Below are 114,174 nucleotides of genomic sequence, written 5' to 3'. Positions count from 1 at the left end.
TTCGGCGCGCTGCTGACGCCGCAGGGCAAGATCATCGTGGATTTCCTGATCACGGAAGTCCCCGCGGGTCACGGCGGCGGGTTCCTGATCGACTGCCCCAAAGCGCTGGCCGAGAGCTTCGCCACCAAGCTGAAATTCTACAAGCTGCGCGCCAAGGTCACGGTGGAAAACCTTGATCTCGGCGTGCTCGCCGCATGGGACGGCCAGCCTGCGGCGCAGCCGGACCTCGCCTTCGCTGATCCTCGCAACGAAGCGCTCGGCACCCGCATCCTGATCCCTGAGGATCTCAAACAGAAACTCTCCGACCTCATCGGGGCCGAGCTGGTCGACGCCGCCGAATACGAGGCGCACCGCATCGCGCTCGGCGTGCCGCGCGGCGGGCTTGATTTCATGTACAGCGATGCGTTTCCGCACGAGACCAACATGGACCGTCTTGCCGGCGTCGACTTCGACAAGGGCTGCTATGTCGGCCAGGAGGTCGTCTCGCGCATGCAGCATCGCGGCACCGCGCGTACCCGCACCGTGAAGGTGCTGCTCGATGGTCCCTCGCCCGAGGCCGGCGCGACCATTCTTGCCGGCGACAAGCCGGTCGGCACCATCGGCTCGACATCCGGCGGCAAGGGCATTGCGCTGGTGCGCATCGACCGTGTCGCAGACGCGCTCGATGCCGGCCAGCCCCTCACCGCAGGCGGCCTCGTCTTGAAGCTTGCGGAACCGGACGTCGTTCGCATTCCAGCCAAGCAACCCATCGCATGAGCCGCGCTCCCCGCCTGCACCCCGACGGAAAGACCCGCTGCCCCTGGCCGGGCGATGACCCGTTCTATGTTGCCTATCACGACACCGAATGGGGCGTGCCGGAATATGACGACCGCGCGCTGTACGAAAAGCTGATCCTCGACGGCTTCCAGGCCGGCCTGTCCTGGATCACGATCCTGCGCAAGCGCGACAATTTCCGCAAAGCCTTCGACGATTTCCAGCCGGAGAAGATCGCGCGCTACAATGCCAAGAAGGTGCACGCGCTGATGAACGATGCCGGCATCGTGCGCAACCGCGCCAAGATCGACGGCACGATCGCGAGCGCGAGATCGTATCTCGACATCATGGAGAAGGGTCCCGGCTTCTCGAAACTGCTGTGGGACTTCATGGACGGAAGGCCCAAGGTCAATCATTTCAAGACCACCGCGAGCGTGCCGGCCTCGACGCCGCTGTCGGTGCAAATCTCGAAGGATCTATCCTCGCGCGGCTTCAAATTCGTCGGCCCGACCATCGTCTATGCCTTCATGCAGGCGACCGGCATGGTCAACGACCACCTCGTCGACTGCCACTGTCACGCCAGCTGCAGCAAGACGCAGCGCAAGCCGCGCCTCAAGGTCAAATGACGGCGAAGAAGACTGCACGCGACGTGGCGTCCCGCGCCTGGCAGCGCATGCTGTCGGGACGGCGGCTCGATCTGCTCGATCCCTCCCCGCTCGATGTCGAGATCGCCGACATCGCCCATGGGCTGGCGCGCGTCGCGCGCTGGAACGGGCAGACCGTTGGCACGCACATCTTTTCGGTCGCGCAGCACACGCTGCTGGTGGAGACCGTGATGCGGCACGAGATGCCGCGGGTCGACCAGCGCATGCGGCTCGCAGCGCTGCTGCATGATGCGCCCGAATATGTCATCGGCGACATGATCTCTCCGTTCAAGGCGGTGCTCGACGGCCATTACAAGGCGGTGGAGAAACGCCTGCTCGGCGCCATCCATGTCCGCTTCGGACTGCCACCGGTGCTGCCCGAGGAGGTCACGCTGGCGATCAAGGCCGCCGATCGCGGGGCGGCCTATCTGGAAGCGACCGAGCTTGCCGGCTTCAGCGAAAGCGAGGCGCGGCGCCTGTTCGGCAAGGATCCCGGCCTCTCCGACAGCGTCCGGCGCGACTATCTGACGCCGTGGACTGCGGCCCGGGCCGAGAAGCAGTTTCTGGAGCGGTTTGGCGCGGTGTTCGCGTAGGTGCCGTAGGGTGGGCAAAGGTGCACTTGCGCCGTGCCCACGTCCTTTCGCGTTTGCGACAAAGGTGGTGGGCACGCTCCGCTTTGCCCACCCTACGGCACCGGCTATACTCGGCGGCAAAAAGGTCCCCCATGATCCACGTCTGTTCCCTCGCCGCGCTTCCCGAAACCGTCCGCCTTACCAGGGCCAGCCACGTGCTGACCGTGATGGCCAATGTCGAGCAGGTGGCACGGCCGGTGTCCGTGCTGCCCGCCAACCATCTCAAGGTCTCGATGGATGACATCACCGAGGAGATGGACGGTTTCGTGGCACCGTCCGAGACCCATATCGATCAGGTGCTGAACTTCGTCCGCGGCTGGGACCGCAGTGCGCCGCTGGTGGTGCATTGCTATGCCGGCATCAGCCGCTCCACCGCGAGCGCGTTTGCGGCGGTGTGCGCGCTCAATCCGAACCGCGACGAGCTCGAGATCGCCAGGAAGATCCGCTCGGCCTCGCCGATCGCCTCGCCGAACCGGCGCATCGTCGGCCTTGCCGATCGTGCGCTGGGACGCGACGGTCGCATGCTGCGCGCGCTCGACGAGATCGGCCCCGGCGCGATGATGGTCGAGGGCCGCCCCTTCGTGATCGAGCTCGAATGACAGCTGCGCGCGACACCGCAGGTGCGCTCCCTCTCCCGCTTGCGGGGGAGGGTTGGGGTGGGGGTATCTCCGCATTGGGACACCCCCCTAGAGGAGAAAGCCCTCACCCGGCGCTACGCGCCGACCTCTCCCGCAAGCGGGAGAGGTTACAGCGAGTCCGCGGCGAGATCTGCTCAACCAACGAAGACATTCTTTCCGCAACCCCCGCGATATCAGCCGCATGAGCGAGACGCTGCTGACGCCGATCGAGATCGGCCTGACCGCGGCGATCGTCGCGATCGAGGGGCATGAGCCGCTGATCCTCACCGCGCGCGGCAATGACGGGCTTGCCGGCCTGCCGTTCGGCCCGTTCGACGCGCTCGCGCATCGCACCTTCGACATCGGCCTGCGCGCCTGGGTCGAGGAACAGGCGGGCTTGCGGCTCGGCTATGTCGAGCAGCTCTACACCTTCGGCGATCGCGGCCGCCATGCCGAGGCTGGCGACACCGGCGCGCATATGGTGTCGATCGGTTATCTCGCATTGACGCGCGCGGTGGATGGCGAGCTTGCAGCCAATGCGGCGAGCTTCGCGCCATGGTATCGCTTCTTCCCCTGGGAAGACCGGCGCGAGGAGCCGCCGGCGATCATCGCCCGCGACATCATTCCCGCGCTGACCGAATGGGCCGCGGAGGAGACGCCGGAGACGACGCGCGCGCTGCCGCGCAGGGATCGCGTGCGGTTCTATTTCGGCCTCGACGGGGCGGCCTGGGACGAGGAGCGGGTGCTCGACCGCTACGAGCTCCTGTACGAGGCCGGGCTGGTCGAGGAGGCGCGGCGCGACGGCCGCCCTGCGGCATTAGCGCGCAAGACGCTTCCCCCGCTCGGGACCTCGATGCAGTTCGATCACCGCCGGATTCTCGCCACGGCGATCGCGCGGCTGCGTGCAAAACTGAAGTATCGTCCTGTCGTCTTTGAACTTTTGCCGCCCGAATTCACACTTACCGAACTGCAGCATACGGTCGAGGCAATCTCCGGCCGGCACCTGCACAAGCAGAATTTCCGCCGCCTGGTCGAAATGGAAGCCTTGGTCGAACCGACCGGGGTGATGTCGACACAGACGGGCGGACGGCCGGCGGCGCTCTATCGCTTCCGGCGCGACGTGCTCCAGGAGCGGCCCGCGCCGGGCTTGCGCGTGCGCTCCCGGCGTTGACCCGACATACTATGTGACCGGCCCCTGCCCGCCGGTCGCCTGGAGGCTTTATGTTCGACGGCCCGTTTGACGTCTTTGCGTGGATCATTGCGATCGCCGCCTTCCTGATCGCGATCAAGGCTTCCAGCCAGGCGGCCGAGCTGCGCCGGCGACTGAATTCGCTCGAAGAGATGTTCTACGCGCAACGGCAGGTGCAGCCGCCGCCGCTCATGCCCGCGCAGGAGCAGGCCCCCGCGCCCGCGACGACGGCCGCCGAGCCGCCGCCGCTTGCGCCCGAAGCCGAACCGGCGCCGCCGCCACTCGTCACCGAAGAGCTTTCACCGCCGCCGCTCGAAGCGAGCCCCGCGGCTGCCGCACTACCTCCAGTGCCGACTGCTGCGCCCGGCTTCGAGGAGCAGCTCGGCACCCGCTGGGTAGTGTGGATCGGCGGCCTGGCACTGGCGCTGGGCGGCTTCTTCATGGTGCGCTATTCGATCGAGGCCGGCCTGCTCGGCCCCGGCGTGCGCGTGTTCCTGGGCGGCCTGTTCGCAGCTGCGCTGCTCGGGGCCGGCGAGTGGTCGCGGCGCAAGGAAAGCATTTCCAACATCCAGGCGCTGCCGATCGCCAACATCCCGGCGATCCTCACCGCCGCAGGTACCGCGGTGGCGTTTGCGACCATCTATGCCGCCTATGCGCTCTACGGCTTCCTCGTGCCCGCCACTGCCTTCGTGTTGCTCGGCATCGTGGCCATGTGCACGCTTGCCGCGGCGCTGCTGCACGGGCCGGCGCTGGCCGGCCTCGGCGTGGTCGGCGCCTTCGTGACGCCGCTGCTCGTCTCCAGCGGCAAGCCGGATTATTGGGCCCTCTACATCTATCTCGCCATCGTCACCGCCGCGAGCTTCGGCCTCGCGCGCATCCGGCTGTGGCGCTGGCTGGCGGTCACGACGATCGCCTTTGCCGTGCTCTGGATATTCCCGGGCCTGGATAGCGAAGAGTTGCAGGTCGCGCCGCACGCCTTCCATGTCATCGCAGGCTTCGTGCTCGCCGTGCTGCTCGTCGTCTGCGGCTTCATGTTCGGCCCCAGCATCGAGGACGGCGAGATCGAGCCGGTCTCATCGAGCTCGCTCGGCGCCTACCTGTTCGGCGCCATGCTGATCGTGCTGTCGAGCGCACATGCGGATCTGGCGCTGATCGCGTTCACGCTTCTCGTCGGCGCGACGCTTCTCGTCGCCTGGCGTGCGCCGGCGGCCACCGGCGCGCTCGGTGCGGCGGCAGCGACCGTCTTCATCGTGTTCGCCGAATGGGCGGTGCGCGCCAATCCCGACATGCTGGTGCTGCCGGGCGGCCCCATCGCAGGTGTTGGACCGGCCGCGATCGACAGCTCGGTGACGCTGCATCTGGTGATGGCCGCGATCTTCGCCGTCGGCTTTGGCGTTGCGGGCTTCCTCGCGCAGGGTCGCTCCAACTCTGCAATCATTCCCGTGGTGTGGTCGGCCGCAGCCGTCGCCACGCCGATCGCGATCCTCATCGCGCTCTACGCCCGCATCGCCCATCTCGACCGCTCGATCCCGTTCGCGATCCTCGCGGTGCTGCTTGCCGCCGCCTTCGGTGCTGCGACCGAAGCGCTTACACGGCGCGAAACCCGGCCGGGCGTCGCCGTCTCCACCGCCCTGTTCGCGACCGGCACGCTCGGCGCGCTGGCGCTGGCGCTGACCTTCGCGCTGGAGAAGGGCTGGCTCACCATCGCGCTGGCGCTGATGTCGCTCGGCACCGCCTGGATCTTGATGCAGCGGCCAATCCCGTTCCTGCGCTGGCTCGCTGCCATCTTCGCCGGCATCGTCACCGCGCGCATCGGCTACGATCCGCGCATCGTCGGCGATGCCGTCGGCACCACGCCGATCTTCAACTGGCTGCTCTGGGGCTATGGCCTGCCGGCGGCCTCGTTCTGGGCCGCGAGCATCTTCCTGCGCCGCCGCGCCGACGATGCGCCGCTGCGCATGGTCGAGACCGCGGCGATCCTGTTCACCGCGCTGCTCGCCTTCATGGAGATCCGGCACTTTGCCACCAACGGCCGGATGACCTCGCCGCCGTCGCTGCTCGAATTCGCCCTGCAGGTCTGCGTCATGCTCGCGATGGCGATCGGGCTGGAGCGCTTGCGGCTGCGCAGCCGCAGCATCGTGCACAATGTCGGCGCGGTCGTGCTGACGGCGATCGGCGGTCTCATCAGCGTGTTCGGCCTGCTGATCCTGGAGAACCCGCTGATCTGGCGCATCGACGTCGGCGGCGCCGTGTTCAACCTGCTGCTGCTCGGCTATGCGCTGCCGGCCGTGCTGATGCTGCTGCTGTCCTACGCAGTGGTCGGGATGCGCGGCAAGGTCTACGCCAACACGATTGCGGGCGGCGCGCTGGTGTTCGCGCTCGCCTATGTCACGCTGGAGATCCGCCGCTTCTATCACGGCCCGATCCTCTCCACCGGCGCGACGACGGGCGCCGAGCAATACACCTACTCGATCGGCTGGCTCGCCTTCGGCGTGGCGTTGCTGGGGGTCGGCATTCTCGTCAACTCGGAGCGCGCACGGCTGGCCTCGGCTGCCGTCATCGCGCTGACGATCCTGAAGGCCTTCGTCATCGACATGTCGACGCTGACGGGCGTCTACCGCGCGTTGTCGTTCATGTGCCTCGGCGTCGTGCTGGTCGCGATCGGCTGGCTGTACCAGCGCATTCTGTTCCGGCGGCAGGTCGCACCGCCGCCGGCTCCGCAGGCGAGCGCGTAAAGATCAGGCCGCGCGGACCGATTCCAGGAACTGCGCGACCTCGACCTTCAGGCGGGTGCTGTCGGTCGCCAGCGACTTCGCCGCCGAGAGCACTTCGCCCGAGGCCGAGCCGGTGTCGATCGCGCCGCGCTGCACGTCGGTGATGTTGGACGAGACTTCCTGCGTGCCGAGCGAGGCCTGCTGGACGTTGCGGGAAATCTCCTGCGTTGCGGCGCCCTGCTCCTCGACGGCGGCGGCGATGGCCGAGGACACTTCGGACAATCGCTCGATGGTGCCGCCGATCTCCTGGATGGCGCTGACGGATTCCTGCGTTGCAGACTGAATGCCTGCAACCTGCGCCCCGATCTCGCCGGTCGCTTTCGCGGTCTGCTCGGCCAATGCCTTGACCTCGGAGGCGACGACGGCAAAGCCGCGACCGGCTTCGCCGGCGCGCGCCGCTTCGATGGTCGCATTCAGCGCCAGGAGGTTGGTCTGGCCGGCGATGGTGTTGATGAGCTCGACGACGTCGCCGATGCGGGAGGCCGCCTGCGACAGCGCGTTGACGCGATCGTTGGTCCGCGCCGCCTGCTCGACGGCTTCCGCGGCCATCCGCGCCGAATCCTGCACGCGGCGGCTGATCTCGGTGATCGAGGACGACAGCTCCTCCGAGGCGGACGCCACCGCCTGGACGTTGGTGGAAGCCTCCTCGGACGCTGCCGCAACGACGGTTGCGAGTTGCTGGCCGCGCTGCGCCGTGCCGCTCAGCGTGGCCGCGGAGGCCTCGAGCTCGGTCGAGGCCGAAGACACGGTCTCGACGACCTCGCCGATCATGGCCTCGAAATTGCGCGTGATGGCATCGACGCGGCGACCACGTTCGATCTTGGCTTCGGCGTCGCGTGCGGCCGCCTCATCGGCGGCTTTCTTGGCAACCAGTGCTTCCTTGAAGATCTGGAGCGCATCCGCCATCGAGCCGATCTCGGTCTTCTCGCCGCGATGTGGCACTTCGGCCGAGAGGTCTCCTTCGCCGAGCGACTGCATCGGACGAATGATCGAGGCGATGCCGCGAGAGACGTCGCGCACGAGATAATAGGCGGCGCCGATCGCGATCACGACTGACAGCACGATGATGCCGACCAGGACGCGGAAGATCGTGGCGTAGCTGTCGGCCGCCTGCTTGGTCTCCAGCTCGGCGCCCTGGTTATTGAGCTCGATGCCCTTCTGAAGCAGGGGATCGGCGGCCTGGGCCATCTTGGCGACCTTGGTCTGCAACATCTCGTTGGCGTCGGTCGGGAAGCGGCCGACGCTCTTGCGCGACAGCGCCATCGTCTCCTGCACGCCGTTCAGATATTCGCCCCACGCCTTGCTCCATTGCTCATAGAGCGCGCGCTCTTCGGCGACCGTGATCAGCGGCTCGTAGACCTTGCGCGTCTTCTCGATGCGCTCACGCAAGCCGGCCAGCCGCTTCTCGGCGGCTTCCTTGCCTTCGGCGGTGTCCTGCATCAGGTGCAAACGGAGCGCGACGCGCAGCTCGTTGATGTCTGCGCGCATGGACCCGAGCGCTCGCACGCTCGGCAGCCAGCTCTGTGCAATCTCGACCGTGTGAGCGTTGATATTCTGCATGGTGCCGATCGCCGTCACGCCGACACCGGCGAGCGACAGAACGAGGACCGACAGCACGGTCAGAAGCTTGAAAACGATCGACAACTTCGACATCACACAAATCCCGATGATACCCTGGCAGCGCGCACGTCACCCGCGCCACAGGCGTCACGACGGACGGCCGGGCGAAGGTCAGTTCAACAATGCTGGCTGGTTCTTATCCCGTAAGATTGCGCCCCATAATTGCAAGCAGGCGTTAACAGGAGCCTACGTAAAACTACGGGTCGGTCTCGTCGGGCGTTATTTTCTCCGCAACCGTCTCGTGCTGCTGCACGGACACCTCGTGCTGCGACGCGAAACACGACGCACCACCACATGCACCGGACGACCGCCTCAGGCCGCCCGTACCGAGTCCAGAAAGCGCGCGACCTCGCTCTTGAGCCGGTTGCTCTCCTGCGACAGCGACTGCGCGGCCGAATGCACCTGCGCCGAGGCAGCCCCGGTCTCGCCGGAGCCGCGCTGGACGTCGGCGATGTTCGACGACACTGAGGAAGTGCCTTGCGCGGCGTGCTGGATGTTGCGGGAGATCTCCTGCGTGGCGGCGCCCTGTTCCTCCACTGCAGCGGCAATGGTCGACGAGATCTCCGACATCTTCGCGATGGTGTCACCGATCTCCTTGATCGCGCCGACGGATTCGTCTGTCGCAGTCTGGATCGCACCGATGTGCTGACCGATCTCGCCGGTGGCTTTCGCGGTCTGCTCGGCAAGCGCCTTCACTTCGGTCGCGACCACCGCAAAACCCTTGCCGGCTTCGCCCGCCCGCGCCGCTTCGATCGTCGCGTTGAGTGCCAGGAGGTTGGTCTGCGCGGCGATGGTGTTGATCAGCTCGACCACGTCGCCGATGCGGGAAGCCGCCTTGGTCAGCTCGGCGACGCGCGCATTGGTGCGCTGGGCCTGCCCGACGGCGACGTCGGCGACACGCGCCGATTCCTGCACCTGGCGGCTGATCTCGGAGACCGAGGAGGTCAATTCCTCGCTCGCGGACGACACCGACCGCACGTTGGCGGACGCCTCCTCCGAGGCCGCCGCTACGGCGGTGGCAAGCCCGTTGCCGCGCTCGGCGGCGTGGGTCAGCGTGTTCGACGACGCTTCGAGCTCGGTTGCCGCCGACGACACCGTCTCGATGATCTCTCCGACGGCGCCTTCGAACGTATCGGCGAGCCGTTGCATGTCGAGCTTGCGCTGCTCTCGCCCACGCGCGTCCGCTTCGGCCTGCTCGGCGCGCAGTCGCTCGGCTTCCGCCATGTTGGTCTTGAAGACCGCGACCGCGCCGGCCATCTCGCCGATCTCGTCGTTGCGGCCGACGCCGGGGATCACGACGGAGGTGTCACCGTTTGCCAGACCGGTCATCGACCGCACCATGGCGATCAGCGCGGTCGAGATCGAGCGGCCAGTGAAGAAGGACACGCTTCCCACCAGCAGGATGGAGCATCCGAGTGCGACCCACATCCACAGCTTGATCGAGGCCCGCATCGACTCTTCGGCGGCCTTCGCCGCGTCATATCGCTGACTGACGGTCTTTTCGATCTCGTCGAGCACGGGCTCGATGGTGCGGAATTCCTTGGACATCGCCGAGCCGTGCGCGGCCAGATCCTGCGCGCCGGCTACCCACGCCACGAAGTCGTCCTGGTATTTGGAGAGCTTCTTGCCGATATCGGCCTTGACGGCCGGCGGGATCGCCGAAGCCTCGATTTGCCCGGAGAATTCCGTAGCCGTCTTCTTCAGGGCGTCGAGGTATTTCGGGTCGCGGCGCAACATGAAATCTTTCTCGTGACGACGCATCGTCAGCATGCCGCTGGTGAGCCTCGGATCGTCGACGTCCTTGAGCTTGGTCTCGATGTCGTGGACCGCCGTGCGCAACGAGCCTGACAACCCCAGGGTCTCGTTCAATCCAAGCTTGACCTCGGCCCGTTCGACGGCCGCGAATTCGCTCACATATCTCTCGAACCCGGTGCGGACCAGTGACGCCTTTTCCCCGACTGCCGCGTACCCTGCCGCACGCGTCGCGCTGCCGAGACGATCAAGATTGTGGGTAATGTCGGAAGCAAGTTCGGCGTGACGCTTCGCATAGGACTGATCGCGGCGAAGCTGGAAATCCTTCTCGGCCCGGCGCGCTTCGAGCAATTGATGGGTGATCCGCTGGTTCAGATCGGACAGCCTGCGCGCCTCTTCGGCGGCGTTGCGAGACGTGTCCTGGGAGAGGCTGCCAATCTGGTAGATCGTGCCGAAGGCGACGAGCCCGATGAGGCCGAACAGTCCGATCGCCATGACCTTGTGAGTGAGGCGAATGGAAATGCCACTCATGAATGTGCTCCAACGATTGAGACGCAATACGCGAAGGACGACTCAGCATCCGGGAAATTGCGGCAATCATGACTGCGTCGCTTTTCCGGAAAGTTAACCCCGCGCGCCGAGGGTCGCGGCGTCGAATTACGAACGCGCGCAACCGCCGCGCAGTCACGCGGTGGTTGCAAGCAGATCTGCCGAGGAATGTCGCGGTTCAGGCGGCGCGCACGGTGCCGAGAAACTTGCCGACCTCGAGCTTGAGGCGGTTGCTGTCGCCGGACAGCGATTGCGCCGCCGCCAGCACCTGCGAGGATGCCGAGCCGGTTTCGCTCGCGCCATGCTGCACGTCGGTGATGTTGGAGGACACCTGATGGGTGCCTTCTGCCGCTTGCTGCACGTTGCGGGAGATCTCCTGCGTCGCCGCGCCCTGCTCTTCGACGGCAGCCGCGATGGTCGAGGAAATCTCCGACAGCTTCTCAATGGTGTCGCTGATGTCCCTGATGGCGCCGACTGAATGCTCGGTCGCGGTCTGGATGCTGGCGATCTGCTGGCCGATCTCGCCGGTCGCCTTCGCAGTCTGCTCGGCGAGCGCCTTGACCTCGGAGGCGACGACGGCAAAGCCGCGGCCCGCCTCGCCGGCGCGCGCAGCCTCGATGGTCGCATTGAGCGCCAGGAGATTGGTCTGGCCGGCGATGGTGTTGATCAGCTCGACCACGTCGCCGATCCGCGCCGCCGCCTTCGACAATTCGCCGACGCGGTCGGTCGTGGTGCGGGCCTGGCTGACCGCTTCGCTGGCGACGCGCGCGGATTCCTGCACCTGGCGGCTGATCTCCGTGATCGACGACGACAGCTCTTCGGTCGCCGACGCCACCGACTGCACGTTGGTGGACGCCTCTTCGGAGGCGGCAGCAACCATGGTGGTGAGCTCCTGTCCGCGCGCCGCAGTCGACGTGAGCGTCGACGCAGACGCTTCCAGTTCAGTCGCGGCCGATGACACGGTATCGACGATCTCGCCGATCGCCGCCTCGAAGCCATCGGCCAGCTTGGACATCTCGGCCTTGCGTTGCGCGGCTGCAGCCTGATCCTGCCTGATCTTGGCCTCGGCCTCCTCGCGCGCCTTCTGTTCGGACACGATCTTGAACTTCTCGACAGCCGCCGCGACACCACCGACCTCGTCCTTGCGGCCGAGACCGGGCAGCACCACGGAAAAGTCGCCGCCGGCGAGCTTGTCCATGGCCACCGTGAGCGCGCGGATCGGCCGTGCGATGGTAAGGAACGACGTGAGCCAGGAGCCGAGGAGGACGAGCGCCGTGAAAGCGCCGACGACCATTGCGATATGCTCGCTGGACGCCATCTCCCGCGCGGAGGCCGCAATCTCCTCTTCGCTTCTGTGCCTGGCGACGTCGGCAATCTGATTGGCAGCCTGGTCTATTTCGCCTGCGATCGGCAACGTGACCTCGCGGGCGAGACGCGTCCCCTCATCGACGAGCTTGGCGAGGCGAGTAGCGGCATCCTCGCCCGTGAGAGCCACGGCGGCACCGCGCACGGATGCGAGCTGCTGAGCTCCCTTGAGGTAGTTCGCCGTGAGGACCTTGAGCTTCTCTATCCTCGCGCGGTTTTCCGGCACGTGCGAGAGCGTGAGCATTGCGTCGGCAAGCTTCACCAAATGACCGGCGCGTTCGACCAGCGCGTCGCGCGCCTTCTGCAGTTCATCTGAATTATTGGCGAGGCGGATGTCGCGTGCGGCGAGCTGCATGGCGCGCGCCGCGAGCTTGGATTCGACTGCCTCGCGTGCGAGCTCCTGCTGCTCGGACGCCGTCTGGCTGGACCGGCGCACGTTGCCGTTTCCGATCACCTGACCTGCTATCATCGCGAGGACCAGGAGGATGCCGACCGCCGATGAGATCGCCAGCTTGGTCCCAATCCGCAAATTCTGAACGAGGCTCAACATGGGCATGCTCCCCCTAGGGAATGCGCGGCCGAGTCATTGCCAGCCGCCCTCGGCGTTGATCGCCCTTGTCCAAAAAGTATGCGTTCACCATTCCAATTTGGTTAACGCGGCCTCCCGGCAAATACGGGATCGGTAGGAAAACCCCTTGAATTTCAGCACGGTATGCGCGCTTAACAGGTTAATCACACGCAGTGATAGGACCCGTTACGCTCTCACCGACGAGACTGATGCGGAAGACCGGCTTCTTGTCCTCGTCGAGCAGCTCCATGCACCATTCGGCGTTCGGCTTCAGGCTGCGCGCGATGCCGCCGAGCAGATTGGCGCAGACCTCGGTCATCTCGGTCCAGGCGGCTGTGCGATCGTCGAACTCGTACGGCTGGTCGGCGGCGCCGGAATAGCGACCGGTGCTGATGCGGAAAAAGTACAGCGACATCGTTGAACCCTTTTATCGGGCCGCGCCCCCCCGGCCGTCCGCAAACTGGCGCGCGAACAGCTACCAACGCATGAAAGCCGCCGTCCGTATGACTACGGCGCGGCGGCTTGGCGTTCGATGAACGTCTTCAACGACAAAGTGCGCGGGCTATCCCGTGCAGCCGACTCACTGGGTGGAACGGCGCAGCTCCAGCGGGCCCTCGTTCCTGGCGGGCTCCGACTTCACCGGCTCGAGCCGGCTGCTCTCGACACGCGGCGTCTCGACGCGCGCGGCAACTTCGGTGTTGGACGCGCCGACGGAACCGGTGTGCTCTGTCCTGTGCAGCGAGCGCGGGCGCGCCGCAGCGCGCGCCATCAGCATCTGGTTGCCGCCCTGGTGATGGAAGTCGCAATAGGCGAAGCCCATCCCCGACACCGAGCCGCGGAAGCTGCGATCGTCGGTCTTTTCCAGGTTGAAACAAGGCTCGAATGGAATGCCCTTGATCGAGGCGCAGACATTCTGGCCACGGATCTGGAGCGTATTGCCGGGCAGGCGGAGATGCTTGACCGGGCCCGCGCCGGAGAACTGCACCGCACCGGCGGCGCCGAGATCGTCCAGGATGCGGCCCGCGCCGCGGGTGCCGTCGAAACAGGTGAAGGCAAACACTTTGCCTGCCACGAAGCGACGCGCCTCGTCGGCGTTCATGCTTCCGGCAAGGGCCGGCGCAAACGTTGCTGCCGCCGTGACAGCCCCCAACACAATACGCGCAAGCATGCTCAACTCCGAACTAACCCCCGCGGCGGGCGATGCCTTATCTCTTTACCCGCTGCTTACCATACTAACCATGGCGACATTGAAGCAGCTTGGTTGGTAAAGTCTGAACGCCATTAGACAATTTTTACCACGATGCGGCCGCGGACTTGGCCGGCCAGGATTTTTGCGCCCCACTCCGAAACCTGATCAAGAGGAATTTCGTGAGTGATTTCAGACAGTTTCGTTCGATCCAGATCTGACGCCAGGCGCTGCCAGGCGGCTTTCCGCGGCTCGATCGGGCACATCACGGAATCGATGCCGAGAAGGCACACCCCGCGCAAAATGAAAGGCGCGACGGATGACGGCAGGTCCATGCCGGCGGCCAGGCCGCAGGCCGCGATGGCCCCGCCGTATTTCGTCATCGAGAGCAGATTCGCCAGCGTGGTCGAGCCGACGCTGTCGACGCCACCCGCCCAGCGCTCCTTTGCGATCGGCTTAGCCGGCGCCGACAATTCGTTGCGGTCGATGATTTCGGCTGCTCCCAAGTGCTTCAGATAGTCGGCCTCCGAGGCGCGGCCGGTCGAGGCGATGACGTGGTAGCCGAGCTTCGAGAGCACGGCGGTGGCGACCGAGCCGACGCCACCGGCAGCACCCGTCACCACCACAGGGCCGCTCTTCGGCGAGAGACCGTGCTTCTCCAGTGCCAGCACCGAGAGCATCGCAGTGAAGCCGGCGGTGCCGATTGCCATGGCATCGCGTGCCGACAGGCCTTGCGGCAAGGCGACCAGCCAGTCGCCCTTCACCCGTGCCATCTCGGCATAGGCGCCGAGATGGGTCTCGCCCATGCCCCAGCCGGTGCAGACGACCTTGTCGCCCGCTTTCCATTGCGGATGCGAGGATTGCTCGACCGTGCCGGCGAAGTCGATGCCGGCGATCATCGGGAAGCGGCGCACCACCGGCGCCTTGCCGGTGAGCGCGAGGCCGTCCTTGTAGTTCAGCGTCGACCATTCCACGCGGACGGTGACGTCGCCGTCCATCAGCTCGGCTTCATCGAACTGCGTCAGCGCGGCAGTGGTGCCCTTGTCCGCCTTGTCGATCCGGATCGCCTTGAATGTGGCCACAGCTGAACTCCCTGACTGGTTTGACCGGGATGTTTAGCCGATCAGGCAGGCTGCGCAACCGCCCGAACGACAGGTTTCTCCACGATCGGAAGATTGATCAGCGCGGAAAGCACGCCGAACAGGATCGAGAGCCACCAGATCGGCGTATAGGAACCGAAGCGTTCGAAGACGATGCCCCCTAACCAGACGCCGAGGAAGCCGCCGACCTGATGGCTGACGAAGGCAAAGCCGTACAGCGTCGCAAGCCAGCGCGTGCCGAACATCAGCGCCACCAGCGCCGAGGTCGGGGGCACCGTGGACAGCCAGGTCAGGCCGGAGACCGCACCGAACGCGATCGCCGAGAACGGCGTGATCGGGAACGAAATGAAGGCGAGGGTTGCGAGCGCACGCGTGAAGTAGATGGCCGAGAGGATGTAGCGCTTGGGTAGCGAGTTCTGGAGATAGCCGACGCTGAGCGAGCCGATGATGTTGAACAGGCCGATCGCCGCGATCACCCAGCCTCCGGTTTGCGTCGAGATGCCGCGATCGACCAGGAAGGCCGGCAGATGCACGGTGATGAAGGCGAGCTGGAATCCGCAGGTGAAGAAGCCGAGCACCAGCAGCACATAGGAGCGGTGACCGAAGGCTTCGGCGAGCGCCCTGGTGATGGTCTGCTCATCCGCCGGCGTCGCACTGGCCGTAGTTGCAGCCGGCGGCGTCGAGAGCGCCAGTGACAGCGGGATGATCAGCAGCATCAGGAAGCCGAACACGGAGAGGGCCTGCTGCCAGCCGAAATTGTCGATCAACGCGACGCCGATCGGTGCGAACAGGAACTGCCCGAATGATCCCGCGGCCGTGCCGGCACCGAGCGCGAGGCCGCGCTTTTCGGCCGGCAGCAGCTTGGTGAATGCCGACAGCACCAGATTGAACGAGCAGCCGGCGAGTCCGAAGCCGACCATGACGCCGGCACCGATGTTGAGCGACAGCGGCGTCGAGGAATAGCGCATCAGCAGGAGGCCGCCGGCATAGAGCAGCGCCCCGACGCACATCACCCGGAACAGGCCGAAGCGATCGGCGACCGCGCCGGCGATGGGCTGACCCAGTCCCCAAAGCAAATTCTGAAAGGCGATGGCGAGGCCAAACACGTCGCGGCCCCAGGAGAATTCATGGCTCATCGGCTGCACGAAGAAACCGAGCGCCGAGCGCGGGCCAAAGCCGAGCATGCCGATCGCGCAGCCGCACAAAATGATGACGGCGGGGGTACGCCAGCTGGAGGAACGTGAGGCCGGAGCGAGTTCGCCCACTGATGTCGACATGGTATTTCCCGTCTGTCATTGGCGGATTCGCAAAGAGGCGGCCGCGAATGCATCATTTAATGCATTTGCATGAAAATCCCAAATCAAAAACGGTTGCATTCCACGAGGGGCTGCCGCGGGAGCATTGCGTTTCAATCTGGCCTCGCCAGACGCGTCGGACGACGACCTGACGAGATTGTGTGCGGCAGGACCTAGCCGTCCTCGGCAGAGCGTGCTATTTCTGATTTACTCATATTGAGCATATATGAGGATCGATGAAACCCCCTCCGGCCCCTCGGCCGGATTACTCAGGCCCTACATATACTCATATTGAGTATAAATGACATGCGAGGGACGCTTTAATGCCGATCACTGAAATCTACGGTCCAGACGATTTTGCCAACCGGCCGCAGGGCCATCTCGCCTCCTCTCCCCGCCCCGCACCGGCTCCCACAGCGCGCGCGCTGCCGACGCCTTCGCTGGGATGGACGGCGGAGGTCGAACGCGCCACCGCCCCGCTCTATGAGCGCGTGAAGCACGTCATCCCCCCGATCGAGTGGCCGCTGATGGCGCCGACGATCAAGGCGATCAACGACCTGAAGAAAGCGCGGGGCGCGGTGATCCTCGCCCACAACTACCAGGCGCCGGAGATCTTCCACTGCGTCGCCGACATCGGCGGCGACTCGCTGCAGCTCGCGGTCGAGGCCACCAAGGTGGAGGCCGACATCATCGTGCAGTGCGGCGTGCACTTCATGGCGGAGACCTCAAAACTGCTCAACCCGGACAAGACGGTGCTGATCCCGGATTCGCGCGCCGGCTGCTCGCTGGCCGCCAGCATCACCGGTGCCGACGTGCGCCTGCTCCGCGAAAAGTTTCCGGGCGTGCCCGTCGTCGCCTATGTCAACACCTCCGCAGAAGTGAAGGCCGAGGTCGACATCTGCTGCACCTCCTCGAACGCGGTGCAGGTGGTCGAGAGCCTGAACGCGCCAAGCGTGATCTTCCTGCCCGATCGCTATCTCGCCACTTACGTGGCCTCGAAGACCGACGTGAAGATCATCGCCTGGAAGGGCGCCTGCGAGGTGCACGAGCGCTTCAAGGGCGAAGAGCTGCGCGCCTTTCGCGAGGCCGATCCGTCCGTGCAGATCATCGCACATCCCGAATGTCCGCCGGACGTGCTGGCAGAGGCCGACTTCACCGGCTCGACCGCGCACATGATCAACTGGGTGCGCGAAAAGCGGCCACGGCGGCTGGTGATGATCACGGAATGCTCGATGGCCGACAATGTGCGCGCCGAGCTGCCTGACGTCGAGATGCTGCGCCCCTGCAATCTCTGCCCGCACATGAAGCGCATCACGCTCGCCAACATTTTGGACAGCCTGCTGACGCTCCGCGAAGAGGTGACGATCGATCCCGCGCTAGCGGATCGCGCAAGGCGCTCGGTCGAGCGGATGATCAATCTGAAGAATTAACAACACATGCAGCGTCACACACAGCTGTCCTCCCGGACAAGCGTAGCGCAGATCCGGGATCCCCGCGCGAGCGCTCGCGCTCGTCGCGCTGACCACAGGAAGATGTTTGGCGAAGAAAGGCAACGCGCAGCTTCGCACAACAACTTCCGCCGCGGCGTATGGGTCCCTGCGTTCGCAGGGACGACGGCAGAGTGAATGGAGAGAACAATGACCAACAACATCCACAACCTCACCCGCACCGACGATATCGTCATCGTCGGCGGCGGCCTTGCCGGACTGTTCTGCGCGCTGAAGCTCGCGCCGCGGCCGGTGACGTTGATCTCGGCCGCGCCGCTCGGACGAGGCGCATCATCCGCATGGGCGCAAGGCGGCATCGCCGCGGCGGTGGCCGAGGGTGACACGCCCGAAGCCCACGCCACCGACACCATCGCGGTCGGCGGCGGCCTCGTCGACGAGGCGGTCGCACTTGGGATCGCGCGCGAGGCCGCGCCGCGCATCCACGATCTCCTGACCTATGGCGTCCCCTTCGATCGCGATCTCGAAGGCAGGCTCGCCGTGGGACGCGAAGCGGCACATTCGGCCCGGCGCATCGTGCATGTGCGAGGCGACGGTGCCGGTGCCGCGATCATCGCGGCCTTGAGCGACGCGGTGCGCCGCACGCCGTCGATCCGTGTCATCGAAGGGCTCGTCGCCGAAGCCCTCTTGGCCGAGAACGGTGCCGTCGCCGGCCTTCAACTGCGCGAAGCCGGCAATCCCACGGCTCGACCGTTCCTGCTCGCTGCGCGCGCGGTAGTGCTTGCCACAGGCGGCATCGGACATCTCTACGCCGTCACGACCAATCCAATGGAAGCCCGCGGCTCCGGCCTCGCCATCGCCGCGCGTGCCGGTGCCGTGATCGCCGATCCGGAATTCGTGCAGTTCCACCCGACCGCCATCATGGTCGGCCGCGATCCCGCACCACTCGCGACTGAAGCACTGCGTGGTGAAGGGGCAACGCTGATCAATGGCAATGGCGAGCGCTTCATGCCGGCGCGTCACCCGCTCGCGGAGCTTGCGCCGCGCGACATCGTGGCCCGCGGCGTATTCGCCGAGATCGCGGCCGGTCGCGGCGCCTTCCTCGATGCGCGGCAGGCGCTGGGCGCGCGCTTCGCTGACAAATTTCCAACCGTGCATGCGAGCTGCATTGCCGCCGGCATCGATCCGGCCACGCAAGCCATCCCGATTGCGCCCGCCGCGCACTACCACATGGGCGGCATCGCCGTGGATGCGCGCGGCCGCAGCTCGATCGACGGACTCTGGGCCGGCGGCGAGGTGTCGTCGACCGGCGCGCACGGCGCCAACCGGCTCGCCTCGAACTCGCTGCTGGAGGCGGTGGTCTACGCCGCGCGCATCGCCGACGACATCGCCGGCCGCTCGATCCCCGCGCCCGCCCGCCTCCCCGACGCATTGGTGACACCGCGCGGCGGCACGCCGGATGCTCTGGCCGGGAAGCGGCTGCGCGCGATGATGAGCGCCCATGTCGGCGTGATCCGCAAGGGCGACGGCCTCACCGAGGCCGTGCACCACTTCGCCGCGCTCGAACGCGAGGCAACCAGCCTCGCGCTGCGCAATATGGCGACGTCCGCCCTGCTCGCGGCCGCCTCGGCGTGGAGCCGGCGCGAGAGTCGCGGCGCGCATTTCCGCTCCGACCATCCCGCTGACGTCCCTGCGCAGGCGCGGCGAACGATGACGACCCTCGCCGCGGTGCGCGAGATCGCGGAGAGCCTGAGTTCCCTGCCGCGCGTTGCGCAACCCATGATCGCCTGACGGAGTTTGCCATGATTACCCCCACCTCCCTGCTCTATGCCGACGCCTTCCTCTCACCGCTTGCGATCGGCGAAGCCGTGCTGCGCGCGCTCGACGAGGACCTCGGCCGCGCCGGCGACATCACCTCGCTGACGACGATCCCGGAAGCGACCAGGGCGCAAGCCATTCTGGTCGCGCGCCAGTCGGGCGTGATCGCAGGCCTGCCGCTGGCGCTGGCGACGTTGCAGAAGCTCTCGCCCGACATCGACGTGCGCGCGCACGTCCGTGACGCCGCACGCGTTGTCCGCGGACAGCAGGTGCTGACGATCTCGGGGCCGGCGCGTGCCATTCTTACGGCGGAGCGGACCGCGCTGAATTTCGTCGGCCGCCTGTCGGGCGTCGCGACGCTCACGGCCGACTATGTCGCCCGCACCGAAGGCACGAAAATGCGCATCTGCTGCACGCGCAAGACCACGCCGGGGCTGCGCGCGCTGGAGAAGTACGCGGTGCGCTGCGGCGGCGGCTTCAACCACCGCTTCGGCCTCGACGATGCGATCCTGATCAAGGACAACCACATCGCGGTCGCCGGCGGCATCGGTGCGGTGCTGGAGCGCGCCCGCGCCCACGCCGGCCATCTCGTCAAGATCGAGATCGAGGTCGAAACGCTGGCGCAATTGCGCGAGGTGCTCGATACCGGGATGGCCGACGCCGTGCTGCTCGACAACATGGACCTCGCGACGCTGCGCGAGGCGGTGCGGATCAACGAGGGTCGTCTCGAGCTGGAGGCGTCCGGCGGCGTGACCCTGGACTCGATCGCGGCCATCGCGGCGACCGGCGTCGACTACGCTTCGGCGGGCGCGCTGACGCATTCGGCGCCGAACTTCGATTGCGCGCTCGATATCGAGGCGTGAGATCACCGCTCTGAGCCCAGGGCTGGCTGCACCTCTCCCGCTTGCGGGGGAGGTCGGCGCGAAGCGCCGGGTGGGGGCTCTCTCCACACTGGGGTTCTCGCCTGTGGAAACACCCCCTCCCCGACCCTCCCCCGCGAGCGGCCCGCGAGCGGGAGAGGGAGCGCACCTTCACTGCCGCGACGATTGATTGCCTCAGCGCCGCTCGCTCGCACCCATTTCCGCAGAACTCTTCGCTTCCTGCGCGAGCTCGGCCGACAGCGCGGCGGTCTGGGCTGGCGTGCCCCAACTCGGTTCCTCGCTGCCGTCACCCCAGGCGCGCGGCCGATAGAAGGTGTGGACGCCGGTCTTGTACATCTTCTTCATCTCGGCGACCCAGGACGGGCGCACCCAGTAGGCATGATAGTGCGTGGACTTGCCCACCTCGGGCAGCCAGATCTGGCCGTCGAGCATCGCCTTGGCGATCTTCTTGGCGCGCTCCCACATCTCGGGCTCGCGGATCACGTCGGCATTGTTGTCGCAGGCGAAGGTGAACTGGCAGGCGAGATGGCGGTGCTTGTTCTGATAGACCGCTCCGCACACGGTGTCGGGATATTTGCCGGAGAAGACGCGGTTCATCACCACCTGCGCCACCGCCATCTGACCGCGAACGGCCTCGCCGCGCGACTCGAAATAGACCGCTTCCGCAAGGCACTTCTCGGATTTTGCCCGCGACTTGTCGTCGAGCGCGAGACGCTCCGCCGGCGATCTGGCGCGCTGGTTGTCGGCGTTGACCTCGCCCTTCGGCGCGACGCTCTCGCCGCTCTCGATATCCTTGGCGATGTCCATCGTCGGCGGCGATAGCGAGGCCGTCACCTTCATGTCGGGATCGGGCATCACGATCAGCGGCTCGGCGCCGGGTTGCCAGCTCTCGATGCTTTCGAGATTGCCGCCGAGCGAGGAACTGCCAAAGAAGAGATTGGAGGTCTTGACGCTGAAGGGATCCCGCACCGGCGTCGTCGGCGCAGTGGTCCGCTTCAGCGCCTCGAGCGGCTGCACCGCGAAAGCGCGCGCGGCGTCGCTGGCCCGCGGGGCATTAGTATATTGCGGCAGCGGTGGCGCGCGGAGCGCCTCCTGCAGCTCGGGATCGAGCGCGGCCGCGGATTCCGGCGACATCGCCTGCGGCAGCGCGGCAGTCTTGGCGCCGAACACCGAGCTGTTGGACGTCGCGGGATCTTGCTGCGCCGGCGCCGCAGCGGGCGCTTCGGGGGTCTCGGTCGGGGTCACGGTTGCGAGGCGATCACCCTTCATGGAGCGATCGACCTTGGGAAAGTCGGAAGCCTGGTAGCGCGGCGCAGCCTGCAGCGCCGGATTGCGGCTGATCGCGCCGGTGACGTCGCGGCCATCGAGGCTCGCCAGGCGAACCATCGCGCTCTGCGGAACCGAGGTGCCGATGGGGCGGGAAAAGCTGTAGGTGGCGAGCTGGATCGAGGACGCCGCGGAGAACACCTGCTTCTGCCAACGCTCGGCGACGCCGGGTTGGCGCGCCAGCAGAGAGGCAATATCCTGATAGCCGGTCTCTCTCGGCATCAATGCGAAGATGCAGAGACCGATGCCGAAGGACGCGAACCGCGCGCCCTTCGGATGGTTACGCAACACAGACATCGATACGCTCACGCTACGCTTACGCCAGAAAAATCGAAACGCAGTACATCCGTGCAATTCGATCTTTATCGTAAGTATCCAATTTAGGTTGCCGGGGCGTTAATCGGCGTTGCGCGTGCAGCACACTCAAGCGATTGCAGGTGTTTTCACGGGGTGATCGCGCACGGTGGTAAATGCGTCGTCACGCGAAGCGGTAAACAAGAGGTCAATGCGAATGGTGAAGGAACTCTTGCTGGCGCGTATCATACGGGACGCGCGCGTGGTTCCTAGTTGTCCGAGCTTCCACCTCGTCATTGCGAGAAGCTCTTGCGACGAAGCAATCCAGGCTGCCGCCGTGGAGAGATTCTGGATTGTTCGCTGCGCTCGCAATGACGGGTTGGCGAGAGCATCGCGAAAACGAAAAAGAGGCGGGGTTTTGGCCCCGCCCCTTTCATCCCAGCATTCTAGTTCTGCTTACGCCTGGCTGGCGATCGCCTTGCCGAGCGCGGCTTGCGCCGCTGCGAGACGGGCGATCGGCACGCGGTAGGGCGAGCAGGAGACGTAGTCGAGACCGATGTTGTGGCAGAAGGCGACGGAGGCGGGATCGCCGCCGTGCTCGCCGCAGATGCCGACCTTGAGCTTCGCCCGCGTCTTGCGGCCGCGCGCGACGCCGATCTTGACGAGCTCGCCGACGCCTTCCTGGTCCAGCGCGACGAAGGGATCGACTGACAGGATGCCCTTTGCGACATAGGGACCGAGGAAGCTCGCCGCGTCGTCGCGGCTGATGCCGTAGGTGGTCTGCGTGAGGTCGTTGGTGCCGAACGAGAAGAACTCGGCCGACTCTGCGATCTCGGCCGCGAGCAGACAGGCGCGCGGCAGCTCGATCATGGTGCCGACCTGATAGGTCAGCTTGGTGTTGGTGTCGCGCATCACCGCCTGCGCGGTCGCATCGATCCGCGCCTTGACGAGGTCGAGCTCCATCTTGGTCGCGATCAGCGGCACCATCACCTCGAGGCCGACGGCCTTGCCGGTGCGCTTCTCGGCTTCGACCGCCGCCTCGAAGATCGCACGCGCCTGCATCTCGGCGATCTCCGGATAGGCGATCGCGATGCGGCAGCCGCGGAAGCCGAGCATCGGATTGAACTCCGAGAGCTCGCGCGCGCGGTCAGCCAGGCGCCGCGGGTCGGTATTCATGGCGCGTGCCACTTCCTCGACCTCGGCGTGGGTGTGCGGCAGGAACTCGTGCAGCGGCGGATCGAGCAGACGGATCGTGACGGGCAGGCCCTTCATGATCTCGAACAGCTCGACGAAGTCGGCGCGCTGCATCGGCAGCAATTTTGCCAGCGCCGCGCGGCGGGACTGCTCGTCCTCGGAGAGGATCATCTCGCGCACCGTGCGGATGCGGGTCTCCTCGAAGAACATGTGCTCGGTGCGGCACAGGCCGATGCCTTCGGCGCCGAACTTGATCGCGGTGCGCGCGTCATCGGGGGTGTCGCCGTTGACGCGGACGCCGATCTTGCGGACCTGGTCGGCCCAGGCCATCAGCGTGCCGAACTCGCCAGACAGCTCCGGCTCGATCATCGGCATGCGGCCGGCCAGCACCTGGCCGAGCGAACCATCGATGGTGATGACGTCCCCGGTCTTGAAGGTGCGCGAGCCGATGCTCATGGTGCCGCGGCCGTAATCGACGCGGATGGTGCCGCAGCCGGAGACGCAGGGCTTGCCCATGCCGCGCGCGACCACCGCCGCGTGCGAGGTCATGCCGCCGCGCGTGGTCAAAATGCCTTCGGCGGCGTGCATGCCGTGGATGTCTTCCGGGCTGGTCTCGATGCGGACCAGAATGACCTTGCGCCCGTCGCCCTGAAGCTTGGCCGCTTCGTCCGAGGAGAACACGATCTCGCCGGAGGCCGCACCCGGGGATGCCGGCAGGCCGGTCGCGATCACGTCGCGCTTGGCGTTGGGATCGATGGTCGGATGCAGCAGCTGATCGAGCGAAGCCGGATCGATGCGGGTCACCGCTTCCTTCTTCGAGATCAGGCCTTCATTGGCGAGCTCGACCGCGATGCGCAGCGCTGCCTTGGCGGTGCGCTTGCCGCCGCGGGTCTGCAGCATCCAGAGCTTGCCGCGCTCGACGGTGAACTCCATGTCCTGCATGTCGCGGTAGTGCTTCTCGAGCTGCGTGTAGATCCGCGTCAGCTCCTTGAAGGCCTCCGGCATCGCCGCTTCCATCGACGCCTTGTCGGAGCCCGATTCCTGGCGCGCCTCCTCGGTGATGTCCTGCGGCGTGCGGATGCCCGCCACCACGTCCTCACCTTGCGCGTTGATCAGGAACTCGCCGTAGAGCTTGCTCTCGCCGGTCGAGGGGTTGCGGGTGAACGCAACGCCGGTCGCCGAGGTCTCGCCCATGTTGCCGAACACCATGGCCTGCACGTTGACCGCGGTGCCCCAGGATTCCGGAATGTCGTGCAGCTTGCGGTAGGTCACCGCGCGCGCGTTCATCCAGGATGAGAACACGGCGCCGATCGCGCCCCAGAGCTGATCGTGCGGGTCTTGCGGGAAGTCCTTGCCGGTCTCGCGTGCGACGGCGTCCTTGTACTTGCCGACCAGCTCGACCCAATCCTCGGCGGCGAGGTCGGTATCGAGGGTGTAGCCCTGGCCGTCCTTGAAGGTGTCGAGGATTTCCTCGAAGTGATGGTGCTCGAAGCCGAGCACCACGTCCGAATACATGGTGATGAAACGGCGATAGCTGTCATAGGCGAAGCGGCGGTCGCCCGACAATTCCGACAGCGCTTCCACGGTCTGGTCGTTGAGGCCGAGATTGAGCACGGTATCCATCATGCCCGGCATCGAGGCGCGCGCGCCGGAGCGCACGGAGACGAGCAGCGGGTTCTTGGCATCGCCGAAGATCTTGCCGGTCAACTTGCCGACATAGTCGAGCGCCTTCTCAACCTGCGACTGCAACTCCTTCGGATAGGATTTGTCGTGCGCGTAGAAGTAGGTGCAGACCGAGGTCGGGATGGTGAAGCCCGGAGGCACCGGCAGGCCGAGATTGGCCATCTCGGCGAGGTTCGCACCTTTGCCGCCGAGCAGGTCGCGCATCTCCGTGCGGCCTTCGGCCTTGCCGTCACCGAACGTGTACACCCATTTGCCGGCCTTGCCCGCGGCTGGCGCGGCCTTGGCCGGTACAGTCTTCTTTGCAGGCTTCGCGGCGACCTTCGGCAGAGCCGCCTTGGTCACAGCCTTCGCCGCCGGCTTGACAGCAGCCTTTGCGGCCGTTTTGGCGACCGGCTTTGCGGCAGCTTTGGCGACCGGCTTGGGCGCGCTCTTGGCAAGCGTCTTGCGGGCTGCCGGCGCGGCTTTCGCCTTGGCGGAAGACTTTGATTTCGCTGGAGTTTTATTGGGCTTCGAGGCGGCTTTGGCCATAGCTTGCACACAACCTGCGAGAGGAATGGGAATTCGCGGGCCTTACACCATTTTGGGCGGGCCCGCGCAAGTCGGACAGTTCCGGAAAATGAACGCCTAGAAGCGGAGCCATTTCAGGAGCCCGAGCCCGATCGCACCGTTCACAATGAGGAAGATCGCGACGATCAGGTTGAGGAGTCGCGGCATGATCAGGATGAGCACGCCCGCAATCAACGACAGGATCGGCGAAATGTGGGCGACGGTGATGTGCATGAATTATCTTTCTGTGGAGGTGGGGCGAATCGCGGGCGGATCATAGCCCTCCCGGTTCCGCGAGTAGAGACGCGCGAGGCGCGATGCGAGTTCCGGCACCCACGAAAACTGCCTGAAATTGCCGCGAATGCGGCAGGCCTTTTCCCGGAACATTGCGAAGGGTGCATGCATTGGCCAACCGGTCGCGCCAATGACGCGTCCGAAAATAAAATCACGTCGAAGGAGTTGTCCATGCGGAACAGGATTCTCGCTCTTGCAGCGCTCGCGACCGCGATCGGCTCGCCCGTTGCGGCGCAGGCGCAAAGCGGTGTCACCGTCGGACGCGCGCCCGCCGTGGTCGACAGCGCTCCGACCATTGCGGCCGACCAGCGGCCCGCCTTCCGCGACTATGTCGTCGAGCAACGTGTGCCAGCCTTCCGCATTCCGGATCGCATCGTGGTCGGCGCCACCCTACCCGAAAGCGGCGTCACTTATTATGACGTGCCGCAACGCTTCGGTGCCACCACCTATCGCTACACCGTCGTGAACGGCGAAACCGTGCTGGTCGAGCCGCGCTCGCGCCGCATCGTCGAGGTGCTGGACTGACATCGACTGGCTGACATCGACTAGATGTCCGGCGCGTCACATCAGGCTGGCGCGAGCAGTGTTAAATCGGACATCAGGCCCCGCCCGGTCTTCCCCCCGCCGGGCGGGGCTTTTTCTTCTCTGTCGTTCTGGGGCGGTCCGGAGGACCGAACCCGGAACCTCGAGATTCTCAGGTGCGCAATTGCGCACCATAGCTCGTTCTACGCGCGCCCCGGAATGACAGCGGTGTTTGCCGCGCGACCGCGGCCTCAATCCTGGATCTTCGAGAAATCCGCCACCGCACGCGTGGCGCTGCGGATCTCGTTCAGCAGCTTGAGGCGGTTCTCGCGCACCTTCGCATCGTCGTCGTTGACGCGAACCTTGTCGAAGAACGCATCGACCGGCGGACGCAGCTTTGCCATCGCGCTCATCGCGGCGGCAAAATCCTCCTTGGCAACGGCGGCGCTGGCCTCCGCCTGCACTTCGCCGATCGCCTTTGCCAGCGCCTTCTCCTCGGCCAGACCATAAAGCGCAGCATCGGGCGCACCGTCGAAGCTGCGCTTGTCCTTCTTCTCCTCGATCGAGAGGATGTTGCTGGCGCGCTTGGTGCCGGCGAGCAGGTTCTTGCCGTCGTCGCTCTCCAGGAATTTTCCCAGCGCCTCGACCCGGCGGACGATCATCAGGAGATCGTCCTGACCGCCGAGCGCGAACACGGCGTCGACAAGATCATGCCGCGCGCCCTGCTCGCGGAGCTGGACCTTGAGGCGGTCGGCGAAGAAGGCGAGCAGATCGCTCGGAAGCCTCGTGGCATCGGCAGGCTTCACCAACAAGCCAGCAAGTGCGGAAGCCGCAACCTTCGTGAGCGAGAGCCGCAGGCCGTTTTCGGCGATCAGCCTGATCACGCCCAGCGCTGCACGACGCAGCGCATACGGGTCCTTGCTCCCCGTCGGCTTTTCGTCGATCGCCCAGAAGCCAACGAGCGTATCGATCTTGTCCGCCAAAGCCACCGCAACGCTCACCGGATCGGTCGGCACGCGATCTGCAGGCCCTTGCGGCTTGTAGTGCTCCTCGCACGCCGCGGCGACGGAGCCATCCTCGCCCTGCGCCAGCGCGTAGTACTTGCCCATCAGGCCCTGCACTTCAGGGAATTCGCCGACGACTTCGGTCAGCAGATCCGCCTTGGCCAGATGCGCGGCGCGCGTCGCCTTGGCCCCGTCGGCACCGACCAGCGGCGCGATCTCGGCGGCGAGCCTCTCGATGCGACCGATGCGCGCGGCCTGGGTGCCGAGCTTCTCATGGAACACGATCTGCTCGAACTTCGGCAGCCGATCCTCGAGCTTCGTCTTCAGGTCGGTCTCGTAGAAAAACTTCGCATCCGACAGACGCGGACGGATCACGCGCTCGTTGCCTGATACGATGACCTTGCCGCCATCGGTCGCCTCGATATTGGCGGTGAGGACGAACTTGTTGGTCAGCTTCCCGGTCTTGGGATCCTTGACCACAAAGCACTTCTGGTTGTTGCGGATGGTGGCGCGGATCACCTCGTCCGGGATGGCGAGATATTCCGCTTCGAACGAGCCCATCATGACAACGGGCCATTCGACGAGGCCCGAGACCTCGTCGAGCAGCACCTGATCCTCAACCAGCTCGAAGCCTTGTGCGAAGGTCAGCTCCTTGGCGTCGGCGAAGATGATGTCCTTGCGCGCCTGCGGATCGAGGATGACCTTGGCGGCTTTCAACTTCGCTTCGTAGTCTTCAAAACGGCGCACGGAAATCGCGTCCGGTGCCATGAAGCGATGGCCGTAGGTGGTCTGGCCGGTCTCGATGCCGTCGACCTCGAACTTCACGACATCAGGCTCTTCGGTCTCGAGCCCGAACGTCGCGGTGATCGCGTGCAGCGGGCGCACCCAGCTCAGCGATCCCGGCCTGCCCGATCGCGCGCCCCAGCGCATCGATTTCGGCCAGGGGAAGGTGCGGATGATGACGGGCAGGATTTCCGCGAGCACGTCGATCGCGTCGCGGCCGGGCTTCTCGATCAATCCGATGTAGAAATCACCCTTGGGGTCGCGCTGGATTTTTGCTTCATCCAGCGACTTCAATCCCGTCGCCTTCAGAAAACCCTGCACAGCCGCGTCGGGCGCGCCGACTTTGGGCCCGCGGCGTTCGGTCTTGAGATCAGGCTGGCGCGCGGGGATTCCGTGCACGGTGAGCGCAAGGCGGCGCGGCGTCGCGAACGCTTTCGCGCCCTCATAAACCAGGCCTTCGGCAACGAGCTTGTCGGTGACGAGACGGCGCAGATCGTCGGCCGCCTTAGCCTGCATGCGCGCGGGAATCTCTTCCGAGAACAGTTCAAGCAAAAGTTCGGGCATCAGGCCGCTCCGCCCGCTTCAGTATGGATCCAGGCCTCGCCGCAGGCCTTGGCCAGCTCACGCACGCGAAGAATGTAGCTCTGCCGCTCCGTCACCGAAATCACGCCGCGCGCGTCCAGGAGGTTGAAGACGTGGCTCGCCTTGATGCACTGGTCATAGGCTGGCAGCGCCATCAGATGCGCCTCGCGCTTGTCGTCCTTCCAGCCGGCGTCGAGATATTTCCGGCAGGCTGTCTCCGCCATCTTGAACTGCTCGAACAGCATCGCGGTGTCGGCGACTTCGAAATTGTGCTTCGAATATTCGCGCTCGGCCTGCAGGAAGACGTCGCCATAGGTGACCTTGGCATCGCCCTCGCGGCCGTTGAAGTTGAGGTCGTAGACGCGGTCGACGCCCTGCACATACATCGCGAGACGCTCGAGCCCGTAGGTGAGCTCGCCCGCGACCGGGGCGCATTCGAAGCCCGCGACCTGCTGGAAGTAAGTGAACTGGCTGACTTCCATGCCGTCGCACCAGCACTCCCAGCCAAGGCCCCAGGCGCCCAGCGTCGGGCTCTCCCAATCGTCCTCGACGAAGCGGATGTCGTGCACGGCGGAATCGATGCCGATTGCGGCGAGCGACTTCAGGTACAGCTCCTGAAGGTTCGGCGGCGACGGCTTCATGATCACCTGGAACTGGTAATAGTGCTGCATCCGGTTCGGGTTCTCGCCGTAGCGGCCGTCCTTGGGACGGCGCGAGGGCTGCACATAGGCCGCGTTCCAGGGCTTTGGCCCGAGCGCGCGCAGCGTGGTCGCCGGATGGAAGGTACCCGCGCCCATCTCCATGTCGTAGGGCTGCAGGATCACGCAGCCCTGCTCGGCCCAGAACCGCTGGAGCGCGAGGATGAAGCCCTGGAACGAGCGTTCCGGGCGCATATGGGCGGGCAATGAGGCGTCCATCGTCAGATCAGGCTCTCGCGGGGGGTTTTGAATCGCGCGGGACCGTATCGACGGCGGGGGTGGGAATCAAGGCAAACGGGGCGGATTCGGGCCAATCAGGCCTCATCCCGGGAGGTGCCGTAGGGTGGGCAAAGGCGCGCTTGCGCCGTGCCCACCATCTTTCCAGGATTGAGGTGCTGTCGTGGGCACACTTCGCTTTGCCCACCCTACGGCACCTTACGTGTTGAGAGCGCTACCCCGGCCGGTAAGCTCCAGTCACGGGATCACGTTTCAGCGTCTGGATGTTCCCCATATGGGCGGCCTCGGCGACACGCGACAGGCGCATCTCCTCCAGCTCCTGATTGATCCGGACAGCGGTCTTGTAGGCCCAGCGGACCACGGCAAGCCCACCCAGGACGCCCGCGAAAGCGACGAACGGCGTCATCTGTCGATCCTCGTCTAGTGCTCAGCCCCCACGCACATTGTTGCGCAGACAGGGCTGCGCCGCAATCGGCACGCCAAGAGGCCAAATGGCGCGGGAGGGCTGCGCCTAGAACCCGAATTTCGCCCAGATCGCTCGCGTCTCAAGCGCCGAGATCAGATCGTCCGGCAGGCCGGCCATTGATTCCATGGCCGAAAGCTGCCCCGCGCCGGGCGATTTCCGGCCCAGAAGACCGGAGAGCAGTCCGGTCGGCTGCGCGATCACAGGGGTGAGAACCTTCTCGCCGTAGCGGGCACGAAGAGTTGAGCGGAGATCGCCGATGCTGTCGGCGAGCCCCAGAGCGATCGAACTCTCGCCGGCCCAGTATTCGCCCGTGAACAGGGCGTCGTCCGCGCCCTTGAGGCGCGCGCCGCGGCTCTCTTTCACCAGGGAAATGAAGATCTGATGGATTTCGCGCTGGAGCGCCTTCAGCTTGGCAACATCGTCGGGGTTCTCTGGGAGGAAAGGATCGAGCATCGCCTTGTGCGCGCCGGCCGTATAGAGGCGCCGCTCGATGCCGAGCCGCTTGATCGCCTCCTGGAAACCGAAGCTGCCGCCGACCACGCCGATCGAGCCGAGGATCGACGAGGGATCGCAGATGATCTCGTCGCCGGCGCAGGCGATCATGTAGCCGCCGGAGGCCGCAACGTCCTCGACGAACACCAGCACCGGCAGCTTCTTCTCCGCCGCGAGCTGCTTGATGCGCAGATAGATCTGGCGCGACTGCACCGGTGAGCCGCCGGGCGAGTTGATCACCAGCGCCACCGCCTTGGCGTGCCGATATGAGAACGCACGCTCCAGCACCCGCGCGACGCCCGCCAGCGTCATGCCCGGGCGCAGCGGCGTCACCGCGCCGATCACGCCGGACAGCCGCACCACCGGCACGACAGCCGTGCCCGGGCGGAAGCGCGCCGGCAGATATTGCATGAGCTTGTCGGCCAGGCCGGAACTCTCACGATCTTTCAATTGTTCGGCCATGCCGTTACCTCTGATTAACCATTTCTTATCACGCGACTGTCATTGGAAGTGCCTGGAACGTGTTTTGCAGATTTCCCGTCGGGAGGCTGCAATGGGGCAGCGGAGAACACCATGAAAATCTATCTGCTGATGCTGCTGGTCGGTGCGCTGTTCATGGCGATCCGCTTGACGTCCCCGCAAGAGCAGCAGCCGGAATCGCTTCCGCAGTAAGCCGTCACGGTTCCACCAGCGGCAAGGCCGCTCTCCCCTCCAGAATCTCCGTCACCTTTTTTTTGGACGCGCCCGACTCGTCGTTGAGCATGAGGCCCGGCAGCAATCGCGTCGGAGCCCGGCCGCCTTTGACCGCACGCACCAGCACGCGGATCGCAGGCCGCCCCGCCTCCCCGTGAACCGGCAGGATCGAAAGGCTGCCGAAGCCGCGTGACAGCGCCGCCAGGACATCGGCGATGCCATCTGCGCGCCAGATCAATGTCAGCACACCATTCGATCGGAGGATGCGCCGCGCTGCATGCACCCAGGCATGCAGGGTCTCCTCGGTCGCCACATGCGCGGTGTGACGCGCCTGGTCCGGCGAGCCACGATGCCGGGCCGGATGGTTGAAGGGCGGATTCATCAGCACCACGTCGACGCTGTCGGGCGACAGCCCGTTTGCCGCAAAGGCGGTGGCGTCGGCGGTGACATCGAGCACGATGGTCTCGGCGGCAAGCGCATTCGCGGCTGCATTGGCGCGCGCGAGCTCGGCCAGCTCCGGATCGATTTCGACCAGGCTCAGCCCGATACCAGCGACGCGCCGGGCCAGCGCCAGCCCGGCCGCGCCGATGCCGGCGCCGAAATCGACCACGCGGTCCCCGGGACGGGCCTCCGTCGCCGCCGCAAGCAGAATGGCGTCGTGCCCGGCTCTGTGGCCACTCCGCTTCTGCCTCAGGCGCAACTGCCCGCCGAGAAAAGCATCCTCGGTAATATCTGCGGCCTCACTCATCGCCGCGCAGTTCGTGGCTGAGGCCGGCCTCGGTGAGGAGCTCCCTCGCCTCCTGGGCGTCGTCCTCATGAACCAGGATCCGCCGCGGCAAAATGCCGAGCGAGCCCTCGATGATGCTCATGTTCTGGTCCAGCACCAGATGATGGATGTTGGCGCCGTCGAGCAGCGCGCCGATCGCCGACACCAGCACCATATCGTTGGTCCGAACCAGTTCGCGCAAAACGCAGGTTTCCTTGCCTGAAAGGGGGCTAATGCGGCAAATGTCAATGGTTCCGCGGGCCTTGCCGCATCCGCCGCCAGTTTCTATTGTCTTTCCGTCAGAATAGCCCCTCCGGGGCAAATATTGGAGACCGGCGTGGCCGTCATCGTACCTTTCGAAACTCCCGGCGCGTCGATCGAAGAGCTGGTTGCCCTTGTCGCCCCTGATATGGAGCGCGTCAACGCCACGATCCTGTCGCGGACCGGTTCGGACGTGACCATGATCCCGGAGGTCGCCAACCATCTGATCTCCTCCGGCGGCAAGCGGCTGCGGCCGATGCTGACGCTCGCCATGGCCAACCTCGCCGGCTACACCGGCGACGGCCATATCAAGCTGGCCGCCTCCGTCGAGTTCATGCATACCGCCACGCTGCTGCACGACGACGTCGTCGACGAGAGCGAGATGCGCCGCGGCAAGCTGTCGGCCCGCATGCTCTGGGGCAACGAGGCGAGCGTGCTGGTCGGCGACTTCCTGCTCGGCCAGGCCTTCCGCATGATGGTCGAGGTCGGCTCGCTCCGCGCGCTCGACATCCTCTCTGCGGCCGCCGCCACCATCGCCGAGGGCGAGGTGATGCAGCTGGCCGCCGCCAAGAACACAGCGACCACCGAGGACGAATATCTCGCCGTGATCCGCGGCAAGACCGCCGAGCTGTTCGCCGCCGCCTGCGAGGTCGGCCCCGTCATCGCCAACCGTCCCAAGGCCGAGCAGACCGCCTGCCGCTCGGTCGGCATGAATCTCGGCATCGCCTTCCAACTCGTCGACGACGTGCTCGACTATGGCGGCAAGAGCGCAAAGCTCGGCAAGAACACCGGCGATGATTTCCGCGAGGGCAAGATCACCCTGCCCGTCGTGCTCGCCTTCCGCCGCGGCAACGACACCGAGCGCGCCTTCTGGATCCGCGCGCTGGAGCGCGGCGAGATCGGCGACAGCGATCTCGATCACGCCATCGGGCTGATGAACAAGCACCGCGCGCTGGAAGATACGCTCAGCCGCGCCCAGCACTACGGCGCCATGGCCGTGGACGCGCTGGCGCTGTTCCCGTCCTCCCCGATGAAGAGCGCGCTGGAGCAGGTGGTGGCGTTCTGTCTGGCGCGGTCGCATTAGGCTTTTTGAGTTTCGGCGCACCGCTAGCGAAACACTCGGTGTCGTCCCGGCGAACGCCGGGACCCATACCGCGTGATCTATCGACACAGTGTCGGTGCGAGTACCCATAATAACCAATCTTCGCCAAACCACCCCCTGTGGTTATGGGTCCCGGCGTTCGCCGGGACGACACCGGTGAGATAGGTCCCAGCTGCATCAACACCTTCATTGCGATCGCAGCGAAACAATCCAGATCCCTCCGCGGAGAGAGCCTGGATTGCTTCGCTGCGCTCGCAATGACGGAGCATGGCGCGAAGCCGGCATTCGCCAATTCGCATTTCAAATTACAGTGACAGATTTGGACTGCACCCCTGAAGTGAGACACGATAATTACAGTGACAGGCATTTCGAGGATGACCTGTGGCAGGACGAGGAAAGAAGCGTCAGTTTCCGACGGCTTACAAATTGAAGGCGATCAAGCGGGTTGAGCGGGGCGAAGGCGTCCTCCCTGTGGCCCGCGAGCTTGGAATCTCCCGCAAGATTCTCCATGACTGGATCAAAGCCTGGAACGCCGACGGGCCAGACGGTTTGAACCGGAAGCCCGGACCCAAACCTGGCCCCCGCAAGCTCAAGCCGCTAGCGACGTACGACGACAAGCGCTCCGCCCTCACGCTCGCCAAAGCCCGCATCGCCGAACTCGAACGGCTGGTGGGCCGCCAGCAGATGGACCTCGATTTTTTTCGGCAAGCCTTGCGCGCATTGAAGCGGCCGGCAGCGCAAGGCAAACCCGCACCCGCATCATCGAAGTCATCCAAGCCATGATGTCGCAGGCGACCGATCCTCATGCCGATGTGCAACGCCTGTGTCGTCTCGCGGGCCTGCCGCGCGCGACGTACTATCGCCACCAAGCCAAACGCAGCCGCGAGACGGCCGAGTGCGAGCTGCTCGACGTGATCCAGCGCATTTGCCTCAAGCATGTCTTCTACGGCTATCGGCGGGTGACAGCCACCCTCAGGCGCCAAGGCATGATCGTAAACGCCAAGAAGGTTCAGCGGCTTATGCGCGAAGATAACCTGCTGGCGCAGCGCAAGACGCCGTTCCTGAAGCCGCCTGCGGAGCGGCCATCGGGCTTTCTCGTCGTCCCCAATCTGGTCCGTGGCCTGGTGCCGTCCGCACCCGACCAGATCTGGGTCGCGGACATCACCTATGTCCATCTCGCCAAGACCTTCGCCTATCTCGCCGTCATTCTCGACGCGTTCTCGCGCAAGGCTGTCGGCTGGGCTTTTGAGCAGACGCTCGATGCCTCGCTTGCCATCGCTGCGCTGGAGAAAGCCATCGCCGCTCGGGACCGGCCCCCGGCAGCCTGATCCATCACTCCGATCGTGGCGTGCAATACGCTTCCATCGCCTATCGCCAGCGGCTTGCCGATCGCGACATCACCATCAGCATGAGCAGGCCTGGCAATCCCTTCGACAACGCCAAGGCTGAAAGCTTCATGAAAACGCTCAAGGCTGAACAGGTCAACGGCAAAGCCTTTGCCGACCTGGGGGCGACGCCCGCCGCCACATCAACACCTTCATAGCGGAGGTCTACAACAAAGAGCGCCTGCACTCGGCGCTCGGATACCAGTCGCCTCTTGAGTTCGAAACCGCGTTCGCGCAAAACAACGCACGCTAACGCATCGTGACAACCCCACTGTCACTGTAATTATCGTGTCTCACTTCAGGGGTGCAGTCCAGATTTTTGCGGATGTGCGGCCCGCCTCCGCCAGCGCTCGTGCGGCCCACCCTAGTCACTTGCTTTTTGCAAGTGACTCTCCTACTTTCCCGCCATGCAGCCCAAATCCCCCTCGATCCTGGAATGCCCGGTCGGCCGTGCCGTGGAGACGGTCGGTGAATGGTGGAGCATCCTGATCCTGCGAGATGCGTTTCAGGGTGCGACGAAATTCGACGAGTTCTCGCAAAGCCTCGGCATTGCGCCGAACATCCTGTCGCGGCGGCTTGCCCATCTCACCGCATCAGGCATGTTCGTGCGCCGCCGTTATCAGGAGCGGCCGCCGCGTTACGAATACGTTCTGACTGACAAGGCGCGGGATTTCTTCCCGGTGATCGCTACGCTGCTCGCCTTCGGCAACAAGCATCTCGCGCCCAAAGGCGAATCCATCGTGCTGGCGAACCGAAGCGACGCTCGCCCGTTCAATCCGGTCGTGGTCGACGCTGCCGACATGCAGCCGATCACGCTCGCCAATACGATCGTCGTCGCCGGTCCCCGCGCCAGCCGCGGCATCCGCAAGCGGATCGCTTCACTCAAGGCCATGAACCCGGCCGTCGCGCCGGCTGGAGAGTAATATGCGTCGGATCGTCGTGACGGGAATGGGCGCTGTATCGCCGCTCGGCTGCGGTGTCGAAACCTCATGGCGCCGGCTGCTCGCCGGCCACAGCGGACTGCGCCCTCTGCCCGAATGGGCGCAGGCGCTGCCGGCGCGCATTGCCGGACTCGTGCCCGACAAGGCCGACGATGCCGAGGGCGGCTTCGATCCCGCGCAGGCCGCCGCGCCAAAAGACCAGCGCAAGATGGACCGGTTCATCCTGTTCGCGCTGCTCGCGGCCGCCGAGGCGATCGCGCAGGCGAAATGGACGCCGCAGGACGCTGCCGCGCTGGAGCGCACCGCGACGATCATCGCCTCCGGCGTCGGCGGTTTCCCTGCGATGGCGGAGGCGGTGCGCATCACCGAGCAACGCGGCGTGCGCCGGCTGTCGCCGTTCACGATCCCCTCCTTCCTGGCCAATCTCGCCGCCGGCCACGTCTCGATCAAATACGGCTACAAGGGCGCGCTGGGCACACCGGTCACCGCGTGCGCCGCCGGCGTGCAGGCGATCGGCGATGCCGCGCGCATGATCCGATCAGGCGAAGTCGACATCGCGATCTGCGGCGGCGCGGAGGCCTGCATCGACATCGTCAGCCTCGGCGGCTTTGCGGCGGCACGCGCGTTGTCGAGCGGGTTCAACGAGGAGCCGGCGCGGGCCTCGCGCCCGTTCGATCGCGACCGCGACGGCTTTGTCATGGGCGAAGGCGCCGGCATTCTTGTGATCGAGGAACTGGAACATGCGCTCGCGCGCGGCGCCACGCCGATCGCAGAAGTGATCGGATACGGCACGACGGCGGACGCCTACCACATGACATCAGGTCCGCCCGACGGCGACGGCGCCCGCCGCGCCATGGAGATTGCGCTCCGGCAGGCGAGCCTTGCGCCGGCGGATCTGCAGCACCTCAACGCCCACGCGACATCGACGCCCGCCGGCGATGAGAGCGAGCTTGGCGCGATCGCGGCGCTGTTCGGCCGCAACCGCGGCATCGCCGTCAGCGCGACCAAATCGGCCACCGGCCATCTGCTCGGTGCCGCCGGCGGCCTCGAGGCGATCTTCACCGTGCTCGCTTTGCGCGACCAGATCGCGCCGCCGACGCTCAATCTCGAAAACCCCGATGCGAGCGCTGATGGCATCGACATCGTCGCCGGCGCCGCGCGGCCGATGCCGATGCAACACGCGATCTCCAATGGCTTCGGCTTCGGCGGGGTCAATGCCAGCGTGATCTTCCGCCGCACGGGCTAAACGAGAGCCCCCCGCGCCAGAAGACTTGCAATCGCAGCCCGCTCCGTTACCAAAACAGGATGATCGAAACGAATTTCTGGCTGTTCCTGGCCGCAGCCTGTCTCATTGCCGCCGTTCCCGGCCCCGGCATCTTCTACGTCGCGGCACGGACCTTGTCGGAGGGACGCGCCAGCGGCTTCGCATCGACCGCAGGCACGGCGCTGGGCGGGCTGGTGCATGTGGTGGCGGGCAGCCTCGGCATCTCCGCAATCATTCTCGCCAGCGCCGAATTGTTCGCCGCCGTCAAATTCGTCGGCGCGCTCTACCTGGTCTGGCTCGGCATCAAGACTTTCCGCAGCGCCGGCCGCACACTGTCGCTCGAGGGAGAAGCCTTCGGCGACAAGCGCGCGTTCCGCGACGGCGTGCTGGTCGAGGCGCTGAACCCGAAGACCGCCGCGTTTTTCCTCGCCTTCATTCCGCAATTCCTCGATCCCGCGGGATCGAGCCCCACGCTGCAATTCATCCTGCTCGGCGCGATCTCGGTGGCGTTGAACACCCTCGCCGACGTCGTCGTGGTGCTGATGGCCTCCGCGACACGCAACCAGCTGATTGGACGGCCGCATCTGATGCGGCGTCTCACGCAGGGCTCCGGCGTCTTCATTGCAGGCCTCGGCCTGTCGCTGGCCCTGGTGCGGCGGCCGGCGAATGGATAGGGCTCCGATGCTCACCCCGCAAAGCCGCTTCTACGAGTCCCATGGCCTGCGGCTGCATTACGCCGATTGGGGCAATGAGGGCGCGCCGCCTCTGATCCTGGTCCATGGCGGCCGCGATCACTGCCGGAGTTGGGACGTCATCGCCCGATCGCTGCAGCCGCATTTTCACGTGGTGGCGCCCGACCTGCGCGGCCATGGCGATTCCGACTGGACCCGCGGCGGCAGCTACGCGCTAACCGAATATGTCTACGATCTCACCCAGCTCATCCGCACCATCGCAGCGCCGGAGGTCACTCTCATCGGCCATTCGATGGGCGGCATGGTGAGCCTGATCTTTACAGGGTCGTTTCCCGAGCAGGTCTCGAAGCTGGTCGTGCTCGACGGCGTGACCATGCTGCCGGACTCGCCGAAGCCGCCGGCACATGAGCGCATCGGCAAATGGGTGACCCAGCTCGACAGGCTGCATGACCGCACGCCGCGCCGCTATGCGACCCTCGAAGACGCGGCCGCACAGATGGTGCTTCACAACAAGCGCCTGTCCCGTGACCTCGCGCTGCATCTCGCCACCCACGGCGCACGGCAGAACGAGGACGGCACCTATAGCTGGAAGTTCGATCCCTATCAGCGCGCTAGCGCGCCGCACCGGCTCTGGCCGGACGATCACGTCGCGCTGTGGTCGCGCATCGCCTGCCCGACGCTGCTGCTCAATGCCGGCGAAAGTTTTCTTGCCGGTGCCAGGGCCGCAGGCCTGGAGCGGTATTTCCAGAACGCGCGCATCGAGACCATCGCCGGGGCGGGACACTGGCTGCAGCATGACAAGCCGGAAGAGGTGCTGAGCGAGATCCGGCGGTTTCTTGGGCTCGGCGAGAGCAGCGGCTAGCTCGAGTGCCGTAGGGTGGGCAAAGCGAAGCGTGCCCACGCATCTGTCTCCGTATCGGAAAGATGGTGGGCACGGCGCAAAAGCGCCTTTGCCCACCCTACGGCACCGTCCCCGGAGAGAGACTCAGCTCAATGTCCCCGCATGCACCCACCAGCCGGGATGATCGCGCCGGATCTTTTCGGCCGCGGCATGGGTGTCGGCGGGCGAGCCGTAGATCGCAAAGCATGTCGCGCCCGAGCCGGACATGCGGGCGAGCTTGACGCCGGCGGAGCCACGCAAGGCCTCCAGCACGTTACCGATGACAGGCTCGATACGCAGCGCAGGCGCTTCGAGATCGTTGGCGACGGTTTCGAGAACGTCGACCCAATCGGCGATCGACCCGCCCTCCTCCGGCCACGCCGGAGCTCCCAGAACCGAGGTGGCGCCGACCAGGAGCTCGCCGTTGCGCAGGCCCAGCTGCTGGAAAACATCCTTGGTGGCCACAGGCACGCGCGGATTGACCATCACGCAGGGCATGCTCGGCAGTGCGAGCGGCAGCAGCTGCTCGCCGACGCCGGTCATGTCGCAGGCGCGCGAGAGCAAGCACACCGGCACGTCCGCGCCGGTCGCGAGCGCGACCTTCTGCAGGCGCGGATCGTCGAGCGACAGATTGTTGAGGCGCGCCAGGAGCCGCAGCGCCGCTGCCGCATCCGCCGATCCGCCACCGATGCCGGCGGCAACCGGCAGCACCTTGTCGAGCGCGAAGGCGCCGAGCTTCAGGTTCGGCACCGCGTCGGCCAGAAGCTTGGCCGCCTTGAAGACGAGATTGTCCGCGGTATCGCCGCAGGCTGCGGCAAGCGGTCCGGTGGTGGCGAGCTTCAGCTCGCCGCCCGGCTCCAACGTCAGCCGATCGGCGCAGTCGGCAAACGCGACCACACTTTCGAGATCATGATAGCCGTCGGCACGACGGCCCACGACACGAAGGCTGAGATTGACCTTCGCCCGTCCTTCTTCAATCAACGCCGGCATCGGCGACACGCCCCCAACTTCAGTTCCTTGTCGCGCATGATCTTGTCGGAAAACCGCTACACGCTTTGCGCTAGCGCGGCCCTTCGGGTCCGGATCATGCGCAAGCCTAGCCGCCCTTGCCGTCGTCCTTCTTCTTTTCCGCCTGCGCGGCCGAAGAATTCGAATTGTCGTCGGCGAGGCCATTGGCGATCTTGGCCTCGATCTTCGGCAGCTCTTCCGGCTCGGGCTTGAGATCGCGCGCGTGCGACCACTGGAATTTGGCTTCCAGCGTGCGGCCGACCCGCCAATAGGCATCGCCGAGATGGTCGTTGATGGTGGGATCCTCGGGCTTGAGGTCGATCGCGCGCTCGAGGTTCTTCACCGCTTCCTCATAATTGCCGATGCGGTAATAGGCCCAGCCAAGGGAGTCGACGATGTAGCCGTCGTCGGGACGCTGCTCGACGGCGCGCTTGATCATCTTCATGCCTTCGTCGAGGTTCACGCCCTGGTCGATCCAGGAATAGCCGAGATAGTTGAGAACATGCGGCTGGTCGGGCTGGAGCTCGAGCGCCTTCTTCATGTCGGCCTCGGCCTTGGCCCACTGCTTGGAGCGCTCCTCGCAGATACCACGATAATAGTACCAGACACTGTTGGCCTTGTCGTTGCCGGGCGGCAGCACGTCGACGCCTAGCGAATAGGTCGCGCCGCAGTCGCCGAACCTCTTGCGGCCGCGCTCGATGTTGCCGAGCGCCATGATCGCTTCGAGGTCCTTGGCATCCTCCGATGTAACGCCCTTGAGGATCTTGATCGCCTCGTCGGTGCGGTCGGCGGAATCCAGATCGATGGCAAGCTGGATCTGCGCGTTGCGCTTGAGCGGCGAGGTCGACGGCACGCGCTCATAGACCTTGATCGCCATCTGCGGCCGCTTCACGGACTCGTAGAGATCGGCCAGCGAGAGCAGCGCCAGCGGATGGGTCGGCTGGAGGTAGAGCGAGAGCTGGAGATAGACCAGCGCCAGATCCTCGCCGCCGCGGCGGGTCAGCGTGGCGCCGATGCCGTAGAGCGCTTCGGCGGCGCCGGCCTGGGCGGAATCGACCAGCGGCGGCATTTTCTTGCCGGCCTTGGTCTCGCGCAGGCCTTCCTGGATCAGCGGATGGCGCGCGAGCTTCTTGTCGAAGGCCTGGTAAACGGTGGTCGCGGCGGCGGAATCCTTGTTGCGCGACAGCCAGCGCGCATAGGCCTCGGTCACGCGCAGCATGGAATCGTCGAGCTTGTAGGCGCGCTCGAAGCGGGTGCCGGCGTCTTTCTCCTTGCCGGAGAGCTCGAGGATCATGCCGGCGTGAAGGTCCTTGAACAGCGGGTACCATTCGGGACCTGCCAGCTTGTCGATGGTGGCGACACCGCCCTTGGTATCACCCGCACCATAGGCGGCCCACCCCGACAGCAGCGTGGCGACGAGATCGGTGATCGGACCGCGGATCGACTGGTTGATGTTGGTCTGCGCGGCCGCGTACTTCTTCACCTTGAGATCATGCACGCCGACGACGAGACGCGCGACGCGGTTGGTCTTGTCGATGGTGAGGATGCGCTCGGCGAGCTTGACGGCTTCGTCGATGTCGCCGTCGGCGACCGACGAGATGAAGGCGCGGTCGAGCAGCTCGTTGTTCTTGGGATCGGTGCGCAGCGCCGAGCGGTAGAAGGCGGCGGCGGAGGCGGCGTCGCGCTCGACGCTGGCGTGGCGGGCAGCGAGATAGCTGCCGGCGGTGGTGAGCGACTTCAGATCGTTTCGGGTCGGAAACTGTGCCGCCGTGTCGGACGGATGATCCGGCGTCTGCGCCAGGACCCTGCCGGGGACGGTCGCAATCGCTGTGCCGATGAGGGCGATGGCGGCAACAGTCCAGCGGTTGAAACGATTTGAGAACATCAGGGCTCGCCTTGAGTTGGTAGTGCCTGGGTTTGCAGCAGAGGGCCGTATCGCATGCGAACGCGGCCGGTGGCATCGGGACCCGGAACCGTCCGGCGGACAATGCCGCTTTTGGCGCTTCGCCGCAAGGATTCGGGCCGGGCGATCCCCTCCGCACGCCTTAAATCGGCCAAGAGCGGTCCCAAGACGCTGCCAGTATGGCCTTATCGTGGCCGCGACCGGTGGCCGCAGCGGTGTCCTCACGCGAACGTGCGCCGGATCACCCTCGTGATCAGGTCCTTGTGCTCGGCCGGCTCTTACATCGCCTCATAGTTCGGACCGCCGCCGCCCTCGGGGGGAACCCAGGTGATGTTACCGTTGGGATCCTTCACGTCGCAGGTTTTGCAGTGAACGCAGTTCTGGGCGTTGATCTGGAAGCGCGGGCTCGTGCCTTCCTCGACCCATTCATAGACGCCGGCCGGGCAATAACGATTCGAGGGACCGGCGAACACGTCGTGCTCGGAGGTCTTCTGCAGGTTCATGTCGGTGACCTTGAGATGGACCGGCTGGTCCTCCTCATGGTTGGTGTTGGACAGGAACACCGAGGACAGCTTGTCGAAGGAGATCTTGCCGTCCGGCTTCGGGTAGTTCTTGGGCGCGTGGCTCTTGGCCGGATCGAGCGTGGCGCGATCGGGCTTGGCGTGCGCCTGGGTGCCGAACAGCGAAGCGCCGAACAGCGTGTTGCACCACATGTCGAAGCCGCCCAGCGCGACGCCCAGCACGGTGCCGAACTTCGACCACAGCGGCTTGACGTTGCGGACCAGGAACAGATCCTTGCCGACCGACGACGAGCGCCATGCATTCTCGTATTCGACGAGCTCGTCATTGGCGCGATCGGCGGCCAGCGCCGCCGCGACATGTTCAGCCGCGAGCATGCCGGTGCCCATCGCATTGTGCACGCCCTTGATGCGCGGCACGTTGACGAAGCCGGCCGCGCAGCCGATCAGCGCGCCGCCGGGGAAGCTGAGTTTCGGCACCGACTGGTAACCGCCCTCGGTAATGGCGCGCGCGCCATAGGCGAGACGCTTGCCGCCTTCAAAGGTGCCGCGGATCGAAGGATGGGTCTTGAAGCGCTGGAATTCGTCGAACGGCGACAGGTACGGATCGTCGTAGTTGAGATGCACGACGAAGCCGACGGCGACGAGGTTGTCGTCGTAATGATAGAGGAACGAGCCGCCGCCGGTCTTCAGATCGAGCGGCCAGCCGAAGGAATGCTGGATCATGCCCTTCTGGTGCTTGGCGGGATCGATCTGCCAGACTTCCTTGAGGCCGATGCCGAACTTCGCCGGCTCGCTCTTGGCATCCAGCGCGAACTTGGCGATGAGCTGCTTGGTCAGGCTGCCGCGGGCGCCTTCGGCGAACAGCGTGTACTTGCCGAGCAACTCCATGCCACGGGTGAAGGAGTCCTTCGGCTTGCCGTCCCGGCCGATGCCCATGTCGCCAGTGGCAATGCCCTTGACGTTGCCGGCGTCGTCGTAGAGCACCTCGGCCGCAGCAAAGCCCGGATAGATCTCGACGCCAAGCGCTTCAGCCTTGCGCGCCAGCCAGCGGCAGACATTGCCGAGCGAGCCGATGTAGCAGTGATGATTGTCCATCAGCGGCGGCATCATGAAGTTTGGCAGCTTGATCGCGCCGCCGCCCGTCATCCAGTAGAAGCGGTCGTCCTTCACCTGGGTCTTCAGCGGGCAGTCGGAATCCTCGCGCCAGTCCGGGATCAGCTTGTCGAGCCCTGCGGGGTCGATCACGGCGCCGGAGAGAATGTGCGCGCCGACCTCGGAGCCCTTCTCCACCACGACGACGTTGAGATCGGCATTGAGCTGCTTCAGCCGGATCGCGGCCGACAGGCCCGAGGGGCCGGCGCCGACGATGACGACGTCGAATTCCATGGATTCACGCGGGGGAAGTTCTTCGGTGCTCATCTGATCTCAGCCCTTGAGACGGTCCTTGGTCATTTGCGCCCTCTTGTTTCCGATTTTTCCGGGTAGGACAACCTCGGAAATGCGTTTCGCCGGGGTGCAAGGGGGGTGCAAGGCGCCCTAAACTGAACTAATAGTCAGACTTTCCCATGATACCCGAACCCGCACCCACCGTCCGCGAGCTTCTCGCCTTCTATCTGGAGGCCGGTGTCGATTGCGCGCTCGCGGAGGAACCGATCGACCGCCTGGCGGAATTGGATGCGCCGCCGCCGGCCCCGCGCGTGGCGCCTCCGGTCGAGGCACCTCGTCCTGTCGCCGCCCCCGCGGCCATGCGCGGCGAAGCCGCACCGGCACCGGACATCGCAATTGCCTCCGCACGCGAGGCCGCGCGCACTGCGCCGACGCTGGAAGCGCTGCGCGAGCTGATGCAGAGCTTCGAGGGCTGCGCGCTGAAACACACTGCGACGCGGCTGGTATTTGCCGACGGCAATCCGCAGGCGCGTATCATGTTCGTCGGCGAGGCGCCGGGCCGCGACGAGGACATCGAGGGGCTACCCTTCGTCGGGCGCAGCGGCAAGCTGCTCGATCTCATGATCGGCGCGATCGGGCTCAACCGCAGCACGGCCTACATCGCCAACGTGATTCCGTGGCGGCCGCCCGGCAACCGCACGCCGACGCCGCAGGAGACGCAGATCTGCCTACCCTTCATCCAGCGCCAGATTGAGCTGGTGAATCCCGACGTGCTGGTAACGCTCGGCAATCCCTCGACGCAGACGCTGCTTGGAACGCGCGAAGGCATCATGCGCACCCGCGGGCGCTGGTTCGACTACGACGCCGGCGGGCGCACCATCCGCGCGCTGCCGACGTTCCATCCGGCCTATCTGCTCCGCTCGCCGTCCTACAAGCGCCTAGCCTGGCAGGATCTGCGCGCGATCGCCAAGGTGCTGGCGGGCTAGCGAGCTCGCGTGTCCCGGACGCGGTGCGGCACGCAGCTCTCGTAGGGTGGGCAAAGCGAAGCGTGCCCACCACCTATCGTGGGCACGGCGCGTTGCGCCTTTGACCACCCAACGATTTCAGCGTCCGTAACAACGCGTGCGGCTCACGTCCCCTTCGGCCGCACGATGGCCCAGCCGACGCGCAGGAGCTGCTGACGACCGGTCACCAGCCATTCGAAGGCGCGCGGCACCTCCGGGACGATGCCGGGAAAGCGCTTGAGGATGTCCGGCGGCGGCGTGCCGGCGGTATCCGAGGCGCGCCAGACCACGACGCCGCCGGTCTCGCTGAACTTGGCCTGGTTGATCCACGGTGTGCGCGCAGGGTCGGCATCGATGAAGAGATGCGGCCGGCCGGAATGCAGCGTGATCAGGCTCGCAAGCTGCGTCTCGCCGGCCACCGCACGCAGGCGATGGTTGGTGCGGCGGGCAAAGCTCTCGTCGAAGAAGTCCGAGATCGCGCGCGCCGGCATCGAGGTCGCGATCTCGTTCGTGCCGGTCCAGGGCAGCAGCAGGACGGCGAGCACGACGCCGACGGCCGGCGCCACGACGGCGGCGGCCCAGACCGTCCGCAGCATCCGCGCACGGCGCATCGCGATGAGATCGCCGGCTGCGACCACCACGGCAAGCCCGGACACAACCAGCACGACACCGGCGCCGCCGACGACGGACTCGAGTCCGAGCAGGCCGGAGATCAGCACCGCGCCCAGCGCCGGCGCCAGCGCGAAGAAATAGACGAAGTTGCGCCCCAACGGCTCGACCGGCGGCCTAAAGATGATCGGCGGCTCCTCGCCCTTGCCGGCGAACAGGCCGGCGTTGAGGAAGGTCAGCGCCGGGATCGCAGCGGCCCCGAGCACAAGGCCGCCGAACAGCCAGGCCGCATGCAGGGCGCGGGCATTCAGCTCCGCAACTTGCGGCAAGGCCGGCATCACCAGCGTCTCGGCACGCATCAGCCAGACCGCATAGGGCAGCGCCAGCACCGCGACGACAACAAGCGCGAACAGCGGATCGAGCGCGCGCAGCGTCCGGCGGCCGCCGGTGGTCGAGACCGCGAAGACCACGAGCAGCAGCAGCAGGAAGATCGCCGCGGGCGTCGTCAGCAGCAGGAGACCGGCCTCGATCGACCAGGCGAACCAGGCATTGCCGCGGCGCTGGCCGATGATCTGCCAGGAGTGCAGCAGCAGCAGCGCCCACAGCGGCCGGGCCAGGACTAGCGGGCCGAAGTCGAGCGCCGACGAGGAGAAGGCGAGCACCGTCATGGTCAAGAGCACCGCGAGCACCGCCTGCTGCGAGCCGACCACGGCGCGGGACAGATGATAGAGCGCGATGAAGGTCGCGATCTCGCAGAGCTCGGCCAGCACATAGACGCCGAACATGTGGCCGCCGGCGGCACGATAGGCGATGTCGGCGAGCCAGACCGGCAAGGGCGGACCGAGATCGGTGCCGACCTGGTATTCGCGTCCGAAAGCCAGGAGCGTCGCCAGGGTGCCGGGCGGGCTGCGGTAGAACACCAGCGCCACGAACAGCCACATCGCGGCCTGCAGCAGCACGGCGATCCAGACGATCAGCCGCGGCCGGGCGCGAATGAGCTCGATGACCAGGGAGGTAAACCGCATGCAACGTCCGAAAGATGCAGCCAACCCGTCCAGCCGGCCCTATTCGCTCACAAATACTTTGATAAGGGGCGTCACGCGTCGTGGCAACGACGGTGTGCTCCCTCTCCCCGTTCTTACGGGGCGCGACAAGCTTCGCTCGCGCTGGGAGGGTCGGGGCGAGGGGCTGCGTCGGCAATCACGGTGACAGATGGACTCGCGGAGGCTCCCCCTCACCCGCATCCCATCTCGGATGGGATGCGGCCTTTCCCCGCACGCGGGAGAAGCGAAGAGGGCAGCGGAGAGAGCCGTTAGAGACCCGCCGACGCGTCGATCTCGACGCTGGCCTCCACCGGCACCTCGACCTCGGTCACCGTAAACAGATCCTGCACCGGCTCGACGGTCCACGGCATGTGCTTGGCACGCGCCGCCGCAACCGGGGCGAAGAAGCGGCGGTGATGGACCGAGGGGCCGAGACGGTCGAGCGCGTCGAGGTGCTCGGGGACGGCGTAGCCCTTGTGCTGCTCGAAGCCGTAGCCTGGGCAGTCCTGCGCCAGCGCGCACATCAGGCGGTCGCGCGTCACCTTGGCGATGATGGAGGCCGCCGCGATCGACAGCACGATGCCATCGCCGCCGATCACGGCTTCGCAATCGCAAGGAGTGTCGAGCCGGTCGCGGCCGTCGACGAAGACGTGCCTCGGCGCCTCCGGCAGTGCCACCACGGCGCGCTTCAGCGCCCACAATGAGGCGCGCAATATGTTGTCGCGGTCGATTCGCGAGGGCGAGGCGACGGCGACCGAGACCTGGGCGGTGGCGCAGATCTTGTCGAACAGTTTTTCGCGTTCCTCGGCGGTCAGGCGCTTGGAATCGTCAATGCCCCGCGGAATCCGGTCGGGGTCGAGAATCACGGCCGCGGCTACCACGGGGCCGGCGAGCGGCCCGCGGCCGGCTTCGTCGCAGCCGGCGACCGGCCAGACGCCGCGCTTGATCAGCGCGCGCTCGCGCCGGAAGCTCGGCGGTGCGACCGCGATGATGCCTTTCTTGCCTGCGGGAACGGTCGTTGTTTTGGTCGCAGGCGCTCTGCCGGCCTTGGCGGGCGCTGTCTTCTTCGCAGCGTCCTTCCTTGGCGCGTCTTTGGCCGGTGTCTTGGCGGACTTGTCCCGAATCATGGCGGGGATCGTGCGCAAGCGGCCCGGCCGGCGCAACCGGGAACCCCGCGCAATTCCCGTTATTCAGGCCGCCCTATTCCGCCAGATGCACCCGCCGGTCCTCGCCGACCTCGATGCCGGGTGCGACCACGACCTCCCAGGGATGGCCGTCGGGATCGGCAAAATAACCGGAATAGCCGCCATAATCGGTCTCGTGCGCGGCCTTCACCAGCTTTGCCCCCTTGCCGAGGGCAAAGGCCAGCACCGCATCGACCTCCTCTCGGGTCCGACAGTTCCAGGCGATGGTGATGCCGCGGAAGGTCGATGGCCTCGGCCGGTCCGGCAACGTCGCGTCGGCCGAGAGCTGATCCCAGGGATAAAGTGCGAGCACCGGGCCACCGGTATCGTAGAAAGCGACGGCCTCGCCGGTCGCCCTTAGCCGGCGCGCAAAACCGAGCGCGTCGTAAAAAGCGATGCTGGCACGGATATCGCTGACGCCAAGCGTGATGACAGTGAGCCGCGGCACCGGCGGGTGAAGTTCCTTGACCATGCGACGCCTCTTCCACTTCCCCGATCAGAACAGGCTGAGCTGATCGCCGTTCCGCTTCGGCCGCGCAAAGTGATCGGTCGTCAGCTTGGAGCGCCGTTTGTTGAGGCCGAGCCTGTCGCAGGCGATCTCGAAGCGGCGGCCGATGGTCCAGGCCATTGGTCCGGTGCCCTTCATCCGTTCGCCCCATTTCGCATCGTAGTCGCGGCCGCCGCGCATGTCGCGGATCAGCGTGAAGACGTGGCGATAGCGGTCGGGATAGTTCGCCATTAGCCATTCGCGGAAGAGATCGCGCACCTCCAGCGGCAGCCGCAGCAGCACATAGGAGGCTTCCTTGACGCCGACATGGGCGGCAGCATCGAGGATGCGCTCGATCTCGGAATCGTTCAGCGCGGGGATCACGGGCGCAACCATCACCGTGGTGGGAATGCCGGCGTCCGAGAGCTGCTTCAGCGCCTCCAGCCGCTTCGGCGGCGTCGAGGCGCGCGGCTCCATGGTGCGCGCGAGCTTCGGATCGAGCGAGGTGACGGAGATCGCGACCTTGGCGAGGTTGCGCTTGGCCATCCGCGCGAGAATATCGATGTCGCGCACCACCAGCGCCGACTTGGTGACGATGCCGACGGGATGGCCGGCACCCTCGAGAACCTCGAGGATGCCGCGCATGATTTTGCGCTCGCGCTCGATCGGCTGATAGGGATCGGTGTTGGTGCCGATCGCGATCATCCGGGGCTCATAGCCAGTCGCGGCGAGCTCTTTCTCCAGCAGCGCCGGCGCCTCGGGCTTGACGAACAGCTTTGACTCGAAGTCGAGCCCGGGCGACAGGCCGAGATAGGCATGGGTCGGCCGCGCGAAGCAGTAGACGCAGCCATGCTCGCAGCCGCGATAGGGATTGATCGAGCGGTCGAAGCCGATATCGGGGGAATCGTTGCGGGTGATCACCTTGCGCGAGGTGTCGACCCCGACAATGGTCTTGAACGGCGGCAGCTCTTCCAGGCTCTGCCAGCCGTCGTCGAAGGCGACGCGCGCCTCGGCCTCATAGCGGCCGCTGGCATTCGACTGTGCCCCCCGCCCTCGCCTGCGTGCGCGGTCGATGGCGACGCCAAGCTCTGGAAAGTCAGAGTCCACACCCGCCGGCTCGGAGGGCGCCTTGACCGGCGGGTGTTTGAGAGCATGAGAGGATGCTGCTGGACTCATGAAGCCAAGATAGCACGCAAAAGGAACAAATCAAGAACACAAACAAAAAATGGGAAAACAACCCCATGCACAGTAGCCGCCCAAATTTCGGGCGCGGTCCTTTGACCTCACGCAACACACCCGTCGCAACGATTTCGTTTGATGCCGGCCAGGGATCAATCGTCGCGGAACAATGTTGGTGACGATCGCCGGGTGAAGGTCAGCAGGAACATGACAAATCAACAACAATCGGCCGCGGCAAGCAGCAACCTCGACCTCCTCGATCGCTACTGGCGCGCCGCGAACTACCTCTCCGTCGGGCAAATCTACCTGCTCGACAATCCGCTGCTGCGCGAGGCCTTGCAGGCCGAGCACATCAAGCCGCGTCTGCTCGGCCATTGGGGCACGACGCCCGGCCTGAACTTCATCTACGCCCATCTCAACCGCGTCATCCGCGCGCTGGATGTCAGCGTGCTCTATGTCTGCGGTCCCGGCCATGGCGGGCCGGGCATGGTCGCCAACACCTATCTGGAAGGCAGCTATAGCGAGATCTATCCCGACATCGCGCGCGACACGGACGGATTGCGCAAGCTGTTCAGGCAGTTCTCCTTTCCCGGCGGCATTCCGAGCCACGCGGCGCCGGAAACGCCGGGCTCGATCCACGAAGGCGGCGAGCTCGGCTACGCGCTGGTGCATGCCTATGGTGCGGCGCTGGACAATCCCGACTTGATCGTGGCTTGCGTGGTCGGTGACGGCGAAGCGGAAACCGGCCCGCTCGCGGCCTCCTGGCACTCCAACAAGTTCCTGAACCCCGCGCATGACGGCGCGGTGCTGCCGATCCTGCATCTGAACGGCTACAAGATCGCCAACCCGACCGTGCTCGGGCGGATGCGGGACAGCGAGATCCGCGACCTGTTCCGCGGGTTCGGCCACGAGCCGCTGTTCGTCGCGGGCGACGATCCCAAATTGATGCATCAGGCCATGGCGGATGCGCTCGACGTTGCGCTCGCCAGCATCCGCTCGATCCAGCAGCACGCCCGCGACGGCCGCAAGGCAGTCGAGCGGCCGCGCTGGCCGATGATCGTGCTGCGCAGCCCGAAAGGCTGGACCGGCCCGAAAGAGGTCGACGGCAAGAAGGTCGAGGGTTTTTGGCGCGCGCATCAGGTGCCGGTGGCGGGCTGTCGCGAGAACCCGGCGCACCTCAAAGTGCTCGAAAACTGGATGCGCAGCTACGAGCCCGAAAAGCTGTTCGACCAGAGCGGGGCGCTCATTCCAGAACTTCAGGCGCTCGCGCCCGAAGGCATTCGCCGCATGGGCGCCAATCCGCATGCCAATGGCGGCCTGCTCAAGAAGGAGCTGAAGCTGCCAGACTTCCGCAGCTTCGCCATCGAGGTGCCGCAGCCCGGCGGCGTCGCAGCCGAAGCGACGCGCGAGCTCGGCAAATTCCTGCGCGACGTCATCCGCCTCAACGCGAAGGAGCGCAATTTCCGCATCATGGGCCCGGACGAGACCGCGTCAAACCGTCTGGACGCCGTGTTCGAGGAGACCGAGCGGGTCTGGATGGAGCCGATCGAGCCTTACGACGTGCATCTGGCGCAGGACGGCCGCGTCATGGAAGTCTTGAGCGAGCATCTCTGCCAGGGCTGGCTCGAGGGCTATCTGCTCACTGGACGCCACGGTTTCTTCTCCTGCTATGAGGCCTTCATCCACATCGTGGATTCCATGTTCAACCAGCACGCCAAATGGCTGAAGGTCACGCGCGATCTGCCATGGCGGCGCCCGATCGCCTCGCTCAATTATCTCCTGACCTCGCATGTCTGGCGGCAGGACCATAACGGCTTCAGCCATCAGGATCCCGGCTTCGTCGATCTCGTCGCCAACAAGAAGGCCGATATCGTTCGCATCTACTTCCCGCCGGATGCCAACACGCTGCTGTGGATCGCCGACCATTGCCTGCGGACCTATAACCGCATCAACGTGATCGTTGCCGGCAAGCAGCCGGCGCCGCAATGGCTGTCGATGCAGGAAGCAGCCACGCATTGCGATGCCGGCATCGGAATCTGGACCTGGGCGGGGACGGAAGATGCAACGGGCGAGCCCGACGTGGTGATGGCCTGCGCCGGCGATGTGCCGACGCTGGAGACGCTCGCCGCCGTCGACCTGTTGCGCAAGGCGCTGCCGGACCTGAAGATCCGCGTCGTCAACGTCGTCGACCTCATGACGCTGCAACCGAGGGATCAGCATCCTCATGGGCTTTCGGACCGCGACTTCGACAGCCTGTTCACGCGCGACAAGCCTGTCATCTTCGCCTATCACGGCTACCCCTATCTGATCCACCGCCTTACCTATAACCGCACCAACCATGCCGGCCTGCATGTGCGCGGCTTTGCCGAGGAAGGCACCACGACGACGCCGTTCGACATGGTCGTGCTCAACGAGCTCGACCGCTACCACCTCGCGATCGAGGCGATCGAACGCGTGCCCGGGCTGGCGGCTAGGGCCGCGCGGGCCAAGCAGCAATTCCGCGACAAGCTGATCGAGCATTCGCGGTATGTGCGCGAGCACGGCGAGGACATGCCTGATGTCCAGGGATGGGTCTGGCCCAACAGCTCCGGCGGCAACACCCCGACTGAGGCCGGCGATTAGCCATGCCGGACACGGTCCTCGTCCTCAACTCGGGATCGTCGAGCATCAAGTTCGGCCTGTTCGAGATCTCGGCTGTTGAACCCAACCTGCTCTGCAAGGGGCTGCTCGACGAGCACGAGGCAAAGCCCCGGCTGGTGGTGAAGAGCCCCGCCGGCGAAGACCTGTTCGAGACGCGGACAGAGGCGCCGGACGCCGATGGCGGCCATCTATTCGCCGATGTGCTCGCCTTCATCGAGGACCGGTTCGGCGAACATCATCTGCGCGCCGCCGGCCATCGCATCGTTCATGGCGGGCCGGACTATTCAGGCCCGGTCGCGCTGACCGACGACGTCGTCGCGAAGCTGGAGGCATTGACGCCGCTTGCGCCGCTGCACCAGCCGCGGTGCCTCGCGCCAATTCGCGCGCTCGCGGCGATCCGGCCAGCGCTGATGCAGATCGCGTGCTTCGACACGGCGTTCCATCACGGCCTGGCGCCGCCGGCGAGCCGCTTCGCCATTCCGAGGCGCTATGAGGAACGTGGCGTCCGACGCTACGGATTTCACGGCCTCTCCTTCGAATATGTCGCGCGCCGCCTCGCCGAGATTGCGCCGGAGCTCGTCGCCAAGCGCAGCGTCATCGCGCATCTCGGCAACGGCGCCAGCCTGTGCGCGTTACACCACGGACGCAGCGTCGACACCACCATGGGACTGACGCCGCTCGACGGCCTGGTGATGGGCACACGCTGCGGCACGATCGATCCCGGCGTGCTGCTCTATCTGCAACAGCACGAAAAGATGTCGATCGAGGATGTCCAGCACCTGCTCTATCACCAGTCGGGCCTGGTAGGCGTCTCGGGCATCTCCGCGGACATGCGCACGCTGCTGGCGAGCGGCGAGATTGCCGCACGGGAGGCGGTCGATCTCTTCACCTTCCGCGCGGCGCAGCAGGTCGCGATGATGGCGACCACGCTTGGCGGCCTCGATTGCCTGGTCTTCACCGGCGGCATCGGCGAGCACGCCAAGGAGATCCGCAGCGCGATCGGCGAGCGGCTCGGCTGGCTCGGCGTGCGGATCGATGCGACGGCGAATGACGACGCGCGCGAGCGGATCAGCGGGGGCGGAAACGCCGTCGACGTGTTCGTCATCCCGACGGATGAGGAGATGACGATCGCACGCCACTGTGCAGCGGTGCTGCAACCTAAAGGGACAATATCGTAGGGTGGGCAAAGGCGCAAAAGCGCCGTGCCCACGATCTTTCTCCCGCAGCGACAGGTGGTGGGCACGGCGCAAGAGCGCCTTTGCCCACCCTACGACACCGGACTCGTGGAGATGTGAGGCACAACAGCGCGCGGAAAAAAAGCACTCAATGCGTCCCCGACCAGATCTGAAAACATCCGATCGCGACCTCGATCACGATCAGCACCACGACCGCGATCTCCAGGCGGAGCGAGCGCTGGGTGTCGATGATGTCGGTCAGCGCATTGGCGGTCTCCGACACCGCGGTGAGCTTGCGCTCGAGCGTGTCGAGGCGTTCTTTCAGCTCGTACTCGTCCTCGAGGCGGGAATAGAGCCGGTCGAGCTCGGGCTTCTCCCAGAGCACGTCGGGCTTCTCGGCGATCGCGACGCGCCCGGCGACGCGCTGCTGCACCAGCAGTGCATTGCCGATCAGTTGCAGGATGCCCTTGCGACGGCGCGGCGTGCGGCCGTGCTCGGCGAGCTCCCGCGCAAACGGCTCGATCACATCGAAGACCGCGGCGACGCGGCGCTCGTCGCGCGCCAGCGACGTGCTCTTGGCGAGCGCGTCCGCAACCAGCAGCAGACGGTCGTCGGAGAACTTTGCGAGGCAGATCGGCCCGCCCGGCTGGATCGCTTCAGTGCTTTCATCCTTGCAGAGCTGTGCCTGCGCGATCTCTTCCTCATATGGGCTGAGCTCGCCGATCACCCGCGGCTTCAGGCTGTCGATCAGCACTTTCTCCTCGGACGGGAGCAGCCCGATCAGCACCACGACGCCGTAACGGAAGATCACGGCAAGGCCGGCATGGACACGGAAGGCGGCGGGCGTCGACGAGACCAGCGTGCCGATCTCGAGACCGGCGGCATTGATGCGGTCGCCCAGCATCAGCGCGCGGATCCGCAAGGTCGGCGCAGCCTCCGGCTTCGGCGACGTTGACGCCGTGCCAACAGCGAGTTGATCGGCGTTCACAGGAAGCCTCCACCGGCACCAAAGTCACACATTTCCCGTTCGAACCTTTCTTGCAGGGCGCACCCTCCCTGCAGGAGCCGGCTACCCGCGCGCCGCGCAATGTCGCCGTAAAACTCCGGGTTAATACCCCCGGGACGCGCTTGTGCCGAAACATTCGGCAACATCGCCAACCCGCGCGTGACACATTTGGCTGCGAGGACTGGCTGCAGTTTACCATCGCACGCCGAGGCGCGGCCGGAAAGTTGCACTCGGCAACGCCACGTGTTTATGACAACATCATAACAAGCTACGCTTCTCCCGAAGTGCAGACATTGAAGCCTCAATCATGCTGAGCGTCATCATTCCGACCGAAGGCGTCGAGCAGACCGCGGTGGCGACTCTGGCCGCGCTGGTCCCCGGGGCCGCCGCCGGCGTCATCCGCGAGGTGCTTCTGGTCGACGGCACCCGCAACGGCGTCATCGAGCGGGTTGCCGACGTCGCAGGCTGCCGTTTCGTCGGCTTCGAGGGATCTTCGCAAGGCGCCGCGCTCGCGGCCGGCGCGCTCCAGGCCCGCTCGCCGTGGCTGATGTTCCTGCCCGCAGGCGCCGTGCTCGAAACCGGCTGGATCGAGGAAACCACCCAGTTCATCCAGGCCGTCGCGACCAGCGGACGGGACCGTGCTGCCGTGTTCCGCTATGCGCGCTCGCCTTACGTCGATACCGGATTGCGCGACGTCCTCCGGGCCGTGGTGCGCAGGGTGATCGGCCCGCTCGGCGATCAGGGCCTTTTGATTGCGCGTGATCATTACGACCGGATCGGCGGCTACCCGCCGCAGGCCCGCCGTTCCGAGGCACGGCTGCTGCGCCGGCTCGGCCGCTCGTCCCGGACCATGCTGCGCAGCCGGATCGTCATGGTCGGCTGAAGTCACCACATGCTTGCCAAAGTCAAATAATTAATTGACAATGGCAAGTATCGAGGTGCCTCATGCCATCAAGCTCTTCCCCATCAGCCCTTGCGATCGAACAGGTCGCTGACGATCGCATCGCGGCGGTCCGCGCCTTCAACCGCTTCTATACCCGCAAGCTCGGTGTGCTCGACCAGCATCTTGGGAAGAGCCCGTTCTCGCTCAGCGAGGCCCGGGTGCTCTATGAACTCGCGCATCGCGACGAGCTGGCGGCAAAGGAGATCGGGAACGAGCTTGGCCTCGACCCCGGCTATCTCAGCCGCATCGTGCAAAGCTTCGACGAAAAGGGGCTGATCACGCGAAGGCCCCTGCCCGCCGATCGCCGGCAATACCAGCTTAGCCTCACCGCCAAGGGCCGCCAGACCTACGCCAAGCTGAACCTGAGCTCGCAAAACGAGGTCGCCGCAATGCTGGCCCAGCTTTCGGCCAGCGATGCAACGCGGCTCACGCAGGCCATGGCGACCATCGAGGCCGTGCTGGAGCAACGTCGAACCCAGCCTGCGGCTTTCATGCTGCGCAGCCATCGCGTCGGCGACATGGGCTGGGTCATCTCCAAGCAGGCCGCCGCCTATGCCGCGGACTACAACTGGGACATCAGCTACGAGGCGCTGGTCGCCGAGATCTGCGCACAATTCATCAAGAACTACGATGCCGCGCGCGAGCACTGCTGGATCGCGGAAGTGGGCGGCGAGCCGGTCGGCTCGATCTTTCTGGTCAAGGCCACGGACGAGATCGCCAAGCTGCGCCTGTTGCAGGTGGAGAAGAAGGCGCGCGGGCTCGGTGTCGGCCGTGCGCTGGTCGAGCAATGCATCCAGGGCGCTCGCGAGCGGGGCTACAGCAGGATGACGCTGTGGACGCAGAGCATCCTGGTTGCCGCGCGCGGCATCTATCAAAGTGCAGGCTTCAAGCTCGTGAAGGAAGAGAAGCACCACAGCTTCGGCGCCGATCTGGTCGGCGAGACCTGGGAGCGGGATCTCTGATTTTGCGACGAGCGCGATGCGCATGAATGTGCCCTCGCCCCTTGTGGGAGAGGGCAGCGACGCCGGCAGACACAGGCTCACTTGGGTGAGGGGTATGTCTCAGCGTATTCCGTGCGGATAGAGACCCCTCATCCGGCGCTTCGCGCCACCTTCTCTCACAAGGGGAGAAGGGAGAAAGCAATCACACCGTTGCGCCTTGAGCCTTCGGCCGGCGCAGATGCTCGTCCAGCCGCGGCATGATCTCGACGAAATTGCAGGGCCGCGTGCGGTAGTCGAGCTGAGCGGCAAGGATGCCGTCCCAGCCGTCGCGGCAGGCGCCGGGGGAGCCTGGCAGGCAGAAGATGTAGGTCGCACCCGCGACGCCGGCGGTGGCGCGGCTCTGGATCGTCGACGTCCCGATCTTGGCGTGGCTCAGCAGGTGGAACGCGATCGAGAAACCGTCCATGCGCTTTTCGAACAGCGGCTCGATCGCCTCCGGCGTGACGTCGCGCCCGGTGAAGCCGGTGCCGCCGGTGGTGATGACGACGTCGATGCCGGCATCCGCGATCCAGCGGCGAACGACGGCGCGGATCGCCTCGACATCGTCGGTGACGATCTCGCGGGCGGCGAGGCGATGGCCCGCTGCGACAAGGCGGTCGGCGAGCGTCTGGCCGGACTTGTCATCCGCGAGCGCACGGGTGTCGGACACGGTGAGCACCGCGATGTCGAGCGGGATGAATTGTTTTGCTTCGTCTGTGGAGGCCACGACTTCACTCCTGTTTCCTGCCCACCGCCGTCATCCTGAGGTGCGCGCCGTGCGGTGCAAGGGCACCGCAGGGCGAGCCTCGAAGGATGGGCCGCAGGCTCCGCCATCCTTCGAGGCTCGCCAAGTGGCGAGCACCTCAGGATGACGCCACTAATAGCTTACTACTGCCCGCCGCCGAACGTGTTGCAGGCCTGGACCGTGCCCTGCTGATAGCCGGTCATGAACCACTGCTTGCGCTGCGCGGCCGAGCCGTGGGTGAAGGAATCGGGCACGACGCGTCCCGTGGCCTGGCGCTGCAGCGTGTCGTCGCCGATCGCGCTCGCCGTGGTCAGCGCGGCGTCGATGTCGCCGGGCTCGAGGAAGTTTGGACGCTTCTTCGCCTCGCGATTGACCCAGACGCCGGACAGGCAATCGGCCTGCAATTCGACCTTCACCTGGAGCGCGTTGGCCTCCGCCTTCGAGCCGGCCTGCTGCTGCAGCCGCGTCACGCGCGGAATGATGCCGAGCAGGTTCTGGATGTGGTGGCCGGCTTCATGCGCGATGATGTAGGCGGTGGTGAAATTGCAGGCGGACTTGCCGGAGCAGCCGCGGAAGCGCGTCTCGACCTCGCGGAAGAACGAGGTGTCGAGGAAGATGGTGCGATCCGGCGGACAATAGAACGGCCCCATCGCCGACTCTGCCCGGCCGCAGCGGCCACCATTGGTGACGTTGCGGAACAGCACGACCTTCGGACCGGTGTAGGACTGGCCGGAGGCCTGGAAGATTTCGCTCCAGCGATCGTCGATCTCGCCGAGAATGCCGGAGATCATGCTTCCCATCTCGTCCGTCGGCGCCCCGCGCTTGCCTGACGAGGCCTGGCGATCGGTCTGATAGCTCGGCGCCTGGCCGCCGCCGGTGAGAATCTCGGCACCGCCGATCAGGATGCGCGGATCGATGCCGAAGGCATAGCCGACCAGGCCGAGCACGATGATGGTGCCGATGCCGAGCCCGCCGCCGCCCATCGGCAGGCCGAACCCACCGCCTCCACCGCCGCCACCCTCGTCGCGACGATCCTCGATGTCGTCGCTGCGGCGGAAGTCATCGTAACGCATGGCGGCCTTCCCTTTGGAGCCCCCGATTCCCGGGACCCCTGATTCAGTTTCGTCGGCGCGCAGGAGCGCGAAAGCTCAACGCGCCACACACGTAAAATTTCCCTTGCCTTTATCAATATCGTGGCCGGCAAAAATTGCCTAGTGCGGCAACATGGCGATGCCAGCAATTTTTTCCGAGGGTCGAGCAATTTTTTCCGAGAGAAATTTGGGGCTTTTTTGGCGCCGAGGCTGCTCCCGCAACGCGAAGAATTGCGAAATACACTGTAAAACACGACGAATGCACGCGACGACCAGCGCGCCGGACGCGGTGCGGGGACTGCTCACGAAAGCGGCGGGTTAAGTCGATTTTTACTTTGCCGCTTCAATGTAACGGTCAGTCGGTTGTTTGGTCCCGCGTCGCCGACAGCGTCGCCTGAGTCAGAGTTCTTGAGTCATGGTAGAGTCGCGTCGCGGGGCGTCTGCAAGGGCGCCCCGCACAAACTTTGAGTCCGCCTCGCATCGCATCATTCTCGGTGATTGCGTCGCCGAGATGTCGAAGCTTCAGGCTGGTTCGGTCGATCTCGTGTTCGCCGATCCGCCCTACAATCTCCAGCTCAAGGGCGATCTCAAGCGCCCCGACGAATCCCATGTCGACGCCGTCGACGACGACTGGGACAAGTTTGATTCGTTCTCCGCCTATGACGATTTCACCCGCGCCTGGCTGCTTGCCGCGCGCCGCGCGATGAAGCCGTCGGCGACGATCTGGGTGATCGGCTCCTATCACAACATCTTCCGCGTCGGCGCGATCATGCAGGACCTCGGCTTCTGGCTCCTGAACGACATCGTCTGGCGCAAGTCGAACCCGATGCCGAATTTCCGGGGCCGCCGCTTCACCAACGCGCACGAGACCATGATCTGGGCCGCGCGCGACGAAAAGGCCAAGGGCTACACGTTCAATTACGAGGTGCTGAAGGCCGCGAACGAGGACGTGCAGGCACGTTCCGACTGGCTGATCCCGCTCTGCACCGGCGAGGAGCGCCTCAAGGGCGCCGACGGGAAGAAAGTGCATCCGACGCAGAAGCCGGAAGGCCTGCTCGCACGCGTGCTGCTGTCCTCATCCAAGCCCGGCGATCTCGTGATCGATCCCTTCAACGGCACCGGCACCACCGGCGCGGTCGCAAAACGCCTCGGCCGCTCCTATATCGGCTTCGAGCGCGACAAGACCTATGCGAAGGCCGCGGAAGCCCGCATCGCCAAGGTCGAGCCGCTGCCGGAGGAGAGCCTCGCCCCGTTCATGACCGCGCGCGAAGCACCGCGGGTCGCCTTCTCCGAGCTGATCGAGCGCGGCATGATCATGCCCGGCACGAAGCTGTTCGACGCCAAGAAGAAGCTCGGCGCATTGGTGCGTGCCGACGGCGCCATCATGTTCGGCGACAAGGTCGGCTCGATCCACCGCATCGGCGCGGTGGCGCAGGGCGCGCAGGCCTGCAACGGCTGGACCTTCTGGCACGTCGAGACCAAGAAGGGTCTCAAGCTGATCGACGAGCTGCGCGCCGAGATCCGCGCCGGCATGGCGGCGGAGTAGCCGCTTCCCACGATCTTGTAGGGTGGGCAAAGCGACTTGTCCGCCATAGCTCGAAGAGCGACGGCGGAAGCGTGCCCACGTCCTTCCCAATTGACGCGAAGACGTGGGCACGGCGCAAACGCGCCTTTGCCCACCCTGCGGCGCCTTGAATGGGGCGGCAGTCGGGACTAGATTTGCCCGGTCAGCTCCCGTCCTGACCGGTGGGCCCCATGCGACGACAGTCCGAGACATTGCTGTTGGTGCCGCTGCTGCCGATCTTCCTGCTCGGCATGTTTCCGATGTTCCTGATCGCCCTGCTGGGATTCTTCGGCCTCGCGCTGTTCGGGGTGCTCGTGATCTGCGTCGGGCTCGCCAGCAGCAACGAGGCTCACGACAATTTCAATCACGACGTCATCGTTCACGGCTATGCGCGCGGATCGGAGCGCGCGGCGCGGGCCTCCGACATGCATCTGGCCACGCGGCTCGGGCTGCGGCTCGAAGCGGTCGGCGCCGCGATGGTCATTACGGCGGCAATCGGCCTTTGTTACGCCGGCTGATCTGCGTACTGCGCAGATACCGCCCGGCAAACTCGCCGGTTGCCCTCCCGCAACGGGTTCAGGCAAGACAGGCGGCGCGGCCATGACGCTGCGTTCGCGCCTTGCAACAAACATTGGGGAGATCGATGCTCAAATTCTATTTCAACGGATCGCCGAACCCGACCAAGGTTGCGCTCTATCTCGAAGAGTCCGGCCTGCCCTTCGAGCCGGTGAAGGTCGACACCCGCAAGGGCGAGCAGTTCACGCCGGAATTCCTCAAGATCAATCCGAATGCCAAGGTCCCGGCGATCGACGATGGCGGCACCATCGTGTTCGACAGCAACGCCATCCTGCTTTATCTCGCCGAGAAGACCGGCAAGTTCCTGCCCGCCGCGAGCGTGCGCGGCGAGACGCTGTCATGGCTGATGTTCATCGCCACCGGCGTCGGGCCGTATTCGGGGCAGGCCGTGCACTTCAAGCATTTTGCGCCGAAGGACCACAACCACGACTACGCCCATAACCGCTACCAGTACGAGACCGACCGCCACTACAAGATTCTCGACGCTCACCTCAAAGGGCGCAGCTACATGGTCGGCGACAGCTATTCGATCGTCGACATGGCGCTGTGGGGCTGGGCGCGGATGCTGCCGTTCAAGCTCGGCGACGACGCCTTTGCGCGCTACCCGAACGTGAAGCGGCTGGTCGACGAGATCTCGGCGCGGCCGGCGGCTGCGCGTGCGATCGCTCTGAAGGACAAGTTCACCTTCAAGGCCGAGATGGACGACGAGGCGCGCGCCAACATGTTCAAGCACATGGCGACCAAGGTCGCCTGAGCGCACCGCGCCGCTCTTCGAGGCCACGCGCATGCGCGTGGCCTTTTGCGTTTGGGATTCAGGCGGCGTGGACCGAGTTCAGGAACTTGGCCACTTCGAGCTTGAGGCGGTTGCTGTCGGCCGACAGCGAGCGCGCTGCCGACAGCACCTGCGATGAGGCCGACCCGGTTTCGGAGGCGCCGCGCTGCACGTCGCCGATGTTGGACGACACCCTCTGCGTGCCATGAGCCGCCTGCTGGACGTTGCGGGAAATCTCCTGCGTCGCCGCGCCCTGCTGCTCCACGGCGGCCGCGACCGTCGACGAAATCTCCGACAGCCGCTCGATCGTGCCGCTGATCTCCCTGATGGAGCCGACCGATTCCTCCGTCGCGGCCTGGATGCCGGACACCTGCTGGGCGATCTCGCCGGTGGCCCTCGCAGTCTGCTCGGCGAGCGCCTTGACCTCGGAGGCGACGACGGCAAAGCCGCGGCCGGCTTCACCTGCGCGCGCCGCCTCGATGGTGGCGTTCAGCGCCAACAGATTGGTCTGGCCGGCGATGGTGCTGATCAGTTCGACCACGTCGCCGATCCGCGCGGCGGCCTTGGAGAGCGCGCCGACCCGGTCATTGGTCCTGCTCGCCTGACCGACGGCCTCGACCGCGATGCGGGCGGATTCCTGCACCTGGCGGGCAATCTCGGACACCGAGGAGGACAGCTCCTCGGTCGCCGAGGCAACCGCCTGCACATTGGCCGAGGCCTCCTGCGAGGCGCTGGCGACCTCCGTCGACAAATCCTGGGCCCGCGAGGCGGTCGTGGTCAAGGTGCCGGCGGAGGCTTCGAGCTCGTTCGATGCCGACGACACGGTGTTCACGATCTCGCCGACCGCCTGCTCGAACTGATCAGCGAGCCTGACCATGTCTTTCTTGCGGCTTTCGGCCTGCCGCGCCTCGACCTCGGTCTGCTCGGCGCGCAGGCGCTCGGTCTCGACCATGTTGTCCTTGAACACCTGGATCGCCTTGGCCATGTCGCCGATCTCGTCGGCCTTGCCGCGCCCGGGAATCTCGACCTCGAGATTGCCGCCGGCAAGCCGCCCCATTGCGCTCGTCATCGAGGCCAGCGGACCGACGATGCTGCGGGCGATCAGGAAGGCGACGATGCCGCCGAACAGGATGGCGAGGCCGCCGGCGATCTCCTGAACGGTCGTCGTGCCGGCGATCACGGCTTCGGCGGTCGCACGCGAGTCCTGATAGTCCTTCTTCAGGGTCGTTTCCGCGGCCTTGAGCCTGCCGACGCTGTCGACGATGAGAGGCGCGAGGTCCTTGTGGTAGATCTCGTCGGCCTGAAGCATCGCGGCGGACGTCGTCTCGAACGCCGATTTGTAGATGCCGAGCGAGGTCTTCACCGGCGCGAGCGTGGATCGCAATTCCGCTGCCTGCGGGCTCTTTTCGAGAGCCGCGAGCCGTTGCGCCGCCCGGTCTACGCTCGCCCTGAAATTCGCGGGTCCCTGCGCGTCGCGCAAGGCCAAGAAACGCCAGTTTGCGACCCGAACAAGGAGGATCCTGGATTCGAGGTCGGCGACGAGGGCCGCGGTGTCTTCGTCGACGGCTGCGCGCGCCGCATCGACCAGCTTGCCCATCTTGACGGCCAGCTCTTCGCCGCTCGGCAGCAACGTGGCCTTGCCCGTCCTCGCCTCGTTGACGGCGTCGCCGAGGTTGTCACGCAAGCGTCGCATCTTGGCAATGTCGTCGATCAGGCCGTTGTAGAGCGCTCGCCGATCCTCCGAGAGCGTCCCCTTGGCGCCGACCCGCAACAGCTCGATCGCAGCGGTTTCCCGCTCTTGCGCCTCTTTCATCGCGGGCTCGTTGGCGTCGTAGACGTAACGCAGATTGGCCCGCTGGATCGCCTGAAGATGGGTCGATATTTCCAAAACCCGCGCCGTGCTGTCCGAAAGTGCGGATTGTCTCGCGACCTGATCCTGCACCGCCCGCAAATTCCAGACGGCAACCACCGCCATCGCGAGACCGACCGCCACCAAGGCCATGAAGCCTGCGTACAGGCGTCCCCTGATCCGCAAACGAAACTTCGGCATTCCCACTGTCCACCCAGATGCATTTCACTTCGAGTGGCCGAACAAGTCCGGCAAAATCGTCACGACCACCCTGGCAGCCGCGTGTCTTTGCGACCCACGCTGCACCGCGACACAATGGGGGACACTCGTTAATTGAACCTTCCCATTTTTCGCGCGCACCAAAGCGGCGCGCACAATATCTGCTGATTTTATAGCCAGTTGCGCTACGCCCTTGGCGCAAGGCGTGCGACCCATGCAGATAGATACCTGCATGGGGCGCCCGGATGCATGCCTGCCTACGCGGTGGCCTGCTGCAATTGCCGCCCTGAATCCCTCCGTTCTCTCTCTATTTTCAATTCCGCCGGAAGGGCTTCTTCAGCTCGTACTCAATCTCCGAACGAGACATCCCGCAGTCCAGAAGCTCCCGATCGCTCATCATGACGAACTGACGGCGCGCCGAAGACCGCTCGCGCCTGGTACAGACGATCTCCGCCAGTCTTTGCCAGACCGACGCGATCATCGCCAACGGTGACGGACGGCGCCGGCGGGCGGACCAGATCATGCTCAAGTCAGTCAGCCCGCGGCTCTGACGCCCCCGTGGGGAAACGGACCGAGCGCCCGCTCGGTCAGGATCGAGTCGCAGTACTCGCGGATCTCCTTGATCTTGCCGTCCTCGAGACGAAACACCAGGCAATAGTCATTGTCGTAGCGCACGCCGTCAGGCGTGACGTTGTCGCCCTTGGCCTCCACGACGACCACATCGCCGTCGGCGATGAAGCGGTGCGCGACGGTGCGCGTGCGGTCGCGCAGGCGGGTGCGCACATAGCCGTGCAAATCGTTGAGGATCGACTCCTTGCCTGAGAAGGTGCGCGACCAGGAATACTGGCCGGTCACGACCCATTTGGCATCTTCGGCAAGACTTGCGGCGAACAGGGCGCGATCGCGCGCGGCCGGATCGGGATTGGCGGCGGCGGCGAAAATGTCCTGCATCAGTTTCTTGTTGGCGCTCGCGTTCATGGCGGCATCTCCGTTTGGTGGGAATGCGGAGATCATCGCCGCAGCATCAAAATTCTTCAAATCGATAGAGAATATGATATCTATTCGCTTGATGAATTTGAATTCGCTTGACCTCAACCTGCTGACCGCGCTCGACGCCCTGCTGCGCGAGGCCAGTGTCAGCCGCGCCGCGCTTCGAATGGGCCTGTCGCAGCCGGCGGCCAGCCACGCACTGCAGCGCCTGCGCGACATTCTCGGCGATCCGCTGCTGGTGCGCACCGGCGCGCGGATGGAGCTGACGCCGCGGGCACAGGCCCTGCGCGCGCCGCTGGCGCAGGCGCTCGATCAGGTGCGCGGCCTGTTCGTGCCCGATGACTTCGATGCCGCACGCAGCGAACGGCAATTCCGCCTGATGATGCCGGATCTCGCAGTCGAGCTGCTGATGCCGCCGCTGATGGAGAAGGTGACGCGGGCCGCGCCCAACGTCCGCATCGACATCGTGCCATGGCGGGGATCGGCGATCTTCCACGCCGAGTTCGCCCGCACCATCGACCTCGTGATCTCGATCGGCAACGCCTTCAAGGGCTTTCACCGCCAGCTGCTCTACGTCGACAGCGACGCGCTGGCGGTGAGGCGCGGCCATCCGATGGGCGCCAAGCTGAAGCGGCGCGAGACGTTCCTGGCCGCGCGCCATGTCGGCGTGATCATCCGAGGCAGCAACGAGGATCTGATCGACACCTGGCTCAGGGCCAAGGGCATCGAGCGGCACATCTCGCTGGTCGTGTCAGGCTATCTCGAAGCGCTGCACGTCGCCGCCCGCACCGATCTCGTCGCCTTCGTGCCACGCCGGCTGATCGCAGCACTGTCGAAGCAGCTCGGCCTCGTCGCGGTGACCCCGCCGCTCGACCCCGGGATCGACGAGCAGTTCATGTTCTACCCGACCCGCGCGCAGATGGACCCCGGCTCGATCTGGCTGAGGCGGCTGATGCTGGAGACGGGGCGGGAATTGGAGAAGCGGAAGGCTGGGTAGGATGCTGCTTCACCAAACACGGTGTCGTCCCGGACAAGCGCAGCGAAGCGGAGCGCCGATCCGGGACCCATAACCACAGGATGCGGTTTAGCGAAGACTGGTCGTTCGGGATTGCTACCGATCGCAATCGATAGATTCCGCGGTATGGGTCCCGGGTCTGCGCTTGCGCTTGCCCGGGACGACACCGCGTATTTGTCACGCCTTCTGCGCGTCCATCACCTTGCGCACCGCGGGACGATCCGACATGCGCTTGAAATGATCGGCGATCTTCGGCGTCGCGTTGATGTCGACGCTGTCGCCTTCGAGCCAGGTCGAGAGCGTGTAGAGATAGGGATCGCAGATCGTGAACTGATCGCCCATCACCCAGGGCCCCCGAAACATCTTCTGCTCGATCAGGGCGAAGCAGGCGGCCATGGTCTTCGGGACCATCGCCTTCATGTCGGCGAACGAGCTCTCCTGCGTCGCCCAGCGCGGACCGCGCATCTTGTGGGCATGATTGATGTGCACGGTCGAGCAGAGGTAGGAGTTGAACGACTGCACCTGGGCGAAGTCGAAGGGATCATCGAGCGGCGCGAGCTTTGCTTTGGGGAAGGTCTGCGCGAGATAGGCCAGCATCGCCGGCGTCTCGGTGAGGACGCCGCGATCGGTCACCAGCGCCGGCACGCGGCCCTTCGGGTTGATCTTGAGATAATCCGGGCTGTTCTGCTGGTTGTCCTTGAAGCTCAGCCGTTCAGCCGCGTAGTCGGCGCCGGCCTCCTCCAGGGTGATGTAGGTGGCGAGCGCGCAGGTGCCGGTCGCGTAATAGAGCTTGAGCATGTCGGACCTCATGGGGGAAAACCCGAGGTTAACGGCCCTCCGCGGCCCCGTCCATAGGGACCTCTTCGCAGTTGCCCACGGCCGCCCGGCCGTGCGAAGACGCCGTCAATCGGAGGGGATTTTGTCATGACCGTACTCATCGCCGGTGGCGGCATCGGCGGGCTGACGCTTGCGCTCAGCCTGCACCAGATCGGCGTTCCCGCAAAAGTCTTCGAAAGCGTCGCGGAACTGAAGCCGCTCGGCGTCGGCATCAACGTGCTGCCGCATGCAGTGCGCGAGCTGATCGAGCTCGGGCTGATGGACAGATTGGACGCCAGCGGCGTGCGGACGCGCGAGCTCGCCTATTTCTCCAAGCACGGCAAGCCGATCTGGAGCGAGCCGCGCGGGCTGGAGGCCGGCTACAAATGGCCGCAATTCTCGATCCATCGCGGCACGCTGCAACAGCTCCTGCTCGACACCGCGATCGAGCGGCTCGGCCGTGACAACATCCTCACCAGCCACCATCTGACCGGCTGGGCCGAGACGGCCGGCGGCGTGCGCGCCGACTTCATCGATCGGGCGACCGGCAAGGCCGCCGGGAGTTACGACGGCGCGATCCTGATCGCCGCCGACGGCATTCATTCCGCCGCGCGCGAAAAGCTCTATCCCAATGAAGGCCCGCCGATCTGGAACGGCCGCATCCTCTGGCGCGGCGTCACGCCGTCCAAGGCCTTCCTGACCGGCCGCACCATGATCATGGCCGGCCACGAGATCCTGAAATTCGTCTGCTATCCGATCAGCAAGACGCCGGACGCGGCGGGCAACCATCTGATCAACTGGGTCGCCGAGCGCCACATGCCGCCGACCTATCAGTGGCGGCGCGAGGACTATAATCGCACCGCGCGGCTGGAGGAGTTTCTGCCCTGGTTCGAGAGCTGGCAGTTCGACTGGCTCGACGTGCCCGGCCTGATCAAGAACTGCCCGCACGCCTATGAATATCCGCTGGTGGACCGCGATCCGGTCTCGCAATGGACCTTTGGCAAGGTCACGCTGATGGGCGATGCCGCGCATCCGATGTACCCGATCGGCTCGAACGGCGCCTCGCAGGCCATCCTCGATGCCCGCACCATCACCCGCGAGATTCTCGCGCATGGACCGACGACCGCGGCGCTGCTCGCCTATGAGGCCGAGCGCCGGCCCGCGACCACCGACCTCGTCCTGCTCAACCGCAAGAACGGCCCCGAGCAAGTCATGCAACTGGTCGAGGAGCGCGCGCCCGACGGCTTTGAGGTCGTCACCGACGTGCTGTCGCAGCAGGAACTGGAAGACATCGCCGCCAACTACAAGCGCGTTGCGGGCTTCCAGGTCGAGGCGCTGAACGCGAAGCCGCCGATCGTCAGGGGAGATGCGAAGCGCGAGCGCCTGAAGGCGGGGCGGTAAGAGTTGTCCAACCGCCCCGCGTCCGTCACGGCCCATCAATATCCATACTGTCCGGAACACACCCAATTGCCATAGGCATCGTAGCAACGGTTGTTGTAGTAGCCGTATGCACCTGCCGCCGCCGCTCCGACTCCGACTGCCGCGGCTCCGTATGCGGCTCCCCGGTAGACGCCTCTACGCGCCGCAGTACGTGCTACGGGGTACCCTGCTATCGGCCGGGAGACGTGAGCGCGGCCGTAGCGACCAGCGTGAACGGCACCGCCTCTGTAGTGCGCGCCTCCTCCGTGAAATCCCCCTCCCCGATAGGCGCCACCTCCTCCGCGGCCGCCGCGGGCGAGTGCGTCATCGGGAACAAGGCTTGCGCCGACAAGAGCGGCTGCGGCCAAGCCAACCAGAGCATATCGAAACATGGGCGTCCTCCCGTCATTGGAGTGCCGGTCCTATCCGCAGGGTGATGCCGTCAACGGGACAGGCACTTGCCCCATCATTTGGCGCGCCCTGCATGTCCAATTGACCTAGATCAACGCCCGTCTGTTTCAAAGACCCGAATTGGTCCAGCGCTTTCAGGCCGAGGCTGAAGACCATGAGCGGCCGCAACCGCCCGCTGGTGCGCTTCGATCTAAGCCAATCCTTGGATGCGAGAGAAATTTGTCCCATTCGATAGACGCGAATAACCGAGGCTGCGATCATGAAGTTCCGGGCGGGGTTGCTTGCGGCGGCTATCTTGCTGACCGAAATGCACGCAAGTCATGCGGCGATACGGATCGCCGGCGATCGTGGCGGGCTAATCGACGCCTATGTTGACAGATATGAGCGCCTGCGCACTTCCGGAGAGACCGTCATCATCGATGGACTGTGTGCCTCATCGTGCACCATCGTTCTCGGTGCAGTCGCCGCTGACAAAATCTGTGTGACCTCGAAGGCCGCTCTCGGCTTCCACGCTGCTTGGGATTTCGGTCGGAAGGGAAGGACGATTACCGACCATGACGCCACCAATTACCTATACTCCATGTATCCCGGGCCGGTGCAGCGTTGGATCGCGGCACGCGGCGGGTTGAGGCCGCAACTCATCTTGCTGCGCGGCAAAGCACTTCAGGCGCTGTATAAACCTTGCGCGCAGCACTCCGCGACACGGCTCCGACGGTAACGACTACCGCACCACCCTCGCCGCTTCCAGCAACCGCTCGGTCGCGCTTGCCGTTGCCAGCAAGGCGCCGTCCGCAGCCGTCAGCTTGGCCTCGACAAACGCGATCGTCTTGCCGAGTTGCGTCACCGTCGCCTCCCCGATGATCGGACCGGGCTTGGCGGGGCTGAGGAAATTCACGGTCATGCTGATGGTGGTGGTATAGAGCCGGCCCTCGCTCATCACCAGCACCGCCGGGCCCATGGTGTCGTCGAGCATGGCCGAGAGCATGCCGCCCTGGATGAAGCCTGCCGGATTGCAGAACTCCGGCTTGCCCTCGAAGCCGAGCTTGATCCAGCCCTCCTCGGGACGGGCATCGAGCAGGCGCCATCCCAACAGCTCCGCACAGGGTGGCCTTGGAAAATTGTCGAGCGCGGTCTTGACCATTGGCAGCCTCCGTTTCGCACCCGATAGCTTAGCGCTGCTGCCAGCGTGCTGTCAGGAGGACGAGCCCGCTGAAAGGTTGAGCGCGTGCGCGATGACCTTGCGCATGACATTGGGCAGCGCCTCGTCCCTAAGGGTGGCGAGCGGCACCCAGCGCATGCCCTCGGGCGCGCGGGTGCGGGCTGCGGCTTTCGCCGTGTAGACCACCAGCTCCAGCGGAAAATGCGTGAAGACGTGGGTGACGACGCCCATTTTGCGCTGCCAGCGCGACAGCCCCTTCAGCGCCGGCGCCTGCAGCTTCGCCGCCGCATCGTCCTGGCCGGCGAGCCAGTCCGAGCCGGGCACTTCGGTCATGCCGCCGAGCAGACCCTTTTCGGGCCGGCTGCGGACCAGCAGCTCCTCGCCGCGTGTGACGACGAAGGCCGCTCCGCGCCGCAGCGTTCCGCTCTTCTTCGGCGCCTTGCGCGGAAAGGTCTCCTGCGTGCCTTGCGCGCGCGCGATGCAATCCTCGTTCAGCGGACACAACGAGCAGGTCGGCTTTTTCGGCGTGCAGATCGAGGCGCCCAAATCCATCAACGCCTGCGCGCTGTCGCCGGCGCGGGAGTTTGCAAGCAGCGTCGCCGCCAATTGCTGGATCAGAGGTTTCGCCTGCGGGAGCTCATCTTCAACTGCAAAGAGCCGCGACACCACCCGCTCGATATTGCCGTCGACCGGCATCGTGTGGCGATCGAAGGCAATCGCCGCGATCGCCGCCGCCGTGTACGGCCCGATGCCCGGTAGCGCACGCAGCCCTTCCTCGGTGTCGGGAAAGATGCCGCCATGCTCGCGTGTCACCGCGACCGCGCAGGCGTACAGGTTGCGCGCGCGCGAGTAATAGCCGAGCCCGGCCCACATCCGCAGCACATCATCCTGCGAGGCCCGTCCGAGCGCAGTGACATCCGGCCAGCGCGCGACGAATTTTTCGAAATAGGGCCCGACCGCCTTCACCGTGGTCTGCTGCAGCATGATCTCCGACAGCCAGACGCGGTATGGATCCGACGTCTCGCCGGGCGGGGCCCGCCACGGCAGACGACGGCGGTGACGGTCGTACCATTGGAGCAGGAGCGTCGGACGCGATGAGACTTTCGACTGAACTGGTTCCGGCTTGGCCTTGAGGGCAGATCTAGGGCTCATGCCTTCACTCTAGCTGCAACGCATCAGTCTCTCCACGTCATGCCCGCGCCTGTCGCGGGCATCCACGTCTTTCTTCGTGGCGAGACGTGGATGGCCGGGACAAAGCCCGGTCATGACGGCGTCAGTTCCTGACACGTCGCGCATGGTGCTATAAGGACCCATGTCCAAATTCCCTCCCAAACCCGGTCCCCTCAGCGCCAAGCCGCTGGGCATCCTGCTCAACGACGTCTTTGCCGAGGCCTATGCCAAGCAGGGGTTTGCGGCGCGCGAGTTGGTGACGCGGTGGGCGCAGATTGCAGGTCCGGAGATCGCGGCCCATGCCGAGCCGCTGAAGATGCAATGGCCGCGCCCGGTGGAGGGCCAGCCGCAGGAGCCGGCGACCCTGGTGCTGCGGGTGGAGGGGCCGATGGCGCTGGAGATCCAGCATTCCGCTGACGTGATCCTGGAGCGCGTCAACCGCTTCTTCGGCTGGAGCGCGGTCGGCAAGCTCGCCTTCCGCCAGGCTCCGCTATCGCGCCCCCGGCGGCCGGTGCGGCCCGGCCCGCCCGATCCCAAATCGGTGGCCAAGGTGGCGGAGAGCCTTGGTGACATCGAAGATGAACAACTGAAGACGGCGCTGGCGCGGCTGGGGGCCGCCATCAAGCGAAATTGAGCCTTATTTCGCGGTCAATCTGGACCCGTCTCTACCGCTCGCCATTGCCTCAAGCTACGTTTCAAGCTAGCGACAGGCCGCCCGGGCGGGAACTTCATAAGACCCCTGGGGCGAGATTTTTGCCAATTCGGGAGCCGACCTTGATCATCACCCGCCGCGCCTTCACTACGATGCTGTCGCTGACCGGGCTTGCCGCGCTCGCCGGGCTCTCGCCGCTGCAGTTCGTCTCCGAGGCCATGGCCCAGTCGGCCGCCGACGTCGCCAAGCCGGTATCGCTGCCCGACATGGCGCTCGGCCCGAACGACGCCGCCGTCACCATCACCGAATACGCCTCGATGACCTGCCCGCATTGCGCCGCCTTCAACGAGCAGGTGTTCCCGAAGATCAAGAAGGAATACATCGACACCGGCAAGGTGAAGTACATCTTCCGCGAGTTCCCGCTCGACATCAAAGCCGCCGCCGGCTCGATGCTGTCCCGCTGCATCGCCAATGGCGACGGGCCGAAATACTTCGCAGTCACCGACATGCTGTTCCGCCAGCAGAACGACTGGGTGGTGAAGAACACCACCGAGACCCTGACGCGGATCGGCAAGCAGGCCGGCCTCACCCAGCAGCAGGTCGAGGCCTGCCTGAAGGATCAGGCGCTGCTCGACAAGATCGCCGCCGACCAGAAATATGCCAGCGACGTTCTGAAGGTGGATTCGACGCCGACCTTCTTCATCAACGGCGAGAAGATCAAGGGCGAGACCTCGTTCGAGGAGTTCGCCAAGAAGATCAATCCGCTGCTGAAGAGCTGATTCGCTCGTCAAGATCCTGATTCGCATCTCGAAAGCCGTATCTTTCCCGGCATAAATCCCTTGGGAAAAGCGGCTTTCGCCGGTTGCCCTCGCGGCGCACCGCGGCCATTGTCCAGCCGCATGAGGCGCCTCGCGCGACTCGCCCGGATAGCGACACTGCCTTCCATGGTATTGTCCCGGCAGGGGGATTCGCGCCTGCCAACAGAGATGCGTGCTTATGAAAATCACCCGCCTGCGCCTTCACGGCTTCAAGTCCTTCGTTGAGCCCACGGACTTCGTCATCGAGCCCGGCCTGACCGGCGTGGTTGGGCCCAACGGTTGCGGCAAGTCGAATCTCGTCGAAGCGCTGCGCTGGGCGATGGGTGAGACCTCGTACAAGTCGCTGCGCGCCGCCGACATGGACGCGGTGATCTTCGCCGGCTCCGGCAACCGTCCCGCGCGCAACCACGCCGAAGTGACGATGACGATCGACAATGCCGATCGCACCGCGCCGGCGGCGATGAACGACAGCCAGCTGCTCGAAATCTCCCGCCGCATCGAGCGCGAAGCCGGCTCGGTTTATCGCATCAACGGCCGCGATGTGCGCGCCCGCGACGTGCAGATCCTGTTTGCAGATGCCGCCACCGGCGCGCGTTCGCCGGCCCTCGTCCACCAGGGCAAGATCGGCGAGATCATCCAGGCCAAGCCCGAGCAGCGCCGCCGCGTGCTGGAAGACGCTGCCGGCGTCGCCGGTCTGCACGCCCGCCGCCACGAGGCCGAGCTGCGGCTGAAGGCGGCCGAAACCAACCTGACCCGCGTCGAGGACGTGATCGGCCAGCTCGCAGGCCAGATGGAAGGCCTGAAGAAGCAGGCCCGTCAGGCCGTGCGCTACCGCGAGGTCGCCGCTAAGGTCCGCAAGGCGGAAGCCACACTGTTCCATCTGCGCTGGATCGGCGCCCATGCCGACGTCAACGAATCCGGCCAGACCCACGATCTCGCGGTGCGCGAGATGGCCGAGCGCACCCAGCACCAGGCCGAAGCCGCCCGCATCCAGGCGATCCGCGCCGCCGAAATGCCGGCGCTGCGCGATGCCGAGGCGCGCGCCGCTGCAGGCTTGCAGCGCCTGACCAATGCCCGCGAGCTGCTCGACCGCGAGGAGGAGCGCGCCAAGGAGCGCGTCGCCGAGCTCGAGCGTCGTCTCGCCCAGTTCGAAGGCGACATCTCCCGTGCTCAGCAGCAGACCATGGACGCCGACGTCGCGCTGCAGCGGCTCGACACCGAAGATTCCGAGCTGAAGGAAGAGATCAAGTCGCGCGTCGAGAAGCGCTCGGGCGTCGACGAGCGCGTCGGTGAAGCCGAGGCGGTGCTGACCGAAACCGAGCAGCAGTTCGCCGAGCTCACCACCGCGCTGGCCGACCTCACCGCCAAGCGCAACCAGCTCGAGGCCAACGTCCGCACCCACCGCGACAAGCTGGCCCGTCTCGACCAGGAGATCGCGAACGTCGCCGCCGAAGAGCAGAAGCTTGCCGCCGAGACCGGCGGCTTCGGCGATCTCGACGAGCTGACCGCGTCGGTTGAGACCGCGGAGCAAACACTGGCCGCCTCGGAAGCCGCAGCGCAGGCGAGCGAAGCCGCCCACGTTGCCGCCCGCCAGACGCTGGAATCCTCGCGCTCGCCGCTGGTCGAGGCCGACAAGCGCGCGCAGCGGCTCGAAACCGAGGCGCGCACGATCTCCAAGATCCTCAACGGCGAGACCAAGAATCTGTGGCCGCCGATCATCGACGGCATCACCGTCGACAAGGGTTTTGAGAAGGCCATCGGCGCCGCGCTCGGCGACGACCTCGATGCGCCGATCGATCCGTCGGCGCCGATGCGCTGGACCAATGTCGGACAGACCGACGGCGATCCGGAGCTGCCCGAAGGCGCCGTGCCGCTCGCCAATCATGTGCAGGCGCCGGCCGAGCTGACGCGCCGTCTGGCCCAGATCGGCGTGGTGCCGCGTGAGCGCGGCGCCGAGCTGGTCTCCCAGCTCAAGACCGGCCAGCGGCTGGTCTCGCCCGAGGGCGACGTCTGGCGCTGGGACGGTTTTGTCGCGGCCGCTCACGCCCCGACCGGCGCAGCGAGGCGCCTGGCCGAGCGCGCCCGCCTCGTCGACATCGAGAACGAGCTGGAGCAGGCCCGCATCGACGCGCAGATCAAGCGCCAGGCGCTGGAGAACGCCGAGTCCGAATTGCAGATGGCAGCGAGCACCGAAGGTGCCAGCCGCGAAGCCTGGCGCGCCGCGCAGCGCGAGCTCAACGTCGCGCGCGAGCGTCATGCCACCGCCGAGCGCGAGATCAGCCGCCATGCCGCGCGCAAGGCAACACTGTCGGAAGCGCACAGCCGTCTCGCCGCCGACCGCGCCGAGGCCGAAGCTGCGTATGAATATGCCGAAGCCGGCATTTCCGAGCTGCCGTCGAGCGAGGACACCGAGACCCGTCTCGCCGCGGTCCGCAGCGACATCGAAGGCCATCGCCGCATGGCCGCCCAGGTCCGCGCCGAGGCGCAGGCGCTGGCGCGCGAGGCCGAGCTCGCCGACCGCCGCGTGCAGGCGATCCTGGCCGAGCGCACCGAGTGGCAGAACCGCAAGGAGAGCGCGGCCTCCCACATCGATACCATCCAGGCCCGTATTGCCGAACTCACGATCGAGCGCAGCGAGCTCGAAAATGCGCCGCAAGTGTTCGCGGAAAAGCGCAGCGCACTGATCACCGAGATCGAATACGCCGAGAACGACCGCCGCATGGCCGCCGACGCGCTCGCCACCGCGGAGACCGCGATGGCCGAGACCGATCGCGTCGCCAAGCTGACCTTGGAGGCGCTCTCCAGCTCCCGCGAGGCCACCGCCCGCGCCGAGGAGCGCATGGAAGGCGCCCGGCGCCGGCTCGAGGACATCGAGCGCGAGATCCGCGACATGCTGGAGGTCGAGCCGCAAGCCGTCGCCGGCCTCGCCGAGATCGAGCCCGGCGCGGAGCTGCCGCCGCTGCACGACATCGAGGAAGACCTCGAAAAGATGCGCCGCGACCGCGAGCGCCTCGGCGCAGTCAATCTGCGCGCCGAGGAAGAGCTGCGCGAGGTCGAGACCCAGCATACCGGTCTGGTCACCGAGCGCGACGACCTCGTCGAAGCCATCAAGCGTCTGCGCCAGGGCATCCAGAGCCTCAACAAGGAGGCACGCGAGCGGCTGCTGACCTCGTTCGAGGTGGTCAACAACCACTTCAAGCGCCTGTTCGTCGAGCTGTTCGGCGGCGGCGAAGCGGCGCTGCACCTGATCGAGAGCGACGACCCGCTGGAAGCCGGCCTCGAAATCATCGCAAAGCCGCCGGGCAAGAAGCCGCAGACGCTGTCGCTGCTCTCGGGCGGCGAGCAGGCGCTGACCGCGATGGCGCTGATCTTCGCGGTGTTCCTCACCAACCCTTCGCCGATCTGCGTGCTGGACGAAGTCGACGCGCCGCTCGACGACCACAACGTCGAACGGTACTGCAACCTGTTGCACGAGATGACCGGCTCGACCGACACGCGCTTCATCATCATCACGCACAATCCGATCACGATGGCGCGGATGAACCGGTTGTTCGGCGTCACCATGGCCGAGCGCGGCGTCTCGCAGCTGGTGTCGGTCAGCCTGTCCGAAGCGGTGGACATCCTCGACCAGAACGTGGCGTGACGCTGCGGTCGTTCCACACCCATTGACGTCATCATCCGCGAAGGCGGATGATCCAGTACGCCGCGGCTTCTCGGTTGACGGCACTGTCTCGGAGTACTGGATGCCCCGCCTTCGCGGGGCATGACTGCGGATGATGATAGCCCCCACCCTCCCCGCCGAACTCAAGGCCGCCCTCGACGGCAAGCTGCAGGGCTTCTCCCGCACCGACGCTGCACAACGGTCGCAGAAAATCTCGACCGCCTATCGCGCCGGCGGCGGCTCCGGCACCATCAAGTCGGACGCCGATGCGCTCGCCTATGCGCTCGCGCGCATGCCGGCGACGTACGCGGCGGTGGCCGCCAGCCTCAATGCACTGACGGAGATTGCGCCCGATCTCGCCCCGGAAACGTTGCTCGACGTCGGCGCAGGTCCGGGCACCGCGAGCTGGGCCGCTGCGGAAGCCTTTCCATCGCTGCAGGATTTTACCCTGCTCGACGCCAACGCCACCTTGAGCCGGCTTGCGCTCGAACTGGCGCACGACAGCTCACGCCTGGCGGAGTGCCGCTATCTGCCCGGCGATGCCGGCGGCAACCTCACTGAAGTCTCGCCAGCCGATCTCGTCGTCGCCAGCTACATCATCGGCGAGCTGGGCGAAAGCGACCAGCGCAAGCTCGCGGAAGCAATGTGGGCAAAAGCGCGCCACGCGCTGGTCGTGATCGAGCCCGGCACGCCCGCCGGCACCGCGCGCATCCTCGCCCTGCGGCAGCAGCTGATCGCGGCTGGCGCTTACGTCGCCGCCCCCTGCCCGCACGAAAGGCCCTGCCCACTCACCGCGCCGGACTGGTGCCATTTCAGCCAGCGCCTGCCGCGCTCGCAGGCGCACCGCCAGATCAAGGGCGCCGAGGTGCCGTTCGAGGACGAGCGTTTTATTTACGTCGCGCTGACCCGAACGCCGCCGACTACCCGTGCCGCGCGCGTGCTGGCGCCCCCGGATGTCGGCAAGGCCGAGATCACGGCCAAGCTCTGCACCGAGGACGGCGTCGCCATCACGAGGGTGCCTCGCCGCGACAAGGCCGCCTATGCTGGAGCACGCCGCTGGCGCTGGGGTGACGCTATTCTGTCCGAAAGTTAACCTCGTTCCGGACTTTTGCCTTGAACGCGGGCGGCTCCACATTCGACCAAGTCTTACCTCCCCTCTGCGCCGGGCTCTCATCCTGCGCCAATTTGGTCTAGGCTAGCGCCCGCCTTCTTCCCCCTTCAGGAGTTCTCCATGTCGACCGGCTGGATCGTTCTCGGCGTCATCGTCGTCCTCGCGCTGTTCGCGTTCAGCGCCTACAACCGCCTGGTGGCGCTGAGCCAGCGCGTCGGCCAGGCCTTTGCCGATATCGACGTGCAGCTCAAGCAGCGCCACGACCTGATCCCGAACCTGGTCGAGACGGTGAAGGGCTATGCCTCGCATGAGCGCGGCACGCTCGACGACGTCATCAAGGCACGCAATTCGGCGATGTCGGCGCAGGGACCGGCGCAGGTGTCCGCGGCCGAGAACCAGCTGTCCGGCGCGCTCGGCCGGCTGATCGCGCTGTCGGAGGCCTATCCCGACCTCAAGGCCAACGCCAATTTCCAGCAACTCGCATCCGAGCTTTCCGACCTCGAAAACAAGATCGCGGCGAGCCGCCGCTTCTTCAACAACGCGGTCCAGGAATACAACACCGGCATCCAGCAGCTGCCCGCCGCCTTGTTCGCAGGCATGTTCGGCTTCACCAGGAAGGACTTCTTCGATCTCGGCGCCAGCCGCACCGAGGTCGAGGCCGCGCCGCAGGTGAAGTTCTGATCTTGAGCCGATAGGCCGGCAGGACACCCGCGTCATGGCCGCGTATGGTCTCTACACGCACATCGCCTCGAACAAGTTTCGTTCGATGCTGCTGCTCGCCGGCCTGTTCATGCTGGTCTACGTGCTGGTCTATGCTGGCGCGCTGGTCGCCGAAGTCGTCATCAACGGCAATGAGACCGTCGTCTATTACCTGAGGCGCGCCCTCCACGATCTGATCGTGGCCGCGCCGGTTGCGACGATCGTGGCGGCGGTCTGGGTCGTGATCGCCTATTTCTTCCACCAGTCGATGATCGACGCGGTGACCGGCGGCCACGACGTCACGAGGCAGGAGGAGCCGCGGCTCTACAATCTGCTGGAAAATCTCTGCATCTCGCGCGGCATCACCATGCCGAAGCTGAAGATCATGGAGAGCCCGGCGCTGAACGCGTTCGCGACCGGCCTCAATCCGCGGCAATATTCGATCACCGTCACCACGGGTCTCCTCGATGCCCTGAACGACAAGGAGATCGAGGCGGTGCTGGGCCACGAGCTGACCCACATCAAGAATGGCGATGTGCAGCTGATGGTGGTCGCCGTCATCATCGCCGGCGTGGTCGGCTTCTTCGGCGAATTGTTCTTCCGCCTGTTCACCAATTTCAATTGGAGCTCCGGCTCCGGCAGCTCATGGTCCTCGGGCTCCTCCTCGTCGTCGCGGTCGTCCTCCTCGTCGAGCGACAACAAGAGTTCCGGCGGCGGCGCGGTGATCGTGATCATCATTGCGATCGTGCTGATCGTGGTGGCCTGGCTGCTGTCCCAGGTGGTCAAGCTCGCACTGTCACGTTCGCGCGAATATCTCGCCGACGCAGGCTCCGTCGAGTTGACGAAAGACCCCGATGCGATGATCTCGGCGCTGCGCAAGATCGAGAATCGCGGCGAGCTGCCCGGCGCGACCTCGGCCGTGATGGAGCTCTGCGTCGACAATCCCCGCGAGGGCTTTGCCGATCTGTTCGCGACCCATCCCTCCGTGCAGTCCCGGGTCGACGCGCTGGTCAAGTTTGCCGGCGGCCACGATCCGGGCCCGCGGCCGCTGGCCGAGGAAACGGACGAGCCTGAGGCGCAAGCCGACCAGGACGCCCCACCGCCGCTGCGTCATGGCCCGTGGGACGATGCGAGCGGGCCGGCCGCTCCGCCGCCCCTGCCCGCACCCGGCCCTTCCAGGACCGCGAGCAGCAAGCCGGTGGGCAATCTCATGGGTCCCTGGGGCCGTCATTAAGCACGCGATATCCCGCCATGCGCGGCGGGTTTCGCCGCGATTGGGAAAAACTCCGGGAATTGCCGTATCGACATGCCGAGGATTTGAATTCTCCCTTGTTTCTGCCATGTTCGCGCCCAACAGCAGACTTGGGACATCCTTGGGACATCGATTTGGGGCCCGGCCGATTGCGACCTCGCGATCGGGGGCGCGTTAGGGGACAGCAATGGCAAAGCCGGCAGTGGTTGTGGTGGGCGCGGACAAGGGCGGGGTCGGCAAGACCACGGTGTCGCGGACCTTGCTCGATTATTTTTCCGCCAACAACGTGCCGACGCGCGCCTTCGACACGGAATCGCCGCGCGGAACCCTGAAGCGCTTCCACCCCGACATCACCGAGATCGTCGACATGACGACGACATCGGACCAGATGAAGATCTTCGACACGCTCAACGCGGTGAGCCCTTCGGTCACTGTCATCGACGTTCGCGCCGGCCTGCTCTCGCCTGCGCTGGCTTCGCTGCGCGACATCGGCTTCCTCGACGCCGCCAAAGCCGGCCAGATCACCTTCGCGGTGTTCCACATCCTCGGACCCTCGATCGCCTCGCTGGAGGAGATCGCCGAGACCGCCGGCTTCATGACCGGCGCAAAATATTTCCTGGTGAAGAACTTCATCAACGACACCCAGTTCTTCCAATGGGACCAGGCGACCTACAATTCCTACTTCCACCGCATCAAGGACGCGACCGAGCTGACCATCCCCAAGCTCAACGAAATGGCCTATGAGCAGGTCGAAGTGTCCTCCGTCCCGTTCCTGAAATTCGTCGCCAACAAGGGCATCAGCGACGAGGCCGCGAACTATTCCTTCGTGCTGCGCGGCTATGTCCGGCACTGGCTGGCGAATGTCTGGAGCGAGTTCGACCGGATCCGGCTGACTGACATCGTGGGTTCGAAGCCCGTCACCCGAAACAGCGAAAAATAGTTGCGCAAGCAGGGCTGATACGGCTGGATTGGTCGCCAGGTTCGACTGATATAGCTGCCGATGCCCGCAACGCCCGTCTACATCATCTGCTCGCCCCGCCCGCAGGTCGGCAAGACACTGCTGGCGCGGCTGCTTGCCGAATTTCTGCTGCTCAAGAACGGCAATGTCGCGGCCTTCGACGTCAATCTGAAGGAACCGTCGTTGCTCGACTACCTGCCAAAGATCACGGAGACCGCCGACGTGATCGATACCTACGGCAAGATGCAGCTGATGGACCGCGTCATCGTCGATGACGGCATGGCCAAGGTGATCGACCTCGGCTTCCACGCCTTCGACGAGTTCTTCAAGATGACCGACGAGATCGGCCTCTTGAAGGAGGCCGCGCGCCGCCATGTCGCGCCTCAGATCCTGTTCGTCGCCGACACCGACCGCGCCTCGGCCCGCGCCCACGAGATGCTGCGCGGGCAGATCCCGCGGATGAACCTGATCACCGTCGACAATGAATATGTCGTGCGCGGCGAGCTGCCGGCCGCGATGGCCGGCGGCCGCCTGTTCCGCCTGCCGGCCTTGCCCGGCTTCCTCAAGACCTATATCGACCGGCTGAACTTCTCCTTCACCGGCTATCTGCGCCAGGAGAAGGACGCGTCGACCGAGCTGCACCAATGGACCCGGCGGAATTACTTTGCCTTCCGCGAGCTCGAGCTCAGCCTGATCCTGCAGCGATCCTAGATAATTTCACCCGGATAATATTGACTGCGGGTTGAAGCGGGCTTATTGAGGCGGACATCGGTATCCCCTCAGCAAGGCCTGTCACCGTGAGCATCGACCGGAAAGCAGCGATCGCCGCCTACAAGGAGCGAAAGACCATCGCGGGCGTCTATGTCGTCCGCTGTGCGGCCTCCGGCGAGGTCTGGGTCGGCCAGGCGCCGAACCTCGAGACGATCCAGAACCGCATCTGGTTCTCGCTACGCCAGCGCAGCCACACCTGCCGCAGCCTCCAGGCTGCCTGGAATGCGCATGGCGAGGCCGGCCTGACCTTTGGCGAATGCGAGCGCCTGGAGGATGAGGAAACCGCCTATGTCAGGAACGCACTGCTGAAGGAGCGCGTGCTGCATTGGCAGGCCGAGTTGAAGGCCGAGGCGATCTGAAGATCGCGGCGACCTCTCAGTGTCCCTCGAACGTCATCAGCGTGCGCACGGGCACGTCCATGGCGCGCAGCTTGGCGGCGCCGCCAAGCTCGGGCAGGTCGATGATGAAGCAGGCGGCGACGACGTTGGCGCCGATCTGGCGCAGCAGCTTCACCGCGCCTTCCGCGGTGCCGCCGGTGGCGATGAGGTCGTCGACCAGGATGACGCGCTCGCCGGGCTGGATGGCGTCGACATGCATCTCCATCTCGTCGATGCCGTATTCGAGCGAGTAAGCGATGCGCACGGTGGTGTGCGGCAGCTTGCCTTTCTTGCGGATCGGCACGAAGCCAGCAGAGAGCTGGTGCGCCACCGCACCGCCGATGATGAAGCCGCGTGCCTCCATGCCGGCGACCTTGTCGATCTTGTTGCCGGCCCAGGGATTGACGAGCTCGTCCACCGCGCGGCGGAACGCGCGCGCGTCCGCGAGCAGGGTCGTGATATCGCGGAACATGATCCCCGGCTTGGGATAGTCGGGGATGGTCCGGACGCTCGCCTTGATATCGTGGTCAAAGGTCATTGGTGCCTCTCAATCGACACGCGCATCCAACCGGAACGCGTTTTCAACAATACGCAAGCCCACCTCATTGCTGAGCGACATCAGCGATTCCGGGTGGAATTGCACGCCGGCGACCGGCAGCGTCTTGTGCTCCAGCGCCATGGCGACACCGTCCTCGGTGCTGGCTGTGACGGACAACACCTCCGGCATGCTGTCGCGCTCGACAAAAAGCGAGTGATAGCGGCCGATGACGATCTCGTTCGGCAGATTGCGCATCAAGCGCCCGCCGCGCACCTGCACCCGCGAGGGCCGGCCATGGGCGGGATGGGTGAGCTGGCCGAGCTCGCCGCCGAAATATTCGCCGATCGCCTGCACGCCCAAGCAGACGCCGAACACCGGCAGCTTCCTCTCCAGCGCCGCGTCGATCGTCTTCTTGATCCCGAAATCTTCTGGCCTGCCGGGACCGGGCGACAGCACCAGCAAATCCCATGTCTTCCGCTTGAGCATGTCGAGCGCATGCACATGGCGGACCACGGTAACGTCGGCGCCGACCTGGCGGAAATAATCAGCGAGCATATGCACGAAACTGTCGTCATGGTCGATCAACAGCACCCGCTTGCCCGAACCGGTCGCATCGGGCGCAAAGGTCGACAACGGCTTCGGTGGATCGCCGCGCAGCGCCTGGAACAGCGCGGCGGCCTTGACCTGGCATTCGCGGTCTTCAGCGGCCGGATCGGAATCGAACAGGCAGGTGGCGCCGACGCGCACTTCGGCGAGACCATCCTTCATGCGGATGGTGCGGATGGTCAGGCCGGTGTTGATGCTGCCGTCGAAGTTCACCGCACCGATCGCGCCGGCATACCAGCGGCGCGGCGAGCGCTCGTGATCCTCGACGAACTGCATCGCCCAGAGCTTGGGTGCGCCGGTCACCGTCACCGCCCAGGCGTGGGTGAGGAAGGCATCGAGCGCGTCGAAGCCGGGGCGCAGCATGCCCTCGACATGATCGACGGTGTGGAACAGCTTCGAGTAGGTCTCGATCTGGCGCCGCGCCAGCACCTTGATCGTGCCCGGCACGCAGACGCGCGCCTTGTCGTTGCGGTCGACGTCGGTGCACATGTTGAGCTCGAACTCGTCCTTCTCCGAGTTCAGGAGCTGGCGGATCTGCTCGGCGTCGCCGATCGCATCGCTGCCGCGCGCGATCGTGCCCGAGATCGGGCAGGTCTCGACCCGACGCCCGTCCGACCGCACGAACATTTCCGGCGAGGCCGACACCAGAAATTCGCCCTCACCCAGATTCATCAGCGCGCCGTAGGGCGACGGGTTGATGACGCAGAGGCGCTGGAAGACTTCGGCCGGCGAACGATCGCAAGGCTCGGCGAACAGCTGCCCAGGCACCGCTTCAAAGAGATCACCGCGGGCGAAGGCCGCACGCGCGGTCTCGACCGTTGCCTGATATTCGCCGGGCGCGTGATCGGCAAAACCCTGCCGCGGCGTCTTCAGATACGGACTCTCGGCAGTCTCGCGGGGCAGGCCCTCGGTGGATTTGCCCTTCCAGGCAAAGTCGTACGAGAGCACCACGCCGCGGCCGGTAGCGCGGTCATAGGCCAGCAGGCGATCGGGGACGTAGAGCACGATGTCGCGCTGGTCCTGCTCGCGCGCGCGCTTCTGCACGAGGTCCTCGATCTGGAACACCAGGTCGTAGGCGAAGGCGCCGAACAGGCCAAGCAGCCCGTCGTCATTGGCCGAGAAGGCGGCGACGAGATCGCGCACCAGCGACATCACGCTGGCGCGCCGCGTACGCTGGTCTTCCTCGACCGGCGCATCGCCGCGGATGATGTGGCCGGCAAGCCGCGTCGCCGTCTTCTCGGAGATGACGACGCAGGGCTCGCGCAGCACATCGACCAGGAAGGCGATCAGCACCTGCCCGCGCTCGTTCAGCGCTTCCAGCTTGAAATTGACGCCAGTGGTCTCGAGCTTGAGCGGCGGATCGGAGAAGCCGAGGTCAAAGCTCTCATAGCGGCCGGGCACGGTCGTGCCCGAGGACAGCACCACGCCGCGACGGCGGTCGAGCAGGCTCACGAGATCGTCGAGCCTGTTGGCACCGCCGGTGAACTGCTCCGCCACGCGCGTGATCGCGAGACCCGCGCGGGTCACGTACTCACTTCTGGCCGGGAGGGCAAAGACTGTCCTGTTCATGTGATCCTCTTGGGGTCCTCTTACGAGACTTGCCGAGGAAACGCCACACAGGACAAACGATCAGGCCGCCGCACTGCGTTGGCGACCTCAGACGATTTGGGAAAGGAAAATCGCACGGCCACCTCGTTAGGAGGTGCGCCACCAAAGACGGGCTGGGCGGACGGCGGTGCTCATGGGCGGATACTCACCATGGCGCGGGGGCGGCGTCAAGGGTGGCCCGGTGCCGTAGCCCGGATGGAGCGCAGCGCAATCCGGGGTTCGTGCCACAAGGGAAAGTCCCCGGATTACGCTGCGCTCCATCCGGGCTACAGGCTGGGTCAGGCTGCGCTGTTACCGCCGAGATGATTGGCGAAGAACTTGATTGCCCTGCCCCAGGCGAGCTCGGCGGCCTCGCGGTCGTGCACGGCCTGGCGCTGCTCGTTGACGAAGGCGTGCTCGGCGTCATAGCGGAAAAGCTCCAGCGACTTCCCGGCGGCCTTCATGGCCTTCTCGAAGCCGCCCACCAGCTCCGGCGTGCACCAATCGTCCTTGTTGGCGAAATGGGCCTGGAGCGGGATCTTGACGTCGGCGGGCTTGGCCGCCTGCTCCGGCGGGATGCCGTAGAACACGACGCCGGCCGCGAGCTCCGGTACATGCACCGAGCCGATGATGGTGACGGCGCCGCCGAGACAGAAGCCGGTCAGCCCGACCTTGGCACCGTTACGCGACAGATATTGCGCGGCGCCGCGTACCGTCTGCGTGGTGGCGTCCATGAAGTCGAGCGAGTTCATCTCCTTGTTGGCGCTGTCCGTGTCGTGATACGGCACCACCTTGCCCTTGTAGAGATCGGGCGCCAGCGCGTCGAAACCGGCCAGCGCGAAGCGGTCGCACAGGCCTTTGATCTGGTCCGACAGGCCCCACCATTCCTGGATTACGACCACGCCCGGCGCGTTGCCGCGCGCGGCATTGGCGAGATAGCCCGAGGCGTCCTTGCCGTCCGGACGCTTGAAGGTGATGGCGGTTCCCATGGTGTCCTCCGATGAGTTCTTGGGGGAGCGGTTGGTGGCATCTTGGCGGGTGCATGCGAATGATGCAATCACCGCGCAAACAAACTCTCGTGCCCCGGACGCTGCGCAGCGCGTTGCCCCTTGCGGCGTGATGCGCTGCCGATCCGGGGCCCAGCTACGAGCATTCTGGGTCCCGGCTCGCGCTTCGCGCGTCCGGGACACGGACCCAACAAAAAAGCCCCCTTGCGGGGGCTTCTTCATTTTCTCGTCGCATCAGAGCGCTCAGTGCGAGCTGGCCCAGACCTTCTTCTTGGTGAAGTACATCAGGCCCGCGAACAGGATCAGGAACACGAAGACCTGGAATCCGAGGCGCTTGCGCGCTTCCATGTGCGGCTCCGCGGTCCACATCAGGAAGGTGGTGACGTCCTTGGAGTACTGCGCGACCGTGGTCGGAGAGCCGTCGTCATAGGTCACCTGGCCGTCGCTGAGCGGCTTCGGCATCTTGATGGCGTGGCCCGGGAAGTACTTGTTGTAGTACGAGCCCTCCGGGATGGTGACGCCTTCCGGCACCTTGTCCTCGAAGCCCTGCAGCAATGCCGAGACGTAGTCCGGGCCCTGCTCCTGGAACTGGGTGAAGAAGTCGAAGATGAACCAGGGGAAGCCGCGCTTATAGGAGCGCGCCTTGGTGATCAGCGAGAGGTCGGGCGGCGCCGCGCCACCGTTCGCCGCGCGAGCGGCCTGCTCGTTCGGGAACGGCGAGGGGAAATAGTCCGCCGGACGCCCCGCACGCTCGAACATGTCGCCGGCATCGTTCGGACCGTCCTTGACCTTGTAGTCCGACGCGAAGGCCGCCGCCTGCGCCACCGAATAGCCGGGCCCACCGGGCTCGGCGAGGTTGCGGAAGGCCACATAGGACAGGCCGTGGCAGCTGGCGCAGACCTCCTTGTAGACCTTCAGGCCGCGCTGCAGCGCGCCGCGGTCGAACTTACCGAAAGGGCCGGAGAACGACCATTTGTTGCCCGGGGGCGTATCGCTGCCTTCAGACGCCTTCGCGCTGTCGACCGAACCTGCGAACAACGAACCGGCGAGCGCCAGCATGATCGCGGTCGAAACCATCGGCGTCGATCGGCTGCCGGTCTTGGCCAGCACCGCATCCGAGATCGAGTTCGGCACGGGCCGCGGCTTCTCGATGCGCGAGAGCAGTGGCAGCACGATCAGGAAGTAGGCGAAGTAGCAGACCGTCAGGACCCGGCCGGCAATGACGTAGATGCCTTCCGGCGGCTGCGCCCCGAGATAGCCGAGCAGGATGCAGACCACGACGAAGATCCAGAAGAACTGCTTGGCCAGCGGGCGATACTTCGACGACCTCGTCTTCGCTGCGTCCAGCCAGGGCAGGAAGCACAGGATGATGATCGCACCGAACATCCCGATGACGCCGGCGAGCTTGTTCGGGATCGAGCGCAGGATCGCGTAGAACGGCAGGTAATACCACTCCGGCACGATGTGCGGCGGCGTCACACCCGGGTTCGCCGGAATGTAGTTGTCGGCGTCGCCGAGATAGTTCGGCATGTAGAAGATGAACCAGGCGTAGAGCAGCAGGAAGCAGGCGACGCCGAACATGTCCTTGATGGTCGCATGCGGCGTGAACGGCACCGTGTCCTTTTCCGTCTTCGGCTCGACGCCGTCAGGATTGTTCTGGCCGGCGACGTGCAGCGCCCAGACGTGGAGCACGACGACGCCCGCGATCAGGAACGGCAGCAGGTAATGCAGCGAGAAGAAGCGGTTGAGCGTCGGATTGCCGACCGAATAACCGCCCCACAGCAGCGTCACGATGCTCTCGCCGACATAGGGAATGGCGGAGAACAGGTTGGTGATGACCGTGGCGCCCCAGAAACTCATCTGGCCCCAGGGCAGCACGTAGCCCATGAAGCCAGTCGCCATCATCAAGAGGTAGATGATGACGCCGAGGATCCACAGCACCTCGCGTGGCTCCTTGTAGGACCCGTAATAGAGGCCGCGGAACATGTGAACGTAGACGGCGACAAAGAACATCGATGCGCCGACCGCATGCATGTTGCGCAGCAGCCAGCCGTAGTTAACGTCACGGACGATCAGCTCGACCGATTTGAAGGCGAGATCGGCATGCGGCGTATAATGCATCGCCAGGATCACGCCGGTCAGGATCTGCATCCCCAGCATGAAGGAGAGGATGGCGCCGAAGGTCCACCAATAGTTCAGGTTACGCGGGGTGGGATAGGCAACGAACGAGGAGTGCATGAGGCCGAGGATCGGCAGGCGCCGCTCGATCCATTGCAGGGCCGGATTGCTCGGCTGGTAGTCGGATGGTCCGCTCATGATGCGATCCTGAGGAAATAGTACGACGAGACGGCGCGAAGCTTCGGACGAGGATCCGAGGCTCAGCCGATCTGGATTTTGGTGTCGGAAACGAACTGGTACGGCGGCACCGGCAGGTTCGCGGGCGCGGGCCCCTGGCGGATGCGGCCGGACGAATCGTACTGCGAACCATGGCAGGGGCAGAAGAAGCCGTCGTAGCTGCCTTCATGAGCGATCGGGATGCAGCCGAGATGGGTGCAGATGCCGATCACGACCAGCCATTGCTCGTGGCCGGACTTGACCCGGGCCTCGTCGGACTGCGGATCAGGCAGGCTCGCCACGTTGACGGCGCGCGCCTCGTCGATCTGCTTCTTGGTGCGGTGGCTGATGTAGATCGGCTTGCCGCGCCAGAACACCTTGATGTCCTGACCTTCGGCGACCGGACTGAGATCGACCTCGATCGGCGCACCGGCGGCGATGGTCGAGGCGTCAGGATTCATTTGGGAAATGAAGGGCCAGAGCGCAGCTGCGCCCCCTACTGCTGCAGCTGCCCCCGTTGCAACGAATAAGAAATCACGGCGTGTCGGATGGTCCGCCGAAGACGCTGTCGTCACGATTCCAACCCTTTCTTCTTGTGCAACCGGTGGAACCGCTCCAGGGGGCGCCCATGAGGTCCCCGGAAAGGCTGCCGGCGCCCGCGGCCCCCCGCGGCGGCAGAACTTCGCATGTTCACCTCTAAACGGGCAAAACAGCAGTCCAGAATCGTTCTATTGGCACCCTTGCCGGGCGAGCGCAAGCCCGCTATCGGCGCGGGAGCGTGCAATGCACGAATTCCCGGGCAGGCGATGTTTTATTGAGACATTTCCGCCCCGCATCGCCCCCGAGACAGCCCTCGCACAGCCCATGCAGATAGCGCTTTTCCAACCCGACATCGCCCAGAACACCGGCACGATTCTCAGGCTTTGCGCCTGCCTGGGCATCGCCGCCCATATCATCGAACCGGCGGGCTTCCCCGTCTCCGACCGCCTGTTCCGCCGGGCGGGAATGGACTACCTCGATCATGTCAGCCTTATCAGGCACGACTCCTGGGCCAAATTCGAGGACTGGCGCGCCGCCCATGGCTACCGCTTGCTGCTGTTCACCACGAAAGCTGCCATCGACTACCGCGATTTCCGTTACCAGACGTCGGACATCCTGCTATTCGGGCGCGAGAGCGCCGGTGTCACCGACGCGGTGGTCGAGGCCGCGGATGCGCGGCTGGTGATCCCGATCAAAGCGGGGCTGCGGTCGCTCAATGTCGCCATGACCGCGGCCATGGCCGCCGGCGAGGCGCTGCGGCAGATCCGGAACCCGCAAGCCTGACAGATTGAGGAGAGACGATTGAGTTACGCGGTCAAGGAGATCTTCCTGACCTTGCAAGGCGAAGGCGCCCATGCCGGGCGCGCGTCCGTGTTCTGCCGTTTTGCCGGCTGCAACCTCTGGAGCGGCCGCGAGGCGGACCGCCTTGAGGCCACCTGCAAGTTCTGCGACACGGATTTCGTCGGAACCGACGGGACCCTCGGCGGCCGCTACGGCTCGGCCGCGGACCTCGCCGACACCATCGCCGCGCAATGGACTGCGGCTGCCGCCAACCGCTACGTGGTGCTGACCGGCGGCGAGCCGCTGCTTCAGGTCGACGCCGCGCTGATCGAGGCGCTCCACGCCCGCGGCTTCGAGATCGGCGTCGAGACCAACGGCACCATCGCAGCGCCGGAAGGGCTCGACTGGATCTGCGTCAGCCCCAAGGGCGGCAGCGAATTGGTGCTGCGCCAGGGCCACGAGCTGAAGCTGGTCTATCCGCAGGCCCTCGCCGCGCCCGAGACGTTCGAGCACCTCGCCTTCGAGCGCTTCTCGCTGCAGCCGATGGACGGACCCGAGGTCATCGAGAACACCGCGCGCGCGATCGACTACTGCCTGCGTCATCCGCAATGGCGGCTCAGCGTGCAGACGCACAAATCGCTCGGCATCCGATAGGGACAGATTTGTAGGGTGGGCAAAGCGGAGCGTGCCCACCATTCAAGATGACGGTAGAAGACGTGGGCACGGCGCAAGGGCGCCTTTGCCCACCCTACGGCACACTCCGCGTGGTAAGCGACCGGGAATGAAGATGGACATGTCGACGATCGAAGACCGCAAGGGCCGCGCCCGCGCCTGGTTCGAAGCCTTGCGTGACGACATCTGCGCGAGCTTCGAGCGGCTCGAGGACGACGCCCCGCAAAGCCTCTATCCGGGCGAAGCCGGCCGCTTCAAGCGCACGCCCTGGCAACGCACCGACCATACCGGCGCGGCCGGTGGCGGTGGCGTGATGTCGATGATGCATGGCCGCCTGTTCGAGAAGGTCGGCGTGCACTGCTCGACCGTGCACGGCGAGTTCGCGCCCGAGTTTCGCGCGCAGATTCCCGGCGCCGCGGACGATCCAAAATTCTGGGCCTCCGGCATTTCGCTGATCGCGCATATGCGCAATCCGCACGTGCCCGCCGTGCACATGAACACCCGCTTCGTGGTCACCACGAAAGCCTGGTTCGGCGGCGGCGCCGATCTCACGCCGGTGCTCGACCGACGGCGCACCCAGGACGATGCCGACAGCATCGCTTTCCACGCCGCGATGAAGCAAGCCTGCAACCAGCCGAACGGCGTTGCCGACTACGACAAATACAAGAAATGGTGCGACGAATATTTCTACCTGCCGCACCGCAAAGAGGCGCGCGGCATCGGCGGCATCTTCTACGACTGGCACGACAGCGGCGACTGGGACGCCGACCTCGCCTTCACCAAAGACGTCGGCCGCGCTTTCCTGAAGATCTATCCTGACATCGTCAGGCGCAATTTCGCGGCGGGCTGGACCGCCGCGGACCGCGAGGAGCAATTGATCCGGCGCGGCCGCTATGTCGAATTCAACCTGCTCTACGATCGCGGCACCATCTTCGGGCTGAAGACCGGCGGCAATGTGGATTCCATCCTGTCGTCGATGCCGCCGGAGGTGAAGTGGCCATGACTGTCTCGAGGCCGCTGCCGCGCGCCATGCTGATCGATATGGACGACACCATCCTGTCGGCCTATGGCCGGCCCGAGATCGCCTGGAACACGATCGCGAACGAGTTTGCCGAGGAGCTGGCGCCGCTGCCGCCGCCGCAGGTCGCAACCGCAGTGCTCGCCTTTGCGCGGCAGTTCTGGTCGACTGCGGAGCCGATCTGGCGGATGAAGCTCGGCGAGGCGCGGCGGCTCACGGTGCGCGGCGGCTTCGCCGCGCTCGCCGCAAACGGCCATCGCGCCCTGCCCGACGACCTCGCCGATCGCATCGCCGACCGCTTCACCACCTATCGCGAGGAAGCCATCTTCGTCTTCCCCGGCGCGCACGATGCCATCGACGCGTTCAGGGCACGCGGCATCAAGCTCGCGCTGGTCACCAACGGCGCCGCCGACATGCAGCGCGCCAAGGTCGAGCGGTTCGAGCTGACTCATCGCTTCGACCACATCCAGATCGAAGGCGAGCACGGCTTCGGCAAGCCGGAGGAGCGCGCCTATCTGCACGCGATGGAGGCGCTGGGCGTTTCCGCGGAGGATACCTGGATGATCGGCGACAATCTGGAATGGGAAGTGGTGACGCCGCAGCGCCTCGGCATCTATTCGATCTGGATCGACGTGCACGGCGACGGCCTGCCCGAAGGCTCGACGGTCAGGCCCGACCGCATCATCCGCTCGCTGACCGAGCTGGTGCCGGGCCAGCCCTGAGCAGGGCACACAACAAAATATCGAAAAACAACCCCATGCACAGTAGCGGGCCCCTGCAAGATCAATGGCTTGCGGATTTAACGAAACGACTTTGATCCGTCGGCCAAAACAGGGGTATGATGTCATCGTCGAAACTTGCGTGGACTGGTTTCCGCGCCCGCGTTTCCGCGTTCGTCGCGAGAAGATCACCGCCCTACGGCAGCTCGGGTGCGGGAAATTTCTTCGCCTGCTGACGTAACGCCCCATCAAGCCAGCACGTAGATGTCCCCTGCGGGCGCTTTTGCCCCGAGGGAGGGCGCGGCATCGTGAGTGGGGTGAGCATCCGTAGAGCTGAGGCGGGCGATTACGCTGCGGTTCGGAGCCTTGCGGAAGCGTTGGCGGCCCATATCGAAGAGCCGCCACCGCCTCTGACGCTCGAGCGCTATCTCGCCTTCTATGTCCGCGAGCATGCGCCCGTGCACCTCTTCGTCGCGCTGCTGGAAGATCGCGTTGCGGGCCTGATCGCCTGGATCCTGACCCACGAGCTCTATAGCGCCCAGGCGGGCGTGTACATCAGTGACATCGCGGTGCATGCCGAGGCGCGCAGGAAGGGCGTCGGCAGAGCGCTGATGACGAAGGCCAAGGAATGGGCTGCCGATCACGGCGTCACGAAGCTCGGCTGGGATGTCTGGAAACACAACGCGTCAGCGATGCAATTCTACGCGCGCCTGGGCGCGACCGTCGACACCGAGGCCCTGCCGCATCTCCTGCTGCTGACGAACCGCTAGCTTCATCATGGCCGATTGGCGACTGGGGGCGTCGCACGCGATCCTCATCCTGAGGGCTCGCCAACGGCGGGCGTCTCGAAGGATGGCCACGGAGGAAGCCGCTGCCATATGCGATTGCCCCGCGTGTCGACCGGGATCGCCACCCGCCGCTGGAATTTCCCGGCACGGCCGGCCGGCGTGATCGGCCTGTCATGACCGCTTGCTAGGCTCCCGTCCGGATCGATCGCGAGAAAGGACAATCCATGGACTTGAAAGCCGGTGATGTCGTGATGCTGAAATCCGGCGGCCAACCGCTGACGGTCGCGGAAGTGAAGCAGGACGAGGTGCTCTGCCTCTGGATGGGCATGGAAGGCGACCTGTTCCGCGAGACGCTGCCGCTGGCCACGCTCGTGCAGGTGGAAGAGGACGAAGAGGAAGAGGACGAAGAGGAAGAGGACGAAGACGAGGAAGAAGAGTAGGCCCGCCTACACCGCATCCTATCTGGATCGGGTGTGCCTCAGCTCCAGCACGTCGGATCTCCCTCTCAGAACAGAAATGAAGGATCGGGCCGAGGACTCGGCCCCGATCTATCAGGTCGCGTTCGATGGCGACTTGCGCACGATGCGATTTCGTTCGCCCTACTGGATAAAGGCGATTTCGAAATGCATGCCATCGGGCCGGCTTCCAAAGTGCCCGCCCCAATAAAATCCATGTTTGTTGGCGATCGGGACCAACTCCCGGACCGCTCCGCGCGTGCCCACGAGCTTGGGCCGAGCCCCCAACGGATTCTCGTCGGCGTTGACGTCGAACGCGCTTCCGAAAGCGTGGTTGCTCAATTGCGTCGTCGATCCCCTGATGAAGCGAGGCACGAAAGCTCCGTCAAATGACAGGATCCTATCCAGCAGACTCGCGCTCTCCCACTCCTCCCAAAGCGCCTTGAGCTGTGCCGCCGCGAGCTTATGGAATTGCATGGAGGCAGGAGCATGCGGTCCCAAAGCCTTCCGCAGTTGGGGAATGGGAACGCTCACGATGTTGTCCCTGGTCCAAGTCCCGAGGATCCGGATGTTCTGGCGGTTATCCGGACGAGGCTCCGAGACGAAGTTGAACGCGCCAAAAACCGCCCGTCTCGCGGCCGTATTTTCGAGCGGCGGAAAATCCGGCCGTGGCGGGAAGTTTGAACCCGTCATGTCAGCGGCCGGCTCTTCAATGAGCTCAAATCCGAGCTGCATGGCTTTCATCATCGTTTCGCGACCTGCCACGCCGTCGCTCGTCACTCCGTTTGCCGCCTGAAACGCACTCGTCGCCGCCTGGGTCTTGTCGCCGAACTCTCCGTCAAGGCCACCCGGATCGAAATGCTGTCCCTGCAGGAAGCTTTGCCAAGCTTTCACGAGTGGTCCCTGCGAACCGAGCCGAAGCGCACGCAAAGCAACGGGCCTCGTCGACTCACTCGTCAATGGAGCGGATATCTCTGCGATTGGCGCGATCTCCGCAGAAGCCTCCGCAACGCCACTCGACAGCATTGCATTGGTCGCGGCCCGTGATGCGCTGAAGCCGCGAGATTGAGGCTGAATCCTGGGGCTTTCGATCTGTGTATCGGTCAATGCAACCTCCTCTGAGCTGGTGATAAAACTCTTTGCGACGTTCAATGCGTTATTCCACCGGTTGACCAGGCCCTTCCAAAACTTGCTCGTCTCACTGCGTTTCGCGACATCCCGCTCGTACTGTTCGCGCGCAGCGCGCAGGTCTTGCAGAAGCTCCAACGTGTCGTCCTCGCGGGCGGCTACGAGCGCTCGTCCGGCGTCATCGATCACGCCACTGTCAGGAACATGCAATGCTCTTTGGAGTATTCGCGCAGCACCGCGAGGACCGCGGTTGAAGCAGCAATCTCGCAAGTAACATTCGATCGCCGGCTTTCTCGACCAACTCGACACACCATCAGTGTAAGTGGCTATGATTTCGCAGGCCGCCCGTTCCGCCTCTTGAAAGTGGCCCCCCTCGATCAAATCGGCCAGCATCCGTGCTTCTTCGGGATGGAAACGTTCGTTGATGCCCGCGACTTCATATGCTCCTCCACCGTCGTCAGCCGGCAGCCTGTAGATCGTCAGGCGCCCCTGTTTATCGCGCCGGGCTTCGAAGCTGAGAATGGAGGCTGCCATCCGGTGACGATCCGCCGACGTGCTCATGCAAGGCCTCTGCAATATGTAATGTTAGGCGGCACAGCTTCTGGCGGCTTTCATAGCTCGGGCATGGTCGTGAACCGGCCAGCGCCGACCACGCCGAGGAGCCCGCCGCATCCGCAACACGCCTCAATGACGCTGAGCTTACGCTGCGCGCTGAAGCTGTGTTGTGAAGTGCTTCACAACCCGATTGCGATTCGATGACGCAGTTGCCGCGCGAACTGCGGGGATCGGAATCCTTCCCGCGTTCGTTTGCCGGTATGGATTAAACGTCAGGGTCGGGGCCGTCTGCGCTTCAGCTCGGAAGCGGGCGCGCGATCAATTCGGCCTTCGATTGCCAGCCGATCTATGCAATCCCGATCTGTGCGATGCCCCTCTGGGTGCTGCTGTTTGCGTTGCTGATGCTGCTCACGCCGATCTACCCGACGAGTTGCCTCGCCGCCGCCGAGATCATCACCAGCCCGCCGGTGATCACCGCGACATCAAGGATCGCGGTGTGGATGTGCACCGGCATCCGCTCGACGAAGGCCTTTGCGAGAAACGCGCCGGGGATCGCGATCGCGCCGATCAGCAGCGCGAAGGCAAGCACCTGCGCGGTCACGGCACCGGCGAGGCCGAACACCGAGATCTTGATGAGGCCGGTGCCAAGCGAGATCATCGCGTCTGTCGCGATCACGGCGGCGCCTTCGAGGCCGGCGGCCATCAGCAGCGATAGCAGGATCACGCCGGAGCCGGAGGTGCCGCCAACCAGCACGCCGTAGCCGACCGAGCCGGCGGCAAGGCCGCTGTCGCCGATCTTGACCTTTCGGCGGCGGAGCACGCGGCGCAGCGGCACGCTCAGGATCAGCATGCTGCCGATCACGAGCCCCGCGCCGGCATTGGTGAGACGCGTGTAGCCGTAGGCGCCGAGTGCGGTCGTCAGCGCTGCGCAGGCGAGCACGATCAGCGCGCGGCGACGGTCGGCATAGCGCAGATAGGCAACGGCTCGGCTGGAATTGGTGAAGAGTGCGGAGATCGCGATGATCGGCACCACGGGCTCGGCGCCGACCAGCGGCACCAGCACCAGCGGCATCAGGGCGCCGGTGCCGTAGCCGGCGAGACCACCGATGATCGAAGCAAACAACGCCATCAACGCGACCAGCAGGAGCTGAAAGATCGAGATGTCGGCGAAGCCTGAGACGATGGTCACGTTCTCTCGTCGCGGCTGATTCGTGCCGCAGCTTGATCGGCGATGGAAGCGAGTGCGGCTTCCTCTAGGGGAAAATCCGCCGCAAGCCAAGCGTCCTCGGCGAGCGTCAACACATGTCCGAGCGCGGGTCCTTCGGCCAGACCGCGGGCGATGAAGTCGGCGGCCTTCAGCGGAAATTTCGGCGCAGTCCAGCGCTGCGGCAGCTCGGCGAGAGCGCGCCAGCGCATCGAGGTGACGTCGCCGCCGGCCCGCGCCCAGCCGAGCAACACACGATCGTGATAACGCTCGGGGCCGAGCCGATAGAGCAGACGCCGCGCATTGGCCTCGTCCTTGGTGGCGAAGCGCCACCAGCGGTGGCCCATCGAATCCAGTGCCCTGGTCTCGGCATTGGAGAGCCGCAAGCGCGCGGCGACGCGCTTGGCATCTTCGGTCACCGCGACGGTCAGCGCCGCGAGGCGCCGCGTGCTGCTTGCAGCAAGGCCAAGCTCGCGCTCGATCGCGATCATCGCCGACAGCGGCCCGGTATAGGCGACGCCGCCGATCAGCGCCTGCAGCAGTCCGCCCTCGGCCATGGCCAGCACGGCGGCGGATGCGCGAGCTGCCACCAGCAGCTTCAGCATCTCCATGCGCACGCGCTCGGCCGAGAGGCTGGCAAGACCCTCACGCCCCCGGATGCAAGCGAGATAGCCGTCGCGGTCGGGATCGCCGGCACCAAAGGCGGCGTGGATGCGGAAGAAGCGCAGGATGCGCAAATAATCCTCGGCAATGCGCTGGTCGGGATCGCCGATGAAGCGCACGCGACGCGCCTTGGCATCCGCGATGCCGCCGACATGGTCGTAGACCACGCCTGCCGCATCGACCGACAGGCCGTTCATGGTGAAGTCGCGCCGCTCGGCGTCCTTGACCCAGTCGCGGCCGAACGCGACCTTGGCCTTGCGGCCGAAGGTTTCGGTGTCCTCGCGCAGGGTCGTGACTTCATAGGGGTGGCTGTCGATCACCAGCGTGACGGTGCCGTGGTCGATGCCGGTCGGTACGCTCTTGATGCCGGCAGCCTTGGCGCGCCGGATCACCTCCTCCGGCCGCGCGGTGGTCGCGATGTCGATGTCGCCGGGCTGAAGACCGAGCAGAGCGTTGCGTACGGCGCCGCCGACCACGCGCGCTTCCTCGCCGCCAGAGTTGAGCAATTGCAGGACGCACGCGGTCCCGCCTGCGGTCAGCCAGGGCGCATCGGCAAGAATTGGCGCAAGTATCGGCTCCGCGCTCATCGTGCGGCCCCTATTTTTCCACGCCCGGCACCAGCCGGCCATTCTCGATATGGGCGGGAACGTAGGTCGAATCCGGCGCGGCGCCGGAGAAATGCGCAAGTCCGATCAGGCCCGCGATCACCAGCACGATCGCCGCCAGCGCAAGGCGCGCGACGATCGCGACCGGCCAGGAGGAACGCGCGAACAGGCCGGACCGCGTCGCGGCCAGGAACAACGCGTAGACGGCAAAGGGAATGAGGAAGATTCCGATCTCGGTCAGAACCGTCCGGATCATGATGAATAGATCCGCTCATACAGCACACGCAGCATGCCCGCCGTCGCACCCCAGATGTAGCGTTCCGCGAACGGCATCGCGTAGTAGAACCGCTCCATGCCGCGGAATTCCTTGCTGTGCACCTGATGGTTCACCGGGTTCATCAGGAAGGATAGCGGCACCTCGAACGCGTCATCAACCTCGGAATGGTTGATGGTGAGCTCGAAGCCGGGCCTGACCCTGGCGACCGTCGGCAGGATGCGGAAGCCGAAGGCGGTGCCGTAGAGATCGAGATAGCCGATCGGCTCGACGAAATCTCTGGACAGCCCGACCTCCTCCTCGGCCTCGCGCAGCGCCGCATCCAGCGGCGAGGCGTCGGTGGCGTCGATCTTGCCGCCGGGGAAAGCGATCTGGCCGGCATGGTCGTTGAGATGCGCCGAGCGCTGCGTCAGCAAGATGGTCGGCTCGGGATGATCGACCACCGCGATCAGGACCGCCGCGGGGCGCACCGGCTGCTCGCGCGCGACGATCTCGAGCATCTTGTCGGTGCCGGGATCGCCCGAGGCGGGAATGATGTTCGGATCGTAGAGGCCGAGCGGAACGTCGAAGCCGAGCTTCGCCCTGGAGCGGGCGAAGAAATCCGCCGCGCCGAGCGGGACCGGATCGGTCGTTAGAATAGGCTTGTTCAAAGCGCGGCCCTCACCTGCTCCGCATCGGCCATGGGGAAGAATTCGCCTGATGATTCGACGCCGAACATCGGCTGGCCATCGACCATCCGCTCCTCACCCATGTCAACCAGATCGTAATAGAGCGCCCTTGTGACCTTGGCCCAGAGCTCGGCGCGAACATGCAGATAGGGCGTCAGCCCGCCGTCTTTGGCCTGCTCGAAACGCAGCCGGTGCGCGGCATCGCAGGTGACCCAGTCATCGACATTGGTGCGGAAGCGCAGCACGCGATGGTTGCTCTCGCCGTCCTTCTGCATCTCGACCGCCATGAAGGGCGCGTCGTCGACGCGGATGCCGACCTTCTCCACCGGCGTGACCAGGAAATGCTTGTCGCCCTCGCGCTTGAGGATGGTCGAGAACAGCCGCACCAGCGCGGGGCGCCCGATTGGCGTCCCCAAGTAGAACCAAGTACCATCGGAGGCGATTCGGATGTCGAGATCGCCGCAAAACGGCGGATTCCACAGATGCACCGGAGGCAGGCCTTTCTTGGCGCCTTCGGCATTGGCAGCACTTTTGGCGGCGGCAGTCAGTCCCTCGAGACCGCGATCCGCGCTCTGCCCTTGGTTCGCCATGGTTTGCCCTGACTTTGTCCTTGGCACGATTGGTGCAGGTCTACGTTGTACTCGGGTGCACGGTTCCACCCCGGATTAGTCCGGTGGGGGAGGTCGCCACTTCGTGATGCCGTACATAACCCGAAGCCGATAAGGTGGGGATAGGTTAATTCAACGAATACATGGCCTTCCTGCAAGTCTAGCATAGGCCCATGATCTAGCGTGATGGCCTGGCGTGATGCGATGACATCGCGACGCAAGCCGCATGGCGCGCTGAAGGAGCTAAACGAATGGCGGAGAGTGTCGAGAAACTCGAGGACGGGATCGTTCGTTCGGCCGAGCAGGTGTCGAGCCAGATTCGCGCGGCGAAGGATGCGATCGCGTCCGTCATCTTCGGCCAGGATCGCGTGATCGAGAACACGCTGGTCACCATCCTCTCCGGCGGCCACGCACTGCTGATCGGCGTGCCCGGCCTTGCCAAGACCAAGCTGGTCGAGACGCTCGGCGTGACGCTCGGCCTCGATGCCAAGCGCATCCAGTTCACGCCGGACCTGATGCCGTCGGACATTCTCGGCGCCGAGGTGCTGGATGAGAGCACCGCGGGAAGGCGCGCCTTCCGCTTCATCGCAGGTCCGGTGTTCGCGCAACTGTTGATGGCCGACGAGATCAACCGCGCCAGCCCGCGCACGCAATCGGCGCTGCTGCAGGCGATGCAGGAGCAGCACATCACCGTGGCCGGCGCGCGCCACGATCTGCCGAAGCCGTTCCACGTGCTCGCGACGCAGAACCCGCTGGAGCAGGAAGGCACCTATCCGCTGCCCGAAGCGCAGCTCGACCGCTTCCTGATGGAGATCGACGTCGACTATCCCGATCGCGACGCCGAACGCCGTATCCTGTTCGAAACCACCGGCGCCGAGGAAACGCTGGCGAGGGGTTCGATGACCGCCGACGCGCTGATCACGGCGCAGCGGCTGATCCGGCGCCTGCCGGTCGGCGATTCCGTGGTGGAGGCGATCCTGTCGCTGGTGCGCTCGGCCCGTCCCGGTCCCGACGCCGGCGAAGCCGGCAAGTTCATCGCCTGGGGCCCCGGCCCGCGCGCCAGCCAATCGCTGATGCTGGCGGTGCGTGCGCGTGCGCTGATCGACGGACGGCTGGCGCCCTCGGTCGACGACGTGCTCGACCTCGCCGAGCCCGTGCTGAAGCACCGCATGGCGCTGACGTTCCAGGCGCGCGCCGAAGGCCGCACGATTCCGGACGTGATCCGGCAATTGAAGACACGGATCGGTTGATGGCAGCGGAGAACGGGCACACAGCGAAGGAGATCATTGCGATCCGACGTGCCGATGGCGAAAGCCGCACGCTCGCTGCTTCCTTGCCGCGCCTGGTGCTCGAAGCCCGCCGCATCGCTGCCAACGTCATCCACGGCCTTCACGGCCGCCGCCGCGCCGGCTCCGGCGAGAATTTCTGGCAATACCGCCGCTTCGTTTCCGGCGAGCCGGCGCAGAACGTCGACTGGCGCCGCTCGGCGCGCGACGACCATCTCTATGTCCGCGAGCTCGAATGGGAAGCCTCGCATACGGTGTGGATCTGGCCCGACCGCTCGCCGTCGATGGCGTTCGCCTCCAAGGCCGCGCGGGAGTCCAAGCTCGAGCGCACGCTGATCGTCGCCTTCGCGCTGGCCGAGCTGCTGGTGTCCGGCGGCGAGCGCGTCGGCATTCCCGGCCTGATGGCGCCGACCGCGAGCCGCAGCGTGATCGACAAGATGGCGCAGGCGATGCTGCATGACGATGCCGACCGCCTCAGCCTGCCGCCGTCCTTCGTGCCGGCAGCGCTGGCCGAGATCATCGTGCTGTCCGATTTCTGGTCGCCGATCACGGAGATCAAGACGACGCTCGCAGGCCTCTCAGGCTCGGGCGCGCATGGCACCCTGGTGCAGGTCGTCGATCCCGCCGAGGAGTCGTTCCCCTATTCCGGCCGCGTCGAGTTCGTCGAGCCCGAGGGCTTCGGCGTGATCACCGCCGGCCGTGCCGAGAGCTGGGCGCAGGATTACACCGCGCGGCTCGCGCTGCACCGCGACCAGATCCGCGCCGAAACCAACAAGCTGGACTGGCTGTTCACCACGCACGCCACCGACCGTTCCGCCGCCGAGCTGCTGCTGTTCCTGCATGCCGGCATGCAGGTGAGCAAATCAGGCGCCCGCACCACGACAATCAAGGCGGGGCCGGCCGCATGATGGGATTGCCGCTCGCCTTCACCGAACCGCTGCTTCTGATCGGCCTCGTCAGCCTGCCCGTGCTGTGGTGGCTCTTGCGCGTGATGCCGCCGCGGCCGCGCCGCATCGAGTTTCCGCCGACGCGCCTGCTGTTCGACATCGCCCCGCGGGAGGAGACGCCCTCGCGGACGCCTTGGTGGCTGACCGCGTTGCGTCTCCTCGCTGCGGCTCTCGTCATTTTCGCGGCCGCCGGCCCGATCTGGAATCCGCAATCAGGCGCAGCCGACAGCAAGGCGCCGCTGATGATCATGCTCGACGACGGCTGGAGCGCGGCGTCGCACTGGGACATCAGGATCAGGGCCGCCGACGAGCTGATCGCCAATGCCGACAAGGACCGTCGCGCCATCGCGCTCGTGCCGCTGTCCGAGCCGAACCGCGACATCACCCTGATGCCGGCGGGCGCCGCGCGCGTCGCGCTGCGGCAGCTCGCGCCAAAGCCCTATTCGATCGACCGCGTCGAGACGCTGACTGCGGTCGACCGCTTCCTGAAGGCCACCGGCGACTGCGAGATCGCCTGGCTGTCCGACGGCGTCGATACCGGCCGCGGCGAGGACTTCGTGGCTGGCCTCGGCAAGACCATCGGAGATCGCAGCCTGACCGTGTTCGAAGGCGGTACCTCCTCGCCGCTGGCGCTGGTCGCGGCCGAGAACGCCGCAGCGAAAATGACGGTGAAGGTGCTGCGCACCGACAGCGGCATCGCCATGGGCACCGTGCGCGCGCTGGACCAGAAGGCCTCGCCGATCGGAGAAGCCCGCTATGCGTTCGGTCCGCAGGACAAGGAGACCGACGCCGCGTTCGATCTGCCGGTCGAGCTGCGCAACGACATCACGCGGCTCGAGATATCGGGCGAGCGCTCCGCCGGCGCGGTGCAGCTGCTCGACAAGCGCTGGCGCCGCCGTGCCATCGGCATCGTCTCGGGTGCGACCAGCGAGACCGCGCAGCCGCTGCTGGCGCCGACCTTCTATCTCACCCGCGCGCTGGCGCCGTTCGCCGACGTCAGGCTCGCCGACAAGGGTTCGCCGCAGCAGGGCATCACACAATTCCTGGACCAGAAGCTGCCGATGATCATCCTCGCCGATGTCGGCACCATCGCGCCGGAGCTGCGCGAGCGCCTCAATGCCTGGGTCGACCAGGGCGGCGTGCTGGTGCGCTTCGCCGGTCCCCGGCTGGCGCAGGCTGAGGACGATCTCGTGCCGGTCAAGCTGCGTAAGGGTGGCCGCACGCTCGGCGGCAGCCTGACCTGGGAGAAGCCGCAGCATCTTGCGACCTTCGCGGCCGACGGCCCGTTTGCCGGCGTCGCCGTCCCCAAGGACGTCACCGTGAGCCGCCAGGTGCTGGCCGAGCCCGATGCGGTGCTCGCCACCAAGAGCTGGGCCTCGCTGGAAGACGGCACGCCGCTGGTCACCGGCGAGCATCGCGGCAAGGGCCTCGTCAGCCTGTTCCACGTCAGCGCCGACATGCGCTGGTCGGATCTGCCGATGTCGGGCACCTTCGTCGAAATGCTGCGGCGGGTCGTCGACATGTCCGGCTACACGTCCAAGCCCGGCGCAGGCGTTGCCGGCGAAGCGACCACCGAGACGGTGGCGCCGCTGCACATCCTCGACGGCTTCGGCGCCTTCGGGCCGCCGCCGGCCACCGCAAAGCCGTTGCCCGCAGATTACCGCGACCGGGCCACATCCGATCATCCGCCGGGCTTCTATGGTCCGGCCGAAGGACCGCTCGCCGTGAACACGCTTGCCAGCGCCGACCGCATCGCCGCGCTGAACACCGCGAGCCTGCGCGCCCGGCATGCCACCTACACCAATGCCGAGCCGCGGGACCTGCGCGGCTGGCTGCTGTCGACCGCGCTCGCGCTGTTCCTGGTCGATGCCATCATCGTCGCGGTGCTCGGCGGCGGGATCGCCGCGCTGCTGCGCCGCCGCGCCGCGCCCGCGATGATCGTGCTTGGCCTGCTGTTCGCCTCGCTCTCGCCCGCGCCGTCACGCGCCGACAGCGCCGCGGACGATTTCGCGATGAAGGCGACGTCGCAGACCCGCCTCGCCTATGTCGTGACGGGCAATGCCGACGTCGATTCCATCGTAAAAGCGGGGATGAACGGACTGACGCTGTTCCTGGCGCAGCGCACCGCGCTCGAGGCCGGCGATCCCGTCGGCATCGACCCCGCGCGCGACGAGCTCGCCTTCTTCCCGCTGATCTACTGGCCGATCGTGCCGGGCGCGCCGAAGCCGCCGCAGGACGCCATCAACAAGATCGACGCCTACATGAAGCAGGGCGGCACCGTGCTGTTCGACACCCGCGACGCGATCGAAGCCCCGCCCGGCGCCAACGGCGCGGCGCAGACCCCGGGCATGCAGACGCTGCGCGAGATCCTGTCCTCGCTCGACGTGCCCGAGCTCGAGCCGGTGCCGCGCGAGCACGTGCTGACCAAGACCTTCTACCTGCTGCGCGACTTCCCCGGTCGATTCGTCACCGGCCAGACCTGGGTCGAGACCCTGCCGCGCGACGAGGACGAGGACAGCGCGCAGCGGCCGGCGCGCGGCGGTGACGGCGTATCGCCGATCATCATCACCTCGAACGATCTTGCCGGCGCCTGGGCGGTGCGGCCCGACGGCCAGGCCATGCTGCCGGTGACCGGCGGCGACACCCGCCAGCGCGAATTCGCCTACCGCGCCGGCGCCAACATCGTGATGTACACGCTGACCGGCAATTACAAGGCCGACCAGGTGCACGCACCGGCCCTGATCGAACGGCTGGGGCAATAGGACCGATATGAATTACGGCATCGCATTCACGCCGCTTGTTCCCGCGATCGTGCTGTGGCTCGCGCTCGCCGCGATCGTCGTCATCGCGCTTCTGCTGCTGGTTGCGCGCGCGCGCGGCGCCGCCGTGCGCGTGGCCGCGCTGGCGCTGTTCCTGCTGGCGCTCGCCAATCCCTCCTTCACCCGCGAGGACCGCGATCCCCTCACCTCGGTCGCGGCCGTCGTCGTCGACAAGAGCCCGAGCCAGAATTTCGGCAACCGCAATCGCGAGGCTGCGCAAGCGCAGGAGGCGCTGGTCGACGGCCTGAAGAAGGTCAAGGGGCTGGAGGTCCGTGTCGTCGAAGCCGGACAGGCCGACGGCGAGACCGACGGCACCAAGCTGTTCGGCGCCCTCGCCTCGGCCTTGTCGGACGTGCCGGTCGACCGTGTCGCCGGCGCGTTCCTGATCACCGACGGCCGCGTCCACGACATTCCGGCCAGCGCCACGGCGCTCGGCTTCCAGGCGCCCGTGCATGCGCTGATCACCGGCCAGAAGGACGAGCGCGACCGCCGCATCGCGATCACGGCGGCGCCGCGCTTCGGCATCGTCGGCCAGACCCAGACCATCAGCTATCGCCTCGACGACCAGGGCGTCTCCGGCGAGCGCGCCAAGGTCACGATCCGCAGGGACGGCGAGGTCATCAACGAGCGCACGCTCTCGAGCGGCCAGGCCGCGAGCGTCGACGTCGACATCAAGCATGCCGGCCCTAACATCGTCGAGATCGAGGCCTCGCCGCTCGAGAGAGAGCTGACGCCGGTGAACAACCGCGCCGTCGTCGCCATTGACGGCGTGCGCGACAAGCTGCGCGTGCTGCTGGTCTCTGGCGAGCCGCATTCGGGCGAGCGCACCTGGCGCAATCTGCTCAAGTCCGACGCCAGCGTCGATCTCGTCCATTTCACCATTCTGCGTCCGCCGGAGAAGCAGGACGGCACGCCGATCAACGAATTGTCGCTGATCGCGTTTCCGACCCGCGAGCTGTTCCAGCAGAAGATCAACGAATTCCAGCTGATCATCTTCGATCGCTACGCCCGCCAGGGCGTGCTGCCGATCGCCTATTTCGACAACATCGCGCGCTATGTGCGCGGCGGCGGCGCGGTGCTGGTCTCGGCCGGCCCCGACTACGCCTCCAACACCAGCATCTGGCGCACGCCGCTGGATTCGGTGCTGCCGGCAGAGCCCGTGGGCGTGACGGAAAAGCCGTTCTATGCGCACCTGTCCGACATCGGCAAGCGCCACCCCGTCACGCGCGCCCTGGAGGGCTCCGCCAGCGAGCCGCCGCGCTGGAGCCGTTTCTTCAGGACCGTCGACACCCGCAATTCCGTCAACCCGCCGGTGATGACGGGAGCCGACGGCAAGCCGCTTCTGTTCCTGTCGCGCTTCGGCGAGGGCCGCGTCGCGCTTCTGCTCTCCGACCACATCTGGCTGTGGGCGCGCGGCTATGAGGGCGGCGGCCCGCATCTGGACCTGCTCAGGCGGATGTCGCACTGGCTGATGAAGCAGCCGGACCTCGACGAGGAGGCGCTGCGTCTGCAGGTGCAGGGCAAGAACCTCGTCGTGGTACGTCAGACCATGGCCGACAGCGTCCAGCCGGTGAGCGTGACCTCGCCGTCCGGCGCGTCGCAGGATCTGACGCTGAGCCCCGGCGATCCCGGCGAGTGGCGCGCCAGCCTTCCCGCGAGCGAGCTCGGCCTGTGGCAGGCCACCGACGGCACGCTGAAGGCGCTGATCAATGTCGGCCCGACCAATCCGAAGGAGTTTTCGGAGGTCACCTCCACCGTCGAGACATTGAAGCCGCTGACGCAGGCGACCGGCGGCAACGCCGTGCGCGTGGCCAGCGGCGCCGACGTCGAGCTGCCGCGCATCCTGCCGGTGCGCTCGGCCAGCGTCTTCGCCGGCGACGGCTGGATGGGGGTGCGGATGCGCGATGCCAGCGTCGTCAAGGGTGTCGGCGTGCTGCCGATCTTTGCCGGGTTGATTGGCCTGCTGCTGCTGCTCGGCGCGTTTGCTGCGACCTGGGTCCGCGAGGGGCGGTAGTTGCCCGAAGCTTGATTGGACGAGACTCGCGTAGCGCCGCGACGGCGGTGCGTTCCCTCCTCCCTTGTGGGGGAGGGCTAGCGAGGGGGGTAGCCCAGGAAAAGGGGCCGGTAGTTGACGATGCATCGGGCCTGTGCGCGACGGTAAGAGTCCCCGTGTGGCACCCCCCTCCCTGCCCCTCCCCCACAAGGGGGAGGGAACGGAGAGAGCAACGCTCTCCGCTGAACTGGACTTGAATCCATCGTGCCTAGTTGCCCGAACGACACATCGGGCCGGCTGCCTGCACAGACAGGCCTGCCGCGCCGTTGACATCCGCCGACCTGTCGCGCGATGTTACATTGTAACGTCGCGACGTCAGGGAATTGATGTGCCGCGACGTGGGGTGGCTTTTCCAGATGAAGTGGTTCCGGTCGAATATCAGGCACGGCGCCCGGCTCGCGTTGTTCGCGATGCTGGTGCAGTTCGCGCTGACGTTCGGGCACAGCCACTGGTTCGCGCAGGCCGCGCCGCTTGCCCAGGCCTCGCTCCAGCAGACCGACAGCGCCAAAGGTGCTGCCATCGACCGCGCCGCGGTCCAGAAGCAATCGCCCGCCGCTCCCGACCGCGAGCATCAGGGCGAGGACAATTGCGCGATCTGCGCCGTCGTCGCGATGGCGGGCACCGTCATATCGGCAACGCCGCCCGTGCTGCTGCTGCCGCAGGCGATCGAGCTGCTCCACCGCACCACTGATGCCGAATTTCTCCATCTGAAATCGGCCGGCACGGCGTTCCAGCCGCGCGCCCCTCCCGCGTCCTGACTCTCAACATCGCTTGATCACGCCCGGGCTCGCCGCGCATCGGCAAATACCCGGGAGAAGTTGAAGTCGAATTCCGTCGCGCCGCGACGGCAGGCCGCCTCCCGATCAAAAGATCATCACGCGGACGGCGCCTGAATGGAATCAGGACCATGTCATTCAAATTGCGACGCGCGCAGCGTCTTGGCAGAGCAAGCCTGCTCCTGCTCGGCGCTGCCGCCACGCCTGCTTTCGCCCAAACGCCTGCGCAAGACAAATCGTCGACCGAGATCCCCGCCGTCACCGTGACGGCGCCTAGCCCCATCGTGCGCAGAGCGGTGGTGCCGTCGCGCAATCCGGGCCGCGGCACGCGGACCGCGCGAGTGCGCAGCCGCCAACAAGCGGCGGAAGCAGAGCCGGCGGCCGCCGTGCCCGCCGCGCCTCAGCAGGGCGTGCTGCCTATTGTGACCAACCAGTTCGCGACGGTCACGGTGGTGCCGAACGAGGAGATCCGCCGCGAGGGCGGCGGCCAGCTCGGCGATCTCCTGTTCTCCAAGCCGGGCATCACCGGCTCGAGCTTCGCGCCCGGCGCATCCAGCCGGCCGATCATCCGGGGTCTCGACGTCAACCGCGTCGGCATCGTCGAGAACGGCACCAATTCGAGCGGCGCGTCCGATCTCGGCGAGGATCATTTCGTCCCGATCGATCCGCTCGCGACCAACCAGATCGAAGTGGTGCGCGGGCCCGCCGCGCTGCGCTACGGCTCGACCTCGATCGGCGGCGTCGTCAGTGCCACCAACAACCGGATTCCGGATGCGGTGCCGAACTGCGCGCCGTCATTCCAGGCTTACGGCCTGCCGACCAAGGCGCCGCTCGCGACCGCCGCGACCTCGCCTTGCGTCACTGCCGAGACCCGCACCGCGTTCTCTTCGGTCGATCGCGGCGTCGAAAGCGGCGTGCTGCTCGACACCGGCGGCGGCAATTTCGCGTTCCACGCCGACGCCTATGGCCGCACGACCTCGGACTATTCCATCCCGAGCTATCCCTATCTGAACGATCAGTCGCGCCCCGTGAACGGCCGCCAGCCGAACTCGGCGACGCGCTCGGACGGCGCCTCGATCGGCGGGTCGTATTTCTTCCAGGGCGGCTATATCGGCGCATCGATCACGCAGAACGACTCGCTCTACCACATCCCCGGCATCGACGGCGCCGACCACCGCACGCGGATCGACGGCCATCAGACCAAGATCAACGTCAAGGGCGAGTATCATCCCGACGCCGCCGCGATCGACGCCGTCCGCTTCTGGGCCGGCGCGACCGACTACCGCCACAACGAGATCGGCCTTGCCGATCCCGCCGACCTCAACAGCGACGGCATCAGGCAGACCTTCACCAACAAGGAGCAGGAAATCCGCACCGAGGTGCAGCTGATGCCGTTCAACGTGCGCTTTGCCGAGGTGACGACGGCGCTGGGCTTTCAGGTCGGGCATCAGGAATTGAGCGCGCCGAGCCCGGACAATCCCGGCACGCTGTTCAACGGGCTGTGGGATCCCAACAACAGCACGCGCGTTGCCGGTTACGCCTTCAACGAGTTCAAGTTCACGGAGGCGACGCGGGCGCAGATCGCCGGCCGCATCGAGCATGTCGAGCTGCACGGCACGACGCCGGACTTCCCGGCCGACTATTTGCCCGACGGCACGCCGCAGGCGGCGATCGCGCGCAATCCGTCCTTCACGCCCAAGAGCGGCAGCATCGGCCTGCTGCAGGATCTGCCGGGCGGCATGGTCGGCAGCATCACCGCGCAATATGTCGAGCGCGCGCCGAAGGCGGCCGAGCTGTTTTCACGCGGCGGCCATGACGCGACTGCGACGTTCGACATCGGCAATCCCAACCTCACCATCGAGACCGCCAAATCGGTCGAGCTCGGCGTGCGCAAGGCGACGGGGCCGTTCCGCTTCGAAGCGACCGTCTACTACACGCATTTCGACAATTTCATCTATCGCCGCCTCACCGGCGTGTCCTGCGATGACGATTTTGCCTCCTGCGGCACGCCGGGCGCCGAGCTGAACCAGGCGGTGTATTCGCAGCGCAATGCCAATTTCCGCGGCGGTGAATTCCAGTCGCAGCTCGACGTCGGCGCGTTCCAGGGCGGCATCTGGGGCATCGAGAACCAGCTCGACGTGGTCCGCGCCACCTTCAGCGACGGCACCAACGTGCCGCGCATTCCGCCGGTGCGGATGGGCGGCGGCGTGTTCTGGCGCGACGACAACTGGCTGATGCGCGTCAACCTGCTGCACGCCTTCGCGCAGAACAACATCGCCGTGATCGCGGAGACGCCGACGGCGGGGTACAATCTGTTGAAGGCCGAGGTGAGCTACAAGACCAAGCTCGATCGCAACTGGTTCGGTGCGCGCGAGATGATGGCCGGCATCGTCGGCAACAATCTCCTCAACGAGAACATCCGCAACTCCGTGTCCTACACCAAGGACGAGGTGTTGATGCCCGGCATCGGCGTGCGTGCGTTCGCGAACTTCAAGTTCTGACGGTGATCAAGCCGGGGCCCGCGGGCCCCGGCAACGACGGAGTGTCAGGCGCGGCCGCGCCCGTCATTGACAGCATCGTAGCCCGGATGGAGCGCAGCGAAATCCGGGGCGGTGCATCTGTAGCGAGAGGTTTCCCGGATTGCGCTGCGTTCCATCCGGGCTACGAACTACGCGTCAGCCGTTTCTCGAAGCGCCACTGATCCACAGGGAAAGGCCCCTTCGAGGTTTCTGACATCATCACGAAGGTGCCGGCGTTGCGCCAGCCGCTCTTCTCGTAGAACCGGGCGGCACGCATGTTGCCGACCGCGCAGGCGAGCCACGCCAGCTCCACACCACGCGCGGCGAGCCGTGCTTCCGCATCGGCGATCAGCGCCGCAGCCACGCCTGTCCCGTGGGCGGTTGGCGACACGAAGAGCTGGTACAGTTCGTCGCTCTTGAGGGCGCACAAGCCGAGCGGCGCACCGGAGGGGCCGACGACGCAGATATCGACAAGCATGACCGCGAGGCGATCGCGAAAGCTCGCCAGCGTGCGGAGGCGGACCAGTTCGGGCGGCGCAAGATGCGCATGCGACCCGTGCCAGGCATCGTGCCACAGCTGCGCGAGGTGGTCGATCTCCGTGGAATCAGCTGGACGCACCTGCATTGGCGATACTCCGTATGAGCCTCGTAGCCCGGATGAGCGAAGCGACATCCGGGGGCGGTGCATCTGCATCGACAGGTTTCCCGGATATCGCTTCGCTCATCCGGGCTACAGGCTACGAACCTGACGCCCTACCCTGCCCGCGCCTTGCTCCAGTCCGGGCCGACCGGGCCCGACACGCCTTCGAAGGCGCCATCGACGAGCTCGAACACCAGGATGCGGGCGGCGTCGACGGGACCCGGCATGGTAACGCGGCCCTTCGGGACCGGCTTGAAGCCGACACGGCTGTAATAGGGCTCGTCGCCGACCAGCAGCACCAGGCGGTGACCTTTCGCCTTCGCGTCCTTTAGCGCGCGCTCCATCAGCAGACGGCCGACACCGCGGCCGCGGAACGGCGGCTCGACCGTCAGCGGGCCGAGCAACAGCGCCGGCGTCTCGCCGACCAGCACCGGCAATTGCCTGACCGAGCCGACCAGCAGCGTGCCGATGCGCGCGGTGAAGGACAATTCGAGCAGATGGTCGACGTGCTCGCGGATCCGGTAGGCGCTGAGCACGAAGCGGCCGGGACCGAAGGTACGTTCGTGCAGCCGCTCGATCGACTGGGCATCGCCGGCGGCTTCAGGGAGGATGGTCAGTGAGAGATCGGTCATGTCAATTCGCGGGATAGCACCTGAACGCAGCGCGGTCCATCGGGCAGCGACCGCGCTCAGCTCCTTTTCGAGGTCGAGGGGAGGTGTTCCGAAACCCTCGGCTTGCATTCGTTCAACGACATCTCCTGATGCATCAGCACAGGCCGACCTCAGCGCCACGTCGCAATCATTGGCCGGCCGTCCAGCACTTCCGCGATCCGCAGCCGCGTCCCTCGCGTGGTGCCGTCGGGCAGCGCCGTGAGTGCGAAGAACCCGCACTCGACGATCTCGCGGTTGGGCTCGGGCTGGCGGTCCTGCCTGAACTGCCTGACGACGTAGACCGCGACGTGGTCGCGGCGGGAAACATGGCTGTTGAGGAAGATGCCGTGCAGCACGGCCTCGCCGGTGAGGTCGATATCGCCCTCCTCCTTGAGTTCGCGCCGCATTGCCTGCTCCATGCTCTCGCCGTGATCGACGCCGCCGCCGGGCAGGTACCAGCCGCTGACATAGCTGTGCCTGACCAGAAACACCCGATTCTCGGCATCCAGCACCACGGCGCGGACGCCGAGCGTCATGCCGCGGACGATGAGGAAATAGGCGTGGAAGACTCGCCGCAGCAGCGGCTCGAATTTTCGTCGAATGCGGTCCAGACGATCTCCCATCAGGCTTCCTTGAGGCCGCTGTCCCGGCGCCGCTTGCACAGTCCCCGCGACCTTGCCATTACAACGGAGCAATAGCGAGGCAATCGCACGCCATGACTCCCAACACGCTGGCCCCCTTCACGCTCGCCCATCTGTCCGATCCGCATCTAGCGCCCTTGCCGAAACCGCGGCTGATCGAGCTCGCCGGCAAGCGCGTGCTCGGCTACGTCAACTGGACGCGTAACCGCCACAAGTACCAGCGCCGCGAGGTGCTCGATGCGCTGGTCGCCGACATGAAGGCGCAGGCGCCCGACCACATCGCGGTGACGGGCGATCTCGTCAACCTCGCGCTGGAAGCCGAGTTCGCTCCTGCCCGCGCCTGGCTCGAAGGCGTCGGCCCGCCCGACCGCGTCACCACGATTCCCGGCAATCACGACGCCTATGTCCGCGCCACCTCGCATCGCTTCGGCGAGACGTTTGCGCCCTATCTCGCCGGTGACGACGGCGGCATCGGCTTTCCATCCGTGCGCCGGCGCGGACCGCTCGCGCTGATCAGCCTGTCCACGGCAGTGCCGACCCTGCCGCTGATGGCGACGGGCACGCTCGGCCGCGATCAGCTCGACTCGCTTGCAGCAATGCTCGAACGGCTCGCGGCCGAGGACGTCTTCCGTGTGCTGCTGGTGCATCATCCCCTGAAGTCCGATGCGCGACAGAAGCGGATGACCGATTCGGCCGCGCTGCTGACGCTGCTCAAGCGCCACGGCGTCGAGCTGATCCTGCACGGGCACGATCACATTCATTCGACGATGTGGTTCGAGGGTCCCAACGGCAACATTCCCGCGCTCGGCGTGCCCTCCGCCTCCGCGCTCGCGCACGGGCGCTACCCGGCGGCGGCCTACAACCTTTTCAGAATCGAGAAGGACAATGCCGGCTGGCGCTGCGAGCAGACGGTGCGGAGCCTCGGGGCGGGATTTCAGATGGGGCAGATCAAGCATGTGAGGCTGATCTAGTTCGATGTCATTGCGGGGCGCGCGATGCGCGAGCCCGGAATCCATCGGGCCCAAGAATTGGTCGATGAATGGATTCCGGGCTCGCGCCTTTGGCGCGCCCCGGAATGACGGCGGAGAATACCTCACCAGCTCCGCAGGGCCGCCAACAGGGCGAGGCCGAACAAGGCGGCGGCGCCGAGCACGAAGCCGAACACGAACGGCCACAGGCGCGAGCGGCGCGGCGGCGGCGCCACTGCGGGCTTCGGTTCGGGCGGGACCACCATCGCGTGCTCGCGCTCGACCATGCGGCGCGCGACATAATCGGTGACGGCCTCGACGATCACAGCGGTGTCGTGCGATTCGGCGAGCACGATGCGGCCGAAGCGGGTGTCCTGGACGAAGCGGTACATCCGCTTGTCGCGCCCCATCACGATGTGGGCGACGACATCGATCCAGAGTCTGGGCGTATCGCCGTGGCTGATGCCGCGGTCAAACAGATCGATCCTGTCGGGCACCTGCGCGAACAGGGGATCGAGCGCGTCGTTGAGGATCTCGAGCCGCGCCACCTCGGCGTCCCTGAGATCGACGACGACGCCGGTCCGGTCGGCCGCCTCGATCCGCGCGCGCAGCAGCGCATCGCGCAGCCGCACCGGGCGTGGCTGGCCGGGATGGGTCCCGCTGGTTTCGGGCTCTGACATTGTCGGCCTCGTCCTCGACTTTCCTCCATTAACCTATCAGCAACCTTGAGGCCCGCAAAGGGTCCATAATTCCAGATACTTACGGCACCCACAGGCGATTGACCTGTGCCAAAAACAGACGATCCCACCCAGGCAGAGCCTGGATGGGACCATCCGTCCTTGGACGTCTTCTTAATTCAGGTCGGCACCAGGCCCTTTAGGCCGAGACGCGCGACGGCTCTTCCACGATGGAGAAGCGGACGCCGGCCTTGTGGCGGTTCTCTTCCGAGACCGTGCGCCAGGCGTCCTCGGCCTCCTTGCGGGTCTTGAACGGACCCTGCACCTGGGCCGAGCCTTCCACGAGCTTGTGGAAGTTCATCGAACCGAACTCGCCGCCGATCACCCAGAAATTACTGCCTTTGGTCATTGTCAGTCTCCTGTCCAATAGCGCGCTGCGTTAGCCGAACTGGTTCATCGTGTTGTGGACGCCGCCCGCCTTCAGGGCAGCCTCGCCGGCGAAGTATTCCTTGTGGTCGTCGCCGATGTCGGAGCCGGCCATGTTCTGGTGCTTGGCGCAGGCGATGCCCTGACGGATCTCGGCGCGCTGGACGTTCTTGACGTAGCCGAGCATGCCCTGGTCGCCGAAATATTCCTTCGCCAGATTGTCGGTCGAGAGCGCCGCCGTGTGATAGGTCGGCAACGTGATCAGGTGATGGAAGATGCCGGCACGCTTGGCCGAATCCGCCTGGAAGGTGCGGATGCGCTCGTCGGCTTCCTGCGCCAGCGGCGTATCGTCGTATTCCGGCTTCATCAGCTCGGCACGGTTGTACTTGCTGACGTCCTTGCCGGCTTCCTTCATCGCGTCGTAGACCTGCCAACGGAAGTTCAGCGTCCAGTTGAAGGACGGCGAGTTGTTGTAGGCGAGCTTCGCGTTCGGGACCACCTTGCGGATGCGATCGACCATCTTGGCGATCTGCTCGATATGCGGCTTCTCGGTCTCGATCCAGAGCAGGTCCGCGCCGTTCTGCAGCGAAGTGATGCTGTCGAGCACGCAGCGGTCTTCGCCGGTACCCGGACGGAACTGGTAGAGGTTCGAGGGCAGCCGCTTCGGACGCATCATCTTGCCGTTGCGGTTGATGATGACGTCGCCGTTGCGGGCGTTCTCCGCGGTGATTTCCTCGCAATCCAGGAAGCTGTTGTACTGGTCGCCGATGTCACCGGGCTTGTGGCTGACGGCGATCTGCTGCGTCAGGCCGGCGCCGAGCGAATCGGTGCGGGTCACGATGACGCCGTCTTCGACGCCGAGCTCGAGGAAGGCGTGGCGGCAGGCGCGGATCTTCGCGATGAACACTTCGTGCGGCACGGTGACCTTGCCGTCCTGGTGGCCGCACTGCTTCTCGTCCGAGACCTGGTTCTCGATCTGCAGCGCGCAGGCGCCCGCTTCGATCATCTTCTTGGCGAGCAGATAGGTCGCCTCGGCGTTACCGAAGCCGGCGTCGATGTCGGCGATGACGGGGACGACGTGGGTCTGGAAGTTGTCGATCTTCTCGATCAGCTCCTTCTCGCGGGTCTTGTCGCCTTCCTTGCGCGCCTTGTCGAGCAGACGGAAAATGTCGTTGAGCTCGCGCGAGTCGGCCTGGCGCAGGAAGGTGTAGAGCTCCTCGATCAGCGCCGGCACCGAAGTCTTCTCGTGCATCGACTGGTCGGGCAGCGGGCCGAACTCGGAGCGCAGCGCCGCGATCATCCAACCCGAGAGATAGAGGTAGGTGCGATCGGTCTTGCCGCCGAAGTGCTTCTTGACCGAGATCAGCTTCTGCTGGGCGATGAAGCCGTGCCAGCAGCCGAGCGACTGGGTGTACTTGGTGGGGTCGTTGTCATAGGCGGCCATGTCGGCCCGCATCAAGGCGGCGGTGTAGCGGGCGACGTCGAGACCGGTCCTGAAGCGGTTCTGCAGGCGCATGCGTGCGACGGCCTCGGCCGTCACCCCGTTCCAGGTCGGCTGGGTCTTGAGGAGCGCCTGGGCCGCCTCGACCTCGTTCTGATACGAACCCGGGCCCTGAAGGGTGCTGATGCCGCGCGGCTGGTAGTTCATGTGCCTGATCCTTTCGCTGACGATGGCGATGGCTGGCCATCGACATTCTTGACAGTGCATTGCGAGATGCGTGTCAGGAGCTAAACGCGAAAATAGAAACTTCGGATAGATGGCTTGTTTTTTATTGGTGATGTCATGTAACATCGGAACATGTAATAGATGTTATTTTGTAAATCTTGTAAAAATTATGGGTCAGTTAGTCTGTCCTTAATGTGCACGGAGTCCTGAGAAATGCCCGCCAATTCCGGCAAGAAACTCTTCGTCGGCCCGCGGTTCCGCAGGATCCGGCAGCAACTGGGGCTTTCGCAGACCCAGATTGCCGAGGGGCTCGGGATCTCGCCGAGCTATGTCAACCTGATCGAGCGCAACCAGCGCCCGGTGACGGCGCAGATCCTGCTCCGGTTGGCCGAGACCTATGACCTCGATTTGCGCGACCTCGCCACCGCCGACGAGGACCGTTTCTTCGCCGAACTCAACGAGATCTTCTCCGATCCGCTGTTCCGCCAGATCGACGTTCCCAAGCAGGAGCTGCGCGACCTCGCCGAGCTCTGCCCCGGCGTCACCCATGCGCTGCAACGGCTCTACGCCGCCTATACCGAGGCGCGCCAGGGCGAGACGCTGGCGGCGGCGCAGATGGCCGACCGCGACGTCGGCACGCGCTTTGAGGCCAATCCGGTCGAGCGTGTCCGCGAGCTGATCGAGGCCAACCGCAACTATTTTCCGGAGCTCGAGCAGGCCGCGGAGGCCCTTCGCGATGAGCTGAACGTGCCGGCCGAGGGACTCTATGCAGCGCTCGCGGCGCGGCTGCGTGAGAAGCATTCGATCCAGACCCGCGTCATGCCGGTCGACGTGATGCGCGAGACGCTGCGGCGTTTCGATCGCCATCGTCGCCAGTTGCTGATCTCCGAGCTGGTCGATCCGCCCGGCCGCGCCTTCCAGCTCGCCTTCCAGCTTGGCCTCGGCGAATGCGCGCAAGCCCTGGAGAGCATCATCGGCCGTGCCGGACCGCTCGACGACGCGCCGCGCCGGCTGTTCCGCATCACGCTCGGCAACTACTTTGCAGCGGCCGTGATGATGCCCTACCCCGCGTTCCTCGCCGCGGCCGAAGCCCTGAATTACGACATCCACGTGCTGGCGCAGCGATTCAATTCCGGCTTCGAGCAGGTCTGCCACCGGCTCACCACCCTGCAGCGGCCGAACGCGCGCGGCATTCCGTTCTTCCTCTTGCGCGTCGACAATGCCGGCAACGTCTCCAAGCGCTTCTCGTCCGGCACTTTCCCGTTCTCGAAATTCGGCGGCACCTGTCCGCTGTGGAACGTGCACTCGACCTTCGACACGCCCGATCGCCTGCTCAAGCAGGTGATCGAGCTCTCCGACGGCACGCGCTATTTCTCGATCGCGCAGATGGTGCGCCGCCCCGTCGCGCCGCACCCGCTGCCGCAACCGCGCTTCGCCATCGGCCTCGGCTGCGAAATCCGTCACGCCGCGCGCCTGACCTACGCCGCCGGCATCGACCTGGAGAAGACCGAGGGCACTCCGATCGGCGTCAACTGCCGACTCTGCGAGCGCGAAAACTGCGCCCAGCGCGCCGAGCCGCCGATCACGCGCACGCTGATTTTGGACGAGACGACGCGGCGGGTATCGAGCTTCGCGTTCTCGAATGCGCGGGAGTTGTGAGAGTTCTCCCCTCTCCCCGCTTGCGGGGAGAGGGTCAGGGTGAGGGGGAGTCTCCGCGGGGACGGTGAGAGTTGACTCGCGGAGAGTCCCCCTCACCCGGATTGCATCTTCGATGCAATCCGGCCTCTCCCCGCACGCGGCAGGGGAATCGCATATGGGTTTTGTCTAGCTATTGCATTGGAAGGCAAGACGGATTCTGAAGACGACTCCCGGAAGACGGAGGGGGTCGGATGCAGAAGTTC

The 114,174-nt window shown here is 65.6% G+C and carries 100 protein-coding genes and 1 pseudogene (1 of these 101 only partly in view); 52 read left to right on the top strand and 49 right to left on the bottom strand.

The genetic code is table 11. The features are described from left to right. The 6 genes from GGD67_RS19900 to GGD67_RS19875 form a co-directional block, all read left to right on the top strand. Positions 1-756, top strand: the 3' portion of a protein-coding gene (locus GGD67_RS19900) for a folate-binding protein YgfZ (RefSeq protein ID WP_179735239.1). It extends 120 nt beyond the left edge of the window; 756 of the gene's 876 nt are visible here — the last part of the coding sequence; its start codon lies beyond the left edge, outside the window; its stop codon occupies positions 754-756. Next, on the top strand, positions 753-1,379 hold the full coding sequence (locus GGD67_RS19895) for a DNA-3-methyladenine glycosylase I (RefSeq protein ID WP_018323375.1): 627 nt from the start codon (positions 753-755) through the stop codon (positions 1,377-1,379). Before GGD67_RS19900 ends, GGD67_RS19895 begins: the two co-directional genes overlap by 4 nt. Continuing rightward, positions 1,376-1,990 (top strand): YfbR-like 5'-deoxynucleotidase, encoded by a 615-nt coding sequence (locus GGD67_RS19890; protein ID WP_018323374.1) that lies wholly within the window; start codon positions 1,376-1,378, stop codon positions 1,988-1,990. The genes GGD67_RS19895 and GGD67_RS19890 overlap by 4 nt, the downstream gene beginning before the upstream one ends. Positions 1,991-2,121: 131 nt before the next feature. After that, the gene (locus GGD67_RS19885) at positions 2,122-2,628 is read left to right on the top strand and encodes a tyrosine phosphatase family protein (protein WP_018323373.1); all 507 of its coding nucleotides are present in this window, start codon (positions 2,122-2,124) and stop codon (positions 2,626-2,628) included. Positions 2,629-2,848: 220 nt separating this feature from the next. Continuing rightward, positions 2,849-3,817 (top strand): NrtR DNA-binding winged helix domain-containing protein, encoded by a 969-nt coding sequence (locus GGD67_RS19880; protein ID WP_177237510.1) that lies wholly within the window; start codon positions 2,849-2,851, stop codon positions 3,815-3,817. A 50-nt stretch (positions 3,818-3,867) separates the two neighbouring features. Continuing rightward, a complete protein-coding gene (locus GGD67_RS19875) occupies positions 3,868-6,570 on the top strand; it encodes a DUF2339 domain-containing protein (RefSeq protein WP_179735237.1) in 2,703 nt (900 codons plus the stop codon). Positions 6,571-6,573: 3 nt separating this feature from the next. Here GGD67_RS19875 and GGD67_RS19870 read toward each other — a convergent pair whose 3' ends face one another. The 7 genes from GGD67_RS19870 to GGD67_RS19840 all read right to left on the bottom strand — a co-directional run bounded on the left by GGD67_RS19870 (position 6,574) and on the right by GGD67_RS19840 (position 16,026). Then, the gene (locus tag GGD67_RS19870) at positions 6,574-8,262 is read right to left on the bottom strand and encodes a methyl-accepting chemotaxis protein (RefSeq protein ID WP_179735235.1); all 1,689 of its coding nucleotides are present in this window, start codon (positions 8,260-8,262) and stop codon (positions 6,574-6,576) included. A gap of 279 nt (positions 8,263-8,541) precedes the next feature. Beyond that, on the bottom strand, positions 8,542-10,512 hold the full coding sequence (locus GGD67_RS19865) for a methyl-accepting chemotaxis protein (protein WP_179735233.1): 1,971 nt from the start codon (positions 10,510-10,512) through the stop codon (positions 8,542-8,544). Between the two features lie 196 nt (positions 10,513-10,708). Beyond that, complete coding sequence (locus GGD67_RS19860) at positions 10,709-12,445, bottom strand: methyl-accepting chemotaxis protein (RefSeq protein ID WP_179735231.1); 1,737 nt, start codon at positions 12,443-12,445, stop codon at positions 10,709-10,711. 178 nt (positions 12,446-12,623) lie between these two features. Continuing rightward, positions 12,624-12,878 carry a DUF6894 family protein gene (locus tag GGD67_RS19855; protein WP_018323367.1) on the bottom strand — a complete coding sequence of 85 codons (255 nt, stop codon included), beginning with the start codon at positions 12,876-12,878 and terminating at the stop codon, positions 12,624-12,626. 165 nt (positions 12,879-13,043) lie between these two features. Continuing rightward, positions 13,044-13,631 (bottom strand): hypothetical protein, encoded by a 588-nt coding sequence (locus GGD67_RS19850; protein ID WP_018323366.1) that lies wholly within the window; start codon positions 13,629-13,631, stop codon positions 13,044-13,046. Between the two features lie 113 nt (positions 13,632-13,744). After that, entirely contained in the window at positions 13,745-14,731 is a 987-nt protein-coding gene (locus tag GGD67_RS19845) for an MDR family oxidoreductase (RefSeq protein ID WP_018323365.1), read from the bottom strand. A gap of 41 nt (positions 14,732-14,772) precedes the next feature. Continuing rightward, positions 14,773-16,026, bottom strand: coding sequence for an MFS transporter (locus GGD67_RS19840; protein ID WP_092262434.1), 1,254 nt, complete (start codon positions 16,024-16,026; stop codon positions 14,773-14,775). Positions 16,027-16,367: 341 nt separating this feature from the next. Between GGD67_RS19840 and nadA the strand changes: the two genes are divergently transcribed. From nadA to nadC, 3 genes are all read left to right on the top strand, one after another. After that, positions 16,368-17,474, top strand: a complete 1,107-nt coding sequence (nadA, locus tag GGD67_RS19835) for a quinolinate synthase NadA (protein WP_179735229.1) — start codon at positions 16,368-16,370, stop codon at positions 17,472-17,474. A gap of 207 nt (positions 17,475-17,681) precedes the next feature. Next, a complete protein-coding gene (locus tag GGD67_RS19830; protein WP_179735227.1) occupies positions 17,682-19,280 on the top strand; it encodes an L-aspartate oxidase in 1,599 nt (532 codons plus the stop codon). 11 nt (positions 19,281-19,291) lie between these two features. Then, positions 19,292-20,170 (top strand): carboxylating nicotinate-nucleotide diphosphorylase, encoded by an 879-nt coding sequence (gene nadC / locus GGD67_RS19825; RefSeq protein WP_179735225.1) that lies wholly within the window; start codon positions 19,292-19,294, stop codon positions 20,168-20,170. 192 nt (positions 20,171-20,362) lie between these two features. On the opposite strand, the gene GGD67_RS19820 is transcribed toward nadC, so the two are convergent. The 3 genes from GGD67_RS19820 to GGD67_RS19810 all read right to left on the bottom strand — a co-directional run bounded on the left by GGD67_RS19820 (position 20,363) and on the right by GGD67_RS19810 (position 25,465). Then, positions 20,363-21,811, bottom strand: coding sequence for a cell wall hydrolase (locus GGD67_RS19820; protein WP_179735223.1), 1,449 nt, complete (start codon positions 21,809-21,811; stop codon positions 20,363-20,365). Between the two features lie 453 nt (positions 21,812-22,264). Further along, a complete protein-coding gene (gene ppdK / locus GGD67_RS19815) occupies positions 22,265-25,213 on the bottom strand; it encodes a pyruvate, phosphate dikinase (protein WP_179735221.1) in 2,949 nt (982 codons plus the stop codon). A 96-nt stretch (positions 25,214-25,309) separates the two neighbouring features. After that, positions 25,310-25,465, bottom strand: a complete 156-nt coding sequence (locus tag GGD67_RS19810; protein ID WP_008562090.1) for a DUF3096 domain-containing protein — start codon at positions 25,463-25,465, stop codon at positions 25,310-25,312. A gap of 231 nt (positions 25,466-25,696) precedes the next feature. Here GGD67_RS19810 and GGD67_RS19805 point away from each other — a divergent pair, with 231 nt between their 5' ends. Next, positions 25,697-26,050 (top strand): DUF1236 domain-containing protein, encoded by a 354-nt coding sequence (locus GGD67_RS19805; protein ID WP_179735219.1) that lies wholly within the window; start codon positions 25,697-25,699, stop codon positions 26,048-26,050. Between the two features lie 248 nt (positions 26,051-26,298). Here the strand turns inward: GGD67_RS19805 and glyS are convergent, their stop codons facing one another. The 6 genes from glyS to GGD67_RS19775 all read right to left on the bottom strand — a co-directional run bounded on the left by glyS (position 26,299) and on the right by GGD67_RS19775 (position 31,970). Beyond that, entirely contained in the window at positions 26,299-28,398 is a 2,100-nt protein-coding gene (glyS, locus tag GGD67_RS19800; protein ID WP_179735217.1) for a glycine--tRNA ligase subunit beta, read from the bottom strand. Further along, on the bottom strand, positions 28,398-29,333 hold the full coding sequence (locus tag GGD67_RS19795; RefSeq protein ID WP_179735215.1) for a glycine--tRNA ligase subunit alpha: 936 nt from the start codon (positions 29,331-29,333) through the stop codon (positions 28,398-28,400). Before GGD67_RS19795 ends, glyS begins: the two co-directional genes overlap by 1 nt. A 232-nt stretch (positions 29,334-29,565) precedes the next feature. Further along, complete coding sequence (locus tag GGD67_RS19790; RefSeq protein ID WP_179735213.1) at positions 29,566-29,757, bottom strand: hypothetical protein; 192 nt, start codon at positions 29,755-29,757, stop codon at positions 29,566-29,568. Between the two features lie 105 nt (positions 29,758-29,862). Continuing rightward, the gene (locus tag GGD67_RS19785; protein WP_179735212.1) at positions 29,863-30,771 is read right to left on the bottom strand and encodes a S49 family peptidase; all 909 of its coding nucleotides are present in this window, start codon (positions 30,769-30,771) and stop codon (positions 29,863-29,865) included. Between the two features lie 214 nt (positions 30,772-30,985). Then, complete coding sequence (locus tag GGD67_RS19780) at positions 30,986-31,750, bottom strand: tRNA1(Val) (adenine(37)-N6)-methyltransferase (protein WP_179735210.1); 765 nt, start codon at positions 31,748-31,750, stop codon at positions 30,986-30,988. Continuing rightward, positions 31,743-31,970 (bottom strand): DUF2007 domain-containing protein, encoded by a 228-nt coding sequence (locus GGD67_RS19775; RefSeq protein WP_018323354.1) that lies wholly within the window; start codon positions 31,968-31,970, stop codon positions 31,743-31,745. The genes GGD67_RS19780 and GGD67_RS19775 overlap by 8 nt, the downstream gene beginning before the upstream one ends. 135 nt (positions 31,971-32,105) lie before the next feature. Between GGD67_RS19775 and GGD67_RS19770 the strand changes: the two genes are divergently transcribed. The 8 genes and pseudogenes from GGD67_RS19770 to GGD67_RS19735 all read left to right on the top strand — a co-directional run bounded on the left by GGD67_RS19770 (position 32,106) and on the right by GGD67_RS19735 (position 38,275). Further along, on the top strand, positions 32,106-33,113 hold the full coding sequence (locus tag GGD67_RS19770) for a polyprenyl synthetase family protein (protein WP_026202916.1): 1,008 nt from the start codon (positions 32,106-32,108) through the stop codon (positions 33,111-33,113). A gap of 399 nt (positions 33,114-33,512) precedes the next feature. Beyond that, on the top strand, positions 33,513-33,914 hold the full coding sequence (locus GGD67_RS19765; RefSeq protein ID WP_179735208.1) for a helix-turn-helix domain-containing protein: 402 nt from the start codon (positions 33,513-33,515) through the stop codon (positions 33,912-33,914). Then, a pseudogene (locus tag GGD67_RS19760) lies at positions 33,911-34,500 on the top strand (IS3 family transposase); the annotation flags it as partial. The gene GGD67_RS19765 and the pseudogene GGD67_RS19760, both read left to right, overlap by 4 nt. Further along, entirely contained in the window at positions 34,480-34,674 is a 195-nt protein-coding gene (locus tag GGD67_RS19755) for an integrase core domain-containing protein (RefSeq protein WP_246784399.1), read from the top strand. The pseudogene GGD67_RS19760 and the gene GGD67_RS19755, both read left to right, overlap by 21 nt. A 249-nt stretch (positions 34,675-34,923) precedes the next feature. Next, positions 34,924-35,439, top strand: coding sequence for a helix-turn-helix domain-containing protein (locus GGD67_RS19750; protein WP_179735204.1), 516 nt, complete (start codon positions 34,924-34,926; stop codon positions 35,437-35,439). Between the two features lies 1 nt (position 35,440). Then, on the top strand, positions 35,441-36,703 hold the full coding sequence (gene fabF / locus GGD67_RS19745) for a beta-ketoacyl-ACP synthase II (RefSeq protein ID WP_179735202.1): 1,263 nt from the start codon (positions 35,441-35,443) through the stop codon (positions 36,701-36,703). A 59-nt stretch (positions 36,704-36,762) separates the two neighbouring features. After that, positions 36,763-37,395, top strand: coding sequence for a LysE family translocator (locus GGD67_RS19740; protein WP_179735200.1), 633 nt, complete (start codon positions 36,763-36,765; stop codon positions 37,393-37,395). A 7-nt stretch (positions 37,396-37,402) separates the two neighbouring features. Further along, entirely contained in the window at positions 37,403-38,275 is an 873-nt protein-coding gene (locus GGD67_RS19735) for an alpha/beta fold hydrolase (protein ID WP_179735199.1), read from the top strand. 123 nt (positions 38,276-38,398) lie between these two features. On the opposite strand, the gene GGD67_RS19730 is transcribed toward GGD67_RS19735, so the two are convergent. From GGD67_RS19730 to GGD67_RS19720, 3 genes are all read right to left on the bottom strand, one after another. Continuing rightward, positions 38,399-39,283 (bottom strand): 4-(cytidine 5'-diphospho)-2-C-methyl-D-erythritol kinase, encoded by an 885-nt coding sequence (locus GGD67_RS19730; protein ID WP_179735197.1) that lies wholly within the window; start codon positions 39,281-39,283, stop codon positions 38,399-38,401. 106 nt (positions 39,284-39,389) lie between these two features. After that, a complete protein-coding gene (locus GGD67_RS19725) occupies positions 39,390-41,186 on the bottom strand; it encodes a tetratricopeptide repeat protein (RefSeq protein ID WP_179735194.1) in 1,797 nt (598 codons plus the stop codon). Positions 41,187-41,482: 296 nt separating this feature from the next. Continuing rightward, on the bottom strand, positions 41,483-43,144 hold the full coding sequence (locus GGD67_RS19720; protein WP_179735192.1) for an electron transfer flavoprotein-ubiquinone oxidoreductase: 1,662 nt from the start codon (positions 43,142-43,144) through the stop codon (positions 41,483-41,485). Positions 43,145-43,290: 146 nt separating this feature from the next. On the opposite strand from GGD67_RS19720, the gene GGD67_RS19715 reads away from it, so the two are divergent. Further along, complete coding sequence (locus tag GGD67_RS19715) at positions 43,291-44,097, top strand: uracil-DNA glycosylase family protein (protein WP_179735190.1); 807 nt, start codon at positions 43,291-43,293, stop codon at positions 44,095-44,097. Positions 44,098-44,240: 143 nt separating this feature from the next. Here the strand turns inward: GGD67_RS19715 and GGD67_RS19710 are convergent, their stop codons facing one another. The 4 genes from GGD67_RS19710 to GGD67_RS19695 form a co-directional block, all read right to left on the bottom strand. Then, complete coding sequence (locus GGD67_RS19710) at positions 44,241-45,749, bottom strand: glycosyltransferase family 39 protein (RefSeq protein ID WP_179735188.1); 1,509 nt, start codon at positions 45,747-45,749, stop codon at positions 44,241-44,243. Between the two features lie 287 nt (positions 45,750-46,036). Continuing rightward, complete coding sequence (locus GGD67_RS19705; protein ID WP_179735186.1) at positions 46,037-46,894, bottom strand: ribonuclease HII; 858 nt, start codon at positions 46,892-46,894, stop codon at positions 46,037-46,039. A gap of 73 nt (positions 46,895-46,967) precedes the next feature. Continuing rightward, positions 46,968-47,423 carry a VOC family protein gene (locus GGD67_RS19700; protein WP_179735184.1) on the bottom strand — a complete coding sequence of 152 codons (456 nt, stop codon included), beginning with the start codon at positions 47,421-47,423 and terminating at the stop codon, positions 46,968-46,970. Between the two features lie 24 nt (positions 47,424-47,447). Next, the gene (locus GGD67_RS19695) at positions 47,448-48,614 is read right to left on the bottom strand and encodes a PA0069 family radical SAM protein (protein ID WP_179735182.1); all 1,167 of its coding nucleotides are present in this window, start codon (positions 48,612-48,614) and stop codon (positions 47,448-47,450) included. Between the two features lie 210 nt (positions 48,615-48,824). Here GGD67_RS19695 and GGD67_RS19690 point away from each other — a divergent pair, with 210 nt between their 5' ends. Both GGD67_RS19690 and GGD67_RS19685 read left to right on the top strand, forming a co-directional pair. Continuing rightward, on the top strand, positions 48,825-51,239 hold the full coding sequence (locus GGD67_RS19690) for a phosphoketolase (protein ID WP_179735180.1): 2,415 nt from the start codon (positions 48,825-48,827) through the stop codon (positions 51,237-51,239). A gap of 2 nt (positions 51,240-51,241) precedes the next feature. Beyond that, entirely contained in the window at positions 51,242-52,435 is a 1,194-nt protein-coding gene (locus GGD67_RS19685) for an acetate/propionate family kinase (protein ID WP_179735178.1), read from the top strand. Between the two features lie 145 nt (positions 52,436-52,580). Here the strand turns inward: GGD67_RS19685 and GGD67_RS19680 are convergent, their stop codons facing one another. Next, positions 52,581-53,420, bottom strand: a complete 840-nt coding sequence (locus GGD67_RS19680; protein ID WP_018323338.1) for an RMD1 family protein — start codon at positions 53,418-53,420, stop codon at positions 52,581-52,583. A gap of 325 nt (positions 53,421-53,745) precedes the next feature. Between GGD67_RS19680 and GGD67_RS19675 the strand changes: the two genes are divergently transcribed. Together GGD67_RS19675 and GGD67_RS19670 are read left to right on the top strand one after the other, a co-directional pair. Then, a complete protein-coding gene (locus tag GGD67_RS19675) occupies positions 53,746-54,321 on the top strand; it encodes a glycosyl transferase (RefSeq protein ID WP_018323337.1) in 576 nt (191 codons plus the stop codon). A 62-nt stretch (positions 54,322-54,383) separates the two neighbouring features. Next, entirely contained in the window at positions 54,384-55,343 is a 960-nt protein-coding gene (locus GGD67_RS19670) for a helix-turn-helix domain-containing GNAT family N-acetyltransferase (RefSeq protein WP_092262377.1), read from the top strand. A 181-nt stretch (positions 55,344-55,524) separates the two neighbouring features. On the opposite strand, the gene moaB is transcribed toward GGD67_RS19670, so the two are convergent. Beyond that, positions 55,525-56,088 (bottom strand): molybdenum cofactor biosynthesis protein B, encoded by a 564-nt coding sequence (moaB, locus tag GGD67_RS19665; RefSeq protein ID WP_179735176.1) that lies wholly within the window; start codon positions 56,086-56,088, stop codon positions 55,525-55,527. A 161-nt stretch (positions 56,089-56,249) separates the two neighbouring features. Then, entirely contained in the window at positions 56,250-57,179 is a 930-nt protein-coding gene (locus GGD67_RS19660; RefSeq protein WP_018323334.1) for a neutral zinc metallopeptidase, read from the bottom strand. A gap of 433 nt (positions 57,180-57,612) precedes the next feature. Between GGD67_RS19660 and GGD67_RS19655 the strand changes: the two genes are divergently transcribed. The 3 genes from GGD67_RS19655 to GGD67_RS19645 all read left to right on the top strand — a co-directional run bounded on the left by GGD67_RS19655 (position 57,613) and on the right by GGD67_RS19645 (position 60,091). After that, positions 57,613-58,743 carry a site-specific DNA-methyltransferase gene (locus GGD67_RS19655; RefSeq protein ID WP_091956066.1) on the top strand — a complete coding sequence of 377 codons (1,131 nt, stop codon included), beginning with the start codon at positions 57,613-57,615 and terminating at the stop codon, positions 58,741-58,743. Between the two features lie 209 nt (positions 58,744-58,952). Then, on the top strand, positions 58,953-59,279 hold the full coding sequence (locus tag GGD67_RS19650; protein ID WP_018323332.1) for a hypothetical protein: 327 nt from the start codon (positions 58,953-58,955) through the stop codon (positions 59,277-59,279). 125 nt (positions 59,280-59,404) lie between these two features. Then, complete coding sequence (locus GGD67_RS19645) at positions 59,405-60,091, top strand: glutathione S-transferase family protein (protein WP_179735174.1); 687 nt, start codon at positions 59,405-59,407, stop codon at positions 60,089-60,091. 58 nt (positions 60,092-60,149) lie between these two features. Here GGD67_RS19645 and GGD67_RS19640 read toward each other — a convergent pair whose 3' ends face one another. The 3 genes from GGD67_RS19640 to GGD67_RS19630 all read right to left on the bottom strand — a co-directional run bounded on the left by GGD67_RS19640 (position 60,150) and on the right by GGD67_RS19630 (position 63,155). After that, on the bottom strand, positions 60,150-62,159 hold the full coding sequence (locus GGD67_RS19640) for a methyl-accepting chemotaxis protein (protein ID WP_179735172.1): 2,010 nt from the start codon (positions 62,157-62,159) through the stop codon (positions 60,150-60,152). Between the two features lie 331 nt (positions 62,160-62,490). Beyond that, the gene (locus GGD67_RS19635; RefSeq protein ID WP_246784398.1) at positions 62,491-62,706 is read right to left on the bottom strand and encodes a DUF1127 domain-containing protein; all 216 of its coding nucleotides are present in this window, start codon (positions 62,704-62,706) and stop codon (positions 62,491-62,493) included. A gap of 5 nt (positions 62,707-62,711) precedes the next feature. After that, positions 62,712-63,155 carry a nuclear transport factor 2 family protein gene (locus GGD67_RS19630; RefSeq protein WP_179735170.1) on the bottom strand — a complete coding sequence of 148 codons (444 nt, stop codon included), beginning with the start codon at positions 63,153-63,155 and terminating at the stop codon, positions 62,712-62,714. Positions 63,156-63,246: 91 nt separating this feature from the next. On the opposite strand from GGD67_RS19630, the gene GGD67_RS19625 reads away from it, so the two are divergent. Beyond that, entirely contained in the window at positions 63,247-64,164 is a 918-nt protein-coding gene (locus GGD67_RS19625; protein ID WP_179735553.1) for a LysR family transcriptional regulator, read from the top strand. Between the two features lie 195 nt (positions 64,165-64,359). Here GGD67_RS19625 and GGD67_RS19620 read toward each other — a convergent pair whose 3' ends face one another. After that, complete coding sequence (locus GGD67_RS19620; protein WP_091956347.1) at positions 64,360-64,980, bottom strand: glutathione S-transferase family protein; 621 nt, start codon at positions 64,978-64,980, stop codon at positions 64,360-64,362. A 126-nt stretch (positions 64,981-65,106) separates the two neighbouring features. On the opposite strand from GGD67_RS19620, the gene GGD67_RS19615 reads away from it, so the two are divergent. Then, positions 65,107-66,399 (top strand): flavin-dependent oxidoreductase, encoded by a 1,293-nt coding sequence (locus tag GGD67_RS19615; RefSeq protein ID WP_179735168.1) that lies wholly within the window; start codon positions 65,107-65,109, stop codon positions 66,397-66,399. 688 nt (positions 66,400-67,087) lie between these two features. Then, complete coding sequence (locus GGD67_RS19605; protein ID WP_179735164.1) at positions 67,088-67,546, top strand: hypothetical protein; 459 nt, start codon at positions 67,088-67,090, stop codon at positions 67,544-67,546. 3 nt (positions 67,547-67,549) lie between these two features. Here GGD67_RS19605 and GGD67_RS19600 read toward each other — a convergent pair whose 3' ends face one another. Then, on the bottom strand, positions 67,550-67,969 hold the full coding sequence (locus GGD67_RS19600; protein WP_179735162.1) for a PaaI family thioesterase: 420 nt from the start codon (positions 67,967-67,969) through the stop codon (positions 67,550-67,552). A gap of 51 nt (positions 67,970-68,020) precedes the next feature. Beyond that, positions 68,021-69,139: an A/G-specific adenine glycosylase gene (gene mutY, locus GGD67_RS19595; protein ID WP_179735160.1), complete on the bottom strand. Its 1,119-nt coding sequence runs from the start codon at positions 69,137-69,139 to the stop codon at positions 68,021-68,023. A gap of 160 nt (positions 69,140-69,299) precedes the next feature. On the opposite strand from mutY, the gene GGD67_RS19590 reads away from it, so the two are divergent. From GGD67_RS19590 to GGD67_RS19550, 9 genes are all read left to right on the top strand, one after another. Next, a complete protein-coding gene (locus GGD67_RS19590; protein WP_018323319.1) occupies positions 69,300-69,791 on the top strand; it encodes a DUF721 domain-containing protein in 492 nt (163 codons plus the stop codon). 140 nt (positions 69,792-69,931) lie between these two features. After that, positions 69,932-70,588 carry a DsbA family protein gene (locus tag GGD67_RS19585; protein ID WP_179735158.1) on the top strand — a complete coding sequence of 219 codons (657 nt, stop codon included), beginning with the start codon at positions 69,932-69,934 and terminating at the stop codon, positions 70,586-70,588. Positions 70,589-70,805: 217 nt separating this feature from the next. Next, complete coding sequence (smc, locus tag GGD67_RS19580) at positions 70,806-74,270, top strand: chromosome segregation protein SMC (protein ID WP_018323317.1); 3,465 nt, start codon at positions 70,806-70,808, stop codon at positions 74,268-74,270. Positions 74,271-74,400: 130 nt separating this feature from the next. Further along, a complete protein-coding gene (locus GGD67_RS19575; protein WP_179735156.1) occupies positions 74,401-75,381 on the top strand; it encodes a small ribosomal subunit Rsm22 family protein in 981 nt (326 codons plus the stop codon). A gap of 138 nt (positions 75,382-75,519) precedes the next feature. After that, positions 75,520-76,080: a LemA family protein gene (locus GGD67_RS19570; RefSeq protein WP_018323315.1), complete on the top strand. Its 561-nt coding sequence runs from the start codon at positions 75,520-75,522 to the stop codon at positions 76,078-76,080. 34 nt (positions 76,081-76,114) lie between these two features. Further along, positions 76,115-77,332 carry a M48 family metallopeptidase gene (locus tag GGD67_RS19565; protein WP_179735155.1) on the top strand — a complete coding sequence of 406 codons (1,218 nt, stop codon included), beginning with the start codon at positions 76,115-76,117 and terminating at the stop codon, positions 77,330-77,332. Between the two features lie 205 nt (positions 77,333-77,537). After that, a complete protein-coding gene (locus tag GGD67_RS19560) occupies positions 77,538-78,290 on the top strand; it encodes a hypothetical protein (RefSeq protein ID WP_018323313.1) in 753 nt (250 codons plus the stop codon). A gap of 60 nt (positions 78,291-78,350) precedes the next feature. Then, positions 78,351-79,019 (top strand): hypothetical protein, encoded by a 669-nt coding sequence (locus GGD67_RS19555; RefSeq protein ID WP_179735152.1) that lies wholly within the window; start codon positions 78,351-78,353, stop codon positions 79,017-79,019. A gap of 86 nt (positions 79,020-79,105) precedes the next feature. Continuing rightward, the gene (locus GGD67_RS19550) at positions 79,106-79,438 is read left to right on the top strand and encodes a GIY-YIG nuclease family protein (protein ID WP_179735149.1); all 333 of its coding nucleotides are present in this window, start codon (positions 79,106-79,108) and stop codon (positions 79,436-79,438) included. A 16-nt stretch (positions 79,439-79,454) separates the two neighbouring features. Here the strand turns inward: GGD67_RS19550 and GGD67_RS19545 are convergent, their stop codons facing one another. The 5 genes from GGD67_RS19545 to petA form a co-directional block, all read right to left on the bottom strand. After that, complete coding sequence (locus GGD67_RS19545) at positions 79,455-79,994, bottom strand: adenine phosphoribosyltransferase (RefSeq protein WP_018323310.1); 540 nt, start codon at positions 79,992-79,994, stop codon at positions 79,455-79,457. A 9-nt stretch (positions 79,995-80,003) separates the two neighbouring features. Next, positions 80,004-82,169 (bottom strand): anthranilate synthase component I, encoded by a 2,166-nt coding sequence (locus GGD67_RS19540; protein ID WP_179735147.1) that lies wholly within the window; start codon positions 82,167-82,169, stop codon positions 80,004-80,006. 317 nt (positions 82,170-82,486) lie between these two features. Beyond that, positions 82,487-83,176 carry a dienelactone hydrolase family protein gene (locus GGD67_RS19535; protein WP_179735145.1) on the bottom strand — a complete coding sequence of 230 codons (690 nt, stop codon included), beginning with the start codon at positions 83,174-83,176 and terminating at the stop codon, positions 82,487-82,489. Between the two features lie 261 nt (positions 83,177-83,437). Further along, positions 83,438-85,510, bottom strand: coding sequence for a cytochrome b/c1 (gene fbcH, locus GGD67_RS19530; protein WP_092261536.1), 2,073 nt, complete (start codon positions 85,508-85,510; stop codon positions 83,438-83,440). Positions 85,511-85,572: 62 nt separating this feature from the next. Then, positions 85,573-86,103, bottom strand: a complete 531-nt coding sequence (gene petA / locus GGD67_RS19525; protein WP_018323306.1) for a ubiquinol-cytochrome c reductase iron-sulfur subunit — start codon at positions 86,101-86,103, stop codon at positions 85,573-85,575. 289 nt (positions 86,104-86,392) lie between these two features. Between petA and GGD67_RS19520 the strand changes: the two genes are divergently transcribed. The 6 genes from GGD67_RS19520 (at position 86,393) to GGD67_RS19495 (ending at position 90,485) form a co-directional block, all read left to right on the top strand. After that, positions 86,393-86,851: a tRNA (cytidine(34)-2'-O)-methyltransferase gene (locus GGD67_RS19520; protein WP_179735551.1), complete on the top strand. Its 459-nt coding sequence runs from the start codon at positions 86,393-86,395 to the stop codon at positions 86,849-86,851. A gap of 18 nt (positions 86,852-86,869) precedes the next feature. After that, the gene (queE, locus tag GGD67_RS19515) at positions 86,870-87,502 is read left to right on the top strand and encodes a 7-carboxy-7-deazaguanine synthase (RefSeq protein WP_179735142.1); all 633 of its coding nucleotides are present in this window, start codon (positions 86,870-86,872) and stop codon (positions 87,500-87,502) included. 133 nt (positions 87,503-87,635) lie between these two features. Beyond that, a complete protein-coding gene (hemF, locus tag GGD67_RS19510; RefSeq protein WP_026202907.1) occupies positions 87,636-88,523 on the top strand; it encodes an oxygen-dependent coproporphyrinogen oxidase in 888 nt (295 codons plus the stop codon). Beyond that, the gene (locus tag GGD67_RS19505) at positions 88,520-89,260 is read left to right on the top strand and encodes an HAD family hydrolase (protein ID WP_179735140.1); all 741 of its coding nucleotides are present in this window, start codon (positions 88,520-88,522) and stop codon (positions 89,258-89,260) included. Before hemF ends, GGD67_RS19505 begins: the two co-directional genes overlap by 4 nt. Before the next feature lie 314 nt (positions 89,261-89,574). Next, on the top strand, positions 89,575-90,027 hold the full coding sequence (locus GGD67_RS19500) for a GNAT family N-acetyltransferase (RefSeq protein WP_179735138.1): 453 nt from the start codon (positions 89,575-89,577) through the stop codon (positions 90,025-90,027). Between the two features lie 242 nt (positions 90,028-90,269). Then, positions 90,270-90,485 (top strand): DUF2158 domain-containing protein, encoded by a 216-nt coding sequence (locus GGD67_RS19495; protein ID WP_179735136.1) that lies wholly within the window; start codon positions 90,270-90,272, stop codon positions 90,483-90,485. Between the two features lie 159 nt (positions 90,486-90,644). Here the strand turns inward: GGD67_RS19495 and GGD67_RS19490 are convergent, their stop codons facing one another. From GGD67_RS19490 to GGD67_RS19465, 6 genes are all read right to left on the bottom strand, one after another. Then, a complete protein-coding gene (locus GGD67_RS19490) occupies positions 90,645-92,162 on the bottom strand; it encodes a M15 family metallopeptidase (RefSeq protein ID WP_179735134.1) in 1,518 nt (505 codons plus the stop codon). Positions 92,163-92,601: 439 nt separating this feature from the next. Next, entirely contained in the window at positions 92,602-93,372 is a 771-nt protein-coding gene (locus tag GGD67_RS19485) for a sulfite exporter TauE/SafE family protein (RefSeq protein ID WP_179735132.1), read from the bottom strand. After that, positions 93,369-94,637 carry a CCA tRNA nucleotidyltransferase gene (locus GGD67_RS19480; protein ID WP_179735130.1) on the bottom strand — a complete coding sequence of 423 codons (1,269 nt, stop codon included), beginning with the start codon at positions 94,635-94,637 and terminating at the stop codon, positions 93,369-93,371. Before GGD67_RS19480 ends, GGD67_RS19485 begins: the two co-directional genes overlap by 4 nt. 10 nt (positions 94,638-94,647) lie before the next feature. Next, positions 94,648-94,911, bottom strand: coding sequence for a DUF6111 family protein (locus tag GGD67_RS19475; RefSeq protein WP_179735128.1), 264 nt, complete (start codon positions 94,909-94,911; stop codon positions 94,648-94,650). Beyond that, on the bottom strand, positions 94,908-95,579 hold the full coding sequence (locus tag GGD67_RS19470; protein ID WP_018323295.1) for a CoA pyrophosphatase: 672 nt from the start codon (positions 95,577-95,579) through the stop codon (positions 94,908-94,910). Before GGD67_RS19470 ends, GGD67_RS19475 begins: the two co-directional genes overlap by 4 nt. After that, entirely contained in the window at positions 95,576-96,187 is a 612-nt protein-coding gene (locus GGD67_RS19465; RefSeq protein ID WP_179735126.1) for a DUF1285 domain-containing protein, read from the bottom strand. The genes GGD67_RS19470 and GGD67_RS19465 overlap by 4 nt, the downstream gene beginning before the upstream one ends. 269 nt (positions 96,188-96,456) lie before the next feature. Between GGD67_RS19465 and GGD67_RS19460 the strand changes: the two genes are divergently transcribed. From GGD67_RS19460 to GGD67_RS19435, 6 genes are all read left to right on the top strand, one after another. Then, a complete protein-coding gene (locus GGD67_RS19460) occupies positions 96,457-97,455 on the top strand; it encodes a MoxR family ATPase (RefSeq protein WP_018323293.1) in 999 nt (332 codons plus the stop codon). After that, complete coding sequence (locus tag GGD67_RS19455; RefSeq protein ID WP_179735124.1) at positions 97,455-98,399, top strand: DUF58 domain-containing protein; 945 nt, start codon at positions 97,455-97,457, stop codon at positions 98,397-98,399. The genes GGD67_RS19460 and GGD67_RS19455 overlap by 1 nt, the downstream gene beginning before the upstream one ends. Next, positions 98,396-101,200, top strand: coding sequence for a DUF4159 domain-containing protein (locus GGD67_RS19450; protein ID WP_179735122.1), 2,805 nt, complete (start codon positions 98,396-98,398; stop codon positions 101,198-101,200). Before GGD67_RS19455 ends, GGD67_RS19450 begins: the two co-directional genes overlap by 4 nt. Positions 101,201-101,207: 7 nt before the next feature. Next, positions 101,208-103,271, top strand: coding sequence for a membrane protein (locus GGD67_RS19445; RefSeq protein WP_018323290.1), 2,064 nt, complete (start codon positions 101,208-101,210; stop codon positions 103,269-103,271). A 395-nt stretch (positions 103,272-103,666) separates the two neighbouring features. Then, entirely contained in the window at positions 103,667-104,068 is a 402-nt protein-coding gene (locus GGD67_RS19440) for a DUF2946 family protein (protein ID WP_179735120.1), read from the top strand. Between the two features lie 149 nt (positions 104,069-104,217). After that, a complete protein-coding gene (locus GGD67_RS19435) occupies positions 104,218-106,587 on the top strand; it encodes a TonB-dependent receptor (protein WP_179735119.1) in 2,370 nt (789 codons plus the stop codon). Between the two features lie 160 nt (positions 106,588-106,747). Here the strand turns inward: GGD67_RS19435 and GGD67_RS19430 are convergent, their stop codons facing one another. The 3 genes from GGD67_RS19430 to GGD67_RS19420 all read right to left on the bottom strand — a co-directional run bounded on the left by GGD67_RS19430 (position 106,748) and on the right by GGD67_RS19420 (position 108,518). After that, a complete protein-coding gene (locus tag GGD67_RS19430; RefSeq protein WP_179735116.1) occupies positions 106,748-107,230 on the bottom strand; it encodes a GNAT family N-acetyltransferase in 483 nt (160 codons plus the stop codon). Between the two features lie 128 nt (positions 107,231-107,358). Beyond that, complete coding sequence (locus GGD67_RS19425) at positions 107,359-107,877, bottom strand: GNAT family N-acetyltransferase (RefSeq protein WP_018323286.1); 519 nt, start codon at positions 107,875-107,877, stop codon at positions 107,359-107,361. A gap of 149 nt (positions 107,878-108,026) precedes the next feature. After that, the gene (locus GGD67_RS19420; RefSeq protein ID WP_092261555.1) at positions 108,027-108,518 is read right to left on the bottom strand and encodes an NUDIX domain-containing protein; all 492 of its coding nucleotides are present in this window, start codon (positions 108,516-108,518) and stop codon (positions 108,027-108,029) included. A 107-nt stretch (positions 108,519-108,625) separates the two neighbouring features. On the opposite strand from GGD67_RS19420, the gene GGD67_RS19415 reads away from it, so the two are divergent. After that, the gene (locus GGD67_RS19415; protein WP_092261623.1) at positions 108,626-109,507 is read left to right on the top strand and encodes a metallophosphoesterase family protein; all 882 of its coding nucleotides are present in this window, start codon (positions 108,626-108,628) and stop codon (positions 109,505-109,507) included. Between the two features lie 122 nt (positions 109,508-109,629). Here the strand turns inward: GGD67_RS19415 and GGD67_RS19410 are convergent, their stop codons facing one another. The 3 genes from GGD67_RS19410 to GGD67_RS19400 all read right to left on the bottom strand — a co-directional run bounded on the left by GGD67_RS19410 (position 109,630) and on the right by GGD67_RS19400 (position 112,255). Beyond that, positions 109,630-110,184 (bottom strand): hypothetical protein, encoded by a 555-nt coding sequence (locus GGD67_RS19410; RefSeq protein WP_179735114.1) that lies wholly within the window; start codon positions 110,182-110,184, stop codon positions 109,630-109,632. A 196-nt stretch (positions 110,185-110,380) separates the two neighbouring features. After that, positions 110,381-110,590 carry a hypothetical protein gene (locus GGD67_RS19405; RefSeq protein ID WP_018323282.1) on the bottom strand — a complete coding sequence of 70 codons (210 nt, stop codon included), beginning with the start codon at positions 110,588-110,590 and terminating at the stop codon, positions 110,381-110,383. Between the two features lie 30 nt (positions 110,591-110,620). Beyond that, the gene (locus tag GGD67_RS19400) at positions 110,621-112,255 is read right to left on the bottom strand and encodes an isocitrate lyase (protein ID WP_026202905.1); all 1,635 of its coding nucleotides are present in this window, start codon (positions 112,253-112,255) and stop codon (positions 110,621-110,623) included. A 231-nt stretch (positions 112,256-112,486) separates the two neighbouring features. Here GGD67_RS19400 and GGD67_RS19395 point away from each other — a divergent pair, with 231 nt between their 5' ends. After that, on the top strand, positions 112,487-113,932 hold the full coding sequence (locus GGD67_RS19395) for a short-chain fatty acyl-CoA regulator family protein (RefSeq protein WP_018323280.1): 1,446 nt from the start codon (positions 112,487-112,489) through the stop codon (positions 113,930-113,932). The last annotated feature ends 242 nt before the right edge of the window (positions 113,933-114,174 follow it).

Origin of the sequence: Bradyrhizobium sp. IAR9 (assembly GCF_013408065.1) — a bacterium.
Taxonomy (GTDB): Bacteria; Pseudomonadota; Alphaproteobacteria; order Rhizobiales; family Xanthobacteraceae; genus Bradyrhizobium.
The sequence above is the reverse complement of the archived record's forward strand: the minus strand, read 5'-3'. Positions and strand labels throughout refer to the sequence as shown.

What these genes read in the sequence shown, in the direction of transcription:
- GGD67_RS19750 (WP_179735204.1), top strand. Translation starts at nt 34,924, where the DNA reads ATGCAGCCCAAATCCCCCTCGATCCTGGAATGCCCGGTCGGCCGTGCC.
- GGD67_RS19445 (WP_018323290.1), top strand. Translation starts at nt 101,208, where the DNA reads ATGAATTACGGCATCGCATTCACGCCGCTTGTTCCCGCGATCGTGCTG.
- GGD67_RS19620 (WP_091956347.1), bottom strand. Translation starts at nt 64,980, where the DNA reads ATGCTCAAGCTCTATTACGCGACCGGCACCTGCGCGCTCGCCACCTAC.
- GGD67_RS19640 (WP_179735172.1), bottom strand. Translation starts at nt 62,159, where the DNA reads ATGCCGAAGTTTCGTTTGCGGATCAGGGGACGCCTGTACGCAGGCTTC.
- GGD67_RS19655 (WP_091956066.1), top strand. Translation starts at nt 57,613, where the DNA reads ATGGTAGAGTCGCGTCGCGGGGCGTCTGCAAGGGCGCCCCGCACAAAC.
- GGD67_RS19645 (WP_179735174.1), top strand. Translation starts at nt 59,405, where the DNA reads ATGCTCAAATTCTATTTCAACGGATCGCCGAACCCGACCAAGGTTGCG.
- GGD67_RS19830 (WP_179735227.1), top strand. Translation starts at nt 17,682, where the DNA reads ATGACCAACAACATCCACAACCTCACCCGCACCGACGATATCGTCATC.
- mutY (WP_179735160.1), bottom strand. Translation starts at nt 69,139, where the DNA reads ATGAGCCCTAGATCTGCCCTCAAGGCCAAGCCGGAACCAGTTCAGTCG.
- GGD67_RS19675 (WP_018323337.1), top strand. Translation starts at nt 53,746, where the DNA reads ATGCTGAGCGTCATCATTCCGACCGAAGGCGTCGAGCAGACCGCGGTG.
- GGD67_RS19885 (WP_018323373.1), top strand. Translation starts at nt 2,122, where the DNA reads ATGATCCACGTCTGTTCCCTCGCCGCGCTTCCCGAAACCGTCCGCCTT.
- GGD67_RS19605 (WP_179735164.1), top strand. Translation starts at nt 67,088, where the DNA reads ATGAAGTTCCGGGCGGGGTTGCTTGCGGCGGCTATCTTGCTGACCGAA.
- GGD67_RS19465 (WP_179735126.1), bottom strand. Translation starts at nt 96,187, where the DNA reads ATGGCGAACCAAGGGCAGAGCGCGGATCGCGGTCTCGAGGGACTGACT.
- GGD67_RS19400 (WP_026202905.1), bottom strand. Translation starts at nt 112,255, where the DNA reads ATGAACTACCAGCCGCGCGGCATCAGCACCCTTCAGGGCCCGGGTTCG.
- GGD67_RS19495 (WP_179735136.1), top strand. Translation starts at nt 90,270, where the DNA reads ATGGACTTGAAAGCCGGTGATGTCGTGATGCTGAAATCCGGCGGCCAA.
- GGD67_RS19795 (WP_179735215.1), bottom strand. Translation starts at nt 29,333, where the DNA reads ATGGACGCCTCATTGCCCGCCCATATGCGCCCGGAACGCTCGTTCCAG.
- GGD67_RS19695 (WP_179735182.1), bottom strand. Translation starts at nt 48,614, where the DNA reads ATGAGTCCAGCAGCATCCTCTCATGCTCTCAAACACCCGCCGGTCAAG.
- GGD67_RS19690 (WP_179735180.1), top strand. Translation starts at nt 48,825, where the DNA reads ATGACAAATCAACAACAATCGGCCGCGGCAAGCAGCAACCTCGACCTC.
- GGD67_RS19790 (WP_179735213.1), bottom strand. Translation starts at nt 29,757, where the DNA reads ATGACGCCGTTCGTCGCTTTCGCGGGCGTCCTGGGTGGGCTTGCCGTG.
- GGD67_RS19490 (WP_179735134.1), bottom strand. Translation starts at nt 92,162, where the DNA reads ATGGCAGCCTCCATTCTCAGCTTCGAAGCCCGGCGCGATAAACAGGGG.
- GGD67_RS19850 (WP_018323366.1), bottom strand. Translation starts at nt 13,631, where the DNA reads ATGCTTGCGCGTATTGTGTTGGGGGCTGTCACGGCGGCAGCAACGTTT.
- GGD67_RS19505 (WP_179735140.1), top strand. Translation starts at nt 88,520, where the DNA reads ATGACTGTCTCGAGGCCGCTGCCGCGCGCCATGCTGATCGATATGGAC.
- glyS (WP_179735217.1), bottom strand. Translation starts at nt 28,398, where the DNA reads ATGCCCGAACTTTTGCTTGAACTGTTCTCGGAAGAGATTCCCGCGCGC.
- GGD67_RS19840 (WP_092262434.1), bottom strand. Translation starts at nt 16,026, where the DNA reads ATGTCGACATCAGTGGGCGAACTCGCTCCGGCCTCACGTTCCTCCAGC.
- GGD67_RS19425 (WP_018323286.1), bottom strand. Translation starts at nt 107,877, where the DNA reads ATGACCGATCTCTCACTGACCATCCTCCCTGAAGCCGCCGGCGATGCC.
- nadC (WP_179735225.1), top strand. Translation starts at nt 19,292, where the DNA reads ATGATTACCCCCACCTCCCTGCTCTATGCCGACGCCTTCCTCTCACCG.
- GGD67_RS19660 (WP_018323334.1), bottom strand. Translation starts at nt 57,179, where the DNA reads ATGCGTTACGATGACTTCCGCCGCAGCGACGACATCGAGGATCGTCGC.
- GGD67_RS19535 (WP_179735145.1), bottom strand. Translation starts at nt 83,176, where the DNA reads ATGGGAACCGCCATCACCTTCAAGCGTCCGGACGGCAAGGACGCCTCG.
- GGD67_RS19435 (WP_179735119.1), top strand. Translation starts at nt 104,218, where the DNA reads ATGTCATTCAAATTGCGACGCGCGCAGCGTCTTGGCAGAGCAAGCCTG.
- GGD67_RS19785 (WP_179735212.1), bottom strand. Translation starts at nt 30,771, where the DNA reads ATGGCCGAACAATTGAAAGATCGTGAGAGTTCCGGCCTGGCCGACAAG.
- GGD67_RS19650 (WP_018323332.1), top strand. Translation starts at nt 58,953, where the DNA reads ATGCGACGACAGTCCGAGACATTGCTGTTGGTGCCGCTGCTGCCGATC.
- GGD67_RS19410 (WP_179735114.1), bottom strand. Translation starts at nt 110,184, where the DNA reads ATGTCAGAGCCCGAAACCAGCGGGACCCATCCCGGCCAGCCACGCCCG.
- GGD67_RS19540 (WP_179735147.1), bottom strand. Translation starts at nt 82,169, where the DNA reads ATGAACAGGACAGTCTTTGCCCTCCCGGCCAGAAGTGAGTACGTGACC.
- GGD67_RS19420 (WP_092261555.1), bottom strand. Translation starts at nt 108,518, where the DNA reads ATGGGAGATCGTCTGGACCGCATTCGACGAAAATTCGAGCCGCTGCTG.
- GGD67_RS19570 (WP_018323315.1), top strand. Translation starts at nt 75,520, where the DNA reads ATGTCGACCGGCTGGATCGTTCTCGGCGTCATCGTCGTCCTCGCGCTG.
- GGD67_RS19405 (WP_018323282.1), bottom strand. Translation starts at nt 110,590, where the DNA reads ATGACCAAAGGCAGTAATTTCTGGGTGATCGGCGGCGAGTTCGGTTCG.
- GGD67_RS19820 (WP_179735223.1), bottom strand. Translation starts at nt 21,811, where the DNA reads ATGTCTGTGTTGCGTAACCATCCGAAGGGCGCGCGGTTCGCGTCCTTC.
- GGD67_RS19625 (WP_179735553.1), top strand. Translation starts at nt 63,247, where the DNA reads ATGAATTTGAATTCGCTTGACCTCAACCTGCTGACCGCGCTCGACGCC.
- GGD67_RS19600 (WP_179735162.1), bottom strand. Translation starts at nt 67,969, where the DNA reads ATGGTCAAGACCGCGCTCGACAATTTTCCAAGGCCACCCTGTGCGGAG.
- GGD67_RS19730 (WP_179735197.1), bottom strand. Translation starts at nt 39,283, where the DNA reads ATGCCGGCGTTGATTGAAGAAGGACGGGCGAAGGTCAATCTCAGCCTT.
- GGD67_RS19630 (WP_179735170.1), bottom strand. Translation starts at nt 63,155, where the DNA reads ATGAACGCGAGCGCCAACAAGAAACTGATGCAGGACATTTTCGCCGCC.
- GGD67_RS19720 (WP_179735192.1), bottom strand. Translation starts at nt 43,144, where the DNA reads ATGAGCACCGAAGAACTTCCCCCGCGTGAATCCATGGAATTCGACGTC.
- GGD67_RS19440 (WP_179735120.1), top strand. Translation starts at nt 103,667, where the DNA reads ATGAAGTGGTTCCGGTCGAATATCAGGCACGGCGCCCGGCTCGCGTTG.
- GGD67_RS19865 (WP_179735233.1), bottom strand. Translation starts at nt 10,512, where the DNA reads ATGAGTGGCATTTCCATTCGCCTCACTCACAAGGTCATGGCGATCGGA.
- GGD67_RS19475 (WP_179735128.1), bottom strand. Translation starts at nt 94,911, where the DNA reads ATGATCCGGACGGTTCTGACCGAGATCGGAATCTTCCTCATTCCCTTT.
- GGD67_RS19575 (WP_179735156.1), top strand. Translation starts at nt 74,401, where the DNA reads ATGATGATAGCCCCCACCCTCCCCGCCGAACTCAAGGCCGCCCTCGAC.
- GGD67_RS19590 (WP_018323319.1), top strand. Translation starts at nt 69,300, where the DNA reads ATGTCCAAATTCCCTCCCAAACCCGGTCCCCTCAGCGCCAAGCCGCTG.
- fbcH (WP_092261536.1), bottom strand. Translation starts at nt 85,510, where the DNA reads ATGAGCGGACCATCCGACTACCAGCCGAGCAATCCGGCCCTGCAATGG.
- GGD67_RS19805 (WP_179735219.1), top strand. Translation starts at nt 25,697, where the DNA reads ATGCGGAACAGGATTCTCGCTCTTGCAGCGCTCGCGACCGCGATCGGC.
- GGD67_RS19520 (WP_179735551.1), top strand. Translation starts at nt 86,393, where the DNA reads ATGCAGATAGCGCTTTTCCAACCCGACATCGCCCAGAACACCGGCACG.
- GGD67_RS19855 (WP_018323367.1), bottom strand. Translation starts at nt 12,878, where the DNA reads ATGTCGCTGTACTTTTTCCGCATCAGCACCGGTCGCTATTCCGGCGCC.
- GGD67_RS19450 (WP_179735122.1), top strand. Translation starts at nt 98,396, where the DNA reads ATGATGGGATTGCCGCTCGCCTTCACCGAACCGCTGCTTCTGATCGGC.
- GGD67_RS19860 (WP_179735231.1), bottom strand. Translation starts at nt 12,445, where the DNA reads ATGTTGAGCCTCGTTCAGAATTTGCGGATTGGGACCAAGCTGGCGATC.
- GGD67_RS19480 (WP_179735130.1), bottom strand. Translation starts at nt 94,637, where the DNA reads ATGAGCGCGGAGCCGATACTTGCGCCAATTCTTGCCGATGCGCCCTGG.
- GGD67_RS19710 (WP_179735188.1), bottom strand. Translation starts at nt 45,749, where the DNA reads ATGCGGTTTACCTCCCTGGTCATCGAGCTCATTCGCGCCCGGCCGCGG.
- GGD67_RS19615 (WP_179735168.1), top strand. Translation starts at nt 65,107, where the DNA reads ATGACCGTACTCATCGCCGGTGGCGGCATCGGCGGGCTGACGCTTGCG.
- ppdK (WP_179735221.1), bottom strand. Translation starts at nt 25,213, where the DNA reads ATGGCCAAAGCCGCCTCGAAGCCCAATAAAACTCCAGCGAAATCAAAG.
- GGD67_RS19395 (WP_018323280.1), top strand. Translation starts at nt 112,487, where the DNA reads ATGCCCGCCAATTCCGGCAAGAAACTCTTCGTCGGCCCGCGGTTCCGC.
- GGD67_RS19740 (WP_179735200.1), top strand. Translation starts at nt 36,763, where the DNA reads ATGATCGAAACGAATTTCTGGCTGTTCCTGGCCGCAGCCTGTCTCATT.
- GGD67_RS19455 (WP_179735124.1), top strand. Translation starts at nt 97,455, where the DNA reads ATGGCAGCGGAGAACGGGCACACAGCGAAGGAGATCATTGCGATCCGA.
- GGD67_RS19725 (WP_179735194.1), bottom strand. Translation starts at nt 41,186, where the DNA reads ATGTTCTCAAATCGTTTCAACCGCTGGACTGTTGCCGCCATCGCCCTC.
- GGD67_RS19685 (WP_179735178.1), top strand. Translation starts at nt 51,242, where the DNA reads ATGCCGGACACGGTCCTCGTCCTCAACTCGGGATCGTCGAGCATCAAG.
- GGD67_RS19735 (WP_179735199.1), top strand. Translation starts at nt 37,403, where the DNA reads ATGCTCACCCCGCAAAGCCGCTTCTACGAGTCCCATGGCCTGCGGCTG.
- fabF (WP_179735202.1), top strand. Translation starts at nt 35,441, where the DNA reads ATGCGTCGGATCGTCGTGACGGGAATGGGCGCTGTATCGCCGCTCGGC.
- nadA (WP_179735229.1), top strand. Translation starts at nt 16,368, where the DNA reads ATGCCGATCACTGAAATCTACGGTCCAGACGATTTTGCCAACCGGCCG.
- GGD67_RS19895 (WP_018323375.1), top strand. Translation starts at nt 753, where the DNA reads ATGAGCCGCGCTCCCCGCCTGCACCCCGACGGAAAGACCCGCTGCCCC.
- GGD67_RS19780 (WP_179735210.1), bottom strand. Translation starts at nt 31,750, where the DNA reads ATGAGTGAGGCCGCAGATATTACCGAGGATGCTTTTCTCGGCGGGCAG.
- GGD67_RS19875 (WP_179735237.1), top strand. Translation starts at nt 3,868, where the DNA reads ATGTTCGACGGCCCGTTTGACGTCTTTGCGTGGATCATTGCGATCGCC.
- GGD67_RS19705 (WP_179735186.1), bottom strand. Translation starts at nt 46,894, where the DNA reads ATGATTCGGGACAAGTCCGCCAAGACACCGGCCAAAGACGCGCCAAGG.
- GGD67_RS19565 (WP_179735155.1), top strand. Translation starts at nt 76,115, where the DNA reads ATGGCCGCGTATGGTCTCTACACGCACATCGCCTCGAACAAGTTTCGT.
- GGD67_RS19670 (WP_092262377.1), top strand. Translation starts at nt 54,384, where the DNA reads ATGCCATCAAGCTCTTCCCCATCAGCCCTTGCGATCGAACAGGTCGCT.
- GGD67_RS19715 (WP_179735190.1), top strand. Translation starts at nt 43,291, where the DNA reads ATGATACCCGAACCCGCACCCACCGTCCGCGAGCTTCTCGCCTTCTAT.
- GGD67_RS19870 (WP_179735235.1), bottom strand. Translation starts at nt 8,262, where the DNA reads ATGTCGAAGTTGTCGATCGTTTTCAAGCTTCTGACCGTGCTGTCGGTC.
- GGD67_RS19430 (WP_179735116.1), bottom strand. Translation starts at nt 107,230, where the DNA reads ATGCAGGTGCGTCCAGCTGATTCCACGGAGATCGACCACCTCGCGCAG.
- GGD67_RS19460 (WP_018323293.1), top strand. Translation starts at nt 96,457, where the DNA reads ATGGCGGAGAGTGTCGAGAAACTCGAGGACGGGATCGTTCGTTCGGCC.
- hemF (WP_026202907.1), top strand. Translation starts at nt 87,636, where the DNA reads ATGGACATGTCGACGATCGAAGACCGCAAGGGCCGCGCCCGCGCCTGG.
- GGD67_RS19700 (WP_179735184.1), bottom strand. Translation starts at nt 47,423, where the DNA reads ATGGTCAAGGAACTTCACCCGCCGGTGCCGCGGCTCACTGTCATCACG.
- GGD67_RS19560 (WP_018323313.1), top strand. Translation starts at nt 77,538, where the DNA reads ATGGCAAAGCCGGCAGTGGTTGTGGTGGGCGCGGACAAGGGCGGGGTC.
- GGD67_RS19890 (WP_018323374.1), top strand. Translation starts at nt 1,376, where the DNA reads ATGACGGCGAAGAAGACTGCACGCGACGTGGCGTCCCGCGCCTGGCAG.
- GGD67_RS19555 (WP_179735152.1), top strand. Translation starts at nt 78,351, where the DNA reads ATGCCCGCAACGCCCGTCTACATCATCTGCTCGCCCCGCCCGCAGGTC.
- GGD67_RS19810 (WP_008562090.1), bottom strand. Translation starts at nt 25,465, where the DNA reads ATGCACATCACCGTCGCCCACATTTCGCCGATCCTGTCGTTGATTGCG.
- GGD67_RS19880 (WP_177237510.1), top strand. Translation starts at nt 2,849, where the DNA reads ATGAGCGAGACGCTGCTGACGCCGATCGAGATCGGCCTGACCGCGGCG.
- smc (WP_018323317.1), top strand. Translation starts at nt 70,806, where the DNA reads ATGAAAATCACCCGCCTGCGCCTTCACGGCTTCAAGTCCTTCGTTGAG.
- GGD67_RS19545 (WP_018323310.1), bottom strand. Translation starts at nt 79,994, where the DNA reads ATGACCTTTGACCACGATATCAAGGCGAGCGTCCGGACCATCCCCGAC.